The following is a 112,203-nucleotide window of genomic DNA, read 5'->3' as shown; positions in this document are numbered from 1 at the left end:
CCGAGTCGAACAGCCGCCGGCGGCGTTCAATCTGGCGGGTGTTGTCCAAGAGCCGCCCGTGCTGCGCCTTCAGCTCCCGCGTCATCTGGTTGAAGTACTGGCCCAGCTGGGAAATCTCGTCGCCGCCGTCGTCAACCGGCACCTGCACGTCCAGATTGCCGGCGCCCACCCGCTGCGCCGCCACCGTCAGCCGCCCGACCGGGCGCGACAGCCGCTCGGCAAACCACATCCCCAGCCACATCGCCGCCAGGATCAGGATCACCGCAAAGCCGATGTACAGAAGCGCAAATTCAAACAGCACCCGCCCCCGCTCGCTCTCCAGCTGCTGGTACAGATGCGCGGTTTCCTGGGTGTCATCCAGCAGGTTCAGAAGCTCGCCGTCCACATCCCGGCTGATGTACAGGAAGCGGTCGACAAAGGCGTCCAGCCTAACCAGCGCGCGGAACTCGCTGTTGTCCCAATCCTCGATCAGCAGCAGCCCATCTTCCCGGGCCGCCCCGATCTGGCGGTCATCAGGCTTTTCGAAGTCGAATTCATAGGACCGCTCGCCGCGGGCGCGGATCAATCCCGCGCTATCGACGATATAGGCCTCGCGCAAGCCCCGCTGGATCTGAAGCTGCCCCTGTGCCAGCACCAGCCGCAGTTCGGCGTCGTTGATGAAAAAACTGCGCGACCGGCTGCTGTCGAGGTAGCGTGCCAGCGCACGGGCATCCTCGGTCAGGTCGCCTTTCTGCTGCGACTGATAGGCTTCTGCAGCCTCCAGTGAGCTGCCGATCACCTGACGCACCCGTTGCGAGAACCAGCCTTCAAGCCCGACATTCACCGTCAGCACCGCAAAGACCGCAACAATGACAGTTGGGATCAGCGCCAGAAACCCGAAGGCCCCGATCAGCCGCAGGTGCAGCCGGGAGCCCGCTGATTTCGAGCGCCGTGCCGCAAACAGCCGCACGATCTGGTTCATCACCAGGGCTGCAATAGTCAGGATATACACCAGGTCGGCCAGCAGGATCAGCCGCAGCGATCTGGACGAGGCGCCCTGCCCCAGCGGGCCGATGATCAGGAAAGTTGCCAAAGCCAGAACCGGACCCAGCAGGACCAGGCCGATGGTGCCGATATTGCGCGCCCGGCGGGTTCTCCGCCACCGGTCCAAGGCCGCAAACGGCCCGTATGCCGCCCTCAGATGTGACTTATGCGCCACGTACTGCCCTCATCCTGATGTGCGACTCTTTGCGAGTCACCGCCATATCTCGTGGCCCTGCCTAGGAAATTCGCAGCAAGGCCACATTTCTGTGGCGATATTACATCAGTTTTCGGCGGCGTGTCACCTCAATATCCAGATCGGTGATCTTCTTACGCAGGGTATTCCGGTTGATCCCCAGCAAATCGGCGCATTTTGCCTGGTTGCCGCCGGTTGCGGCCAGGGCAATTTCGATCAGCGGCGTTTCCACCTCGCGCAGCAGCCGCATGTACAGGCCCGGCGGCGGCAGCATGTCGCCATGCAGGTCGAAATACCGCTGCAGATGGCGGCCCACAGCCTCCGACAGCTTCTCGTTGGCAAACCCTGCCGCTGCAGGCTGCGGCCCGGCTTGCGGCCCCAGGACTGCCTCGGCATCCGCCTTGGTGATCTCCTCGCTGCGCGAGGTCAGCGCCAGGCGGCGGACGGTGTTTTCAAGCTGCCGCACGTTGCCGGGCCAGGCAAAACGGCGCAGCACCTCGCGCGCTTCTTCGCTCAGCTCCCGGTGCGGCGCGCCCTCATTCTCGGCCTTGATCAGGAAATGCTCCGCCAGCAGCGGTATATCCTCAACCCGCTCCCGCAGGGCCGGCACGTGCAGCTCCGATCCGCAGATCCGGTAATACAGGTCCTGGCGCAGACCGCCGCCTTCCATCGCCGCCGCCAGATCCTTCTGGCTGGAGGCAATGAACCGCGGCGCGTGATCTCCCGGCACATCCATCATCCGCACCAGCCGCGCCTGGGCCTCCTCCGGCAGGTCCGCCAGTTCGTCGATCACCAGGGTGCCGCCCTTCACCTGCGCCAGCAGCCGGGACGGGCCTTCCAGCTCAATCAGCGCGGCCGCATCCGCGTGCACAAAGGGCAAGGTGCGGCGGTCCGAAAAGTCATGAATAGCCTGCGCAATCAGCGACTTGCCGGTACCGCTTTCGCCAGTGATCAAAAGCGGCAGATCGGTATTCATCACCCGCGCGATCAGCCGGTACAGCGCCTGCATCACTTCGCTGCGGCCAATCAGCGGCAATTCCTCCGGCCGCTCCTTGGTGTCCGGACGCGACGCCGGCGCCACCCGCTTGGCGGCCAAAGCCTTGGCGGTGCGCTTCATCAGCTCCGGCAGGTCAAAGGGTTTGGGCAGATAGTCATAGGCCTCCGCCTCCTCTGCCTTGATCGCCGTCATGATGGTGTTCTGCGCCGAGATCACGATCACCGGCAGCCCGGGGCGGTCGGCCTGGATCTTGGGCAGCATTTCCAGCCCATTCCCGTCCGGCATCATCACATCCGAGATGACAACATCGCCCTTGCCCTCGCCCACCCAGCGCATCAGCGTCGTGAGTGAAGAGGTCGCATGCACCTTGCAGCCCGCGCGGGTCAGCGCCTGGGTCAGAACAGTGCGGATGGTGCGGTCGTCATCAGCGACCAGAACGGTGCCGTCCATGGATCAGCTCTCCTGCGGTATTGCATCGCGCGGCACGCGCGACAGCGACAGCCGGAACACCGTGCGCCCGGGAACCGAGCTCACCGATATCCAGCCATTGTGCTCCGAGACGATCTTGCTCACCAAAGCAAGGCCAAGCCCGGTGCCGTTTTCCCGGCCCGACACAAACGGGTCGAAAATGTCATCCTTGATCTTGTCCGGCAAACCAGGCCCGTCGTCGATGATCTCGATCTGAAGGGGCAGCAGCTTGCCGGTTCCATCGCTGCGGCGCAGCCGGAAGGAATGTTCATAGAAAGTGCGGATATGAATATTTCCGCCTTTCGGATCAGCCGCTTCCGAGGCGTTCCTCAACAGGTTCAGAACCACCTGCAATAGCTGGTCTGCATCGCCCCAGGCCATCGGCAGGGAGGGATCGTATTCCTCGGTGATGTTCATATGGGCGCCGAACCCCAGCAGCGCGGACCGGCGCGCGCGGTCCAGCACATCGTGCAGGTTCACCGGCTTGAAGTCCGGCTCGGTCAGGTTGCCGAACTGCTCCACCTGCTCCAGCAGTTTCACGATACGGCGGCTTTCGCTGACGATCAGGTCGGTCAGCTCCAGGTCTTCCGGGCCCAGCCCCATGCTCAGCAGCTGCGCTGCGCCGGTGATGCCCGCCAGCGGGTTCTTGATTTCATGCGCCAGCATCTCCGCCATGCCGATGGCAGAAGCCGCGGCGGATTTCGCGGAATGGGTCTGGGTCATCCGCCCCGCCAGCTCTCGCGGGGTGACCATCAGCAGCATCACACCGTCCTGCCCCTGCAAGGGCGCGATCTGCACCCCGCACTGCAGCGGCGCCCGGCTGCCGGAGCCGACGTCGATATCATTCACGAACAGCGGCGTGCCCTGCACCCGGGCGCGGGCAAAGGCCTCCTCGATCGGCGCGTCGATGGCCAGCGTGTCCCACACCGGCTGCCCCGTCAGCGCCTTGCGCGAGGTATTCAGGAACCCCTCGCCGGCCGCGTTCACATCGGCAATGTTGTCCCAGGCGTCGATCAGAAACGCAGGCACCGGCAAAGAGGCCCAGAGGGCGGCGCTGTCCATCATGCGGCGGCCTCCGGGACTTCCATGCACAGCGCTTCGGGCAGCAGCGCCAGCACATCTTGCGGGGTTTTCTCCGTCAGCACGGCACGGCGCATGGCGGGGCCGGTTCCGGCCACATCCATGTACCAGCCCAGGTGCTTGCGCGCGACGCGCACGCCCAGATCCTGCCCGTAAAGGTCGAGCATTGCCCGGTAATGATCTGAAACCATTTGAATAAACGCATCCCCTTCCGGGATCTCCGGCGCCGGTGTCCCCCACAGATGATGCGCCACTTCAGCCAGCAGCCAGGGCTTACCCTCAGCCCCGCGCCCGATCATCACGCCATCGGCACCGGACAGCTCCAGCGCCTGCCGCGCTGTCGCCGTATCAACGATGTCGCCATTGGCCAGCAGCGGCACATTCACTGCGTTCTTGACGGCCCGGATCGCCGCCCAATCGGCGGAGCCTTTGTAGAACTGGCAGCGGGTCCGGCCGTGGATCGTCACCATCTGCACCCCGGCCTCGCAGGCGCGGCGCGCCACGTCCGGCGCGTTCAGGCAATTGTCGTCCCAGCCCAGCCGGGTCTTCAGCGTCACCGGCACATCCACGGCCCCCACCACGGCCTCTATCAGCTTCAGCGCGTGATCCGGCGTTTTCAGCAGGGCAGAGCCGGAGTAGCCATTGGTCACCTTCTTGGCGGGGCAGCCCATGTTGATGTCGATGATCCGCGCGCCCTGCCCGGCAACCTGTTTCGCAGCCTCCGAAATCCAGTACTCGTCGCGGCCCGCCAGCTGCACTGCGGTGTTCTCCACGTCGGCACTCAGCTCGGCGCGTTCGCGCACGCCGGGCTTGGCCTGCACCATCTCCTGGCTTGCCACCATCTCGCTCACCATCAGCCCCACGCCAAAGGAGCGGACCAGATCACGGAACGGCCGGTCGGTGATTCCCGCCATCGGCGCCAGCGCGATGGGCGGGGACATGGAAATGGTTCCAAGCGTGAAGGACAACTGCCTAATCCTTGTGCAACTGAGAGGTTTTTACCCGAAGCTTCTGCTATGCAGCAATGAATTGCGCCTCTGCAAGCCGCTCCCGCACTTCATTTGCCTAATTTTTGAGCACATTCCGCCGGGTGATTGCCACTTCCCGCGCCACCTCATAAACAATGCGGGAACTTCCGGACGAGGACCGCATGACCACAGCTGCCCTGATCGTCGCCGCCGGCCGCGGCACCCGCGCAGGCGGCGGCACGCCCAAGCAATGGCGCCCGCTCAAGGGCCGCCGGGTGATCGACTGGACACTGGAAGCCTTTGCGAATGCGGGTGTGGACCTCACGGTGCTGGTACTGTCACCGGATGACACCGCCGCCTGGGAGGAGTTCTCGGGCCGACCTGGACTGATCCTCGCCGAAGGCGGCGCTGAACGGGCAGCCTCGGTCCTGAACGGGCTGATGGCGCTGGCGCCGCAGGACGTGGACAAGGTTCTGGTCCACGACGCTGCCCGCCCCTGTGTCAGCGCAAAGCTGATCCGCCGCATTCTCAATGCCTTGGACAACGGACCTGCCGCGGCCCCGGCGCTCGCGGTGACCGACGCGCTATGGACCGGCGCGGAGGGCTCCGTCACCGGCACCCAGGACCGCAGCGGACTGTTCGCCGCGCAAACGCCGCAGGGGTTCCGCTATCAGGACATTCTGACGGCGCACTTCGCCCATCCGGGCGGAGCGGCGGATGATGTGGAGGTTGCGCGCGCAGCAGGGCTTGACGTCCGCATTATTCCGGGCGAGCCGGACAACATCAAAATCACCCGCCCCGAGGATTTCACCCGGGCGGAACGCATTCTGGGAGCAGACATGGATATCAGGCTTGGCAACGGCTACGACGTGCACCGGTTCGGCCCCGGCGACAGCGTGATCCTCTGCGGGGTGGAAATCCCGCACGAAAAGACCCTGCAAGGCCATTCCGACGCCGATGTAGGTATGCACGCGGTGACCGACGCCATCTATGGCGCGCTGGCGCAGGGCGACATCGGCCAGCATTTCCCGCCCTCGGACCCGCAGTGGAAAGGCGCCGCCAGCGAGATTTTCCTGCGCCATGCAGCAAATTTGGCGCGCGATATGGGCTTCACTCTCTCTAATGTCGATTGCACCCTGGTCTGCGAATATCCCAAGGTCGGCCCGCACGCTGCCAAGATGCGCGAAGTGATGGCTGAGATCCTCGGTATCAGCGCAGACCGCGTCTCGATCAAGGCCACCACCTCCGAACGCCTCGGCTTCACCGGCCGCGGCGAGGGCATCGCCGCCATCGCCACCGCAGCGCTGGTGAAACCATGAAGAGATCGCGTCTGGCCTTCCTGATCGGCACCGTGGGCGGCATCGGCTACCTGCGCCCTGCACCCGGCACCTGGGGCTCGCTTGCGGCCTTGCCCATGGCCTATGTGCTGCACCAGCTGGGCGGGTTCCTGCTGCTGGCGCTGGCGACCGTGATCTGCATGATCGTCGGCGTCTGGGCGGCGGAAGCGATGACCCGCAACCGCGAGAACATGGACCCCTCGGAATTTGTCCTGGACGAGGTCGCGGGCCAGTTCACCGCGCTTTGGGCCGTGTCCTATCCGGCCTGGGCCCATGATATCGAGATCACCGCGCTGTGGCCGGGCTGGATTGCCGCCTTTGTGCTGTTCCGCCTGTTCGACGTCTGGAAACCCGGCCCCGTCGGCTGGGCCGACCGCCAGAAGGGCGCAACCGGGGTGATGATGGACGACGTGATCGCCGGAATCATGGCCGCCATCGGTGTTGCCGCGCTGGCTTTCCTGTCCCACAGCGTATTGGGAATGTGAGCATGGACACGGGTGAGCTGATCAAGCGCGCAACGGACGCAGGCATCACCATCGCCACCGCCGAAAGCTGCACCGGCGGCATGATCGCCGCGGCGCTGACAGACATTCCAGGCTCCTCCGCCGTGGTCGACCGGGGCTTTGTCACCTATTCCAACGCTGCCAAGATGCAAATGCTGGGGGTGAAGGCGGAAACGCTGGACGCGGCAGGCGCGGTCAGCGAAGAGGTCGCCGCGGAAATGGCCGAAGGCGCGGTGCGGAACGCGGGTGTCAGCCTGGCCGTCTCCGTCACCGGCATTGCCGGCCCCGGCGGGTCGGAGTTCAAGCCAGAGGGCCGCGTCTGCTTTGGCCTGGCGCGCGCAGGTCTGCCCGCCGGGACGGAGACCGTGGAATTCGGCGCCATCGGCCGCGCCAATGTCCGCGCCGCCACCCGCGACCGCGCGCTGGAGCTGCTGGCGCAGGCCGTTTCCCAGATCGAACGCGAAACGGGCAGCTGACCCGCTGCGGCGCTCAATTTTTCAGCACTTGCAAAAAAGCCCCGTTTTTGTGCGCCTCCCGCACCCCTGCCTCTTTTTTCTGCGCGCAACCTGCGCTTTCTCCTGACCTCACCGGTTTTTGAGGGGAAGGAACAATCGGATGAACGGAGCGGATACCGCATGGATCATTGTGGCTACGGCCCTGGTCCTCTTCATGACACTGCCAGGGCTTGCCCTGTTTTACGGCGGCCTTGTGCGTGCCCGTAATGTGCTCAGCGTCTTCATGCATTGCTATGCCATTGCCTGTTTGATGAGCGTTCTGTGGCTGGCCTTCGGCTACACCATTGCCTTCGGAAGTGGCACCTCCGGTATCTGGGGCGGTCTGGACAAAATGTTCCTGAACGGCGTCACCGCTGACAGCCTGTCCGGCACCCTGCCCGAGGTTCTGTTCTTTGCCTTCCAGATGACATTCGCCATCATTACCCCCGCGCTGATCGTCGGCGCCTATGTGGAGCGTGTCGGCTTCGGCTTTGTGCTGGTGTTCTCCGGCCTCTGGATGCTCTTGTGCTATGCTCCGGTGGTGCACTGGATTTGGGGCGGCGGTTTCCTAGCGGATGGCGGCATCTTTGGCGACGTGGGCGTCAAGGACTTCGCCGGCGGCATCGTGGTGCATGAAACCGCGGGCCTCGCAGCCCTCATCATCGCCTTCTTCCTCGGCCCGCGCAAAAACCGCACCATCCCGCCGCATAACCCCGGCTATGTGATGATCGGCGCCGCAATGCTGTGGGTCGGCTGGTTCGGCTTCAACGGCGGCTCGCAGCTGGCCGCAGACGGCGGTGCGGCGATGGCGCTGACCGTGACCCATATCTCCGCCGCCACCGCGTCGCTCACCTGGGCGCTGTGGGAAAAGATCAAATACGGCAAGGCCTCGCTCGTGGGCCTGGTGACCGGCACCATTGCTGGCCTCGCCTCGATCACCCCGGCCTCCGGCTTTGTCGGCCCGGTGGAAGCGCTGATCATCGGTGCCGTTGCCGGCGTGCTGTGCCAGGAGGCGGTCAACCTGATCCGCAACAAGATGCAGATCGACGATACCCTCGACGTCTTTGCCGTGCACGGCGTCGGCGGCATCTTCGGCACCATCATGATCGCCGTCTTCGGGGCCGGCGCCTGGGCCGCGCAGCTGGGCGCGCTGGCCATCGTGGGCATCTTCACCGTGGTTGTGACCATCGTGCTGGTGAAAGTCACCGCCGCGATCACATCGCTGCGCGTGGATCTTGAAAGCGAGACCAACGGCCTCGATCTCTCAGTTCACGGTGAGCGCGCATACGACATGAACAGCTGACCCCGGCTATGACGAATGCCACCACTCACGGCAGACGGTGCGTATTTTGCACCGGACGGGTCCCTTCGGGGACCCGTTTTCGTTTCAGGTCAAAGGGGTTAGAAGCCAGGCCTGTTCCAGTGCGTTGCAGCGCTCGCCGACCCGGCCCTCAGCCGCGCGCTCTTCGATCAAGGTGATGCCGTGGCTGTCCTGATACAGCGCCCGCACAGCTGATCCCGGCACCGAAAACGGCGGCCCGTCCATCAGGGACTGGTTGTAATCGAACCCGATCAGCAACTGCTTGGCAGTGCCGGTGATCCGGTTCAGATGCGCGGCATAGGCCTGCCGGTCCTGTGGCTTCACCGCAACCAGCGCCGCCCGGTCATAAACCGCATCCAGCGGCCCAAGATGCGCCCGCGACAGGGCAAAAAAGTCCCCGGCATAGAGGGTTAGTTCACCTGCCTGAAACCGGGTAAGACCATCCTGCCGGGATATCTCAGGCGCCAGCCCTTGCCGTGTGAACACTTCCTCCACCGCGCCCTGATTGAACTCGACACCGGTCACATGCAGCCCCTTGGAAAGCAGCCAGTCCAGATCCAGCGCCTTGCCGCAGAGCGGAACAAACACGGATTGGCCCGCCTCCAGATCAAGCAAGGGAAAATGCCGCGTCAGCAAGGCGTTGGGCGCCGCTTCGTGAAACCCGATCCGGTTCTCGCGCCAGCGCGCCTGCCAGAATTCCTGCTCCATAACGGCTTCCCCTTCCGTCGAAAATTCAAACTCCAACAGGTGATACGACTTGAACCCCGCTTGAGGTCAACAGGTTTCTACCCGGCTGGGCCTCAGCCGTAGAGCTCCGCCGCCCGGCGTTCGAAGGCGCGCACGATGCGCTGCATCGCCTCGTTGAAGACCACCCCGATGATGCCCTGCAGAACCGCGTTCTTGAACTCGAAATCGACAAAGAAGTCGACGTCGCAGGTGCCGTCCTCGCGCGGGGTGAAGATCCAATGGGATTTCATGTAACGGAACGGGCCGTCCAGATACTCGGTATCGATTTTTCTCTCGCCCGGATAAAGGGTTACCCGGCTGCCGAACCTTTCGCGGAAGACCTTGAAGGAGATCACCAGATCCGCCTCCATCACCTCTGAATCGCCCAGCGGCGCGCGGCTGCGGATGCGGGCGGCGGCGCACCAGGGCAGGAACCTGGGGTATCGCGCGACGTCGGCCACCAGATCGTACATCTGCTGTGCCGAATAGGGCATCTGGCGGGTTTCCGAGTGTGTGGGCATCTGTCCGCTGATTTTCTGCTACAATTACCGGGCGTGATGTCCTATGTACGCGCGGGAAATTCAAGGGGGCAGCCATGACACAGCGTCCATATGTCATTGATGTGATGATCTCGGCCAAGGCGATTGCCGCGCGGATCGAGGAGCTTTGCGGCGAAATCCAGGCGGAGTTCAAGGACACCGACAAGCTGGTCGTGGTCGGCCTGCTGCGCGGCAGTTTCGTGTTCATCGCCGATCTGGTGCGCGAGCTGGACCTGCCGATCGAGGTCGATTTCCTGGAGGCGTCCTCTTACGGCGACTCGATGGAGAGCAGCCGGGAAGTGCGTATTCTCAAGGACTTGCGCGGCGCCATTGAAGGGCGCGACGTGCTGGTGGTTGAAGACATCGTCGACACCGGCCACACGCTGAACCACGTCACCAACCTGCTGCAAAGCCGTAACCCGGCGCGGCTGAAGTCCATTGCGCTCCTGGACAAGCCGTCGCGGCGCGAGGTGGATTTCCGCTCTGACTGGGTGGGTTTTGAGATCCCGGACGAATTTGTCGTCGGCTATGGCATCGACTATGCGCAGCGCAACCGGAACCTGCCGCATATCGGCAAGGTGCGGTTCACCGCCGAGGACTGAATCAGCCAAAATCCGGGGGTGACATGCGTGCACCCCCTGTACACCGCCTGTGCACTCCCCGGTGCAGCCTGCGGCGGCACTTGTGCAAAACTGCCACAAACCGCGAAAAACACAGCGCAAAAGGGAACCGGCGCCCCTCCGCCGGTTCCGGACCCGCGGGTGGCGCTTTCCGGCGCAGCGGATTTGCCTTTTCCGCCCGGTTCGCTCAACTGATGGGCAGAAGCAGTGACGACAGGACATCCGCAATGAAGAAGACAGTGGCGGCAGCCGCAGCGGCAGCTATAAGCCTTGCCCTTGCCCCCCAAGCCTCCCTCGCCGGACCGCCGAAATGGGCGCCCGGCCACAGCAAGAGCGCAGCCCATTTTGCGCCCGGCCAGGTCAAGAAGCGGCACCACCGCAAGCACAGCCACGATCATGATCACGACCGCCACAACCATGGCCGTATCCAGGGCGGTGATTGGATCTATGTGGATGACTACCACCGCTGGGGCCTGAACCCGCCGCGCGACGGGCACCGCTATGTGCGCCAGGGCGACAAGATCTTTGAGGTCGTCAAGGACACACTGGCCATCATCGGCGCAGTTGCCGTTGTGGATGCGCTGGTGAACTGACGCTTAGCCAAGCAAGTTTCTGAGCGTTTGCAGAAAGATCCCGGCTCCGGCCGGGATTGCTGCGTCCGGGAAGTCGAAATCCGGGTTGTGCAGCTGCGGCTGCGCTTCGCCGGAGCCCAGCCAGAACATCGCGGCCTTCGCCTGCTTGCCGAACTGGCCGAAATCCTCGGACCAGCGCTGCGGATAGTCCCGCATCTGCGCCGGATGGCCTGCCGCGCTGCAGGCGGCCTGCAGCACTTCCACCGCCTCCGGGTGATTGGTGCAGGCGTCGAAGACGTCGTCGAATTCGATCGAGACACCCAGCCCCTCTGCCGCACAGACCCGATCCACCAGCGCCCTGGCCTCTGCAATGAGCTGGTCCATCCGGGCGTCAGTGACAGTGCGCAGGGTGGCCCAGACCTCTGCCTGGCCCGGCGCGATGCCGAATGTGGCCTCGCCCAGCCGGGCGTGGGTCAGCGTGACCAGGGCGAACTCCGGTCCCAGATCACCGCCGCTGCCCAGGGCCACCAGCCCCGGCAGCAGTTGAGAAATGGCGCCCGCGGGCGACACCCCGTCCTGCGGCGCGGCAGCGTGGGAGGTTCTGCCGGTCAGCTTGATCCGCATCCCGCGGGAGGCGCAATTTGCAGCGCCGGAGCACAGGGCGACTTGCCCCACCGGCAGCCCCGGCAGGTTGTGCAGAGAGAAAGCATAGTCCGGGGAAATCTGCTTGAAAGCCGGATCGGCAATCACGGCCGCGGCGCCCTTGCCGGTTTCCTCGGCGGGCTGGAACAGCAGCACGGCGCGGCCCCTTGCTGGGCGCTGTTCTGCCAGGTCCTGGGCCAGTGCCGCCACCATCGTTATATGGCCGTCATGGCCGCACAGGTGGCCGCGGCCTGCGTGGGTGGAGCGGTAGGGCTGATCCGACAGTTCCTCGATCGGCAAGCCGTCGAGTTCACAGCGGATCAGGACCGTCGGGCCGTCCGACCTGCCCTCATAGGCCGCCGCAACACCGTGGCCGCCAAGCCCGGTCAGCAGCAGGTCGGGCTGATGCTGGCGCAGGTAGTCCGCCACCATGACGGCGGTCTTTTCCTCAGCACCGGAAACCTCGGGGATCTGATGCAGGGCGTGGCGCAGCTGCGTCAGCTGCGCCAGACGCTCAGGCGTCATGCCAGGCCCAGCTTCTTGTTGCGGGCCTCGCGCAGTTGGGCGAAATCATCGCCTGCGTGGTAGGAAGAACGCGTCAGCGGCGTTGCCGAGACCATCAGGAAGCCTTTGCCGTAGGCGGCTTTCTCGTAGGTCTTGAACTCATCCGGGGTGACAAAGCGGTCCACCGCGTGGTGCTTGGGCGTCGGCTGCAGGTACTGGCCGATGGTCAGGAAGTCGATGTCGGCGGCGCGCATGTCGTCCATCACCTGTTTCACCGCCTGCGCGTCCTCGCCCAGGCCGACCATGATGCCGGACTTGGTGAAGATGGAGGCGTCCATCTCCTTGACCCGCTGCAGAAGGCGCAGGGAGTGGAAGTAGCGGGCGCCCGGGCGGACCTCAGGATAGAGGCCTGGCACGGTTTCCAGGTTGTGGTTGAAGACGTCGGGCTTGGCTTCCACAACGGTTTCCAGCACCTCCGGCGCGCATTTCAAGAAATCCGGGGTCAGAATCTCAATTGTGGTCTTGGGGCTGCGGTGGCGCACGGCGCGGATGGTCTGGGCAAAATGCTCGGCGCCGCCATCCTCCAGATCGTCGCGGTCAACGGAGGTGATCACCACATGGTTGAGGCCGAGTTTTTCGACCGCATGGGCAACCCGGCCCGGCTCAAACGCGTCCAGCGCGTCGGGGCGGCCGGTGGCGATGTTGCAGAAGGTGCAGCCGCGGGTGCAGATCTCGCCCATGATCATCATGGTGGCGTGGCCCTGGCTCCAGCATTCGCCGACGTTGGGGCAGCCCGCTTCCTCGCAAACCGTGGTCAGCTTGTTGTCGCGCATGATCTTGTGGGTTTCGGCATAACCTTTGCCGCCCGGCGCCTTGACCCGGATCCAGCTTGGCTTCTTGGGCTGAGCGTTGTCGGGACGATGCGCCTTCTCTGGGTGGCGCTGTTCCGGGATCTTAAGGTCTCTCACGTGGAATTTCCCTTCCGGCCTTTGGCGTTCTGAGCGGGTTTAACACAGCTGATCTGGCTTGGCACGGTCATATCGTCAACCCTGCCCTGCGGCTTTGTCATGGCTCAAACTGCGCAAATGTGCCGTTTTCCTTTGCCAAAGCGGCGCAGCGGGACACATAATTCCCGCAAGCAAGGAGATTTCACCGCAGATCATTCAGGGAGGGGACGCATGGCCAAGGAGCTGGAGAAATTCAAGGCGGAGCACAAGAAGCTGGCCGCCGGAACCAAGAAATTCACCCCCGCCGAGGGCGACAAGCTGAAGAAGCGGATCGGGATTTCGCTTGGCAACGCCTGGGAGGGCGAGGATTATTTCCGCGAGAGCCTGGCCAAGGCGCGGGCCGACGGGGTGAAGTCAGAGAAGCTGGCTGACTTCCAGAAAAACAAGCACTTCAAGGACGGGCTGGTCACCTGGAACAAGGCGGTGGACATCCACCAGGAGGAAGTCGGCGCGATGAAGGGGTTCTGCGCCGATGCCAAGGCGCATATGGCCAAGCAGCAGGCGCTGCTGAAGGACATCGAGAAGGACCTGAAGAAACGCGGCAAGTCCTCAGCCTCAAAGAAGGATATCGAAGCGCTTCAAAGCGATCTGGAGAAGGAGATCGCGGCAGTCAAGAAAGCCTCGGAATACGAGGGCAAGCTGAATGCCGCACAGAAGCTGTACGGGGCGAATTTCCAGAAGACGGTCAACAAGATCCTGAAGGAAAAGGCGGACAGCCATGACAAGAAGAAGGACGCGACAGAGCTGCCGCAGCTGCTGGTGGACCGCAACCTGAAGAAATACACCAACCAGGTCGGCGCGCTGGTGAAGGCGATCAACGCCCATTGCGTCGCCGCCATCGACAAGGCGGGCCAGGACCTGAAGGCGGCGGCGCCGGAGCTGAAGGCGGCGGCAGCGAAATTCAAGGATCTGAAGAAGATCAACGACCAGTATCAGACCGCCAAGAAGAAGTTCCCCGGCGCCATCGAGGATTCCAAGGACAAGAAGAAGCTGCTGGCGACGCTGAAGAAGTTCAACGACCTGACCGCCGCTGCCGAACGGAAACTGCGCGGCACCACCGTCACCATCAAGAAAGCTGCGGCCTAGCGCCGCGGCCGGCGGCTGAAAGGAATGATTGGCGGCAGGAACATGCCGCGATCCGCGCCTTGAAAGGCGCATCTGCGCCGCTTGCCGCAGTGCAGCAAGATAACCTGCATCCTGGACTCAGGACATGTTGATACCGGCTTAGAATCATTTTAAGTCTGCGCGCCGAACGAGCATGAACCTTCAGGAGATTCAGAGATGAAAGCTGGCGTTAAGCTGCCCGACGTGACCTTCCACACCCGTGTCCGCGACGAGTCGATCGAGGGCCCGAACCCGTTCCGCTGGGAAGACAAGACCACCGCGGATTACTTTGCAGGTAAGCGCGTTGTGCTGTTCTCGCTGCCGGGCGCCTTCACCCCCACCTGCTCCACCTACCAGCTGCCGGGCTTTGAAAAAGGCTTTGGCGACTTCCAGGCCGAAGGCATCGACGCGATCTACTGCATGTCGGTGAACGACAGCTTCGTGATGAACGCCTGGGCGCGCGCGCAGGAGCTGGAAAACGTGGAAGTGATCCCGGACGGCTCCGGCGAGTTCACCCGCAAGATGGGCATGCTGGTCGCCAAGGACAACCTGGGCTTCGGCAACCGCTCCTGGCGCTATGCGGCAATCGTCAACAACGGCGTGGTCGAAGCATGGTTCGAAGAGCCGGGCCTGTCGGACAACCACGGCGAAGACCCCTATGGCGTGTCCTCCCCGGAAACCGTGCTGGCACACCTGAAAGAAGCCAAGGCAGAAGTTCCCGCCTAAGGCGCGCTGCCAGATACGGCATTCGAACGGGTCCGCGCTGCGGGCCCGTTTTCTTTTGCGGCGCAGCCCGCCTCAGCCGATCATCTCTTCCTCCTGCGGGCCGGTCTCGCCGTAGTAGTCGGCCAGATGCTGCAGGGCGATGCGCAGCACAACCTTGCCCGACCGGGCCGGCCAGCCCAGTTTGCGCTCTGCGGTTTCCAGCCCTTCCAGATGGCAGCAGCAGCGCAGGGCGATATCGCTGAGGCCCGCGCCCAGTTTCTGCAGCGCCCCGGTCATCCGCTGGTGCGCCGCGGCGGCGGCCTGGTGGCTGGTGCTGCGCATGGGGTGGCTGCCCTGGGCAAAATAGAGTTCCTCCTGCATCAGATGGCTGCTGATCTGCGCCAGCTCGAAATCCTCGCGCAGGCGCCTGCCTGCCCGCACCATCGGCTGGGAAAGGAAGGATTTGCCATCCTTGTCGGACAGCCTGGCCAGCATCTCCAGCGGGGATTCGGCGCCGCCATAGCGGGACTTGCGGCCCAAGCCCCCGGCCTCGCCCGCCTCTGGTGCCTCGAACGGCGCCTGTGCCTCGGCAAAACCGCCCTCCAGCCGCGCGCGGGCGCGGTTTTCCTGGTCGGCAATGATCCGGTTCAGCGCGCTGCGCCCGGCGGCGGTGATCGAGTAGCGGCTGATCCGCCCCTTGCGCGAGCAGGCGATCCAGCCGGTCAGCGCCAGCGCCCCCGCCAAGGGCCGCGACACCGCCACCTTCTGGCCGTCGGCCTCGTGGCCTTCGCGCACCACCACGGCCATTTCCATGCCGTCGGCAGCGGCCAGAACCGCGCCGCCCCGGCTGAGCAGAGTCAGCACGCTGGCTGCCTCCCGCTCGAATCCCGACCTCAGGCTGCGGTTTGCGGCGGAGGGCTTTTCCTCCTGCCGGGGTTTCGCCGGGGCGGATTTATAGCGCCCGGCCAAATAGGTCAGCACCTCGTCAATCAGCGGGTCGTCCCGCAGGACCTCCACCCGCCGGACCTGCCGCAGTATGGTGGAGGGATGGCAGCCCGCCTTGCGGGCCAGCTGCCGGATCGGGCGGCCTGCCTCGGTGTGCTGAAGGTAGCGGCATGTTTCCAGCGGCACCCAGCCCGGAAAGGGTGCCTGTGTCATGTTTTGCATTCTTAACCCCCGGTTTTACGCCAGGCTGCCGGGCCAGCCGCACTCAAAGGTGCCTGCGGCATGTCCCGTTTTGCCCGGCCGAATTTGGACAAAAGCGCGGATCGAACTTCATTGTTTCCAGAAAAACCATAATCATCACAAAACGGACCGTTCGCCGGTCACCCCCTTTCCGCAACACCACCCAGGGTTGTGTTATAGCAGAGCCAGATCAGAGATAGGAAAGGAGACGATCATGCAGGATGTATTCAGCCGTGTTTCGTTGCTCCGGCGCCCGCGGATCCTGGCGCGGGCGGCCCGGCTTGGCGCCCGGAACTACTGCCGCAAACGCGATCTGCGGCGTATTCTGGGCTATGGCGGCGTGCCGCGGCCTGCGGCGGCGGTGATGCGGCTCTTGGAGCTGGAGGAGGGCTTGAACGCGGCACGCAAGGCCGGCGAAGCAGGTTATTCGATGATCCGCCATGTGGATGTGCTGATCGCGCTGGCCGGTGAGGCGGCGTATCTGCGCACGCGCCCCAACGCAAAAACGGCGGCCCCGCGGGACCGCCGTTTTGCTGCGGCAGAGGGTGCGGCCCCCTGCCCCTGATTTCCGCCTTTGACCTTACATGAAGGCGTCGGGCATGGAGGCTTTCTTCTCGGCCACATATTCGTCCAGCGCCATCTTGATCGACGGATCCAGAGCCGGCTGCTCGTAAGTTGCCAGCAGCTTCTCGACCCGGTTGGAGGCCAGCGCATAGGTGTCGCGCGCGCCTTCCTCTTCCCACTGCTCGAACGGTTTGTAGTCGAGCACTTCGGACTTCCAGAAGGCCGATTTGAAGTTGGCCTGGGTGTGGGCGCAGCCGAGGTAGTGGCCGCCGGGCCCGACCTCGCGGATGGCGTCCATCGCCTGGCCGTTCTCGTCCACCGGGACGCCCTTGGCGAGGCCATGCAGGGTGCCCAGCTGGTCGGCGTCCATCACGAACTTCTCGAAGTCCGCAACCAGGCCGCCTTCGAGCCAGCCGCAGGAGTGCAGCATGAAGTTCACGCCGGACATCAGGCCCATGTTGAGCGAGTTAGCGGTTTCGTAGGCTGCCTGCGCGTCGGGCAGCTTGGAACCGCAGAACGAGCCGGCCGAGCGGAACGGCACGCCCAGGCGGCGGGCCAGCTGGCCTGCGCCATAGGTGACCAGCGACGCTTCGGGGGTGCCGAAGGTCGGCGCGCCGGAGTTCATGTCGATCGAGGACACGAAGGCGCCGAAGATTGCGGGCGCACCGGGGCGGCACAGCTGGTTGTAGGCGATACCGGCCAGAACCTCTGCCAGCACCTGCGTGAGGGTGCCTGCCACCGACACCGGCGCCATGGCGCCGCCGACGATGAACGGCGAGATGATGCAGGCTTGGTTGTTCTGGGCGTAGACTTCCAGCGAGCCCATCATCACGTCGTCGAAGGTCATCGGCGAGTTGATGTTGGTCAGCGAGGTCATCACGGTGTTGTTCTGCACGAACTCCTTGCCGAACAGGATGCCGGCCATGTCGACGGAGTCCTGGGCGCGGCTGGGTTCGGTGACGGAGCCCATGAACGGCTTGTCGCTGAGGGTCATATGCGCCATCAGCATGTCCAGGTGGCGCTTGTTCACCGGGATGTCGGTGGGCTCGCAGACGGTGCCGCCGGAGTGGTGCAGCCACTTGGACATGTACGCCAGCTTCACGAACTTGTTGAAGTCGTCCATGGTCGCGTAGCGGCGGCCGCCGTTGCGGTCGCGCACGAAGGGCGGGCCGTAGACCGGGGCCAGAACCAGGTTGCGGCCGCCGATGACCACCGATTTCTCGGGGTTGCGGGCGTGCTGGGTGAATTCGGCCGGTGCGGTTTCGCACAGCTTGCGGGCCAGGCCGCGGGGGATGCGCACGCGCTCGCCCTGGACATCGGCACCGGCATCGCGCCAGCGCTGCAGCGCCGCCGGGTTGTCAACGAAATTGACGCCGACCTCTTCCAGGATCGTGTCCGCGTTGTACTCGATGATCTCCAGCGCTTCCTCGTTCAGGATCTCGAAGTTCGGAATGTTGCGCTCGATGTACTTGGCGGTCTCGATCTTGACGCTGGTGCGCTCGGCGCGGCGGGCGGCGCCGCCACCGGAACCACGGGCACGACGGCGCGGGGATGCTTCTGACATGGTTTATCCTCACCACAGGCATTTCATTGCGATGGGTATTATAGCCCCCGTGCGGCCCGCCGCCGCAGGATTGCGGCCATTCAAGTTGAAAAGCGACATTGCCGCTGCAATTTCCACCGCGCCAGTGGACTTTGGCATACCCTGTGCGGGCGGGACGCCGGTCTGCCGTTAAATAACGCCCGGCACCCGGGATGGCGGCCAAACCCCCTTGCGGAAAAAGCGTTCCTGCCCTATGGCGCGTGCATGACAGAGACATCCCATGACCGCCTTCTCATCATCGACTTTGGCAGCCAGGTCACGCAGCTGATTGCGCGCCGCCTGCGCGAGCTGAACGTCTATTGCGAAATCCACCCCTATCAGAATGTCACCATGGACTTTGTGCGCGAGCTGGCGCCCAAGGCGGTGATCTTCTCGGGCGGGCCCGACAGCGTGACCCGCGAGGGCAGCCCGCGGGCGCCGCAGGAGATTTTCGACTATGGCGTGCCGATCCTGGGCATTTGCTACGGCCAGCAGGTGATGATGCATCAGCTGGGCGGCAAGGTGGAAAGCGGCCATGGCACCGCCGAATTCGGCCGCGCCTATGTGACCCCCACGGTGGAAACACCGCCGCTGCTGGAGGGCTGGTTTGCCAATGACAACGACCGCGAGCAGGTCTGGATGTCGCACGGCGACCACGTGAGCAAGATCGCCCCGGGGTTCGAGGTCTACGGCACCTCCCCCAATGCGCCTTTTGCCATCACCGCCGATGTCTCCCGCAATTTCTATGCGGTGCAGTTTCACCCGGAAGTGCACCACACCCCGAACGGCGCCAAGCTCTATGAGAACTTCGTGCGTCTGGCCGGCTTCAGCGGCGACTGGACCATGGGCGCCTACCGCGAGCAGATGATCGAGAAGATCCGCGAGCAGGTCGGCGACAAAAAGGTGATTTGCGGGTTGTCCGGCGGCGTAGATTCCTCGGTTGCGGCGATCCTGATCCACGAGGCGATCGGCGACCAGCTGACCTGTGTGTTCGTGGACCACGGCCTGTTGCGCAAGAACGAGGCGGAAGAAGTCGTCTCGATGTTCCGCGACAACTACAACATCCAGCTGATCCACGCGGATGAGAGCGATCTGTTCCTGGGCGAGCTGGACGGCCAGTCGGACCCGGAAACCAAGCGCAAGATCATCGGCAAGCTGTTCATCGACGTGTTCCAGAAACACGCCGACACCATCGACGGCGCCGAGTTCCTGGCGCAGGGCACCCTGTACCCGGATGTGATTGAATCGGTCTCCTTCTCGGGCGGGCCTTCGGTCACCATCAAGTCGCACCACAACGTGGGCGGCCTGCCGGAGAAGATGGGTCTGAAACTGGTCGAGCCGCTGCGCGAGCTGTTCAAGGACGAGGTCCGCGCCCTGGGTCGCGAGCTGGGCCTGCCGCAAAGCTTCATCGGCCGCCACCCCTTCCCCGGGCCGGGCCTGGCGATCCGCTGCCCCGGCGAGATCACCCGCGAGAAGCTGGAGATCCTGCGCGAGGCGGATGCGATCTATATCGACCAGATCCGCAAGCACGGCCTGTATGATGACATCTGGCAGGCCTTCGTGGCGATTCTGCCGGTCCGCACCGTTGGCGTGATGGGCGACGGCCGCACCTATGACTATGCCTGCGCCCTGCGCGCGGTGACCTCGGTCGACGGCATGACCGCGGATTACTACCCGTTCAGCCACGAGTTCCTGGGCGAAACCGCCACCCGGATCATCAACGAGGTGAAGGGCATCAACCGCTGCACCTACGACATCACCTCGAAGCCTCCGGGCACCATCGAGTGGGAATGAAAACGGCTAGGTTCACCCCTTGAAACAGGGGTGAATTCCACGCCTGTTTTAAAGAACGTTTAAACAATTTGCGCCATCTTGAGCCAAACGCTTGGCCGCCGGATTGACCACGGCTGCCAACTGCTTGGAGGCTAATGGAGGCGCAAAATGCCCTTGATCAAATACAAAGACGTGCTGCTTCACTTCGCGCATATTCCCAAATGCGGCGGCACATCCATCGAGCGCTACGTTCAGGGCCTGAACGGTGTCAGCCTGGCGTTCCTGGACGAGCAGTATGTGGCAAATCCGCCCCGTCAGCACTGGAACATTTCCTCCCCCCAGCACATTGACGGCGAATCCCTGTCGCGGCTGTTCCCCAAGGAATTCTTCACCGCCTTCTTCACCATCGTGCGCCACCCGGTGGCGCGGCTGGAAAGCGCCTACAAGTTCCAGCGGCTGGTTGAACGCCGGATCGGCGGCGACGAGACGCTGGATCAGTTCGTCAAGACCCGCCTGCTGGAGAACTGCCTGACCAAGGGGTGGATGGACGGCCATTTCTATCCGCAGTCAGGCTTCTTCTACCCAAGTGCCAACTACCAGGTGTTCAAGCTTGAGGAAAACGGCGCGGAGAAGGCCAAGACCTTCATCGATGCGGCCCTGTTCGGCAACCCGGCCAGCCACCAGATGACGCACAGCAACCATCTGCGCGTGCCTGAAGGTTTTGATCCAGGCGATCTGGCGCTGAGCAGCGAGGGCCTGGCCATTGTCGAGAAGCTCTACGGCATGGACTTCGACAACTTCGGCTACGAACGGCAGTCCGCCGCACAGCCGCTGCCCGAAGCGGCCGCCGGCTGAGGCGTGATCGGACCCCACATGACGCAAAGATACAATATCTGCCTGGTCGAGCCCCAGAACTACGTCCATTCGGGCGCATTCTACGAAATCGCCGATTTGCTGCTCTATGCGCTGCGCGAGCTTGGCCATGAGGCAGCTCTGAAGAAGAACGGCATCGACCCCGCTGCGCGGAATATCCTGATCGGTGTTCACCTTCTGAACCCTTCTATGGCAGCCCAGTTGCCGCCTGGCACTATCATCCTCAACACCGAACAGCTGGGCGGAACGCCCGGCAGCTGGAACCAGAATATTCTGCAGTGGTTTTCGCACAACTTCACACTGTGGGATTACAGCGATGCTAATGTCGCCTACCTGAAGGAGTTCGGCGTCAAGCGCGTGGAGAAGTTCCAGCTCGGGTTCCAGAAAGAGCTTTGCCGCATCCGGCGGCAGCAGCAGCAGGACGTGGACGTGCTGTTTTACGGCTGCATCAACCCGCGCCGGCAGGCGGTTCTTGCAGACCTTGAAACCCGTGGTGTGCGGGTCAAGGCGCTGTATGGCGTTTACGGCCCGGAGCGCGATGCCTGGATTGCCCGCTCGCGCGTCGTGCTGAACCTTCACTTTTATGAAACGCAGATTTTCGAGATCGTTCGCGCCTTCTACCTGATGACCAATGGCATCCCTACGGCAGCGGAGGTGAACCCAACCACCCGCATCGACGACTGTTACCGGGACGGCTTGTTTTGCCTGCCTTACGACGGGCTGGCAGAGGGCATCGCCGGGGTGCTGCAGAATGAGGATGAGCTTGCGCGGATCGGCGCACAGGCGAAAGAGACCATCGCGCGCTACCCCCAAGCGCAGCTGCTGCGCGAGATCCTCTGACGCCTGCCCCCACGCAGCGGCGCGGCGCTGTCAGAGCAGCGCCGCCTGAAATCTGAACGCGGCCGCCCGCCAAGCGGGCCTTGCTGCGCGGCAACCCAAGCCTGTACCTGCGTGCGCCGCGCCGGGTTGTGCTTGACCCCGGATGAATATTGCGCCTCTGCTCTCCCCAGCTGATCAAGGGGGCAGGCATGGCAAATGGCGAGGCGCGCGCGGGGCTGGCGGCACTGTGGATGATAGGGGCGATTGTCTCCTTCTCGGCCATGGCCATTGCCGGGCGCGAGGCCGGGCTGACGCTCGATACTTTTGAAATCATGGCCTACCGCAGCCTGGTGGGGGTGCTGATCGTGGTTGCCGTTCTGACCGCCGCGGGCCGCTGGCATCAGGTCCGGCGGCAGCGGCTGGCGCTGCATCTGCTGCGCAACATCTTCCACTTCACCGGCCAGAACCTGTGGTTCCTGGCGGTGACCCTCATTCCGCTGGCACAGGTTTTCGCGCTGGAGTTCACCTCGCCCCTGTGGGTGATCATCCTGTCGCCGCTGCTGCTGGGCGAGACGCTGACCCGGCGGCGGATGATGGCGGCGGCGCTTGGCTTTGCAGGCATCCTGATCGTGGCGCGGCCCAGCCCGGAGACGTTGAACCCCGGCCTGGCCGCGGCGGCAAGCTGCGCCATTTTCTTTGCTCTTACCGCAATTCTGACCAAGCGGCTGACCCGGTTCGAGCACACCGCCTCGATCCTGTTCTGGCTCACCTCCATGCAGCTGGTGATGGGGCTGCTGGCGGCAGGCTGGGACGGCGACATGGCGCTGCCCGATGCCACTACCCTGCCCTGGCTGGTGCTGATCGGCATCGCTGGCCTCACCGCCCATTTCTGCCTGACCACCGCGCTGTCGCTGGCGCCGGCCAGCGTGGTGGTGCCGGTGGACTTTGCCCGCCTGCCCGCCATCGCGATCCTAGGCATGGTGATCTATGGCGAAGCGCTGGATGCCTGGGTGCTGGGCGGTGCCGCCATCATCTGCATTGCAAATTATCTTAATATAGTTGCAGGCCAGCCGCGCCGAACCCCTCAAAGCTGACCGAATCCGGAAAGTTGCCGCGCGGTTAATGTTGATTTGCTGAAATCGGCCCGATTACGTTCGCGTAAAGCGGCTCACCAAAGCCGCCAATGAGGGAGGAACAATGAAACGCTATCTTGCAACTTCGGCGGCTCTGGCGCTGGTATCCGGCTCTGCTATGGCAAGCGGTCTGGACCGCACCGGGCAGCCGATCGGGATCATTTTTGAAAAAGGCAACTACGCCGAGTTCTCGTTCGCGACGACATCCGTGGACCTGTCGGGCAATGACCGCACATCGCTGAATCCGCTGGGTTCTGCAACCGGAGATGTCGGTGAGCGGTTCAACATGTTCGGCGCCGGCTACAAGCGCGATATCAACGAGCAGCTGTCCTTTGCCCTGATCTTCGATCAACCGTGGGGGGTGGACGTAAATTACCCGACCTCAGGTTCCCTGCTGCTTGGCGGCACAACGGCACAGGCGGATTCAAACTCGATCACTGCCCTGCTGCGCTACAAGTTCAATGAGCGCTTCAGCGTCCATGGCGGCCTGCGCTACCAGGAGATTGACGGCGCGATCAATCTGGCCGGCGGCGCCTACGCCTCAGCCATTCCCGGCGGCACCTACAATGTTCAAGTCGCAAAGGATGGCGCCTTTGGCTGGGTGGCCGGCGTGGCCTACGAGATCCCCGATATCGCCATGCGCGTGGCACTGACCTACAGCTCAGAAATCGAACATGACTTCGACCTGACCGAAACATTCGCGGGCGCCCCGGTTGCAAACGGCACTTCCTCAACCAAGACCAAGACGCCGCAGTCCGTTAACCTGGATTTTCAAACCGGCATCGCCCAGGACACGCTGCTGTTTGGCGGCATCCGCTGGGCAGAGCACAGCGTGACCAATCTGGTTCCCGGGATTTTTGGCCGCGACCTGATCGATCTGGACGATTCAGTTACCTACACGCTGGGTGTCGGCCGCGCGTTCAACGAGAACTGGTCCGGTTCGGTGGCACTGATCTATGCGGATGCGGACGGCGACAACCTGGTCTCGCCGCTGGCACCGACCCACGGGTATGAGGCAATCCGCTTGGGTGTGCAGTACAAGCAGGACAACATGACCGTCTCTGCCGGAGTCCGTTACACCCAGTTGGGCGACGCGGTGGCCTCCCCTGGCGGCAACCCGGTCACCAACTTCCAGGACAACGACGCGGTCAGCTTCGGCCTGAAAGTCGGCTTCCACTTCTGATCCAGGCACCTGCCGGGCAGTTTGCCCCGCTCCCATTCGGGGGCGGGGTTTTCTTTTGCCGCAAGAAACGGGTCGCTTGATGCCTGCCCGCGCGCTAGCTGAGCGTCATGAGCCCGCAAAAGACCATATCCCCCCGCGCCTGGGCCGAGCTGATCCTGCTCGGCGTGATCTGGGGCGGATCGTTCCTGTCGATCCGCATCGCCCTGGATGAAATCCCCGTTGTCACCCTGGTGCTGCACCGCTGCGGCTGGGCGGCGCTGTTCCTGTGGGCCGTTGTGCTGCTGATGCGGCTGCCGGTGCCCAAGGAGCCGCGGGTCTGGGGCGCCTTCCTGGTGATGGGGCTTTTGAACAACGTGATTCCCTTCGGGCTGATGGCCTGGGGGCAGCTGCATATCGAAACCGGGCTGACCTCGATCCTGAATGCGGCGACGGCGATTTTCGGGGTGATCGTGGCGGCCCTGGTGTTCGCTGACGAGCGGCTGACGGCGCGCAAGGCGCTGGGAGTGGGGCTTGGGTTCCTGGGCGTGGCCACGGCCATCGGGCTGGAGCAATTTGCCAATTTCGACATCCGCAGCACCGCGCAGCTGGCGGTGCTGGCGGGCACGGTCTCTTATGCCTTTGCCAGCGCCTGGGCGCGGCTGAAGCTGTCCGGCCTGGCGCCGCAGGTGGCGGCGGCGGGGATGCTGAGCGGCTCCACCCTGTGCCTGGTGCCGGCCGCGCTGCTGATTGACGGCGCGCCTGCGCTGGCGCTCGAGACGGGCACCTGGATCTCCATCGCCTATTTCTCGCTGATCGCCACGGCCGGGGCCTATCTGCTGTATTACCGGGTGCTGGGGCTGGCGGGCAGCGGCAATCTGATGCTGGTCACGCTGATCATCCCGCCGGTCGCCATCGTGCTGGGCGCATGGGTGCTGGGCGAAGCGCTGAAGCCGCAGGCCTATGCAGGCTTTGCCCTGCTGGCGGGCGGGCTGGCGGTCCTGAACGGCAAGCCCAGCTTGCGGCGCAAGCGCGCACGGAATTGACCCAGCCCGCGCAGACGATTAGCAAGGCCTGAAACCTTCAGGGACTTGGAACTTCCATGCTTTACTCTTCCGCACAGGACTGGCGCGACGCCCCCAGCAAACGGGTGCTGTTCTTTGGCATGTCCGGGCTTGGCAAAACCTATGTCAGCAACGTCCTGCGCGGGGCCGGCAGCTGGTTTCACTATTCCATCGATTACCGCATCGGCACCCGCTACATGGGCGAATACATCGCCGACAATGCCAAGGCCGAGGCGATGAAAGTGCCGTTCCTGCGCGAGCTGCTGCTGACAGATTCGATCTTCATCGGCTCCAACATCACGTTTGAGAACCTGCGCCCGGTCTCTGCCTATCTGGGCAAGCCCGGCGATACCGCCAAGGGCGGGCTGCCGATAACCGAATACAAGCGGCGGCAGGAGCAGTTCCGGGTTGCCGAGATCCGCGCGCTGCTGGACACCGAGTATTTCGCGGACCGGGCGCAGCAGCTCTATGGCTACCCGAATTTCATCTGCGACACCGGCGGGTCGATCTGTGAATGGGTTGAGGCCAACGACCCGAACGACCAGCTCCTGTCGGAGCTCAGCAAGCACACGCTGATGGTCTGGATCAAGGGCAGCGAGGAGCACACCGCAGAGCTGGTGCGCCGCTTTGACCGGGCGCCCAAGCCGATGTCCTACCAGCCGGAGTTCCTGAACCGGGTCTGGCAAGAGTATCTTGACAAAAACGGGGTATCCGAAGCGGATGTTGACCCCGATGCCTTTATCCGCTGGACCTATGCCCAGGCGCTGGCGCACCGCCAGCCGCGCTATCAGGCGATGGCGGACAACTGGGGCGTGACCGTAACCGCCGACCAGATCTCGGCCGTCAAGGATGAGGCCGGTTTCGTGGATTTGATCGCCTCGGCCCTTGAGGCCCGCGGCTAACCGGCTTATCTGACAACCTCCGCTATATCGCACAACTTTCCGCAAATCAGGATACTGACATGCCCATCAAGATCCCCGCAGACCTGCCCGCCTATGACGTTCTGACGAACGAAGGCGTGATGGTCATGTCGCCGGATCAGGCGGCGCGTCAGGATATCCGGGCCCTGCGCATCGGGCTGCTCAATCTGATGCCCAAGAAGATCCAGACCGAGAACCAGTTTGCCCGGCTGATCGGCGCCACGCCCCTGCAGATCGAGCTGAGCCTGATCCGGATGACCGAGCATCAGACCAAGAACACCGCGGCTGAGCACATGGAGGAGTTCTATCACTCCTTCCAGGAAGTGAAGCACGAGAAGTTCGACGGGCTGATCATCACCGGCGCGCCGATCGAGCACCTGGAGTTTCCGGAAGTCACCTATTGGGACGAGATGCAGGAGGTGTTCGAGTGGACCCAGACCAACGTGCATTCGACCTTTGGCGTCTGCTGGGGCGGCATGGCGATGATAAATCATTTCCATGGCGTGAAGAAGCACATGCTGGACCACAAGGCGTTCGGCTGCTTCCGGCATCAGAACCTGGCGCCGGCCTCGCCTTACCTGCGCGGGTTCTCGGATGATTTCGTGATTCCGGTCAGCCGCTGGACCGAGATGAAGCAAGCAGAGGTCGACTCTGCCGACGGATTGAAGACTCTGCTGGGCAGCGATGAGGTCGGCCCCTGCCTGATCGAGGACAAGGCGCACCGGGCGCTCTATATCTTCAATCACTTCGAATACGACAGCGATACGCTGAAGCAGGAATACGACCGCGACGTGGCCAACGGCACCCCGATCAACGTGCCGGGCAACTACTATCCGGACAATGATCCCAGCCGCCAGCCGCAGAACCGCTGGCGCAGCCACGCGCATCTTCTGTACGGCAACTGGATCAATGAGATCTATCAGACGACGCCATATGACCTGGATGAGATCGGCCGCTAGGATGCTGGCCTGGGCGGGCCTTGCGGCAGCGGCAGGGACAGCCCTGACCCATTGGCAGGCGGGCCGGCGCGAAGCCGCGGCTGAGGCCCGCCACCCGCCGCAGGGGCAGGTTCTGGTGGTGGGGGCCCACCGCGTGCATGTGGTGGAGATGGGCCGGCCCAAGGGCAGCGCCCCGGATCTGGTGCTGCTCCACGGCTCCAGCGGCAATTCGCGCGACATGACGTTCCGGCTGGCGCCGGCGCTGGCGGAGGAGTTCCGCATCCTGGTCTTCGACCGCCCCGGCCTGGGCTATTCCAGCCCGCTGAACGGCAGCGGCGCCACCATCCGCCAGCAGGCAGAGCTGCTGCGCCAGGCCGCGGCGCAGATGGGGGCGGAAAAACCTATTGTGCTGGGGCAAAGCTATGGCGGCGCGGTGGCACTGGCCTGGGCGGTGGATCATCCGGAAAGCGTCTCGGCGCTGGTCTCGGTGTCCGGGGTCGCCTACCCCTGGACGACGCCGCTGGATCCGCTGTACCGCGTCACCTCCTCGCGCTTTGGCAGCATGGTGGCGGTGCCCCTGCTGGCGGCCTACGTCCCGGATTTCGTGGTGAGCCGCTCCTTGCAGGAAATCTTTGCCCCGCAGGCGGTACCCGAGGGGTATGCAGAGCACTTCGGCACCCGCCTGTCGCTGCGGCGCGGCTCCCTTCGGGCCAACGCCCGGCAGCGCGCGAACCTGCTGGAGGAAGTGACCGAGCTTTCCCGGCACTATGGCGGCATCACGGTGCCGCTGGAGGTCATCCACGGCAGCGCCGACGATCTGGTCAGCCCGGCGCTGCATGCCGAAGGACTGGCGCGGGATGTGGATGCCGCCCGGCTGACCCTGCTGGAAGGGATCGGCCATATGCCGCAGCATGTGGCGACTGACGACGTTGCCGATGCCGTCCGCCGCGCAGCGGACCGCGCACATTTGCGTTAAAGCGATTCACATTCCATACTGCCTTCCCATATAAGGGTTTGAGGACAGGAGGGTTTTACATGCAGCTGCCATTTGACGGCGCAATCAGCGCCTATTTTGAAAGCGGCGCCCCCAGGGACATCCGGACAGCCATCGATAAGGCCGGCAAGGATGTCATTCTGAACCCCTCCTACCCGCATGCCGAGCGGATGGGCCGCAAAGACTATGAGAAAGAGATCAAGGCGCTGCAGATCGAACTGGTCAAGCTGCAAGCCTGGGTCAAAGCCTCGGGGCAGCGGATCGCCATTGTGTTCGAAGGCCGCGATGCAGCCGGCAAGGGCGGCACCATCAAGCGGTTCCGCGAGAACCTGAACCCGCGCGGCGCCCGGGTGGTTGCGCTGTCCAAACCCACCGCTGCCGAGCAGAGCCAATGGTATTTCCAGCGCTACATCGAACACCTGCCTGCGGGCGGGGAGATCGTTTTCTTTGACCGCAGCTGGTACAACCGCGGGGTTGTCGAAAAGGTTTTCGGCTTCTGCACGGACGAACAGCGGGAGCGGTTCTTTCAGCAGGTCAACGGGTTTGAACAGGCGCTGGTGGATGACGGGATCAGGCTGTTCAAGCTCTGGCTCAACGTTGGCCGGGCAGAGCAGCTGCGCCGCTTCATTGCGCGGGAATCCGATCCGCTGAAACACTGGAAGCTGAGCTCGATTGATGTGCAGGGCCTGGCGAAATGGCATGAGTACACCGCGGCAATTTCGGAGACTTTCGAACGCAGCCACAGCGAGGACGCCCCCTGGACCGTGGTGCGCTCTGATGACAAGAAGCGCGCACGGCTGCAGGCAGTGCGCTCTGTACTGCAGGGCATTGAATACGCTGAAAAAGACGCTATGGGCTTGGGCAAGATAGACAATTCGATTTGCGGAGGCCCGGATATCTGGGATGCCTAAACGCGGTTATCATCACGGCAATCTGCGCCAGGCCCTGGTCGAGGCCGCCCTGCAGCTGATCGAGGCGAAGGGGCCGACCGGTTTCACCCTGTCGGAGGCGGCCAAGCAGGCGGGTGTCACCCCGGCGGCGGTCTACCGGCATTTCGAGGGGCGCGAGGATCTGATCGCGGAAGCTTCGCGCCAGGGCTATGTGATGTTTGCCGACCTGATGCAGCATGCCTATGACAAGTACCAGCCGTCGGCGCTGGCGGCGTTTGAGGCGACGGGACGGGCCTATCTGGCTTTTGCGCGCAAGCATCCCGGCCATTACATCGCCATGTTCGAAAGCGGAATCTCGGTGAACCGCACGCCGGAACTGGCGGATGCCGCGGCACGTGCGCGTGCCATCCTGGAACGCGCCGCTGCGGATCTCAGCCAGCATATTCCGGCAGAGAAGCGCCCGCCGGCCTCGATGTTCTCGGCGCATGTGCTGGCGATGAGCCACGGGGTGGTGGAACTGTATGCGCGCAATTCCCCCGGTGCGGCCTCGCCCTTTCCGCCGGAGGATCTACTGGAAAGCGGTATCGGCATCTACCTGCGTGGTTTGGGTCTGATCGCGCCGGACAGCTAGAACCGGCCGCTGGGCTGCGGTGCGCTCAGCTCATCGCCGACGTTGACCAGGTTCACCTCGCCGATGCCCTTGATGTCCTCCGGGCCGATGTCGGTGACGTGGAATTCCTCTGACAGGGCGTCTTTCATTTCCTCCGGCGCCACGATTTTCATCGGATTGGCAAAGACTTGCAGGCGGGACGCGAGATTTACCGCCGGGCCGAAGACGTCGTAGACGTATTTCTGGATGCCAACCACGGAGCCGACGGCAGAGCCGGTGCCAAGGCCGATCCGCGCCTCCCATTTGTGCTGGTGGCTCTGGTTGCGCCGGTCCAGATAGCGCAGGAAGCGGGTGGCGCAATGTGCCACCGCAGTGGCGTGATCCGGCGCCGGTTCCGGCATCCCCGAAACAGCGAGGTAGGCGTCGCCAATGGTCTTGATCCGCTCGCAGCCGTATTGCTCGACAATGCGGTCGAAGGCGGTGAAGATGTCGTTCAGCTCCCCCAGGGTGACGGTCGGGTCGGTTCGGGAGGCGAAATCGGTGAAGTTCACGAAGTCCAGCATCACCACCGACACCTTCGGATAGAGCTGCGGGGTGACCACGCCGAAGGTCTTGAACTCCTCGTAGACCGAACGCGGCATCAGGTTGAGCAGCAGCCGCTCCACCCGCTCCTTCTCGCGCTCCAGCTCGCGGGTGTTGCGCTCCACCATGGTGGAATAGCTGTCGATCATGCTTTCCAGCTCGCGGATGCGGGTGATGTTCTGGCATTCCACCACCAGCAGCGCCTCATCCCGGTGGCTGGCCTGGGAGATGTTGATGGCAAAAACCAAGGTGCGACGTTTCCGCTTGATCTTCAGCTCCGCGGAATAGCGCAGCCCCTCGTCGCAAAGCGTGCTCAGGTCCTCCGGGCTGAGCCCTTCGATGGCGTCGGTCAGCGCCGCGCCGTCGCCCGGGGTTCCGAACCATTCCGCAAACGGCTGATTGTGAAAGACAAACCCGAGGTCTGAGGCCCGCACGACAGCCACCCCGACGCCGATGGCACGCAACAGCTGTTCGTTGATGGCAGCGATGCTCATGCCGCTTCCCGGGTGACGATAATACTGCGTTTGCTCTCGATGGCGTTAAGGGTGGTGCGGATGTCCGGCTCTGACAGACCATGCTGTTCCAGCGCTTCTTTCAGCAGCGCGCCCATTTCGTCGAAATCTTCGTGGGTGATGCCCAAGGCCTTGTGCACCGCTTCCAGACGCTCGTCGCTGAAGGAGGCCGGCCCGCCCAGGAGCGAGGAAATGAACTTGGTCTGGTGGTCAATGAGCCGCGCCATGTCCACATCCGCGAAGTAGTCGCCGATCTGATCGGAATCCAGTGCCATCTCGTAAAAGGTCATCACGACCCGGCTGATGGCGCTGAACCCGCCGTATTTCTCGTAGATGGTTTGCGGCATGACAGCTGTCCCCCAACAGGAAGCGGTCTGCCCATGTTACGCCAATTTTCTAAAAAAGTTAACGCCCGGGGGGCAACCGGGCCGCCCGGGCCGGAAATCAGCCTGCAAACCTGGATGCTTCACGGCCTTCCGCGGTCAGGCTGCGCTTTCATTAGAAAAGGTCACCAGATCGCTGACAATGCACTGCAACCCCTCGATCAGGTCCACGGTGGGCTGCGTTGACAGCAGTGGCGCCATTTCCTGGATCAGCGGCAGCGGCAGATCCCACCAGCGCAATTCCAGCAGTTTCTTGCAAACCTCATCATCAAAGCGTTTGCGCACTAGCTGCGCCGGATTGCCCGCCCAGATTTCATAGGCGCCCACATCACCTGTCACGGTGGCGTTGGGGCTGATGACGGCGCCGTCGCCGATTGTCACCCCGCCGAGCAGGGTTGCATTGGCACCGATCCAGACATCGTTGCCGATCACCACATCCTGCCCGCCCTGCCGCGGCGCATGTGTTTCGGCACCGCCCAGATGCTCCGTGAAAGCTTCGCCAAAGGGGAAGGCCGTGATCCGGTCCAGCGCCGGGGACTGATCCAGCATCACCCGCACGCCCCGGCTGATCGAGCAGAAGGAGCCAATCGCCACATTGGCACCGCCGCCCTGCCCCTCAATCTCCATGTCTTCATAGCCATGGGTGAACCGGCCGATGTCCAGCTTGCCGTTGCCGATCGGGGCAGTCTTGAAGAGTTCCGGTGATGCCATTGTTTTTCCTGCCTTCCGTTGCCCATTCCAGAAATTCCGGGCCAGCATAGAAAAACTTTCTAAATGAAGCCTGAAAGATTTCCCGAAAGCCGCGAAGGCAAAAACAGAAAAGGGCCCGCCAGCGGCGAGCCCTTCCAAAACCATATGGTCCCAGCTTAACGCTTGGAGAACTGGAACGAACGGCGGGCTTTGGCCTTACCGTATTTCTTACGTTCCACAACGCGGCTGTCGCGGGTCAGGAAGCCGGCGGCTTTCAGCGCGCCGCGCAGCGACGGATCGTACAGCTGCAGGGCTTTGGAGATGCCGTGCTTGACCGCACCGGCCTGACCGGAAAGGCCGCCGCCCTTGACGGTGGCGTAAACGTCGAACTGGTCTTCAACGCCGGCAACCTGGAACGGCTGGCGCAGGATCATCTGCAGCACCGGACGGGCGAAGTACTTGTTCAGCTCTTTGCCGTTCACCTCGACCTTGCCGGAGCCCGGCTTGATCCAGACGCGGGCCACAGCGTCTTTACGCTTGCCGGTGGCGTAGGAGCGGCCCAGTTCGTCACGAACCGGCTCACGCACGATGGTTTCTTCAGCCACTGCTTCCACACCGGTTGCAGCTGCGAGCTCTTCGAGAGTGTTGATCTGATCAGCCATCGGTATCAGCTCCGGGTGTTTTTCTTGTTCATGGATTTGACGTCCAGAACTTCAGGTGCCTGGGCTTCATGCGGGTGCTCGGCACCGGCATAGATACGCAGGTTGGTCATCTGCTGGCGCGACAGGCGGTTGCCCGGCAGCATGCGCTTGACAGCCTGGAACACGACGCGCTCCGGGTGCGCACCTTCCAGGATCTCCTGCTTGGTGCGCGACTTGATGCCGCCCGGGTGGCCGGTGTGCCAGTAGAAGTGCTCGTCGCGCTTCTTGCCGGTCATCTGCACCTTGTCGGCGTTGATGATGATGACGTTGTCGCCCATGTCCATATGCGGAGTGAACGAGGCTTTGTGCTTGCCACGCAGGCGCATGGCAACGATCGAGGCAAGACGGCCCAGAACAACGCCCTCGGCGTCGATCAGGATCCACTTCTTCTCGATGTCTGCCGGAGTAGCAGAGAAGGTTTTCATGGCAGGTCAATCCTGTTTGTCGTGAAGGCAGAATCCCATAGGTCATCGGCCTGAATTCGATGGACGGGGTTTACGGGCATCCCCAGCCCCAGTCAACACCACCAAACAAGATTAAATTCATGTAAATCAATAAGTTAAAAAATAGGTATAATAATACCCCAAAAAAATCACACGCTGATCTGCTCCGGCGGGTTGTCCAGGAGGGAACGCAAGCGCAGCATCGCCTCCTCGAACTGCTTGAGCGGCACATGCGCGTTGATGGCAATGCGCACAGCGTGGGGCGCGCGGCCGTCGCGCAGCGCAAACTCATCCGCCGAGCGGATCTGCACCCCGTTGGCCTCTGCCGCGCGGGTGAAGGCGGCGGCACGCCAGCCGGACGGCAGCTTCAGCCAGAGGAACGGCACCTCCGGGTTCCAGGTCAGGTCGAAGCCGCCAAGCGCGTTGACCGCCACCCGGACATAGCGGGCCATTTCACTGCGCACTGACTGCACGAGTCCCGGCAGCCGCGGGTCGGTGAGCAGGATCCGCACCAGTTCCGCCAGCGGCTGCGCCAGGCCGAAATAGCCGTATTCCGCCACCCGCCGCAGGTCCGCCGCCCGCCCTTCCGGCGCCAGGGCAAAGCCGACGCGCAGGGCCGGGGTCAGGATTTTGGAGATCGAGGAGACATGCCAGGCCAGTTCCGGTGCGAGCGCACGGTAACTGGGCGCCCGCGATTCCCCCAGGCGGTAGCAGTCATCCTCGACGATTTGCACGCCATGGCGGCGGGCGATGCGGACGATCTCCTTGCGCCGTTCCAGCGGTGTGAACAGCCCGGTAGGATTGTGCACTTCGGGGCTGGTGCAGATGACCGAGGCACCGGATTTGCGGATCGCCAGCTCCATTGCGTCCGGACGGATTCCGTGCTCGTCCATGGCCACCTCAACCACCTGCGCCCGCAGAAGTTCCGCCGCGCGGCGGAAGCCGGCATAGGTCAGATCCTCGACCAGTATCACTGGCTGCGAACCCGTCAGGATCGCCTGCAGTACCACCAGCAGGCCGTTCTGGCCGCCGTGGGTCAGCACCACATCCCTTTCGCTGACCGGGCCGACCGGTGCCTGCGCAATCCACTCGGCCGCTGCCTGCCGGACCGGACGATAGGCATCGCGGGTCGGGTAGTTCAGGAAGTTCCGCGCTTCGCCTTCTGCCACCTTGTGCAGCGCCTCGCGCACCGCGGCCACCTGCCCCATGTCGGCAATCCGCGGGCTGAACAGGCTGACATGGCCGGGATCGCGCGCTTCCAGCAGATGCAGCTCCCGCGACCATACGTCATCGGGCACCGGCTTTTTCTTTTCGGCTACAAAGGTGCCGCGCCCGACCTCGGCCTCCAGCACACCCTCATCAGTCAGAATGCTGTAAGCCCGGGCCACGGTGCCGGGGGTTATGCTCAGCTGATACGCAAGATCGCGGACCGGCGGCAGCTTTGTACCAATTTTCAGGCTTCCCGCCTCAACAGCTGAGCGGATTGTATCTGCGACCTTTTTATACTTGGGACCTTTTGTCTCACCCAGGGTCTGCGGCCAAATTGTACCCATTACAATCCATCCTTGGACAACGATGCACCCCCTTTGTATCAAAACGCCACGACAAATCAACAGGATTGTATCAACACAATACGAAGGAAGCCTCCCATGGCACAGCACACGCAAATGGCACAATCGAACATGTCCTTTCTGAACAGCCGCCCGGCCCTGCCGGTGCTGGCGCAATGGGCCGTCTCCTTTGCCGTGCTGGTGACCAAGTGGAGCCTGCGCTATCGCACCCGAACCCATTTGAAACACCTGAGCGAGACGCAGCTGAAGGACATCGGGCTAACCCGTGAGGACGCCCATTATGAAGCCACTCTTCCGTTCTGGCGCCCGTGATCCCCTGGGCAAAGGAACAACCTGACGGCCGGGGCATGCCCCGGCCTTTTTTGTTTCGCCGCCGCCCGCAGGATCTGAAGCCGCGCAACCGCGGTGCGGGAAATCCGCTCTTGGCCCGCCCCCTGCTTCTTGCTAGGCGCAGCGGGACGAAACCTGATTTGGCAGATTTGATGCAGCGCGACCCCATTCTTGTTGTTAACCGCGAGACCGGTGAGACCTTTGAGGAAGCCGTGCTGGGCGAGAAATGGATCCGCTGGGCTTATCAGAACGCCAGCGCACGGCCGGTGGAAAAGCTGCTGTTCCGCTCCTCCCTGGTCAGCCGGCTGATGGGTATATGGTTCGACTCGCGGTTTTCCAAGGGCAAGATCACAGCAGTGATCGATGAGCTGTCGATTGACATGAGCGAGGCCACCGCCCCGGCAGACAGCTATGGCTGCTTCAACGACTTCTTCGTCCGCAACCTGAGGCCCGAGGCCCGCCCATACAGCGCGGATCCTCAGGACGTCGTCTCCCCCGCAGACGGCAGGGTGCTGGTATTCCCGGAACTGGCAGAGGACGTGTTTGTCCCGGTCAAGGGCTATCCGATGTCAGTTCGCACCATGCTGCCCGGCATTGCGGAGCGGTTCATTGGCGGCGCGCTGGCAATTGTGCGGCTGTGCCCGGCGGACTACCACCGCTACCACTTCCCCGCCGCGGGCCGCATCACAGGGTCGCAGGACATTCCCGGCGCGCTGCATTCGGTGAACCCGATAGCGCTTGGCGCGGGGCCGGATGTGTTCGGCGAGAACAAGCGGACCTGGACCCTGATCGAAACCGATAACCTGGGCAGCTACTGCTTTGTCGAGGTCGGCGCCTTCGGGGTCGGCTCCATCATCAACACCCGCGCCTCGGGCGCGGTGCAGAAGATGGACGAGAAAGGCTATTTCAAGTTCGGCGGCTCCACCGTGGTGGTGGTGTTCGAGCCGGGCAAAGTGCAGTTCTCCGATGATCTGGTCGCCAACAGCGCTAAGGGGCGGGAAACCCTGGTCAAGGTCGGTCAGTCTTTCGCCACCACCCTTTAGCGTTTCGGCGGGATCGAATATGTCATCGAGGCACGCGCCACCGGCTCTGCCATGCCTTCGGAATAGATCAGCACATCCGCCACCGCCAGAACCCGGCCAAGCTTCAGCAGCCGCGCCTCGCCGATCAGGTCGGCACCGGCGGCGGGTTTGCGCATGAAATCGAGCGAGCAGTTGGTGGTCACGGCCAGCGCCTCCTGCCCCAGATGCGCCAGGATCAGCGCGTAGACCGCGCAATCGGCCAGCGCAAACATCGACGGGCCGGACACCGTGCCGCCGGGGCGCAGGTGCTTCTCTGCCGTCAACAGCCGCATCCTGAGATGCTTTTCCTCCATCGCGTCGATGGCAAAGTCATCCCGCACCTGCGGAAAAATCTCATGCAGGTATTCCGTCAGACCTGCGACATCAAATGCCAGCGCCATGCTTTCCCTTTCTGTTCGCCCCGCCTAGAGTTGCCCCCGGATTTGCGAGGAGGGCAAGATGGCAATTCTGGAACGTCACGACACGGGCGCAATTGCCCGGCTCACCATGAACACGCCGGAAAAGCTGAACGCGCTGTCGGACGAGATGCTGGCAGCACTTCAGGAGCAGATAGATGCCCTGCGCGAGGACAGCCGCATCAAGGTAGTGATTCTGTCCGGCACCGGCAAAGGATTCTGCGCTGGCCATGACATCAAACAGATGACCGCGGGCCGCGCGTCAGAGGACGGCGGCAAGGCGTATTTCCAGGACCTGTTCGCACGCTGCACCAGCGTGATGACGGGGCTGCAGTCCCTGCCGCAGCCAGTGATCGCCCAGGTCCACGGCATTGCCACCGCGGCGGGCTGCCAGCTGGTTGCCTCCTGCGATCTGGCCGTTGCGGCTGAAGGCACCAGATTCGGTGTCAACGGCGTCAACATCGGCCTGTTCTGCTCCACCCCGATGGTGGCCCTGTCGCGCAATATCCCGCGCAAGCAGGCGTTTGAGCTGCTGACCACCGGCGAATTCATCGACGCCGCCCGCGCCGTCGAACTGGGTCTGGCCAACCGCGCCGTGCCGCTGGAGGAGCTGGAGACGGAAACCACCAGGCTGGCCGAAACCATTGCCGCCAAGCTCGGCGCGGCGGTGAAGATCGGCAAGCAGGCGTTTTACGAGCAGCTGCAAATGCCGCTGGACCAGGCCTATGCCTATACCAGCGGGGTGATCGTCGAGAACCTGATGCACCGCGACACCATCGAAGGCATGGCCGCATTTATTGAGAAACGCCCGCCCGACTGGCAGGAGTGAAATTTTCCGAAAATTTACGGAAAGCTTTAGTCTTTGTTTACCATTGGGAACGTAATGTTTCCGTAATAGGCCAAATGACCGCCTTTCAATTCAGGCGGAAAGATGGCAAAGATTGGGCACGGCCGCTGAGCAATCACCGGCCCGCACAATTTGGGCTGCTGCTGCGGAAGGGTCCCTCCAACCGGTTCTCTCACCCCGGTGATCCATACCCGCAGCGGCGGCCCCAAATTTCCCCAACCGGCACAGACAGACCGCACAAGGCCATCCGCCTGCGCAACACCCAAGCCTGTTGCACGCGCCCGCCCCCTGCCCTATGTGGCGGGCATGACAGATCATTCGGCACAAACACTGCATATCGTGGGCGGCGGCATGGCCGGCTCGGAAGCGGCCTGGCAGGCGGCAAACATGGGCGTACAAGTGGTGATCCACGAAATGCGCCCCAAGGTGGAAACCTTTGCCCACCAGACCGGCAACCTGGGCGAAATGGTGTGTTCCAACTCCTTCCGCTCCGATGATGACGAGCAGAACGCAGTGGGCCTCTTGCATTGGGAGATGCGTGCCGCAAACGGGCTGATCATGACCACTGCGGATGAGCACCGCCTGCCCGCTGGCGGCGCCCTGGCCGTGGACCGCGAACCCTTTGCCGAAACGGTGACCGCCAAGCTGAAGGCACACCCGAATGTCTCTGTTTCCTATGAAGAAATCACTGAACTGCCCACCGAAGGCCACTGGATCTTTGCCACCGGCCCGCTGACCTCGCCGGGACTGGGCAAGGCAATCCAGGCAGAAACCGGAGCGGAAGCGCTGGCATTCTTCGATGCCATCGCGCCGATTGTCTATGCGGAAAGCATTGACATGTCGCAGGCCTGGATGCAGTCGCGCTATGACAAGGGCGAGACCGAGGAAGAGCGCACCGCCTACCTGAACTGTCCGATGGACAAGGACCAGTACGAGGCCTTCATCGACGCGCTGCTGGCCGCCGACAAGACCGAATTCCACGAAGGCGAAACCGCGGGCTACTTCGACGGCTGCCTGCCGATCGAGGTGATGGCCGAACGCGGCCGCGAAACCCTGCGCCACGGGCCGATGAAGCCGGTGGGCCTGACCAACCCGCACCAGCCGGAGGTCAAAGCCCATGCTGTTGTGCAGCTGCGCCGCGACAATGCCCTGGGAACGCTGTTCAACATCGTCGGTTTCCAGACCAAGATGAAATACGGCGCCCAGACCGAGGTCTTCAAGATGATCCCCGGGCTGGAGAACGCCAGCTTTGCCCGGCTTGGTGGCATCCACCGCAACACCTTCATCAACTCGCCCACCCTGCTGGACGCGCAGATGCGGCTGAAGTCGAAACCCAACATCCGCTTTGCCGGTCAGATCACCGGGGTCGAGGGCTATGTGGAAAGCGCGGCCATGGGCCTGCTGGCGGGCCGCCTGGCGGCAGCAGAGATCCTGGGTCAGGACCTGCCGGAAGTGCCGCAGGACAGCGCCATGGGCGCGCTGATCCACCACATCACCGGCGGCGCCGAGGCCAAGACGTTCCAGCCGATGAACGTGAACTTTGGCCTGTTCCGCCCGGTCGACGGCCTCAAGGGCGGCCGCCGCGGCCGCAAGGACCGTTACAAGGCTTATACCGACCGCGCCAAAGCGGTCTGGCAGGAGTGGCTCAGCAACTTTTCCTAGACGGAATGCGGCCATAGCGCCTAAGCTTATGGCATGAGCGAAAAGTTTCTGGACAAGGCATACGACCTTGAAACACCGGAAGCGACCCTGGAGCACTACAACCAATGGGCCGCTTCCTACGACGCTGAGATTGCCGAAAACGGCTACGCGACACCGGGGCGGATTGCCCAGGCTTTGGCAAAATACCAAACGGACATGAGCGAGCCTGTTCTGGATTTCGGCTGCGGAACCGGTTTGGCGGGCCTCGCGCTGCGACTGCAAGGGTTTGAAACCGTGGACGGCATGGAACCGTCGGAGGAAATGCTCACCCAAGCGCGCAGCAAGGACGTTTACCGCAGGCTGACGCGGATTGATGCCGCAGAGAAACAGCCGATCCCGCACGGCGCCTACCGCCTGATCACCGGCTGCGGCGTTCTGGGCACAGGCGCAGCCCCGCCAGCAGTCTTCGACACGATCATGCATGCCCTGCCGCGTGGCGGATTGTTCGCCTTTTCCTACAATGATCACGCACTGGCCGATCATGCCTATACCGGCAAGCTCAATGAATGGCTGGACTGTTCAGCAGCGCGGCTGCTATTCCGGGAGCATGGGGATCACCTCCCCGGCATCGACCTGAAGTCCACCGTTTATGTAATTGAGAAAGCGTGACATTCACCACACGTTTCGCGCCGTCGCCAACTGGACCGCTGCACTTGGGCCACGCCTACTCCGCCATGCTGGCGCATGATATGGCTGCCGCAAAGGGCGGCACCTTTCTGCTGCGCATCGAAGACATCGACCAGTCCCGCGCACGCCCCGAATGGGAAGCGCAGATTTATGAGGATCTGTCCTGGCTGGGCCTCAGCTGGCCCATGCCGGTGATGCGCCAGTCAGAGCGCCTGCCTCGTTACCAGGCTGCGCTGGACCAGCTTACTGCCATGGGCCTCACCTATCCCTGCCGCTGCAACCGCACAGATATCGAGGCTGCTGCCGGCGCCCCTCAGGAAGGCGTTCCGCAATTCGGCCCGGACGGGCGCATCTATCCCGGCACTTGCCGCAGCCGCTTGCTATCCAAGGCCACGGGCCAGGACGTTATCCGGCTGAACATGGAGAAAGCCGTCCGCTCCGCGGATCTGCGCAGTTTCACGGATGCAGGCCCGGACTTCCAGGGCACGCATGCCTTGGACCCTGATGTGCTGATCTCAGCTGTTGGCGACATCATTCTGGTGCGCCGCAACATGGGCAGCTCCTACCACCTGTCGGTGGTCGCGGATGATGCGGACCAGGGCATCACCCATGCAGTGCGCGGTGCCGATCTTTTCGAGGCCACCCAGATACATGTGCTGCTGCAAAGCCTGCTGGACCTGCCCACGCCCATCTACCACCACCATCACCTGATCCGCGACGAGAATGGCAAGCGCCTTGCCAAACGCGACGACGCCCGCGCCATTGCCAAGTACCGGGCCGAAGGCGCAACCGCTCAGGACATCCGCGAAATGGTGGGGCTGCCGCTTCTGTCCAGCTGAAGTATCCTCTGCCGGAGGCTCGACCCGCAAGGGCGGTTGCCCGAGGTGCCGATTATTCCATCGGCTTCATCAGCTCGGTTTCTGCGTCATCCCGCACCGCAGTATAAAAACAGGTCCTCCGGTTGGTGTGGCAGGCCGCCCCGGTCTGACGCACCAGCGCCAGAAGGCAGTCGCGGTCGCAGTCGATCCGCAGGTCCACCAGTTCCTGCACATGGCCGGAGGTTTCGCCCTTGATCCAGAACGACTGCCGCGAGCGCGACCAATAGGTGACCCGGCCGGTTTCCAGGGTTCGCGCCACCGCATCGGCATTCATCCAGGCCATCATCAGCACCTCGCCCGAGGCTTCGTCCTGCGCAATACAGGGGATCAGCCCGGCGTCATTATAGGTCAGGCTGGCGGGATCAAAGGACATGGCTAAAAACCTTTTGCATCTGCTGTTCGGCTCCCTATGTATGGGGAACCTGCAAAATGGGAAAGACCGGGAAAGCAATGTCTGGCGATAGTGATCTGATCAAGCTGTACTCCTCGCGCATTCTGGCGCTGGCAGCCGACATCCCGCATCTGGACCGGCTGCAGGCGCCGGACGCCACAGTCAAGAAACGCTCGCCCCTGTGCGGCTCCGCCGTGACTGTTGACATCAAGGTTGAAGACGGCCGGATCGCGGATTTCGGACAGGACGTTAAGGCCTGCGCGCTGGGGCAGGCATCTGCCGCGGTGGTGGGCGGCAATGTGATCGGACGATCGCTGCAGGAAGTGGAAACCGCCCGTAACCAGCTGAAGGCCATGCTGAACCAGGACGGCCCGGTGCCGGATGCGCCGTTTGACGGCCTGGAAGTGCTGCAGCCCGCACGTGAGTTCAAGAACCGCCACGCCTCCATCATGCTCGCGCTGGAGGCGACGCTGGAAGCGATGCAGACTGCCGCCAAGGAGCAGTGTGCCTAAGGCCTGCCCCCGTCGCCGCTGCAAAAGTTGCTATGCGCTGTTCCGTGCCGGAACGGGAAACACGCGCCTGCCTCCCCCATCTCAAAAGAAAAAACCGCCGCACATCCGGGCAGATGGCGGCGGCAGTCATGCTCTGCTGTGCGGGACCCGGGCGGGCCAGGCAGGATCTTGAGGCAAATCAGTCGAAGATCGGGCCGAGGGGGATCGGGACAGGCGGTTGATCCCCGGAAGCAGTCCGGGACAGGAAAGGGCCGGCCCGGCACAGCAGAGGCATTCAGGAAAACGGTATGGGGATCAGAACAGCCCCGGCAGGTGCAGCGCCGCCACCAGCATCACCATCAGCGAGGCCGCGCCGATGGCATCCTGCAGCAGGGTCGAATGGGCGTTTTGAATGGTGGTCTTGATCTGTGCAATCATGGCTCGGGCCTCCTCCAGTCTGTGTCGCTGCTCTCAGGCAATCTTGTTGCCCCTTTGTTCTCATTTTTCAGAACACCTGTAAAGAACTTTTTGAGAACATTTGCGAACACAGGAGAACACCAAAGCGGAACATCCGCCAAGCGGCAGCTCAACCCACTGAAATCAAACGGATCGCCTGATCCTGTTTCATCAGCCACAGGAGAACGCGCGCCGCCTTGCCGCGGTCGCCTTCCAGCTTGGGGTCGGCGGCCAGAAGTGCCCGCGCATCGCTTTGGGCCACCGCCATCAGCCCAGCCTGTCGTTCCAGGTCGGCAATCCGGAATCGCGGGAGGCCGGATTGCGCGGTGCCGATCATATCTCCAGCCCCGCGCATCTGCAGGTCGGTTTCCGAGATCCGGAAGCCGTCCTCAGTTTCCCGCAGCACCTCCAGCCGCTTGCGGCCGCCTTCGGTCAGCGGCGGCTGATACATCAACAGGCAGGTCGAATCGGCACTGCCGCGCCCGACCCTTCCGCGCAGCTGGTGCAGCTGCGCCAGGCCGAAGATCTCGGCCCGCTCAATCACCATGATCGAAGCATTGGGCACATTCACCCCGACCTCGATCACCGTGGTGGCAACCAGAACCTTGCTACGGCCGGCGACAAAGGCGGCCATCGCCGCATCCTTGTCGGCAGGCGGCATCTGCCCATGCACCAGCCCCGCTGTGCCTTCGCCCAGCACTGCGCGCAGATGCTTGAAGCGCTCCTCCGCCGCAGTCAGGTCGCTCAGCTCGGACTCGTCCACCAGCGGGCAAACCCAATAGCACTGCCGCCCCTCAGCTATCGCTTTGCGCAGGTGATCGACAACCTCCTGCATCCGTTCGGTGCTGATGACCGCGGTCCTGACCGGTTTGCGCCCCGGCGGTTTCTCATCCAGCACCGAGACATCCATGTCGCCGTATTGCGCCAGCGCCAGAGACCGCGGGATCGGTGTCGCAGTCATCACCAGCACATCCGCGCCCTTGCCCTTTTCCGCCAGCTCCATCCGCTGGCGCACGCCGAAGCGGTGCTGTTCATCGACAATCGCGAGGCGCAGGTCGCGGAATTCCACGTCCTGCTGGAACACTGCGTGGGTGCCGACCAGGATTTGGATATCGCCGCGCTTCAGCGCCGCCAGCTTGGCCTTGCGCTCAGACCCCTTGTCACGGCCTGTGAGGATCTCGATCACCACGCCTGCGTCTTCGGCCAGCGGTGCGAGGCCTTCCATATGCTGCTGCGCCAGAATGCCGGTCGGGGCCATCATCACCCCCTGCCCGCCTGCTTCAACAGCAACCAGCAAGGCCATGAAGGCAACCAATGTTTTTCCCGCGCCCACATCGCCCTGCAGCAGGCGGTTCATGCGCTTGTCCGCAGCCATGTCGGCAGAGATTTCCTCGATCGCGCGGGCCTGCGCGTTGGTCGGGCGGTAAGGCAGCGCCTTCAGGACACGGGATTGCAGGCGGCCTGTAGCAGCGCTTTGAATGCCGCGGGCCTTGCGCTCCCGCTGCCGGGCCAGCGCCAGGGTCAACTGGTGGGCAAACAGCTCATCATAGGCCAGCCGTGCCCGTACCGGCGTCTGCGGGCTGAGGTCGTCGGGGCCTTGCGGCGCATGGGCAGACTGCAATGCCTCGTGCCAAGCAGGCCAGTTCTCCCGCAGCATCTGCGCCGGGTCGATCCACTCTGCCAATTCCGGCATCCGCGACAGCGCGCTTTGCGCCGCCTTGTACATGGTCTTTTGCGTGACCCCGTGGGTCAGACTGTAGACCGGCTCATACTCCGGGATCTCATGCGCCTCTTCCACCGGCAGCATGTGATCCGGGTGGACCATCTGCGCCAGGCCGTCGAACAGTTCCAGCTTGCCTGAGACCACCCGGCGGGACCCTTCGGGCAGCTGCGCCTCCAGATAGCGGCCGCGGCCGTGGAAGAAGACCAGCTGAAACTCTGTCTCTGCATCCTCCACATGAATGCGGTAGGCGCCGCCGCGGTTGCGTGCCGGGCGGTGGCGGCCAATGGTCACCTCCACGGTCACAGTGGCGGGCAGCTCCACCCCACGGATGGTATTGCGCCGCCGCCGGTCCACCACAGAATAAGGCAGCGAAAACAGCAGGTCGCGCGGCGTTTCTATATCGATCTGGCTGAGGTTCTGCGCGGTCTTGGGGCCGACACCCTGCAGGGTCTCAGCGCCGGCGAACAACGGAAACAGGATCTCAGGACGCCCGCTCATGCCTCAGCGATCAGCTCCAGCCAGCCGTCTTCGTCCAGAGTCCGGATGCCCAGCTCTGCAGCCTTTTTTGCCTTGGAGCCTGCACCTGGCCCCGCCACCAGAATGTCGGTTTTCTTGGAAACGGAACCGGAGACCTTGGCCCCGAGTGCCTCTGCCCGCGCCTTGGCTTCGGCCCGGGTCATCTTCTTCAGCGTGCCGGTGAAGACCACTGTCTTGCCGGCCACCGGGCTGTCCGCGGCGGGGGCATCGGGCGGCACAATGGTCAGCTTGGCAACCAGCCGGTCAAACGCCGCGCGCTCCTCCGGGTTGGCAAAGGCGTCGGACAGGGACAGGCCCAGAACGGCGCCGATCCCATCCACACCGATCAGGTCTGCCCAGGCGGCAGCGGCTTCCGCCGGGACACCGCAAGACGCCACGGCTGTCGCACGGGTTTCAGAAATCTTCGCGCGCCGGCCCTCGTCAGCTGCCGCATGGCGCTCCGCCTCTTCGGCTTCATCCGCGGCCCGGTGCGCCAAGGCGGCCGGGCGGGCTGCGTCGATCGCATCCGCCATCGCCTGCCAGTCCCGGTAGTGCAGTGCCAGATCGCGGCCTGCAACCTCGCCCGCGTGGCGGATACCCAGGGCAAAGATCAGCTTGGCCAGAGGGATGGTGCGCTTTTCCTCAATCGCTGCGAACAAGTTGTCTGCAGACTTTTCACCCCACCCTTCCCGGTTCTTCAGCTGCTGCAAGCCGGAGCCGAAATTCGCTTGCAGGTCAAAGATATCCGCGGGTTCTCTGATCCAGCCATCGCTGTGGAACTGCTCGACCTGCTTGGCGCCCATCCCCTCTATGTCAAAGGCTGCGCGGGAGACGAAATGCTTTAGCTTCTCCACCGCCTGGGCCGGGCAGATCATGCCGCCCGAGCAGCGGCGCACCGCGTCGCCTTCCTCCCGTTCCGCCGGACTGCCGCACTCCGGGCAGATGTGCGGAAACTGAAATGGCTCGGCCTCATCGGGGCGTTTGGACAGGTCTACATCGGCCACCTTGGGGATCACATCGCCTGCGCGGTAGATCTGCACCCAGTCGCCGATACGGATATCCTTGCCGCCGCGGATCTCCTCGCCCTTGGAGTCACGGCCCTGGATGTAATCCTCGTTGTGCAGCGTGGCGCTAGAGACCACCACCCCGCCAACGGTCACCGGGGTGAGCCGCGCCACAGGGCTCAGCGCGCCGGTGCGTCCGACCTGGATGTCGATCGCCTCCAGCCGGGTCCAGGCGAGCTCCGCCGGGAACTTATGCGCAATTGCCCAGCGAGGGGTCGTAGAACGGAAGCCCAGCCGCGCCTGCAGCGCCAGATCGTTAACTTTGTAGACCACGCCGTCGATGTCATAGCCCAGCGTCGCACGCTGTTCTTCGATGCTGCGGTAATGGGCGATCATGTCTTCGGTCGCGGTGCACAGCCGGGTTAGCGGGTTGGTCTGAAAGCCCAGGGCTTCCAGCCGCGCAATTGCGTCCATCTGCGTTTCCGCCAGCGGCGCGCTCAGTTCCCCCCAGCTGTAAGCAAAGAAACGCAATGGCCGCGCCCGGGTTATTTCCGCATCCAGCTGCCGCAAGGAACCCGCGGCCGCATTGCGGGGGTTGGCAAAGGTCTTGCCGCCGCGTTCTTCGTTCCGGGCATTCAGCGCCTCGAAGTCCGCATGGCTCATATAAACCTCGCCGCGCACTTCCAGCACTTCCGGAGCGCCCTCCAGCTGCTGCGGGATATCAGCAATGGTGCGCGCGTTGGCGGTTACGTTTTCCCCGACACTTCCGTCGCCGCGGGTGGCGGCCTGGATCAGCGTGCCGTTTTCATAGCGCAGGGACAGCGACAGCCCGTCGATCTTGGGTTCTGCGGTATACGGCAGCGCCTCCGTTAGACCAAGGCCCAGGTATTTGCGGATGCTGCGGTCGAAATCAGCGACGTCTTCATCCTCGAAAGCATTGCCCAGCGACAGCATCCGCACAGAATGAGCGATCTTTCCAAAACCGGAGACCGCAGGCGCGCCGACTGCGTCCAGCTGCGTGGCCGCTTCAGCAAGTTCTGGAAATGCCTCCGCCAACGCCCGGTAGCGGCGTTTCAGCGAATCATAATCCGCATCGCTGATTTCCGGCGCATCGTCCTGGTGATAAGCCAGGTCCGCAGCCCGCAGCAGTTCTTCCAGCCTCAGAAACTCTGCTCTTGCCTCTTCTGCCGTCAGGCTGGCCACGTCTTTTTCTGTCATTCCTGCCACGCGCGGTCCCTCTTCGTTCTCACCTTTGGTGATAAGGTGCCCTGCGCGCCGCGTCCAGCGCATCTGACAGCCCGCGTGTGCCGGGTGCCAAAAACAAAAAGACCCGCCGGAAGGCGGGTCCTTGCAACCGGCGGCACATATTCATGCGCCGCCCGGATGGTCTTCCTTTCAGGCGCCGACAGCCATACGGTGACCGCCTGACATGTGATCCTCCTGCGGGTCGCGCAGCACATAACCTCGGCCCCAGACGGTTTCGATATAGTTTTCGCCGTCCGTCGCGTTGCTGAGTTTCTTACGCAACTTGCAGATGAAAACGTCGATGATTTTGAGTTCCGGCTCATCCATGCCGCCATAGAGATGGTTCAGGAACATTTCCTTGGTCAGCGTGGTGCCCTTGCGCAGGGACAGAAGCTCCAGCATCTGGTATTCCTTGCCGGTCAGATGCACGGCCTTGCCGCCGGCCTCCACCGTCTTGGCGTCCAGATTGACCGCGATCTTGCCGGTCTTGATGATCGACTGCGAGTGCCCCTTGGAGCGGCGGATGATCGCATGGATCCGCGCCACCAGTTCCTCACGGTGGAAAGGCTTGGTCAGATAGTCGTCCGCGCCGAAGCCGAAGCCCTTGATCTTGTTGTCGGTATCGTCGGCACCGGACAGGATCAGAATGGGGGTTTCAATGCGGGACATACGCAGCTGGCGCAGCACCTCATGGCCGTTCATGTCCGGCAGCCCCAGATCCAGCAGGATCAGGTCATAGTCGTAAAGTTTGGCCAGATCGATCCCTTCTTCCCCCAGATCCGTCGTGTAAACGTTCAGGTTGGCATGGGTCAGCATCAGCTCGATGCTTTTTGCCGTGGTCGGATCATCCTCAACCAGCAGAATGCGCATATTATTTTCTCCGCCTGTACACTGTTTCCCTCAGGTCGCGTTAACCTTGGTGGAAAAAAGTTAATGCCTCGTTACCATGATGGTTAATTTACAATTTCAACTCAAGGGCGGTCTGATCTATTTTGCGTCCTGATCACGGTATTTCTTAAGACGTGTGGTTTTCAGGGCCTCTTCGCCATGGTCGGCAACTGCCGCAACCCAGCTGCGGAATTCCTCCTCGCTGAGGCCGTAGCGGCGCATCGCCTCCTTCTGCGGCAGCAGCCCGTAGAGCACGCCGCGCACAACCGCAGCCTTGCGTGAGGCAACCCAGCGCTTGGTGGTCTCCGGCGGCAAATCCGCCCGTGTCATAATTGTCCCGTCCGGCAGGGTGACTGCCCGCGGCCCGTCGACTTTCTTTAGAAACATCTTTCTTCCCTCTGAAGATCTTGTTCGTTGGGTCCGGCACCAGAATTTCCGAACAGGCTTAACGCCGCATGAACCACGCCCCTTGAGAGTCCTTAGGATTTTCATATATTCTGCGGCGCCTGCCCCCCTTGCCTTTAGGAGCTGCCCCATGGCGCTGGACCAAGATCTGGAACTGAACTCGCTCGGCTTTGCCAAACCGCCCTCGGAAACCCGGGTGGTTGTGGCCATGTCCGGCGGCGTCGACAGCTCTGTAGTTGCTGCATATTTGGCCGATCAGGGCTATGACGTGGTCGGCGTCACCCTGCAGCTTTACGATCACGGCGCGGCGCTGGCGAAAAAAGGCGCCTGCTGTGCGGGCATCGATATCCACGACGCGCGCCGTGTGGCAGAGGAGCGCGGCTTCCCGCATTACGTCCTGGATTATGAGAACATTTTTAAGGATGCGGTGATTGACGAGTTCGCCGACAGCTATCTGGCGGGCGCGACCCCGGTGCCCTGCATCCGCTGCAACGAGCGGGTGAAGTTCAAGGACCTCCTGGAAACCGCCAAGGACCTGGAGGCCGACTGCATGGCCACCGGCCACTACATCCAGCGCAAGATGGGTGAGCACGGTCCGGAGCTGCACTCCGCCGAGGATGCAAACCGCGACCAGAGCTATTTCCTGTTTTCCACCACGCCAGAGCAGCTGGATTACCTGCGTTTCCCGCTGGGGCATCTGCCGTCCAAGGACGCCACCCGTGAGATGGCGGCCCAGTACGGGCTGGCGGTGGCGGACAAGCCCGACAGCCAGGACATCTGCTTCGTGCCCAACGGCAACTATGCCAGCGTGATCGAGAAACTGCGTCCCGGCGCCGCTGAGCCGGGTGAGATCGTGCATTCCGACGGCCGGGTGCTGGGCAGCCACGAAGGGGTCATCCACTACACCATCGGCCAGCGCCGCGGCCTGGGCATCGGCGGTCTCTCGGAGCCGCTTTACGTGGTGAAACTGGACGTCGACAAGAAGCAGGTCGTCGTCGGCCCCAAGGATCTGCTGGCGACCCGCACCATCCCGGTGCGCGAGATCAACTGGCTGGGCGATGAGCCATTCACCAGCCGGGACGAATGGCATCTGAAGGTCAAGGTCCGCTCCACCCGCCCGCCGCGCGAGGCGATCATCCGGCCGCTCAGCGACACCACCGCGGAAGTGGAACTGCTGACCCCGGAAGAGGGCGTCTCCCCCGGCCAGGCCTGCGTGTTCTACGCCAACGAAGGCAGCCGCATCTTCGGCGGCGGCTGGATCTGGCGCGGCTACTGATCCCCTCCCGCCGGGTCAAGGGAGGCGCAGCCTCCGCGCGGCACGCGCGGCTTGCCCTTGACGCGGCATATCTTTCCAAAATGGACTGCGCGCCTGAGGGCAGACCTGCCCTTAGGCGCTTCTCAGCAATAAAGACCCGGCATTTGTACTATTATTGCCAGCCGCCCGCGTTCTGTGACCGCAGAGCGGCGCGCTCCGCACGGGTGCGCAAGCATCCGCGCCACCAGAAGCCGCGCGGCGGAGGCTCTGCATCCGGTGCGCTTCCGCCTCAGCCTGCATGCAAGCGGTCCAGCACCGAGCGGGCGGCACGCAGCCCAGGCGCTTCCCCGCCCTGCCCCAAGCGCTGCATGGTCAGTTCCATCGCTTCCAGCTGAGCACTTGGATTCGCTGCCAGCGCCTCCAGGCGGGCGGCAATGTTTTCCGCCGTGCAGTCCGGCCCCAAGCACTCCGGCACAACGCGGGTATCGCTGACCAGATTGACCAGCGTCACCGTGTCGATCAAAGCCATGCGCTTCATGATCTGCCAGGTCAGCCACTGGAACTTGTATGCGATCACCATCGGGGTGCGGGCTGCGGCCAGTTCCAAAGACACGGTACCGGAGGCGGCCAGCGCCAGGCTGGCCGAGGCAAAGGCGGCGCGCTTGTGCGCCTTGGCCGTAGCGGCGTCGAATTTGTTCGGATCGACCAGCACCGTCTCCTCGGGCCAGCTCAGCAAGGCGTCTTGCACCAGGCCGGCCACCGGGGCGGCGGCAGGCACGACAATCCGGTAGGCCGGGTTCCCGGCCGTGAAGCGGTGCAGCGCGCCGCCGAAATCCGGGGCTAGCCGCGACACTTCAGACCGGCGCGAGCCGGGCAGCGCCAGTACAAATGGCGCATCCCCCAAGCCGAATTCACTGCAAAAAGCGGCGACCTCCGCCTCCGACGCCTGCGGCTCCGCCACCACCGGGTGGCCGACGAAGTCGCAGTCCATTCCCGCAGCTTCCATATAGGGGGGCTCAAACGGCAAGAGCGCCAGCACGTGGTCGATGACCTCCGCCATCCTGGCCGCCCGTTTGGGCCGCCACGCCCAGACCGAAGGCGCCACGTAATGCACGGTGCGGATATTGCTTTGCGCCTTGACCAGCCGCGCCACGCGAAGGGAGAAGTCGGGGCTGTCGATAGTGATCAGCACATCCGGCCTGGTTTCCAGCACCGCGTCCGCCGTTTCCCGGATGCGGCGCTTCAGGTGGCGGTACTTGGGCAACACCTCTGCCAGCCCCATCACTGACAGCTCATCCATCGGAAAGCGGGACACCAGCCCCTGCTCCGCCATCAGCGCGCCGCCGATGCCGTCAAAGCTGACACCCGGTTCCAGCTGTTTCAGCCCCGCCATCAGCGCCCCGCCCAGCCGGTCGCCCGAAGGCTCCCCCGCCAGGATAAAAACCCGCAGGCTCATGCCTCGCGCAGCCAGAGGAACAGGCCCAGCCGGTCGCAGGCCGCAATCACCGCGTCCTGATCCAAAACGATGACGCCGCCCGCTTCCAGCACGATGCCAGAAAGGCCTGCCTTGGCCGCGGCTTCAACCGTTTCCACCCCGATGGCGGGAAGGTCGGCGCGGCGGTCCTGCGCCGGTTTCGGCGCCTTGAACAAGAGACCGCCCTGCCCATCCGGGCGCTGCTGCAGTGCGTTCAGCATCCAGTCGGTGCCAAACAGGTTCTCGACCGCAATCGCCTGCTGCTTGCGCACGGCACAGGACTGGCCGATATCAGCCGCAGACATTGCAGCTACGATCTCCGCGCCGCGCTCTGCGTCTGCCTTATCCAGCTCTCCCGGCTGCACCTTGGTTGGCACGCCTGCCGCCATCAGCAGATCAGGCGCCATCTCATGGGCAGCGCGGACAGCAAAGCCTGACTGCTCAAAAATGCCGATAATGGCCCGCAATGCCCCGTCGTCGCCTGCGGTCAACGCCGCCTGCAGCACCGGCACCAGCGGCATGGTGGCCGCATCAATCGCAGAGGGATCAATATGCGGGCGCCGCACCGCACCTGCCATGCAGATTTCGGTGACTTCGGCAGCCTTCAACCTTTCCAGAAAGCTGCCGAGCTGTTCAAACCGGAAGGTAATCTCCGGATCGACCGCATCAGGTTCCGAACCTGCCATCGCGCAAACCAAAGGTCGCCCAGCGGCACGGGACACCACTTCTGCCGGCAGCATGCCGGTGCCTGCAATCACTGCCAGCATCGCGTCAGCCTCCCGGGGTCAGGAAAGAGCGGTCGCTTTCGCCGGTGATGAAGGCAACGATCTCCTGCACATACTGGCTCTCGGTCTCATCGCCCAGCCGCTTGGCGCGCTCCTGGAAGGTGCCTTCACCCTGGGCCAGCATCTGAAAGGCTGCGCGCAAAGCGGTGATGTCGCTGCGGGCGACGCCGCGGCGCTTGAGGCCGACCAGGTTCAGCCCGTCCAGCTCGCCGCGCTGCGCCTGCACCAGGCCATAGGGGATCACGTCATTGGTCACCATCGTGACCGCACCGATGATCGCGCCTTTGCCGATGCGCACCCACTGGTGGATGCCGGACAGACCGCCGATGATCACATCGTCTTCCAGAACGCAATGGCCCGCCACCGCCGCAGAGTTCACCACGATCACCCGGTCGCCGACCTGAGCGTCATGGGCGATGTGGCACCCGGCCATGAACAGCCCGTCGTCACCGATCTTGGTCAGACCGCCGCCGCCCTCGGTGCCGGCATTCACTGTCACATGCTCGCGGATACGGTTGCGCTTGCCGATCACGGTCTTGCACTTTTCGCCCTTGAACTTCAGGTCCTGCGGGATCTCGCCCAGCACAGCAAAGGGGAAGACCACGGTTTCGTCGCCGATTTCCGTATCACCGGTCACGACGACATGGGATTTCAGAACAACCCGGTCCCCCAGCACCACTTCGGGGCCAACCACGCAGAACGGGCCGATCTCGCAGTCCTTTCCGATCTTGGCGCCCTCTTCGATCACGGCACTGGGGTGAATCCGGCTCATTCTCAATCGTCCTTCTGCACGTCGACCATGGCCGAAAATTCGGCTTCCGCCGCCACTTCGCCATCAACGGTAGCGCGGCCGGAGAACTTGAAGATCTTGCCGCCCGGCTTGCCGCGCAGGGTTTCCACATGCATCTCCAGCACATCGCCCGGCACCACCTTGCGGCGGAATTTGCACTTGTCGATGTTCATGAAATAGATCAGCAGATCGGTGTCGACCATATCCATGCCGACACCCAGCATCACCCCTGCGGTTTGTGCCATCGCCTCAATGATGGTGACGCCCGGCATGATCGGAGTGCCAGGGAAGTGGCCCTGGAAATGCGGCTCGTTCATGGTGACATTCTTGATGCCGCGGGCCGATTTGTAGCTGTCGATATCGACCACCTTGTCGACCAGCAGGAACGGATAGCGGTGCGGCAGGATCCGCTGGATCAGTTGAATGTCAGCGCTTTGCAGCTCGGTGGTCATGCTTGGTTTCCCATTTACGTCAAGAATACTGCGCTGTCCCTAGCAAGCGGACAGCCTTTGGGCAAGTTCGCGCGCTCAGCGTTCGCTTTCCTCTTCCTGCGACCCGTCTCCCAGAACCGCATCGATCCGGGCGATCGCCAAGGAAGTGATATCTGCCGAGTCCGCACTCAGAAAGACCGACGAGTGGTCGAGAATTGCTCCGGCTCCCGTTTCCCGCATGATCTGCTGCAGAACCGGCAGTGAGGCCTTGATGAACTCGCGCCGGGCTTCTTCCCCCATCTGGGTGATCTCGCGCAGCTTCTGATCCTGGCGGCGGCGGGTTTCCTGCACTTTCTCGTCGAAGGCATCAGCCAAGGCGCGGAACGCTTCGGGCTCCATTTCGCTGCGCCGTTCTGTGAGCTCCAGCTCTTCGTTGCGCAGCTCCGCTTCGATGCGCCGGTTTTCGGCGGTCAGCACCGCGCCCTCGGCTTCAATCTCGCGTTCCGCCCGCTTGCCAAAGGCGCTCTCAGAAAAAAGACGGTCCGGCTGGATCGTGAGGATACCGCTTTGCGGCAGCCCGAGCTGAAACTCAGCCCCGCCGTTTGCCGTGGCTTCCTGCGCGCGGGCGCCTGCGGTGCCCACGCAGAACAGCGCCAGGGCAAGCCCTAGCGCTGACCAGAATCCAGGCTGCGGCTGCCGCACCAGATCAGAACCTCGCCTGAAGGGTCAGGTCAAAGCTCTGCTCTTCATCAAAGTCCTCTTTCTTGAGGGCCTTGGAGAAGTTGAAGCGCAGGGGGCCGAACCCAGTGGTCCAAAGCAGCGAGACGCCGACAACGTGGCGGAAGGATCTGTCATTGCCGACAATTCTATCCGTCGCCAAAGTGTTGACGTCTTGCAGCCCCCAGAGTGCACCGACATCATAGAAGATACCGCCGCGCATACCCAGTTCTTCCGGCAAGCCCAAGGGAAACTCTGCATCAAACCGCGCAACGGCATAATAGTTGCCGCCCAGGAAGTCGTTGTAGTTACCACCGCCCGGATTGCCGGAGCCCTGATCCCGCGGCCCGATACCGCCAGGCTCAAACCCACGCATGATAGAAGGCGTCAGGATAAAGCGGTCGATCGACCGGCTGAACCCGCTGCCTTCCCATTGGAAAGCGCCGGCTTCCAGGGTGGCACGGATGGTTACTTCCTCATTCCAAATCTGCTTTTGGGCGACGAGTTTCGTATTGGCCTTGATGTATTCTGACTCACCGCCCAGACCTGCGTAGTCCGCACCGATTTCCACCAGGAAACCGGCGGTCGGATCGAGCCCAGTCAAGCGGCTGTCGTAACGGTAGGTAAAGCCGATTGCGCTGGCATTCCGTTCGCCTTGCGCGATTTCGCTACGAACCACCGGACCAGCCAGGTTCTGGTTGGTGTCGTCGTCGTCAAACAGCATCTCGTCCGCATCCCAGGTGTAGCGGACCCGCAGCGAGGTATCCTCGCCGGTATCGAACGTCAGCGCCGGCTGGAAAAAGACGCGCTTGGTCTTGTATTCAGAGAAGCTGGAGTCGGTTTCGTTCAGCCCCAGATCCAGGTCGAACCTCAGCTTCCGGCCCAGCAGGTAGGGTTCGGTGAAGCCCAGCACGTAGGAATCGGATTCCGTTGCTGTTGCGATATTGAGCGACAGCCGTTGACCGCGGCCCAGGAAGTTGTTTTCCGTCAGGCCGATGCTGAGCCCGAAACCGTCGGTGACCGAGTAGGCACCGCCCAGGTTCAACGAACCGGTCGGCTGCTCTTCGACGTCCACGTCGACAATCACCTGATCGGCGGAGCTGCCCTCGCGGGTTTCAACATCCGCATTGGCAAAGAAGCCGAGGGCGCGGATCCGTTCCGCGCTGTTGCGGATAGAGCGCGGGTTGAAGGGGTCGCCTTCCACCGACTGGAACTGCTGACGCACAACCCGGTCCAGCGTGGTTGTGTTGCCTTCGATGTCGATGCGCTCAACAAAGACACGCGGGCCGCGCGTCAGCACGAATTCGACATCCAGGGTCAGGTCGCGGTCGTTGCGGGTGACCCGCGGTTCAACGCGCAGAAAATCGATCTCATTCCGGACCGCCAGGCCTTCCATCCGGTCGATCGCATTTTCGACCAGCGTTGGCGTGTAGGTTACTCCCGGCTTGATCTTGAGGGTGGACGCGAACAGGTCTGCATCCGCCTCCGGCATCTCGCTGGTCACGGTGATATTGCCGAATTTGAACTGCTGGCCTTCGGTCACGTCAACAACCAGGAACACCGCATCGCGTTCCTCGGTCACCTCCGCATTGGTGCTGTTCACCCGGAAATCGACATAACCGCGCGACAGATAGAAATCGCGCAGAACCTGCTTGTCGAACTCCAGCCGGTCCTCGATCAGCGTGTCGGAGCGGATGAAACCGCGCAGCAGGCCCGCCTGTTTGGTTTCCAGAACCCGCCGCAGGCGGCGGTCGGAATAGATCCGGTTGCCGGTGAACGACACGCGCTCCACCTCAATGGTGTCGCCTTCGGAAATCTCAAACACCAGATCAACGCGGTTGTTGCTGCGGCGGATGATCCGCGGGGTCACGCGCGAGGCCAGGCGCCCCTGCACGCTGTAGGCTTCGGCAATCGCCGCGGCGTCGCGCTCTGCCTGCGTGGGGCTGAACACCCGGCGCGGAGCAGATTCGATGATCTGGTCCAGCGCATCGTCCTTGAGGCGTTTGTTGCCCTCGAAACTGATCTGATTGATGGTCGGGAACTCGGTGACCTTGATCACCAGCGTGCTGCCGCGCGGCACGATTTCCACTGTTTCAAATACGCCACTGTCAAGAATGCGCTGGTAGGCATCGTTCAGCTCGCCCGCGCTGACGGTCTGGCCCCGCTCAATGCCGGTATAAGCGACAACAGTGGACGTTTGAATACGCTGATTGCCCTCAACCTGCACCGAATTGAAGCGGTAGCTTTGCGCCTCGGCCGGCAGCGGTGCCAGCGCGTAACCCAGCGCAACTGCCAGAGAAATAGCAGAAACTTTCCGGTACAAGATATTGATGCCCGACTTGCGCTCGACACAGGACTTGCCTGCGTTTTTCCCCCAAACCATTTTTCAGAACCCGATTTTTTAAGCAGCTTTGCGACGTGCGTACCGGGTTTGAAAGCGCTTGTCAAAACCAACTAAAGCGCAACTTGAGGGCAACCGGCGCGGCGGGCTGGCGCGCCGGTTGCGGGAATCACAAGGTGGCGAGCCAGGTGCCTGCGGTCAGCGCTCCGAGAATGGCGAAACCGGTCAATGCCCGGTCCCAGTTCAGGCGCACCAGCAGGCCAAGGCCGCGGTAGGATCGCGAGAGTGTGTGCATCAGGTATCCCCCAGTTCTTCACCCATCCGCAGGCAGGCGCAGAGCGCGCCCAGCCGACGGGTTGAGGAAAAGTTAACAGGCGAATGTGGCAGCACTTGGGCGGCACTGCGGCCGCCCATTGTTGCCCGTTCCGCTGCACTGATCAGCAGAACAAATCGTTGCCGAGGGCAAACACCATCAGCGACAGCACTACGGCGATGCCAAAGGTCATCAGCACCCGCACTGCCCGGTCACTGGGCGGACGGCCCGCGACCGCCTCATAGGCGTAGAACATGAGGTGGCCGCCATCCAGCGCGGGCACCGGGAACAGGTTCAGCAGACCCACTGCTGTCGACAGAACCGCAATAAAGCGGACAAAGCTTTCCGCCCCCTGGCTGGCCATTGCGCCGGAAGTTTCGGCAATGCCGATCGGCCCCGACAGGTTGCAGGTGCTGATCGCCCCGGTGATCATGTGCTTCAGACCCGACAGCGAGGTCTCAACCACGGCCCAGACCTGATAGCTGCCCGCGGCCAGCGCCTCTCCAAAACCCGCGGCCTCTGTCGCCGGAGAAAAGGCCAGCCCGCCGACAATGCCGATCCGCCAGCGGGTGGCAAAGCCGCCATCCGGCTGCGGTTCATCGGTGCGCCGCGGCGCCAGCGCCATTTCGACGGTTTCGCCGCCGCGCCAGACATCCAACACCAGCACCTTGCCGTCGGCAGCCTCAACCAGGTCCTTCAGCTGCTCAAAAGACACCAGCGGCATGCCATCCACAGCAACAATCACGTCTTCCGGCTGCAGCCCGGCGTCAGCGGCAGCGCTGCGCGGCACCACGCCGTGCACATAGGGCGGGTACAGGAACGGCCCGTTGACCGTGATTTCTTCACCGCCCCGGCGCACGGTGTACTCCAACGGCTGCTGCTGCGGCAGCGACTCCCGGAATGTCTCCCAGGCATCGCTGTCCTGATAGTTCGGAACGGAAATCCCGCCCGCGGTGATCAGTTCATCCCCCTGCTGCAAGCCGTTCTCCAGCCCTGGCAGCGGTGCCAGCGTGCCAATGGTCAGGGGTTCGCGCATGTTGCCTTGCGACAGAGCAACAGCCGTAAAGATGATGGCCGACATCACGAAGTTGAACACAGGGCCTGCCGCAACCGTGGCCGCCCGCGCCCACAATGGCGCGCCATGCATGGTCCGGCGCAGGGCCGCCGGATCCTCCGCAGCGGCCTCCATCGCCTGTGCATCCTTGCCAGAGGCCGCATCGGAATCGCCCAGGAATTTCACATAGCCGCCAAAAGGCAGCGCCGCGACCTGCCAGCGGGTGCCGCGCTTGTCCATCCGGCTCCACAGCACCGGGCCGAACCCGATCGAGAATACTTCAGCGTGAATCCCGGACCAGCGGCCAACGATGTAGTGGCCGTATTCATGAACCGCCACGATCACCGACAGGGCGATGACAAAGCTGGCGATGGTATAAAGAAAACCACCGAACTGCGGGACAAAAGAAAGTACGTCCAAAGATCTACCCTATGTGTTCTTCTGCAGCGCGTGCCGCCTGTTGTCTGGCGACATGGTCAACCAGTGTCACGTTATCAAGTGTCATTGCGGCATCAATGAGGTCGCGTTCCACCTCAATCCGCTCCAGCACGGTGGCGGTCACCGCCGCCATATCAGTAAACCGGATGCGCCCGGCAATGAAGTCATCCAGCGCCTGTTCCTTGGCGGCGTTGAAAGCCGCGCCCATCATGCCGCCCCGCTCCATTACGTCGTAGGCTTGGCGCAGCGCCGGGTAGCGGGCCGGATCCGGGGCGCGGAAATTCAGCTGCCCGATACGCGCGAGGTCCAGGCGTTCCACCGGCAGGGTCTGGCGCGCGGGCCAGTGAAGCGCGTAGCCGATGGCATGGCGCATATCGGCAGCTCCCAGATGCGCCATCAGCGCGCCATCGTTGAAACCGACCAGCGCGTGAACCAGGGATTCGGGATGCACCAGCACCTCGATCTGCTCCGGTCGGACGCCAAAGTACTCCCGGGTTTCAATGACTTCCAGCGCCTTGTTGAACATCGACGCGCTGTCGATGGTAATCCGCTGGCCCATGTCCCAATTGGGATGCGAAGACGCCTGCGCCAGGCTTGCCTTGGGCAGATCCTCCAGCGGCCAGTCGCGGAATGCGCCGCCGGAGGCGGTGATGACGATCCGCTCGACCGCTTCTATTTCCTCGCCCACCAGCCCCTGGAACACGGCCGAATGCTCACTGTCGACCGGCAGCAGCCTGGCGCCATGCTGCTCCGCCGTTTCCAGCAGCAGCCGGCCTGCGCAGACCAGCGATTCCTTGTTGGCAAGCGCCAGCGTGGTGCCGTGTTTCAACGCCTCCAGTCCCGGGGCCAGTCCGGCAGCACCGACAATCGCCGACATGATCCAATCCGCCGGCCGCGCTGCCGCCTCGACCAGTGCCGCCTGGCCCGCAGCCGCCTCCACGCCGGAGCCTTCCAGCGCAGCCTGCAGATCCGGCAGGCGGTCCTCAAAGGCGGTGACAGCCACGTCCGCCCGCAGGGAAATGGCGTCTTCGGCCAGCCGTGCGACATTCGCGCCGCCGGTCAGTGCCACCACGTCATAGGCTTCGGGCGCGCGGCGGATCAGGTCAATGGTATTCTGGCCGATCGACCCGGTGGCGCCGAAGATCGAGATTTTCCGCATTTCTCTTCCTGACTGGTTATCCCCAGAAGGCGGCCACGGCCAGGAACATGGCCGCTGCGCCCAGCATACCGTCAAAGCGGTCAAACAGTCCGCCATGGCCTGGTATCAGCGCGCTGGAGTCCTTGACGCCCATCTTCCGCTTCAGGGCGCTCTCTGCCACGTCGCCGGCCTGGCTCGCCACTGACAGCAGAACCGACAGGGCAACGATACCAAAGCCCAGCCCCATCTGCCCGGCAAAGATAGCGCCCACGACGGCAGCTGCAATCCAGCCTGACGCGGTGCCGCTCCAGGTTTTCTTGGGGCTGACGCGCGGCCAGAACTTGGGCCCGCCAAGGGCCTTGCCCGTAAAATACCCCGCCACATCAGTCGCAACCACGATTCCGATCAGCCACAGCATCCACTCAACCCCCATCTGGCCGCGCAGCCAGATGAAGCCGAAACCCGCAAACAGCACCCAGATCGCGCAGCCGGAGAAATAGTGGCGGTTGCGCTCGAACTGGCTGAACCCGGCGGCCACAGGCGCTGCCAGCAAGGGAACCACCCAGATCACCGGCAGCAAGGCCGCCAGCAGAACCGCCACCGCAGAGACCGCGCCCAGTTGCAGCGCGAATCCGCCGCGCTCCGGCGCCAGCATCCGCACCAATTCCCAGATCATGCCGCCGCAGCACAGCGCGATCATCACATCAAAGACCAGCCCGCCGGCCCAGACGGCATAGCCGCCGGCTGCAACCATCACTATGGCCGACAGAACCCGCGGCAACAGGTCCGCCCAGCGGTCCTTGGCAGCGCTCATGTCTTGACCGCCCCGAACCGGCGGTCGCGGCGGCCGTAGCTGTTACACAGCCGCTCAAGCTCCTCCGCCGTGAAATCCGGCCACAGCGTGTCGATGAACTCATATTCCGCATAGGCGGACTGCCACAGCAGAAAGTTCGAAATCCGCGCCTCGCCGCTGGTGCGGATCACCAGATCCGGGTCCGGCAGCACATGAGTGTCCAGATAGCGCGGCAGGGTCTCTTCATCGACATCTTCTGGGTTCAGCCGGCCCTCGGCCACATCCCGCGCCAGCCGTTTGGTGGCACGGGCCACCTCGTCGCGGCCGCCGTAGTTCAGCGCGATGGTCAGCTGGGTGCCGCTGTTGCCTTCGGTCTTGCGCTCCAGCTTGTCCATCAGATCAATCAGCTTGGCATCCAGCCGCACCCGGTCGCCGATAAAGCGCACCCGGACGTTCTTTTCCGCCAGGGCATTCATCTCCTTAGAGATATAGCGGCGGAACAGGCTCATCAGACCGGCCACCTCGGTCTGCGTGCGTTTCCAGTTCTCGGTCGAAAAGGCGAAGATGGTCAGGTATTCCACGCCCAGACCCGGGCAGCACTCGACAACTTCACGGACCCGGCGCGCGCCGGCATGGTGGCCGAACAGTCGCGGCCGCCCGCGGGCCTGCGCCCAGCGGCCGTTGCCGTCCATGATGATGGCCACATGGCGCGGGCCGGAGCGGGCCGCCGGAGCCTCTCCGGCGGCACTCACTTGCGGATTTGCGTCTCCTGGCATTCTGCCCGTCAGACCTGCATGATCTCGGCTTGCTTGGTCTCAAGCGCCTCGTCCACATGCTTGATCATCTTGTCGGTCAGCTCCTGCACTTCGGCTTCCCAGAACTTCTGATCGTCTTCCGACATGCCGTCGGCCTTGGCTTTCTTGATCTGGTCCATGCCATCGCGGCGCACGTTGCGGATCGACACGCGGGCGTGCTCGGCGTACTGGCCGGCAACCTTGCCCAGTTCGCGGCGGCGCTCCTCGTTCAGCTCCGGGATCGGCAGCATGATGATGGTGCCGTTGAGCTGCGGGTTGATGCCCAGGCCGGATTCGCGGATCGCCTTCTCCACCTTGCCCACCAGGCCCTTGTCCCAGACGTTGATGGTGACCATGCGCGGTTCCGGCACGTTCACGGTGCCGACCTGGTTGATCGGAGTCATCGAGCCATAGGCATCCACCATCACCGGCTCCAGCATCGAGGCGGAGGCGCGGCCGGTGCGCAGCGAGGCGAATTCGGTGCGCAGATTGGCCATCGCACCGTCCATGCGGCGTTTCAGGTCGTCGGTATCCAGTTCAAAATCATCAGACATGCTGCTCTCTCCCCTTATCTGAGGCGGTCTTCCATTGGCTCATAAGCCATTGGAAGGCTGATGTATAGCGATGTTGCGGAGGATTTGCCGCCGCCGGGGCTGCACGTTCGCCCCTTGGCATCTTCCTCGTTGATGCACGATTTAGCGTGCCTGCCGCGGAATTCACGGGTTCGAGCCGTTCACGGAACAGACGCTGCGATTGAAGAATGCAAAAAACCGCGGGCCATCGGCAGCCCGCGGTTTCAGCTGGCCGCGTGAGTGTTTAGCCCTGCACCTTGGTGTAGGTCCCCTCACCCGACAGGATGCCGCGGAAGCCGCCCGGCTCATCCAGCGGGAAGACAATCAGCGGCAGGTTGTTGTCGCGCGCCAGGGCAATAGCCGAGGCGTCCATGACCTTCAAGCGTTTGGCAAAAACATCGTCATAGCTGATTTCGTCATAGCGGACCGCATCGTCGTGTTCCTTGGGGTCCTTGTCATAGATACCATCGACCCCGTTCTTGCCCATGAAGATCGCCTCGCAGGCCATCTCGTTGGCGCGCAGCGTCGCGGCGGTGTCGGTGGTGAAATAGGGGTTGCCAGTGCCGGCCGCAAAAATGCAGACCCGTTTTTTCTCAAGGTGGCGCACGGCGCGGCGGCGGATGTAGGGCTCGGCGACCTCATCCATCCGGATCGCCGAGATCACCCGGGTGAACACGCCCAGGCCTTCCAGCGCGGACTGCATTGCCAGCGCGTTCATCACGGTGGCCAGCATCCCCATGTAATCGGCGGTGGTGCGCTCCATCCCCTGGGCCGAGCCGGACAGCCCGCGGAAGATGTTGCCGCCGCCGATCACCATGCAGATTTCCACCCCCATGTCGTGCACCGTCTTCACCTCGCGGGCGATGCGCTGCACGGTCGGCGGATGCAGGCCGAATCCCTGGTCGCCCATCAATGCCTCGCCCGAAATTTTCAGCATGACGCGTTTATAGGCGGCGGCCGGATCCAGTTCCGGCTTTTCGTGCGGTTGAGGCATGTTGCACTCCAGAAGATGTGAGGGTTAATTTGCGCGGCAAAATGAAGTAAATCGCTGCCGGTTTCAATCCGCGCAGCGCAGTTTCCGCGCATATTTGCGGAACATGCCCAAGAGACGGACCGCACCCGGATGAACCTTCCCGAAATCGACCCCGGCAAACTTGTGCTGATTGCAGGCCCCACCGCCTCAGGAAAGTCCGCGCTGGCACTGGATATTGCGGCCCGTCAAGGCGGAATCATTGTCAATGCAGACGCCAGCCAGGTCTATGACTGCTGGCGGGTGATCACTGCCCGCCCCTCGGCAGAGGAAGAAGCGCAGGCGCCGCACGCGCTGTATGGCCATATGCCGTTTGACGCAGAGTATTCGGCCGGCCATTGGCTGCGCGAGGTTCTGCCGCTGCTGAAGGGGCCGGACCGGCTGATCATCGTCGGCGGCACCGGTCTCTATTTCACCGCGCTGACTGAGGGGATGGCCGAAATTCCCGCCACCCCGCCGGAAGTCCGCGCCGAAGCCGACACCCTGCCCCTGGAGGCGCTCAGGGCAGAGCTTGATGCGGAAACCGCCAATCGCATCGACCTGATGAACCGCGCAAGGGTGCAGCGCGCCTGGGAAGTGCTGAAATCTACGGGGCGGCCATTGGCCAGCTGGCAGGACGACACCCCTGCCCCGGCGCTGCCGCTGGAGAATTGCACGGCGATGGTCCTGAACTCGGACAAGCAATGGCTGGAGGAGCGCATCCGCAAGCGGTTCGGAATGATGCTGGATCAGGGCGCCATGGCCGAGATCGAAGCAATGCGCGGGCGCTATGACCCCGCCTTGCCCTCCTGCAAAGCGATCGGCGTGCCGGAACTGATAGGCTATGCCGAAGGGCGCCTGACGCTGGAGGAAGCCGAGGAGCGCGCAGCTATTGCCACCCGGCAGTTCGCCAAACGCCAGCGCAGCTGGTTCCGCGCCCGGATGAAAAACTGGCATCAGATCACACTGGCCTAAGCGGGTGCTTCCAGCACTCGACCCGTAAAACTTTCGACATTTTCAGTTTCGGCTAGCGGAAACTTGCCAGAATCAGCAATCCGTGAGCTGTTTCCGCCACCAACACCGGTTCTGCTGCCTAAGATTGCTGATGCCCTTTGATTCAGATCTTCCCAGAGAGTTCCATGCCGCGCCGCTGGTGCGGCTGGCCCCGGAAGGCGGCTGGCAGACCGGGCTGGCCCATAGCCGCTGCGACCATCTGCTGATCTGGATCACCCGCGGACAGGGCCGCATTCTCCTGAACGGGCAGCAGCGCGGCTTCGGCCTGCACAGCGTCATCTTCATCCCGGCCGGGGCGCTCTGGTCCGCCGAATTCACCCGCCAATGCCTGGGCCAGGTGCTGACGATGACCGGCCCCCTGCTGCCGCCGTTTCCGGAGGAGCCGGTGCACAGGCGCTTTTCCAGCCTTCAGGAGCAGAGCAGTCTTGCAGGCCATTTCGAGGCCATCAGCCGCGAACAGGCTGCGCAGGCGCCGCTCTGGCGCCGCGCCGTGCAGGCCCATTGCGAGCTTGCCGCCATCGCCTTGCAGCGGCAGCCGGAAACTGCTGCACAGCCGCACAGCCAGACAGCGGCGCAGCGCCTGTGCCGCGCCTATTGCCGCCGCATTGCCGGGCTGCAGGGATGCCGGTCCACAATGGCTGAGCACGCCGCGGCCTTGAGCGTGACGCCGACCCACCTGACCCGGGTCTGCAAGAAGGTTTCAGGCAAGACCGCCGCCGCCCTTCTGACCGAGCGCCAGCTGCATGCCGCCCGCACATTGCTGACCGCCACCGGACTGCCCATTCGCGACATCGCCGCCCGGCTGGGCTTTGGCAGTGCGGCCTATTTCACCCGCTTCATCTCGCAGCACACCGGCGAGCCCCCCAGCAGATTGCGCGAATCCGCCCGCAGCAGAACGCAATAGACTGATCCGTCAGAAGAATCCTGCAGCACGGTCCCGCGGGCCGCAATTTCAGCCAAGTGCCCGCCCATATTACTGGGCAGTTTTGAACAGTATGCGGCCGTATGCCGTCCCCAATAATAAAACCGACGCCAAAAATGTCGTATTTTTACACGGAAACGACGAAACTGTGCATTGACGAAACGTCCCATCTCTGCCGGAATGCAGGCATGGGGAAACTTTAATCCAAAACTCGAACCATAAACGCCCGGCCAACCGCTGGGCCAATATCCGTTTCGCACAAAAATGACCGAACGGTACGACAGGGAGACCTAAATGACCAAAGACACCATCAACGGAGCCCCGATCCATTGGGCCGCCAAGATGCACGCCAAGGAAGTGCTGGACGGCAAACTGGACCGCCGGGAGTTCCTGACCCGCGCCACCTCGCTGGGCGTCACCGCCGCCGCAGCCTATGGCATGATCGGCCTGGCCGCCCCGGTTAAGGCTGCCGAGGAAAAACAGCAAGGCGGCACCCTGCGCGTGCAGACCGAAGTCCGCCCGCTGAAGGACCCGCGCACCTTTGACTGGTCGCAGATGGCCAACAAGACCCGCGGCACCATCGAATACCTGGTGGAATACAACAACGACGGCTCCTTCACCGGCATGCTGCTGGAAAGCTGGGAGATCAACGAGGACGCCACCGTCTACACCCTGAATGTCCGCCAGGGCGTCAAGTGGAACAACGGCGACGACTTCACCGCCGAGGATGTTGCCCGCAACATCGCCGGCTGGTGCGACAAAGGCCTGGAAGGCAACTCGATGGCCGGCCGTTTCGGAACCCTGATCGACAACGACACCGGTCAGGCCGTCGAAGGCGGCATCGAGGTTGTCGACAGCCACACTGTCAAGCTGAACCTGCCGGCCTCCGACATCTCGCTGATTGCAGGCATGGCCGACTATCCGGCAGCAATCGTTCACTCCTCCTTCCAGACCAATGACTTCACCCAGAACGTCGGCACCGGCCCGTTCCTGCTGACCGAGCTGGAAGTCGGCGTGCGCGCAGTGCTGCAGCGCAACGACGACCACGCCTGGTGGGGCGAGGCGATTTATGGCAAGCCCGCGCTGGACACCATCGAATACGTCGATTTCGGCACCGACCCGTCGTCCTGGCTGGCAGCCCTGGAATCCGACGAAGTCGACATGCTCTATGAATCGGTTGGCGAATTCATCGACGTGATGGACGGCCTCGGCTACAAGAAGTCCGAAGTTGTCACCATGTCCTCGATCGTTATCCGCACCAACCAGCTGGCGGAAATCGACGGCAAGAAACCCTATGCCGACAAACGCGTCCGCAAGGCGATCCAGATGGCCGTCGACAACTCGGTCTGCCTGGAACTGGGTTATGGCGGCCGCGGCGAACCGGCAGAGAACCACCATGTCGGCCCGATCCACCCGGAATACGCCGAACTGCCGCCGCAGAAGGTTGATCCGGAAGGCGCCCGTGCGCTGATGGAAGAAGCCGGCATGATGGATTACGAGCACGAAATCCTGTCGATCGACGACGACTGGCGCCGGAACACCACCGATGCGGTGGCAGCACAGCTGCGCGATGCGGGCTTCAAGGTGAAGCGGACGGTTCTGCCCGGCTCGACCTTCTGGAACGACTGGGCCAAGTATCCGTTCTCCTCGACCAACTGGAACCACCGCCCGCTGGGTGTGCAGATCTGGGCACTGGCCTACAAGTCCGGCGAAGCCTGGAACGAGTTCGGCTGGGAAAACGCGGAATTCGACGCGCTGCTGGCCGAAGCCCTGTCGATCGCAGACGCCGACAAGCGCCGCGAGATCTCTGCCAAGGGCCAGGCCCTGATTCAGGAAGAGGGCGTGACCATCCAGCCCTACTGGCGCTCGCTCTACCGTCACATGCGCGAAGGTGTTGTCGGAGCCGACATGCACATCTCCTTCGAGCATCACCACTACAAGTGGGGCTGGGCAGCCTAAGCCCGACCGGCTCCTGCCTCCTGCACCGTCCCTCCTCCGGGGCGGTGCTTTCCAGCTCATAAGATAAGAGACCCGCCCCGCGAGCCGGGTCCGATCCGCCAGACTGACAGGGGACCCCCATGGGACTTTTCATTCTCCGCCGCTCGGGCGTGATGCTGCTGACGGCCTTGTGCCTGACGTTCATCGTGTTCTTCCTGACGAACCTCTACCCCAACCTCGAAAAACTCGCCAAAACCCAGGGCAACTTCCGCATGTCGGACGAGGCCGTGGCCAGCTGGCTGGACGCCAACGGATACGGCGGATCCATGGTTTCGAAATACGGGCAATGGCTGGGCGTTCTGCCGGGCTGGACCCGGGAGACCGAGAAAGGGTTCACCGGCCGCTGCATGACTGGCGAGGTTAGCGCCGAGGAAGCTGCCGAAGCCCCGACCTTCTGCGGCATTCTGCAAGGCGACTGGGGCTATTCGACCCGGTTCAAGGATGAAGTCTCTTCCATCATTGCCGAGCGCCTGGGCAATACCGGCCGCCTGATGTTCTGGGTGCTGGTGCTGATGGTGCCCTCGGCCCTGATCATCGGGGTGCTGGCGGGGATGCGCGAGGGGTCGGCCACTGACCGCAGCCTCTCGACCGCCTCGATCCTGACCACGGCAACGCCCGAATATGTCTCCGGCGTGATTTTCATCGCCGTCTTCACCTCCTCCACCGTCGGGCTGAAGTGGTTCAAGGGCACCGCCACCTCGGCGATGGACAACCCGAACTTCGAGAACTTCTTCCTGCCGGTGCTGACCATCGCGCTTTACGGCATGGGCTATATCGCCCGGATGACCCGCGCCTCTATGACCGAGGTGATGACCGCGCAATATATCCGCACCGCGCGCCTCAAGGGCGTGAGCTTCCACAACATCGTTCTGAAGCACGCGCTGCGCAACGCGCTGATTGCCCCCTTCACCGTCATCATGCTGCAGTTCCCCTGGCTGCTGAACGGCGTGGTGATCGTCGAAACCCTGTTCAACTACAAGGGCTTCGGCTGGATCCTGGTGGAAGCCGCGGGCAACAACGACATCGAACTGCTGCTGGCCGTCTCCGTGGTCTCAGTCTTCGTGGTGCTGGTCACCCAGCTGATCTCAGATATCGGCTATGTGTACCTGAACCCGCGTATCCGGATCTCTTAAGGAAGGCAGCAGAGCATGGAACCTCTTAGCACATTCGAAATTGCGGGGCGTATCATCTACCAGCTGTCCCCGGTCTGGTTTTCGCTGATGATCCTCTTCGCGGCCTCCATCGGCTTCAAACGGCGGCTGGGTCTTTACGGCAAGCTGTTTGACAGCCCCATCGGCATGATCGGCTTTGGCCTGGTGATGTTCTGGGTGTTCACCGGCATCTATGGCGCCATGGACATGATCATCACCCATGACCCGCTGGTTCAGGTCTCAGGCATGAAGAACAAAGTGCCCGGCACCCCGATGAACGGCGCCACCGAAGCGGACTACCCCTACTACCTGCTGGGTGGAGACAACCTGGCGCGCGACGTCTTCAGCCGCCTGGTCAAAGGCGCCTGGGAAGTCATCAAGATCGCCCCGATGGCAGCCGTCTTCGCCTTCATGGTAGGGATCACCCTGGGCCTGCCCGCGGGCTATTACGGCGGCCGTCTGGACACCACCCTGTCCTTCGCCGCCAACCTGATCCTGGCCTTCCCGGTGATCCTGCTGTTCTACCTGCTGGTCACGCCCGAGATCGTCGCCACCGGTGTTCCGAACTACATGGCGATCGTTCTGTTCATCTTCCCGATCGTCTTTGTCGGGGTGCTGCTGAACTCGCGCTATTACACCCGGCCCAAGGTGCGCAACCTGGTGCTGCCGCTGGTTCTGGGGATCATCATCTGGTTCTACCTGCAGCTGGTCTCCAACGGCGGCTACCTGATCAACACCCCGGCCTATTCGATCCCGGGCCTGCCCCGCGTGATGGATATGTTCGACATCCCCGGCGGTATCCTGGTGGTGTTCGTCTCGGTGGTCTTCGTCAACTCGCCCACGGTGTTCCGTATCGTGCGCGGCCTGACGCTGGACATCAAAACCCGCGACTACGTGGCGGCGGCCCAGACCCGCGGCGAGGGCCCCTGGTACATCATGCTGTGGGAGATCCTGCCCAACGCCCGCGGGCCGCTGATCGTCGATTTCTGCCTGCGCATCGGCTATACCACCATCCTGCTGGGTACCCTGGGCTTCTTCGGCCTCGGCCTGCCGCCGGAAAGCCCGGACTGGGGGTCGACCATCAATGACGGCCGCAAGCTGTTGTCGATCTACCTGCACCCGGCGCTGCCGCCTGCCTTTGCGCTGCTGACGCTGGTTCTGGGTCTGAACCTGCTGGCCGACGGCCTGCGCGAAGAAAGCCTGAAGGATTGATCCGGCTGGGGGACCGGCCTGCCCGGTCCCCCGGTAAATTGGAGCCAGATGAAGGGGATATCTTCCCCTCCCGCTCCAACAGGGAGAAAAGAACATGAACAAACTGGCAGACTACGACGGCCCGATCCTTGAGATTAACAAGCTGTCGATCTCCTTCTTCACCCGCCTGCGCGAAATCCCCGCTGTGATGGACTTCTCGGTGGCTGTGCAACCTGGCGAGGCGGTGGGCCTTGTCGGGGAATCCGGCTGCGGCAAATCCACTGTGGCGCTTGGCGTCATGCAGGACCTTGGCAAGAACGGCCGGGTCGTCGGCGGCACCATCAAGTTCAAGGGCCGCGACCTGGCGGAAATGAGCAAGGAAGAACTGCGCGACATCCGCGGCAACGAGATCGCGATGATCTATCAGGAGCCGATGGCCTCGCTCAATCCGGCGATGAAAATCGGCAAGCAGCTGATGGAAGTGCCGATGATCCACGAGGGCGTCAGCGAAAGGGAAGCCTACCAGCGTGCGCTGGAAGTGGTGACTGACGTGCGCCTGCCCGACCCGGAGCGGATGCTGAACTCCTTCCCGCACCAGCTGTCGGGCGGCCAGCAGCAGCGGATCGTGATTGCGATGGCGCTGATGTCGAAACCCTCGCTGCTGATCCTCGATGAGCCCACCACCGCGCTTGACGTGACGGTGGAAGCCGCGGTGGTCGAGCTGGTCAAGGACCTGGGCAAGAAATACGGCACTTCGATGCTGTTCATCTCGCACAACCTCGGCCTGGTGCTGGAGACCTGCGACCGCCTCTGCGTGATGTATTCCGGCGAGGCGGTGGAGCGCGGCTCGATCCACGATGTGTTCGACGAGATGCAGCACCCCTATACCCAGGCGCTGTTCCGCTCGATCCCGCTGCCGGGCGCTGACAAGAACAGCCGCCCGCTGGTGGCGATCCCGGGCAACTTCCCCCTGCCCCATGAACGCCCGCCCGGCTGCAACTTTGGCCCCCGCTGCGATTATTTCGAGGAAGGCCGCTGCGATCAGGACATGGTCATCCCGATGTCGCCGGTGCATGGCAATGACCGGCACGAAACCCGCTGCCTGAAGTTCCAGGAAATCGACTGGAACGCGCCGATCACGGTGGGCGAGCAGAAGGAAAAGACCGCGCCAGGCAAAGTCGTCCTGAAGATGGACAACCTCAAGAAATACTACGAGGTAGCCGCCAACGCCCTGTTCGGCGGCGGCGACACCAAGGTGGTGAAAGCCAACGAAACGCTGAGTTTCGAGGCCCGCGAGTCAGAAACCCTGGCCATCGTCGGCGAGTCCGGCTGCGGCAAGTCCACCTTCGCCAAGGTGCTGATGGGACTTGAGACCGCCACCGAGGGCCAGATCCTGCTCGACAACCGCAATATCGAGCAGATCCCGATCGAGGAGCGCGATACAAAAACCGTCTCCGACGTGCAGATGGTGTTCCAGAACCCCTTCGATACGCTGAACCCCTCGATGACCGTGGGCCGCCAGATCATGCGGGCGCTGGAAATTTTCGGCATCGGCAATTCCGAGGCCGAGCGCCGCAAGCGGATGCTGGAGCTGCTGGATCTGGTGAAGCTGCCCCGCGCCTTTGCCGACCGGATGCCGCGGCAGCTTTCGGGCGGCCAGAAGCAGCGTGTGGGCATCGCCCGCGCCTTCGCCGGCGGCGCCCGGATCGTGGTGGCGGACGAGCCTGTCTCGGCGCTGGACGTGTCGGTGCAGGCGGCGGTCACGGACCTCCTGATGGAGATCCAGCGCAACGAGAAGACCACGCTCTTGTTCATTTCTCACGACCTCAGCATCGTGCGCTACCTCTCCGACCGGGTGATGGTGATGTATCTGGGCCATGTGGTGGAACTGGGCGACACCGATCAGGTCTTCGCGCCGCCCTACCACCCCTATACCGAGGCATTGCTGTCGGCGGTGCCGATTGCCGACACCTCGGTGGAGAAGGAGCACATCGTTCTGGAAGGCGACATCCCCTCGGCGATGAATCCGCCGCCGGGCTGCCCGTTCCAGACCCGCTGCCGCTGGAAGTCCGAAGTGCCGGGCGGCCTCTGCGAGAAGGAAGTCCCGCCGGTGCGCACATTGGACGGCGGCCACCAGATCAAATGCCACCTCAGCGACGAAGTGCTGGAGCGCATGAAGCCGGTGATCAAGGTCGCAGCGGAATAGCCTGCGTTCCGGCAGCCAAGCCGCATCAGAAACAGCAAAGCCGGGGTTGCAACGCCCCGGCTTTGTCATGAAGTTCAGCGAAGAAATGGCAGGCTGCTCCGGCCTGCCTTTTACTTTTTCCAGCAGGGGTCAAACTGGCCTGTCTCGGCCGCATTCCGGTCCCATTGCTCCCACTGGCGGATCCATTCCTCTCCGCCCAGGGCATCAATGAGCGGCTGCAGGTGTTCCTCGTAGCGGCGCCCTTTTCCCAGTCCCCTGGTATTGATCGCCTGCCGCACCTGCATCAGCGAAGCTGTTCTTACCATACGCGCGTTCTGCTCCGGATTGAGGCAGCCCGCTTCCCACGCCAAGCCTGCATGTTCAAGTATTGCCCTGATTTGCAACTCGGGGCTGGTCACCAGTGCTTCATATGATTGCACACGCAGTGCCTTCCCCAGCTTAGCCTGGTAATCCAGTGCCGAGCGGTACACGCAGCGCGTCATGTGGCCAATCCGGTCCAGCCGTTGGGAAAACCTGTTGCCATACGCAAAGTTCATCATGAAATAGGACAGCCCTGTGTCCAGCGGATGCCGCGACAGAAACAGAAACCTGGCGTTCGGCAGCAGCAGCTGAGCCAGGCCCATTTCAAAGACGTTCAGCGGCATCTTGTCGACAACAACCGGTTTGTCCGGCTTTTCCTGGTCAAAGGCAAGCTGCCAGAACAGGTTGCGGAACTTCAGCAACTCATCGGTGCCCAGCCGGCCCAGCCAGTTCCACCACCCGCTGTCACCGTGCTGCACAGCAATATGCTGCCGGACGGCGCTTGCAGTTTTGGACAGCGCTGTACTTTCGCCGATGCTGGCAACCTGAGAATGCTGCGTCAGGCAGGCTTCCAGCAGCGTAGTACCGCTGCGCGGCAGGCCAGTCACAAACAGCAAGCGCGGGCTTTCCGGATCCTCCTCTCCATTACCCCCGCTCCACCCCGACGCCAGCTGCGCCTCTATGCGCGCCTCCATAAGCTCCGCGTCATAGGCCTCCTCTGTCAGCCCATTGGCGCGGCAATAATGATCGAAGGCGGCCGCAGTGTGGCCTGCCTTGTCCTCGATACTGCCAAGCGCGAAATGAGCCAGGATCCGGTGCCGCCGGGACATTTGCGCGTCCTCCAGGGCGGCCCGCAACCGGGCCGCGAAACTGCTTCCGCTGGCAAAGGTCTGCAACTGGTTGAAAGCCGCCAGCAGCCCGATGTCGCCCGGCTGCAGGGCCAGTGCCCGGCGGTATGCCTCTGCTGCTGCTGCCTTGCTGCCGGAGGTGGCCCGCACGGCGGCGAGCTTCCCCCAAGCCTGCGGCAGGTCCGGGTTGTTCTCCAGCAGCACCTCCAGCAGTTTGGCAGCCGTTTGATTGTCGCCGAGCTGCAGATAGCAGGTGGCAGCGCGGTCAAGCGCCTGGATGCTGGCAGGATCCCGCTGCAGTTTGGGCACAAGAAGCGCAAGCGCCTGAGCAAACTTGCCCGCCTGCATTAAATCAGACACCACATCTGCGTGCCGTCCTGCACCTCCGGGCAGTTCAGCCCCAATTTGTGATTGTTCCATGCTTCGCCCAAAACCTCTGATTTTGGGCAAACCTTACTGTGCTTAGCTGAAAAACGGTAAACAGGGGCACAGCGTCGGCGTGGCGCCGATGGCATGGCAAATGCCCCATGCGCTGCCCGGAGGCGGCAAATGGGGCTCCTCAGCACTCCCCCACTCCCACAGGGGAACCGGTCTCAGCTGAGCAGCAGAACGGCAATCATCAGCAGGTTGATCGAGGCAAACTGCATCAGGCGCGGCGCCCGGCTGCCCTTGGCGGCGGCCAGCAGAGCGGCTGCCACAGACGCCGCAAGCCCAGCCTGTGCCAGCCCGCCGCCAAGCAGCCCGGCCAGCCCGGTTTCCGGCCCCCACGGCGAGCCCGGGATACCCATGCCCTTGAGCCCGACGCCGATCAGGATGCCCGTCACAGCCCCGGCCAGGCTCAGAACCGCGCTGCGAGGCTGCAGCGGCAGGCGGCCGGCCAGCACGCTGTCGATCATCTGGCGGGTGGGAACCGCGCTCGGCTGCCAGTCAATGCGCTCAAGGCGTTCGTCAAAGCTGTTGATATACAAGGCATTCCCTCCAGAACCTGCGTGCAGATTCACGAAAAATTAAGGCAAATGCTTGACACTCCGGCGGAGTTAACGGGGCATTAAGAAAGGTTATCCACAGGTTAACCCCCGCGCGGGCCCTAGCTGCCCCAAATCTTCTTCACGTAGTTCTGGGTTTCCTTGTAAGGCGGCACGCCGCCGTACTTCTGAACCGCTTCCGGCCCTGCGTTATAGGCCGCCAGTGCCAGCCGCCAGGAGCCGAACTTGCGGAACTGGCGCGCCAAATACCGGGCGCCGCCCTCCAGGTTCTGCTTCGGTACTGCAGGGTTAACCCCCAGCGCCCGCGCCGTGGCAGGCATCAGCTGCGCCAGCCCCAGGGCGCCCTTGTGCGACTTGGCATTGGGGTTCCAGTTGCTTTCCTGCTGCACCAGGCGCAGGAACAGTTCCTCCGGCACACCGTGCTGGCGCGCCGCACTCCGTGCCATCTCCAGATACTGCCCCCGGTACTTGCCGCTGTAAGGCAGCGTGCCGCCAGCGGACGGGATGCTGTAGGTCTTGGGCTGCAATCGGGCGGAGTTTTTGTATTGGGTCGCGGCACGGCCATCCAGAACCCTGGTATGGGCGGCAAACAGATCCCTGCGGTTCTTGGTGCTGAGGACATCAGCGGCCGCAGGCTGCCCTGCACCAACCATGGCAATCACCAAACCCGCAACGGTTTTGCGCATTTCCGCTGTCCCGACACTGTCCCACTTTGCGCAAATATAGCTAATGCGGAGCAAATTTAAAGCAACACAGGCGTCAGAAGCCGTCATTGGCGTTCAAACAAGCTTAAAACCATCCCCAGAGAGCTGCTTTCCTCACCCTGCCCGGGTCTATAGTGTGCTGGCAAAACTGCCCGGACGGATTCGCACCGGCCCGGCGAATGACAGGATATTCAGGAAATAAAGGACGGAACCCTATGGCCGGCTCACTCAACAAAGTCATGCTTATCGGCAACCTGGGCCGCGACCCGGAGGTGCGCAGCTTCCAGAACGGCGGCAAGGTCTGCAACCTGCGTATTGCCACTTCGGAAACCTGGAAGGACCGCAACACCGGCGAGCGCCGCGAGAAAACCGAGTGGCATTCTGTCGCTGTCTTTAGCGAGGGTTTGGTGCGGGTGTGCGAACAGTACCTCCGTAAAGGCTCCAAGGTGTACATCGAAGGCCAGCTGCAGACCCGCAAGTGGCAGGACCAGAGCGGCCAGGACCGGTATTCGACCGAGGTCGTGCTGCAGGGCTTCGGCTCCACGCTGACCATGCTGGACGGCCGCGGCGAAGGCGGCGGCGGTGGCGGCGGCCAGGGCGGCGGCAGCTATGGCGGCGGCAGCCAGGGCGGCGGCTACGGCGGCGGTTATGACAGCGGCTCGCAAGGCGGTGGCGGCGGCAACTTTGGCGGCGGAGCCTCCCACAACATCGACGACGACGAAATCCCGTTCTAAGTACACCCGAGCGAATCACGCAGCACGGACGGTTTACCTCTGCAGCCCTCTGGCTTTCCAGCCGGAGGGCTGTTTCTGTTTACGCTGTCCTTTCGAAGCCTTTACGGTAATTCTTGAGAGCTGAACAAAAGCAGGCCGCGCGCCTGCCGCTACCAGTTGCTTGAGCGGGGCCCGACGCGACCGCCTTCCCGGTCCGGCCGAAATATTTATTATATTACAATCTCTTAACCGATGACAGCCTCAGCCCGCCAGCATTCTACGGTGCAGCGGGGCCGCATCGAAATCCCAGCCCCATTAACGCTCCGCACAGAAAGGCTAGGCGAATATTAAGACATATCACGGAAGGTGAATAGGTCGATCGTAAAAGGTACATCAAGGATTCAGAATATGAGTATGCGATTTCTGCAGCATCTCTCGATCAGCACCAAGATCGGAATGCTCCTGGCGGCTCCGCTGCTTCTCAGCCTTTGGTTCATCGGGCAAACCCTGCTCGATCTGCAACGAAAGGCTCAGGTGAACACTGTCCAAGCCGGCGAGGTGCTGGAGCATATGAGCAACCTGGTCCACAGTCTGCAGATGGAGCGCGGGCTGAGCGCAAGCTACCTGGAGAGCGCAGCCGAGGCCCCCCCGGAAAAGCTGACCAGGGTCCGGCAGGCGAATGATGCCAAGATGACAGCCTACCTCGAGGAGATCAGCCGCATCGATCTGGAGGCCATCCCGCCGGAGTCCGCGCAGGCGATCCAGTTTGCCAAGTCCGAACTGGCGCGCAAGAAAGACATCCGCCAGAAAACCGATACCCGCTCCCTGAAGCTGTCGGCGCTGATTACCTACTATACCGACCTGAACAACGCGCTTATTCAAACCGGCCTTGCCATGGCCAAGGGAATTGACGATCCCCGTATCTCGCAGGAGGCCGTGGCGCTGTCCTTCTTCATGCGAGCCATCGATGCGGTCGGGCTGGAACGTGCAACCGGCGCCGTGGGCTTCAGACATGGCTGGAAACCCGAGGACCGTGAAGCTTTCGTTGCGGATCATGAGCTGTTCAAGGAGCGGCTGCGCACCTTCAGGAACTTTGCAACCGCACAGGACCGCGACGCAGTTCAGGACCTGTTCGCCAATCCCGGCATGAAAAAGTTCGATGAAATGCGCGAAACGATTCTTCACGGCGGGACCGGCAAAAGCGCCACCGCTGAGGAATGGTTCGCCGTCGCGACCAAGGCAATCGAGGTGCTGCAGAAAAAGGAAATGCTCCTGATCGAGCACTTGGAGCAGGACATGGCCGCATTTGACGCGCGCAACAAGCTTCTGCTGACGGAGATGGCCATCTTTGCCGCGGTCCTGCTGGGGGGCGTTCTTCTGCTCAGCTTGGTAATTGCCCGCGACATGACCAGGGGGCTATTGGTCCTGAACGAGGCGCTGCACAAACTCGGCTCCGGTGAGACCGAGGTGGAGGTTCCTGGCGCGACCCGCCGTGATGAGATCGGTAACGTCGCCCGCAATGTTGCGGACTTGCGCACCGTCACTCAGCGCAAGCAGGAAGAGCGCGTGCAGGAAGAGAAAGAACGCCGCGAGGAGGTCCTGGCAGTCACCCGCAGCATCGGCAGCGCTCTGGAAGATCTTCAGCGCAAGCGGCTGGACAACCCGATCCAAAAGCATTTCCCGGACGAGTTCAAATCGATCCGGACGGATTACAATGACTCCCTGTCAGCCCTCAGCGCAGCGGTTTCGGTGATTGCGGAACTCACCAGCAGCGTCGATGAGAGCACCAAGTCGATTGCTGAAGCATCCATGGACCTGGCGCACCGCACCGAGGCGGAATCGGCGACGCTGGAGAAGACCACCCGGGCAATGGGCGAGCTTACCGGCAATGTGCGGCGGTCCGCCGAAAACGCCGGCCGCGCTGAAGAGCTGGCCGGCAGCGCCCAGCAAGGCGTCATATCCTGCGATGAGGTGGTCAAGGACACCATCACTGCCATGGACAAGCTGCGGGAATCCTCGGCGGAGATTTCCCAGATCACCAAGGTGATCCAGGACATCGCCTTCCAGACCAACCTGCTGGCGCTGAACGCCGGGGTCGAGGCCGCCCGCGCAGGCGACGCTGGCCGCGGATTTGCGGTTGTCGCCTCCGAGGTGCGGATGCTTGCACAGCGCTGCGCTGATGCAGTGCAGCAGATCGACGAACTGACTGCCCGCAGCTCTGAACAGGTCAAGAACGGTGCGGAACTGGTGGATCAGGCCGGTCAGGCGATGGCCACCGTGAACCAGCAGGTTGGCGAGATTTCCTCCCTGGTGGTGGAGATTGCCGGCAACATGAAGGAGCAGTCGGCGCAGATGGGCGGCGTCAACACCGCAGTGGGCGAGCTGGAGATGATGGCACAGCAAAACGCTGCAATGGCCGAACAGACCACTGCGGCGACGACATCCTTGTCCGAACAGGCGCAGGAACTGCGGGAGCAGGTGACTCAATTCACTGTCGGACAAGCCACAGCCGCCCTGCCCGCGCCCGCTGCGCATCCGCCGCTCGCCATCGACTTTGATGCGGCGGATGACGGCTGGGACCAGGACATCATCGAAAGCAGCACCGCCGCCTGAGCAGGCATTTGCAGCAATTAAAAAAGGGCAGCCTCAGCGGCTGCCCTCTATCTGTCTGCGCTCTGTGCACCGGTTCAGGCACCTGCGCGGCGCAGCACCTCCAGCACTGCGTCCGGCGGCACATCACCGGTGACAAAGGCCTCGCCAATGCCGCGTGCCAGGATGAACCGCAGCTGGCCGGCAACCACTTTCTTGTCCTGGCCCATCAAAACCAGCAGCGCCTCTGCCCCAGGCAAGTCACCCGGAATGTCGGCCAGGTCGGTCTTCATCCCCATCGCCTTCAGATGCGCGCGCACCCGGCTGGGATCCTCCTGCGAGCACAGGCCCAGCTTGGACGACAGCTCAAACGCCAGCGCGCAGCCGATCGCCACGCCCTCGCCATGCAGAAGCCGGTCGGAATACCCGGTCGCCGCCTCCAGCGCGTGGCAAAAGGTATGGCCCAGGTTCAAAAGCGCCCGGTCACCCTGCTCGGTCTCGTCGCGCACCACGATGTCGGCTTTCATCTGAACCGAGCGCGCCACCGCCTCAACCCGGGCGGCCACATCGCCTTCGGCCAGCGCCGGGCCGTTCTGTTCCAGCCAGGCGAAGAACTCCGCGTCGCCCAGCAGGCCGTATTTCACCACTTCGCCGTAACCGGACAGGAAATCGCGCGCGGTCAGGGTTTCCAGCACCGAGGTATCCGCCAGCACCAGCGAGGGCTGATGGAAGGCACCGATCAGGTTCTTGCCCTGCGGCGCGTTGATGCCGGTCTTGCCACCGACGGAACTGTCGACCTGCGCCAAAAGCGACGTCGGGATCTGCACGAACCGCACGCCCCGGCGCAGCACCGCAGCGGCAAAGCCCGCCAGGTCGCCGATCACCCCGCCGCCGAAGGCGATGACGACATCGCCCCGCTCCACCTTCTGCTCCAGCAGCCATTCGACCGAGCGGGTGAACTGCGGCCAGCCCTTGGTCGCTTCGCCCGGCGGCAGCGCCAGCGCGCTCATCTCCACCCCGGCAGCGGCCAGCCCGGCACGCAAGGTGTCCAGGTGTTTCTCCGCCACGGTCTCATCCGTCAGAACCGCAACCTGCGGCCGTTTCAGCAGCGGCTTGATCCGCTCCCCCGCCTGCGCCAGCAGGCCGGGGCCGATCACAACGTCATAGGCGCGTTCGCCCAGGGGCACATGAACCGTGCGCTCCATCAATTCCACTCCAATACATCGGGGCGCGCCTTCAAGGCTTCCAGCACGCGGTCAACCATGGATTCGATCGAGGCCTGCCCGTCAGAGACCACCGACACATCGGCCTTAGCATAAAGCGGCACCCGTTCGTGGTACAGGTTGCTGAGTGTCGCACGCGGGTCGGCAGTGCGCAGCAGCGGCCGGGTATCGCGGTGGCGCACCCGATTCCACAGCACCTCAAGGTCGGCGTTCAGCCAGACCGAGACGCCCTTGGTGGTGATCACCTGCCGGTTCTCCTCGGCCAGGAATGCGCCGCCGCCGGTGGACAGCACGCCGCGCTCCTCCTCCAGCAGCCGCGCAATCACCTGCCGCTCCTTCTGGCGGAAGAAAGGCTCGCCGTCGCGGGCGAAAATCTCCGGGATGGTCATATTGGCGGCAGCTTCGATCTCGTGATCGCTGTCCAGGAAAGGGGCGTTCAGCCGAGCCGCCAGCGCGCGGCCCACGGCGGTCTTGCCCGCCCCCATCATGCCCACCATCACGATGGTCTTCTTCAGTTTCCCCGGCACCGGCGCTGCTGCCTTCTGGCCGCTGATTTGCTCTTTTTCGCTCATTCTTCAGTGAATGACGTGATCTTGCCGAAAAGGGAATATATAACTTGAGCAAAAGAGCAGGAAACGGGCATTGGATGCACTATGGGGCGATTGATTAAGTACTTGGTCTACTTGGCGGTTCTGGCTGCAATCGGGCTGGTGGGCTATGCCTACGTCGGCCCCTGGTTCGGCGCCGATTTCAGCGCGCCCAGCACCGAGGTGCGCAAGCCGGTGGTGCTGAATGCGGATTAAGGCGGCTGCCGCCGGGGTGATGCTGGCAGGCAGCGCGCTTGCCAATGAACCGCTGGCGGCAATTGACTGGCTGAACCAGCCGCAGCCCCGGGACGGGCTGCCCGGCACCGTGCTGCTGGAGCCGCCTGTCGCAGGCACTGCGGCGCTGCCGCAGGTGTCCGTCACCCCGCTGGAGGCGCTGCTGCCGCCCATCGGGCTGGTTCCGGCCGCGGCCACCGGCCTGCCCGCCGACCTGTGGCGCGGCAGCTCCGCGGATGACATCACCCATCTGATCGAGACCGTGCCGGTACGCGGCAGCCCGGCGATGCAGGCGCTGCTGTTCACCCTGCTGCTGTCCGAGACCCGCCCCCCGGCGGCCACCGGCGACCGCATTCTGCTGGCCCGGCTCGATCGGCTGCTGGCGTTGGGGGCAACCGACCCGTCGCAAGCGCTGGTGGAACACGCGGGCCCCACGGACAGCAAGGCGCGTTTCGCCCGCTGGTTCGACGCCACCCTGCTCACCGGCAGCGAGGATGCCTCCTGCGCGGCACTCACCGCCTCGCCGCATCTGTCGGACAGCTATGCCGCCCGGATCTTCTGTGCGGCGCGGCGCGGCGACTGGCCGACCGCGGCGCTTATGCTGGAAACCGCCCATGCGCTGGAGCTTCTGCCCAAGGATCAGATGGACCTGCTCGACCGGTACCTGAATCCGGACCTGTTTGAGCTGGCCCCGCCGCTGCGCCGTCCGGCGTACCCGGACCCGCTGACCTTCCGGCTGTTTGAGACCATTGGCGAAGCCATGCCCACCACACCGCTGCCGCCCGCCTTTGCCGCCGCAGACCTGCGCGACATCGCGGGCTGGAAGGCGCAGCTGGAAGCGGCTGAGCGGCTGGCCCGTGCCGGGGCGCTCAACCCCAACCAGTACCTGGGCCTGTTCAGCGCCCGCAAACCCGCTGCCTCCGGCGGCATCTGGGACCGGGTCGCGGCCGTGCAGAAACTGGAGAGCGATCTGAACTCCGGCAGAACCGAAGCTATCGCCAAATCGCTGCCCCGCGCCTGGGAGGCGATGCAGGAAGCGGGCACCGAGACCGTCTTTGCCGATATCTTTGCCGAGCAACTGGCGCGGGCAAAACTCACCGGCCCGGCCGCCGAACTGGCCTGGCGCATCCGCTTGCTGTCGCCGGCCTATGAACTGGCGGCCCATGACGCTCAGGCCTCCGGTGCTGCGGACCATTTCCTGGCAGCCCTGGCCCAGGGCCGCCCGGGCGATGCCGGAGCACCCTCGCCGCTGGCGGAATCGATCGCGCTTGGGTTTGCCGCGGAAACTGCCGTGCCGCCTGCCATCCGGCAATTGCTGAACAACGGCCAGCTGGGCGAGGCGATCTTGCGCAGCATGATGCTGTTTGCCCAAGGCGCCGACGGCAATCTCGGCGATCTCGCCGCCGCCCTGGCCGCCTTCCGCGCCGTCGGGCTTGAGGACACCGCCCGCCGGGCCTCCCTGCAGCTGATGCTGCTGGAGCGCGGCTGATATGGCCGCGCCGCGCGACAATTTCCAGTGGATCTCCACCTTCCTTGACGCACAGGCGGCTGAGACCGGTGCCTCGCAGAACACGCAGCTGGCCTACGGCCGTGATCTCAAGGATCTGACTGCTTGGCTGGAGCACCGCGGGCTCAGCTTCCTCACCGCAGCGCAAGACGATATCGAGGCCTATCTGATTGATTGCGACGCCCAGGGACTGGCCCGCTCCACCCGGGCCCGGCGGCTGTCGGCGGTCAAACAGATCTACCGTTTCGCGTTTGAGGAAGGCTGGCGCGAGGACAACCCGGCGATCCAGATCCGCGGTCCCGGACGCGAAAAGCGCCTGCCCAAGACGCTGGAGGTGATCGAGGTCGACCGCCTGCTGGACGCCGCCCGCCAGACCGGCCGCAGCGAGGGCGACCGGCTGCGCAACACCTGCCTGATGGAACTGCTCTATGCCACCGGCATGCGGGTCACTGAGCTTGTCTCGTTGCCGGTGTCCGCTGCCCGCGGCGACCCTAGGATGCTGCTGATCCTGGGTAAAGGCGGCAAGGAACGCATGGTGCCGCTGTCGCCGCCCGCCCGCGAGGCGCTGGCGCAATGGCTGCTGGTGCGCGATGACGCCGAGGCGGAGCGCGAAGCCAAGGGCCACCCGCCCTCCCGCTTCCTGTTCCCGTCCCGCGGTAAATCCGGCCACTTGACCCGGCACCGGTTCTATCTGCTGATCAAGGAACTGGCGGTGACCGGCGGCATCTCCGCTGACAAGGTGACGCCGCACACCCTGCGCCACGCCTTTGCCACCCATCTTCTGGCCAACGGCGCCGACCTGCGCGCGATCCAGGCGCTGCTGGGGCATGCCGACATTGCAACCACCGAAATTTACACCCATGTCCTGGACGCCCGGCTGCAGGAACTGGTGCTTGAGCATCACCCGCTGGCACAGGATCAGGCCTAACGCTTGAAGCGGCGCGGGCCAGCCCCCATAACTGTGCAGACATTCTCAACAACGGACCAAAAATGGACCCCGCCACTACTGTTTTTGACAGCGATTTCTGGATCACCACAGGCTCGATTGCCCTGCTGCTGGTCTGCTCCGGCTTTTTCTCCGGCTCCGAGACCGCGCTGACCGCCGCTTCCCGCGGCAAGCTGCGCAGCCAGGCCGACAAGGGATCGGCAGGGGCCAGGCGCGCGCTTGTGATCACCGAAGACAACGAGCGGCTGATCGGCTCGGTCCTGTTGGGCAACAACGTCGTCAATATCCTTGCGGCATCGCTCGCCACTGCGCTCTTCACCCGTCTCTTCGGTGAAGGCGGCGTGGCGATGGCAACGCTGGTAATGACCCTCCTGGTGCTGGTCTTTGCCGAGGTGCTGCCCAAGACCTACGCCATTTCCAACGCCGAGAAAGCCGCCTCGGCCGTCTCGGCGCCGATCGGTATCATTGTCAAGGTGCTGTCCCCGGTGGTGGGCGCTGTGCGCCTCTTCGTACGCGGCGTTCTCCGCGTCTTCGGCGTGCGCATCGACCCCGACAGCCACATCATGGCGGTGCGCGAGGAGATCGCCGGCGCGCTTCAGCTGGGCCACTCCGAGGGCGTGGTCGAAAAGGAGGACCGCGACCGCATCCTGGGCGCTCTCGACCTTTCAGACCGCTTTGTCGAAGAAATCATGCTGCACCGCTCCAACATCCAAATGATTGATGCGGAAGCAGAGCCCGAGGCCATCCTGGAGCAATGCCTGCAAAGCCAGCATACCCGCCTCCCTGTGTTCCGGGGCGAACAGGAAAACATCATCGGCGTCGTCCACGCCAAGGATCTTTTCCGGGCAATGTACCAACAGGCCGGAGGCGCCGATGCCGATTCCGGGCGCCTGCAATCTTTCGATGTTACCCAGGTGGCCAAGGCCCCCTATTTCGTGCCTGAAACCACCACCCTGGACGAGCAGATGCGCCAGTTCCTGCGGATGCGCTCGCACTTCGCGCTGGTGGTGGATGAATACGGCGCCCTGCAGGGGCTGATCACGCTGGAAGACATCCTGGAAGAAATCGTCGGCGAGATCACCGACGAATTCGATCCGGCCGAGGAAAGCGTCGCCAGGAAAACCTCCGACGGCGCCTATCTGGTCGAAGGCGCCACCACCATCCGGGATCTGAACCGGGCCACCGAATGGAGCCTGCCGGACGACGAAGCCAACACCGTTGCGGGCCTGGTGATCCACGAGGCGCAGATGATCCCGGTCAAGGGCCAGGTGTTCTCCTTCCACGGCTTCCGGTTCGAGGTCACCGCGCGCGAGGGCAACCGGGTGACTGAGCTCAAGATCCGGCCCCTTTCTTGACCGGAGGACGGCAATGACCCGTGCGGCAGTGCTGGCCTGGGACTGGTTCGACAGCATCGTGCTGGAGCTGTTCCGCCAGCTGCGCTGGTCCTTCCTGCCGCCGCTGCTGATCTATTTCGCCTATGGCGCGCAGGGCATCAGCACCGTAGCCGCGTCGTTTTACGTCAAGGAATACCTGGACCTCTCCGCCGCCTTTCTGGCCGGGCTTGCGTTCTGGGTGGGGCTGCCCTGGGCGCTGAAGATGCCGCTGGGCCATCTGGTCGACCTGATCTGGCGCTGGAAATACCTGCTGATCCTGGCGGGGGCGGCGTTGATGGCCGCCAGCTATGGCATTCTGGCCACCATCGTGTTGCAGCCGGAGATGATGGGCGCCCTGATGCCGCTTGGGGCCTGGTACGTCACTGCGGCCCTGCTGGCCCCTTGCGGCTTCGTGCTGCAGGACGTGGTGGCGGATGCGATGTCGGTGGAGGCGGTGCCGCATGTTGATGCCCAAGGCAACGCGCTGCCCGAGGCTGAGACCAAGTCGCTGCACACCACCATGCAGACCTTCGGGCGGATCGCACTGATCGGCGGCTCCAGCGCCGCGGCGGCGCTGAACGTCGCCCTGTTCGACGGCGCCGACGCGCTGCCGCAGGCTGAAAAAGGCACGCTTTACGGCTTTGTCTTCACCCTGGCCCTGCTGATCCCGGTGATTTCGCTATCGGGCGTGGCGCTGGCGATCATCCAGAAATGGGCCAATGCTGCCCGGTTGCGGCGTGAAGGCTTGGCGGAGAACGAGATCCGCACCCGGCTCGAACCGCCCCGCGACCCGGTCACCCCGAACTATTGGTATTTCATCGGCGGCGGCGCTTTTGTCGCGCTGTCGCTGGCCGTCGGCCTGGGCGATGTGCCCTACTCGCAGGAAATCGTCTTTGCCGGCTCCATGGCCATCGTGCTGTTTCTGATGCGCCAGCTGGTCGCGGTGCTGCCGGCTGATCACGCCCGCGCCCTCATTGGCACCGCCATCATCATCTTTGTCTACCGCGCCACCCCGCTGCGCGGCCCCGGCGCCACCTGGTTTGAGATTGACGTGCTGGGGTTCGATCAGCAGTTCCTGTCGGTCCTCTCCCTCATCACTTCCCTGCTGACGCTGGCGGGCATGCTGATTTTCCGTCCGATGATGGCCAGCCGCCCGATCGCCTGGATCGTCGCCTTTCTGGCGATCACAGAGGCCGTGCTCAGCCTGCCCAATATCGCGCTTTACTACGGTGCCCACCACTGGACCTCCGAAATGACCGGCGGAATTGTCGATGCCCGCTTCATCGCCATCGTCGACACCGCGGTGGAGTCCCCGCTGGGGCAGGTCGCGATGATCCCGATGCTCGCCTGGATCGCCCGCAACGCGCCCTCGGGGCTCAAGGCCACCTTCTTTGCCGTCATGGCCTCCTTCACCAACCTGGCGCTCTCGGCCTCCAGCCTCGGCACCAAATACCTGAACGAGATCTTCGTTGTGACCCGCGAGGTCACAGATTCGGCAGGCAATATCACCACGCCCGCCGACTATTCCCAGCTTGGAGTGCTGCTGATCACTGTTGGGGTCATTCTCCTGGCCGCCCCGCTGACGGCAATTTTCCTCATCCAGAACAGCCGCTTCCGCACTTCTGAGTAACCCCGGACCCCTCCGGAGGCCCATAAGCGGCACGCCGTGCCGTTTTTCTTCTGGACTACTGTTCACTTCTGTACAGAATGCGGGAAACACCTATCCAGGGAGGCCCACATGAAAACCACCACCCGCGTGGCAGTGATCGGCGGCGGCGTCGTCGGCTGCTCTGTCCTCTACCACCTGACCAAGCTCGGCTGGTCCGACGTCATGCTGATCGAACGCTCGGAGCTCACCTCCGGCTCCACCTGGCACGCGGCGGGCGGTTTCCATACGCTCAACGGCGACACCAATATGGCGGCGCTGCAGGGCTACACCATCAAGCTGTATAAAGAGCTAGAAGAGATCACCGGCATGTCCTGCGGGTTGCACCATGTGGGCGGCGTCACCCTGGCGGAAACCCAGGAGCGCTTCGACATGCTGAAGGCCGAGCGCGCCAAGCACCGCTTCATGGGACTGGAGACCGAAATCGTCTCCCCGGAAGAGATCAAGAAAATCGCTCCCGTTACCAACGTGGACGGCATCATCGGCGGCCTGTACGATCCGCTGGACGGGCACCTCGACCCCTCCGGCACCACCCACGCCTATGCCAAGGCCGCGCGCATGGGCGGCGCCACGATCGAGACCCACTGCAAGGTGATCGAGACCAACCAGCGCCCGGACGGCACCTGGGATGTCGTGACCAACAAGGGCACCGTCCACGCCGAACATGTGGTCAACGCAGGCGGCCTCTGGGCGCGCGAGGTCGGCGCCATGGCCGGCCTGTACTTTCCGCTGCACCCGATGGAGCACCAGTATATCGTAACCGACGAGGTGCCGATGATCGCTGAGATCATCGATGGCGGCGGCGAGCATCCGCACGTGATGGACCCGGCCGGCGAAAGCTACCTGCGGCAAGAGGGCCGCGGCCTCTGCATCGGTTTCTACGAACAGCCCTGCAAACCCTGGGCAGTGGACGGCACGCCGTGGGACTTCGGCCACGAGCTGCTGCCCGATGACTTCGACAAGATCGAGGATTCCATCGCCTTTGCCTACAAACGCTTCCCGGCGCTGGAGGCCGCAGGCGTGAAATCGGTGATCCACGGCCCCTTCACCTTTGCTCCCGACGGCAACCCGCTGGTCGGCCCGGTGCCCGGAATGCGCAACTACTGGTCCGCCTGCGCCGTGATGGCCGGCTTCTCCCAGGGCGGCGGCGTCGGCCTGATGCTGGCCCAGTGGATGGTCGAGGGCGAATGCGAGCGCGACACCTTCGCGATGGACACCGCCCGCTTTGGCGACTGGATCACCCCGGGCTACACCCGCCCGAAAGTCATTGAAAATTATCAGAAACGCTTCTCCATCGCCTACCCGAACGAGGAACTTCCGGCAGCCCGCCCGTTCCGCACCACCCCGATGTACGACATCTTTGACGGCATGGGTGCCGTCTGGGGCGCGCAATACGGCATGGAAGTCCCGAACTACTTCGCCGAAGGCGACGAGCCGCGCTACGAAACCCCGTCTTTCCGCCGCTCCAACGCCTTTGACGCCACCGCGCGCGAGGTCAAAGCGGTGCGCGAAAACGTCGGCATCAACGAGGTCCACAACTTCGGCAAATACCTGATCAAGGGCGCCGGCGCCCGCGCCTGGCTCGACCGCATCATGGCGGGCCGGGTGCCGCAGCCGGGCCGCCTGTCGCTGACGCCGATGCTGTCGCCCAAGGGCCGTCTGATCGGCGATTTCACCATCTCCTGCCTCTCGGAAGAGGAGTTCCAGCTCACTGCCTCCTACGGCTCGCAGGCCTACCACATGCGCTGGTTCCTGCAGAACCTCGACGACGGCGTCAGCCTTGAGAACATCTCCGACACCCGCAACGGCTTCCAGATCGCAGGCCCCAAGGCCCGCGAGGTGCTGCAGGTCTGCACCCGGCAGGACATCTCGGACATGCGCTTCATGGACGTGCGCCGACTGACCGTGGGCATGGCCGACTGCATCGTGCAGCGCGTCAGCTACACCGGCGACCTTGGGTATGAGATCTACTGCGACCTTCCCAGCCAGCGCGCCCTCTGGGATGCGCTCTGGACCGCAGGCCAGCCGCATGGGATGAAACCCTTTGGGATGCGGGCGATGATGTCACTGCGGCTCGACAAGTTCTTCGGCTCCTGGCTGCGCGAGTTCTCGCCCGACTACACCGCCGCCGAAACCGGGCTCGACCGTTTCATCTCCTTCAAGAAACCCGTTGATTTCATTGGCCGGGCTGCGGCTGAGGCCGAACGCGATACAGGCCCTTCCCGCCAGCTCTACGCCTTCGAGGTCGCGGCTGACGACGCCGACGTGGTCGCCTATGAGCCGATCTGGCTGGACGGCGCGGTCGTGGGCTTCTGCACCTCCGGCGGCTATTCGCACCATGCGCAGAAATCCATCGCGCTGGGGTTTGTCCCCACGGGGAAAGCCAAGGAAGGGCTGGAAGTGGAGATCGAAATCCTCGGCAAGATGTACAAGGCCCGGCTCATCACCGAGCCGCTGTTCGACGCCGACGGCGCGCGGATGCGGGGCTGAGCCGAAAATACGCTGGTTTCAGGTCAGCAGGACTGACCTGAAACCATCCCGTTGCCATGGCAGCGCACGCTGACGCCGCGGAACATGCGCAACGGAAACGTCAGGAGCCATACCAGAATGTTTCGCGCGCGAAACATTTGGTCACTCCTGCTGACCTATCCGGCTTGCACTAGATCCGCCTCTTCTTCTTTGCAAAAATACTCCCGCCGGAGGCACCGATCAGCCCGGCACATGCCAAGGTTGGGACTGACATGACGACCATCGCCATTCTCCTGCTCGCCGCCGGCGCGTCGTCCCGGATGCAGGGCCGCGACAAGCTGATGGAGGACGTGGACGGCCTGCCCCTGCTATCCCTGATGTGCCGCCGCACCGCACTGACCGGGCTGCCGGTTTACACCACCCTGCCCGGCCTGTCTCATCCGCGGGCAACGGCAACAGGCGATGCAATTCTGGTGCCGGTGCCGGACGCCGCCGAGGGCATGGCCGCCTCGATCCGCCGCGGCACCGCGGCGCTGCCTGAAGGCACGGAGGCGGTGATGATCCTGCCCGCCGACATGCCGGAGATCACGGCGCAGGACATGCTGCACCTCGCTGCGCACTTCCACGGCCCGGACAGCCCCATCCTGCGCGCCACGGCTGAGGACGGCACCCCGGGCCACCCGGTGCTGTTTCCGCAGCGCTGCTTTGAGGCGCTGAAGTCCCTGCAGGGCGATCAGGGCGCCCGCAGCATCCTGAAGGCTGAGACGGTCCAGACTGTCCCCCTGCCCGGCAGACACGCCCTGACCGATCTGGACACGCCCGAAGACTGGGCCGCCTGGCGCCGCCGCTGAACCGCGCCGCAAATGCAGAGAAGGCAGGGCACGAGACCCTGCCTTCCTGCGCTTTGCTCTTATCCGCCGTCTCCCCCAAGAGGGCAGCTGCACCTGTCAGTGCACAAGCAGATGCGCCTCATGTTTGCGCAGGGACCGGCGCGCCGCGGTATAGCCATCACGGCCCTTTTGCGACTTCAGTTCCGGGAACAGCTCGAACAGTTCGTTGCGCTGCGCGTTGTCCAGCCCGCGCAGGGACTGGTCGCCGGGCTGGAAACTCTCGGTCCAGGCCCCGTCGGACAGCACGACCTCATGCTGGTCGAACATGAAGTGGATGTAGGTGACGCTGGAAACCTCCACCACATCGACGCCCGCCAGACCGGTCAGATGCTTGGCTGCAACCAGCACCTCACGGTCCTCGAAGTACAGCGCGGTCTTGTCGTTTGCGACCAGAACCCGGTGATTGGGGCTGACCATCATGTCCCGCTCCGGCAGGCCGTTGCCCAGAGCGCCCTGGCGGATCAGCACCGGCTGAAGATGCGAACGCCCCTTCATTTCCTCGCCTTCCAGCGTGCGGGTGCTGATCCAGCGGATTTCCTGAATGCCGTTGTCACGGGTGATCACCCGGTCGCCGGCCTGCAGGTCCTCGACCCGGCGCTCGCCCATCGGGGTCGCGATCAGCGTGCCCGGCGTGAAGCAGGGAATGATCTGCTCGATCTCGCCGAAGGTCATCGAGCCGGTCACCTCCCCGTCGCCGTCCAGGAAGTTGACGATGCCCGACAGGCTGTTGCCATCCGGATCGACGGTGACGCCGGTCAGCTCAAACGGGCCGGAGCCGCGCAGGTCGAGAGTGTCGAAGTCATCGCCGTCGGAGCCGCCATCAACGATGTCGCCCGCATTGCCGCCAATGAAGATATCCCTGTCCGCTCCGCCCAGCAGAGTGTCGGCGCCATGGCCGCCGGTGATCACGTCGTTGCCGGAGCCGCCGCGCACCTCGTCGTCGTCGATGCCCGCGTCGATGGTGTCGTTGCCCGAACCGCCGCTGATGACGTCGTCGTCATCCTGGCCGAAGATCAGGTCATTGCCGGATCCGCCGGTGATGGTGTCCATCCCGTTGGTGGGATCGGGGTCGGCCGGGCGGCCGTCGCTGCCGTCATCGGTGATGTTCAGCCCGTCCGGGAAGGCCGGGTCCAGGCCGCCGTAGATGGTGTCATCGCCGCCGCCGCCGGCCAGCATATCGGAGCCCTCGCCGCCAATCAGCACGTCAGCGCCCGTGCCGCCATCGATGGTATCGTCGTCGATACCGCCATCGATCACGTCCATGCCGGCACCGCCGCCGATAAGATCGGCGTCATCCCCGGTCGAGATGGTGTCATTTCCGGCACCGCCGAAAACGGTGTCCATATCATCAAACGGGTCCGCATCCGCCGGAATGAACGGGATATCCGGGTCGGTGCCTGTATAGCCCGGGAAGCCGCGGTCCGGCAGCGGCACGCCGCTGTCCTTGGAGGTGTCAATGACGTCGTCGCCGTCGCCGCCATCCACGGAATCAGAGCCGTCGCCGCCATCGATGGTATCGTCGCCGCCGCCGCCCAGAATGGTGTCATCGCCCTCGCCGCCGGTCAGGCTGTCGTCGCCCGGCACAACCGGATCCAGCGGGTCGGAGGAATAGTCGTAATGCGCCGTATCGAGCGTCGTGCCGGAGGTGCCCAGATCAATGATCAGCTTGACGTCATTGAAATCCCGGTCGCCCAGGTGGCGCTGATCCTCAAACCCCAGCTGCACGGAGCCATCCGGGAATTGGTGGATTCCCTTGGTGTGGTCCAGCCCGTCCGGATTCAGGTCCGCATTGCCGCCATAGCCCGAGGAGTAAAAAGTGCCATGCGGGCTGACAATGCCAACACCAACCACCGCACCTGCAGGCGCGTCATAGGTGTAGGTCTGGCCGACATCCGCGCAGGCGTCCTGCGACAGCATGACAACATTGCTGATTTCACCGGTTGCAGGATCGATGGTGTAGGCAAAGACTTTGTTCTGAAAAGCGGCACTGGTCGAGGAGATGGTGATCTTCACCGGTTCGTAGACGCCGGAGACGCCGTCGCCGAGGATCAGGTCATTGCCGCTGCCGCCATCGACGGTATCGCTGCCCGAGCCGGCATAGACGCTGTCATTGCCGCTGCCCGCGGTAATGACGTCGTCATCCGGTCCTGCCGAGGGGTCGATTGCGTCTGCGTTGTCGACCATGTCGCCTTCGGGGTCGCCGGTGTAGGCCCCGTCAATCATGTCGTCGCCCGCGGTGCCCTCTACGATTCCGTCCAGCTCCGGATTCGGATTTTTGTCACTCATTGTCTTTACCCTCTCCTCGCCGGCCTGGACCCAAGCCCCTTCGTTCGGACCAGCCGGGCAGCCGCGCAGCCGCGCGGAATGCCGCTATGAAAACCACCAGCCCACGCAGACAGAGGGCCAGACCGCGCAAGCGTTCTGGTTTGCGTGCTCAAGCAGCACGCAGCCGGAATGCAGAAGCTTTTCGGATCAGTGGAGTGCGCGCATCGCGGCACGAAGACTTGAATTAAATTTTAGCAGTCCACCACAGTCCAGCAGCTCGCAGAACGTGCCCCCCCAATGGGCTGATTCATGCATACTTTAGGCACAGCGGGCCACAAAGCCAAAAAATTGCCTAAAATTCCCCTCATTGCGCCGGTTCATTCACGAAATGCGGTCAGGTCCGGTCCCTATTGTTTCTGACTGTTTCCATTTTTTAGCCCAAATCACTGCCCAAAGGGGGCGAAACTCGCCGGATCCGCCCTGTTACGGCAGGTTCAGCAACGGTTAGGTTTCCGTTTTCGAAACATGGAATTTTTGGGGCACGCCAACTGCCCTTTGCCGCATTCGTCCGGTCTCCCGAAGGGATTAGCGGTCATTTCACGAACAATTGCGGAAACATTACGACTTTGTTTTCCGCTTCGGCGAAACTTCCTATGAGATACACGAATCAAGATTGCCAAGTGACCTGCGGCAGCAGGACGAACCGCAAGAAAGAAGTGCCTGGTATTTAGTTTAAACCCGATGCAGCTCGCCTAATGGTGCCGCACGAACGCGCAGCGCGCGTCACAGCTTACAATCAGGTGCCGATCAGGGATTATGGCGGAGAGACAGGGATTCGAACCCTGGAGACGGTTTCCCGCCTACACACTTTCCAGGCGTGCGCCTTCGACCACTCGGCCACCTCTCCGTTGAGGGCGCTTTTGAAGGATCAGCCGGGGAATTGCAAGGGCTGAAACTGCAAAAACTTCACTTACCCCCAAAACTTTTTCAGGCCTCCAGATGCAGGTAGACGCGGCGGTTCTGCTTGCCCTTTTTCTCAACCTTTCCAAGGCGGATGCGGCCGATTTCCCCGGTGCGCTTCACATGGGTGCCGCCGCAGGGCTGCAGGTCCACCTGCTCGTCTGCGGTGCCGATCCGCACCAGACGCACCTGCCCTGCCCCGCGCGGCGGCGAGACGGACATTGTCTTCACCAGCTGCGGATTGGCGTCCAGTTCGGCGTCGGTGATCCAGTCCTCGGTCACCTCCAGGTCGCGGTCGATCAGCGTTTGCAGCTGGTCCTGAAGCGCCTGCTTGTCCTCCGGCGCCTCCGGCATGTTGAAATCAAGCCGCCCCTTTTCTGCGCTGATCGAGCCGCCGGTCACTTCCAGCGGAATCACCACGGACAGGAGATGCAGGGCCGTGTGGACGCGCATGTGGCCATAGCGGCGGTCCCAGTCGAGCGTCTGAGTCACTGTGGAGCCCACGGCAGGCAGCACCTCATCTTCATGCGGGACCAGGATGATCGCGCCATCCTCGCCCTTGACCGTGGTTGCGATGGAGCATTGGCCGCCCGCCCACAGGAGCTGGCCGCTGTCGCCGGGCTGGCCGCCGCCGGTGGCATAGAACAAGGTCCGGTCCAAAACGATCCCGCCCTGATCGGAATGGGCCAGCACCTTGGCATCAGTCATCCGCGCATAGGCGTCTTTGCGGAACAGCGGTTCACTTGTCGGCATCAGCGTCTCCATCGGAATCAGCATCATCTCCTGCGTCCAGCTGCAGATCGTCCAGATCCGGCTTAGGCGGAGCGGAAGCGGAGGCCGCGGCAGGCTGAGCCGCAGCGGGCGGCTTGGACGGCGAAAGCGCCTCCGGATTGCGGATCCAGATGTCGCGCTGCATGAAGGGAATCTCGATCCCCTCCTCCTGGAACCGTTTGGCGATTTCATAGTTCATGTCGGATTTCACAGACAGCACCCAGTTCACATCGCGCAGGATCGCCCGGATCTCAAAGTCCAGGCTGTCGGCGCCAAAGCCCTGGAACACCACATAAGGCGCCGGGTTCAGCAGCACCATCGGATGCGCCTTGGCGATCTCGGTCAGGATGGATTCGACCTTGCGCGGGTCGGTGCCATAGGCGACGCCCACCGGCACGATCACCCGGCCCACGGTGTTGCCGCGCGTGTAGTTGGTGACGGTGCCGCTGATCAGGTCGGAGTTCGGAACAATCACGTCGGTGCGGTCGAAGGTCTCGATCCGGGTCGAGCGCACCGAAATGTCCCGCACATAGCCCATCAGCCCGCCGACCTCGATCCAGTCGCCCTTGGAGACCGGGCGTTCTATCAGCAGGATGATACCGGAGACGAAGTTCGACACGATGTTCTGCAGGCCAAAGCCGATACCGACCGACAGCGCACCGGCCACGATGGCGAGCGAGGACAGGTCGAGCCCCGCCATGGAAATGGCGATCACCGCTGACAGGAAGATGCCGACATACCCAAGACCCGAGGTGATGGCGTTCTGGCCGCCCGGGTCGATCTTGGTCTTGGGCAGGAGCGAGTTGCGCAAGGACCCCTGCACCAGTCGGGTCAGCGCATAGCCTGCGGCAAAGACCACAGCAAAGGTCAGGAAGGCGGTTGGCGAAATCCGGGTATCGCCGATCTGGAAGCCTCCGAGGAAGCGCGACCACAGTTCGGTCATATCCGCCACCCGCGCGCCCCAGATCAGCGCCAGGAGCGGCAGCGCAAGGGCCGCCAGCAGGAAGCCGATCATCACCGCAAACAGCGAGTCGCGGGCGGCCGAGCCCTTGCCCGACAGCCAGCCGTAAACGTCGCCCAAGAAGCGCTGCACGACCAGCAGCGCAGCCAGCAGGGCAAGGGTCGAAACCGCCGGGTAAATCAGCGCCTCCGCCGCGTTGACATAGCCGAGCGCAGCGAGCAGCGGCGAAATGAAGCCCAGCAGATAGGAGGCGCGCCGCACAAGTGTTAAGACACGGTTGGCCCCGGCGGCGATGGCGCCATCATCCTCGGCGTCCGCGGTCTGCTTCTGGCGCCGTTTGGCGCCGATCCGGTGCAGCCGCAGCATCACCAGCGCCGCCGCGGTGATCAGCGGGAAACTGGCGACAGCATGAACGGAGGACGGGATGGTTTCGATGTTTTCCAGCTTTACCAGCGCGTCCTGCATCACCAGGATCACCGCCAGGATATCGACCATCAGCCGGGTTTCATTCAGCCGTCCTTCCTGTACCGGCACCAGATCGTTGTCGAGCCGGTTGGAGAACAGCTGGTTGCCAAGCCAGTGGAACGACAGGATCACCAGCGCCCATCCCGGCACATAGTCCAGCAAAAGCGAGCCGCGGCTGCCCAGTATGCCCGACAGCTCCACCGCGGCGGCCAGGCAGATAATGCCGATGAAGGGCAAGATGACTTCGAGCAGGGACACTACAAAGCCCCAGACGCCGCGGCCGCTGCTGCCGAACTGGCGCAGGTAGTCGCCCGCCGCATGGGCCCAAGGCCGTCCCCGCAGCAGCAGAAACGCCGCGAAGCCCAGGAGCAGAAGAAGCGCAGGAAGGCTGTTGCTCACCCGCTCGGCGGTCGTCGCGCTGCCGATCCTGGCGGCGGTTTCATTCCAGATGGAGCTGACCGACCGCCCCAGCGTCCGCAGCGTACCGGGCCAATGTTCCGGGTTCAGCGGCGATGGTCCGCGCTCCAGCAGGGTGCGGGTGCGGCGCTCCCGGATGATCTTGTCGATTTCGGAAATCAGGCCGTTCGCACGGCTGTAGGCCTCTTCGGAGACGATGCGCGGCACCTTCAGGTCCCGCAGCTGCTCTTCCAGCGAGGCACGCAGCCGGGCAATATCCTCAGGCTCGCTCTCGCCCTCCTCCGGCGCTTTGCCCAGGGCGCTGATCTGGCCTTCAAGTGTCTTGATACGGTCGCCGTTTTCCGTTCGCGCCTCCAGGAACCGCTGGCGGTAGCTAGTCAGCTCCTTGCGCAGGGTTTCCAATGCGGCGTTGGAAGCGCGGCTGGCGTCGATCACGTCTTCCGCGCGGTTCGCGGTCTTGAGCCAGTCCTGATAATAAGCGCGGGCTTCAGCAGAAAACTGAGCCAGCGCAGGCGCTGCGAGGCCGGTCACAAGGACCAGCCCCAGCAGCAGCTTCCGCAAAGCGGTTATAACAGGTGTCATACGTCCTCAAAAACACCGGGGATCGAGGCCGGCGTATGGGTCATCCACTCCGGCACCGGCAGGTTCTTTTCACGCAGGAAGTCCGGGTTGAACAGCTTGGACTGATAGCGGGTGCCGTAGTCGCACAGCACGGTGACAATGGTCTTGCCCGGGCCTATGTCCTTGGCCAGGCGCACCGCGCCGGCAATGTTGATCGCGGTGGAGCCGCCCAGCACCAGGCCCTCGTCGTGCAGCAGATCAAAGACATAGGGCACCGCCTCGGCGTCGGTTACCTGATAGCTGAAGTCCGGGGTGAAGCCTTCGAGGTTCTTGGTAATGCGGCCCTGGCCGATGCCCTCGGTGATCGAGCTGCCCTCGGACGCCAGTTCGCCGGTGGTGTAATAGGAATAAAGCGCCGCGCCCATCGGGTCGGCCAATGCAATCTTCACGCCCTTGGGCTGCAGCGCCTCGGCCACGCCCGCCAGGGTGCCGCCGGAGCCGACGGCGCTGACGAAACCGTCCACCTTGCCGCCGGTCTGCTCCCAGATTTCCGGGCCGGTGGTTTCCACATGGGCCTGGCGGTTCGCCACGTTGTCGAACTGGTTGGCCCAGATCGCGCCGTTCGGTTCGGTCTTGGCCAGTTTCTCGGCCAGGCGCTGGGAATAGCGCACGTAGTTATTGGGGTTCTTGTAGGGCGCCGCAGGCACCTGGACCAGCTGGGCACCCGCCAGGCGCAGCATGTCCTTCTTTTCCTCGGACTGGGTTTCCGGGATCACGATCACCGTCTTGAAGCCCATCGATGCGCCGACCAGCGCCAGGCCGATGCCAGTGTTGCCGGCGGTGCCCTCAACAATTGTGCCGCCCGGCTTCAGCTCGCCGCGGGCGATGGCATCACGGATGATGTAGAGCGCCGCGCGGTCCTTGACCGACTGGCCCGGGTTCATGAACTCCGCCTTGCCCAGGATCTCGCAGCCGGTCTCTTCGCTGACGCGGTTCAGGCGGATAAGAGGTGTGTGGCCGACGGCATCAGCCAGATCGCGTGCAATGCGCATGGTATCCCTTTCGATCGTTCCCCCAAGGTGTATCCAAGCGGTCCGGCGACCACAAGGCGGGAAGCGGGTCAGGAATGCTCTGCGCGCAGCCGCTCACGGTGCCGTGACAGCCACAGCGCGGCCGTTATCAGCGGCATGTCCTGATAGGTCTGCGCATCGATGCCTTCCATCATTTCATCGTAGCTGAGAGTGCGGCTGCGGATATCCTCGCCCTCACCAGCCACGCCGCCGCCGCCCGACACATCAGAAAGGTCAGATATGCCAATGAAAATATGTATGAATTCCGCAAGCGCCCCGCTCGACGGGTAGCCCCGCGCCACGGGTTCCAGATGCAGGACCGTGACGCCGGCCTCCTCGACAGCTTCACGGCGGGCAGTTTCCTCGGCGGTTTCACCGGGGTCGATCACACCGGCAACCGGCTCCCACATCCAGGGGTGCGCGTCGCCCATCATGAACGGCGGTGCGCGGAATTGTTCCACCAGCAGCACCTGGTCGCGCACCGGATCGTACGGCAGCACCACCGCCGCATGGCCCGCCATGGAAGAACCCCGGTTCATCACCGGACTCATGCTGCCGTCGTAGCGGCGGAATTGCAGGTCCATCTCCTCCATCGCGAAGAAATTCAAATAGGCGCGGTTGTGGTTGTGCACGATCACGTCGCGGGAGAGATCATGCACACCGTCTCCGGGCCGGGCCTGCCCGGCCATCCAGGCGGCAGCGCGGCGGCGGATAGAAGGGAAACTGCGGGCGACCTCCTCCGCGCTCATCCGGCCGTGATAGGCCATCACCTCTTCTGCCGCGCGCAAGGACAGCGCGCCCCAGTCATCCACCCAGGCCGCCAGGTCCCAGGGCTCCTCCGTCTGCCACAGGCCGGGTTCCGGGAAGTAGACCTCAGCCCCGGCAGAACCGCCGTCCGCCAATTGCACGGTGACGGGTTTCAAAGCATAGCCAAAGCCGCCCTCGTAGAAGTTCAGGGCGTCCAGGTCAGCAGGCGACAGGCCCTGCACCAGAACCCCCTCCGCAGTGGCGCCCTGGCGTTCCTCGATTGCCGGAAAGGGCTGGCCCGCTACCTGATACACACCGTGCCCGGGCAGTTTGGCGGATTGCGCATTCAGCGCATCCCCGCTTCGGCCCAGTACCAGTTCAAGCAAAGGGATATGGCGCAGCGTGCCAAAGAAAAAGAGATCAGCCACGAGTGATAACCTGTTGTTAAAAGATGTTTTCAGCGCCAACGGCGGGAAGCGTTCTCAGTTGCCAGCCCGGCAAGAACACCGCCGATCACCAGCGGTATCAGCACCGACGGCACAGCGATAACAAAGAAATATTCCAGCGCAATGACAAAAATCTGCGACAGCGCCTCAAACGGGCCGCCGTAACGGTGCCTCATGGCCAGGCGGAACATTTCCCAAGTGCCCTGGATGAACAGCGCCCACAGCACCATCACCGCCATGCCTGTGAGGCCATTGTTGATGGCGGGCACCAGGCCGCTGCCTGCCCGCCGCCCCATGAAGATCCAGCCGCTTAGCAGCCCAAGCACCACGTTCACATGCACGAAATATCCGAAATCAGTGCCCTCCGGCATCTGCGGCATGACGAGGAAAGACACGAGAAACGCCAGTAAAGCCAGGGACAATGCGGCAGTCAGGCGGGCTCCGGTGGGCATGTGGGGTCAGGTTCCGTGGCACGAGATCAGTCAGCGATGAGCAACTGTAATCTGCGTCACATCGCAATTTCCAGTCTTAAAGGCAGCGGCACAAGAAGTGAGGTAAAAGTTCCACATCTTGTGAAAGCGCTCATCGAACCCCAGGCCGGCGATCTGCTCCCAGCGGTTGTTGAAGGTTTCGTGCCAGCGTTTGAGTGTTTGTTCGTAGCTGCCGCCGAATTCGATCGACCTCACCACCCCCAGACCCGCTTTCTCCACCTGGTCACGCAGTACAGCCGGTGATGGCAGCATACCGCCCGGGAAGATGTGCTTCTGGATGAAATCGATGCCCTTGCGGTAAATCTCCCAGCGCCGGTCGGCAACGGTGATGATCTGCAGCGTCGCCTTGCCGCCAGGTTTCAGCCGGTCGTGGATGGCACCGAAGTAGGCGGGCCAGTATTTCTCGCCCACCGCCTCGAACATCTCGATGGAGGCGATGCCGTCGAACTGGCCTCGGCAGTCGCGGTAGTCCTGCAGGCGCAGCTCCACCTGGTCCGAGAGGCCTGCGTTTTCAATGCGCTGGCGGGCAAACCTTAACTGCTCCTTACTGATCGTCAGGCCGGTCACCTTCAGCCCGCGCTCCTTGGCGGCGTATTCGGCAAAGCCGCCCCAGCCGCAGCCTACCTCCAGCACATGATCGCCGGGCTGCACCCCCATCTGGTCCACCAAAGAGGCATACTTTGCGGTCTGCGCTGCCTCCAGGCTGTCCTGGCCGCTGCGGAACAGGGCGCTGGAATAAGTCATCGTGTCGTCCAGCCACAGCCGGTAGAAATCGTTGCCCAGGTCATAGTGATGGGCGATGTTCTTCTTAGCCTGCTTGCGATGGTTGCGGTGCAGCCAGAAGCGGAAGCGCTCATAGGCCCGTGCCAGCCCCTGGCCCGGGAATCCGTCATAGACGGTGTTTGCGCCCATATGCACCAGATCCATGAAAGCCTGCAGGTCGGAAGTGCTCCACCAGCCCTCCAGATAGGCATCGGAGAAGCCCAGGTCGCCTTCCCGGATCAGCCGGGCAAAGCAATCGGGGTGGTGGATGATCAGGTCGGCAGCAGGCCCCGGATTGCGCCCCTTGGCTGTGAAAATGCGCCCGTCCGGCAGCTGGATATCCAGCTGGCCGACCTCCATGGCCTTCACCTTGGCAAACACTGCCGGGAAATAGCGCGGCAGATTTTTCTGGCCTTCAACGGACGTGAGCTTCATTCGCTTCCCCCATGCGAGATACGGACGTGCTGCAAGGAAAAAGCTAGGCCGCAGAGGGCTTTCTGGCAAGAAAACTGTGCGTTAGCCGGTTTCACGTCTTTCGTGATACGCCGTGAGCGCACGGTCCCGGCCCGCCTGCAGGCTGATGACGGGCTCTGCCCGGGCCATCTCCGGTGCGAGGTTCCACGACCGCGGTGCAGCATCGAAGAAGTCAAGCGCAGTCCGCGGCGGGCTGCCCTGGCCTTCGGCGATCCAGCGGTGTGTGTAGGCGCCTGATGGATCAAATTTTTCCAGCTGGCCCGACGGGTTGAAAACACGGAAGAACGGCGCCGCGTCAGGGCCGGAGCCCGCCACCCATTGCCAGCCCATCGCGTTGGAGGCCGGGTCCCAGTCCACCAGCGTATCCGCAAACCAGTTCATCCCGGTTTTCCAGTGCGTCATCAGATGTTTAGTGAGAAAACTTGCCACGATCATCCGGGCCCGGTTGTGCATCTTGCCGGTCACATAAAGCTCGCGCATTGCGGCATCGACAAAGCCGTATCCGGTCTGCCCGCGCTGCCAGGCCTGCACCTGCGGAGTGATGTCCTGCGCCCAGGGGAAACCCTGCCATTCCTGGCGCCAGCTATCGGTCAGGATGTGCGGCGAGTGGTACATCAGATGATAGGCGAACTCGCGCCACACCACCTCCTTCAGGAAAGTCTCGCCGCCCTGACTGGCCTGCTCCATTGCAGCACGCCCCCGGTGCCACAGCCGTTGCGGGCTGATTTCACCCCAAGCGAGGTTCTCCGACAGGCCGGAGGTGGCGTCCTCTCCCGGGAAATCGCGGCGGTCCTTGTAGGCAGCCACCTTGTCTTCCAGGAATTCCTCCAACCGGTCATGCGCTGCCGTCTCGCCGACACGGCAATACCGGGCCACCACATCCGCGCCGCGGTGCATGGCGGCGCCCATGTTCCAGTCTTCGAGGTCCTCGCTGGAGGGCCATGTGTCCGGTGCGGGCAGTTTTGCGGGCGCAGGCAGCAGGCTGTCCACGTCCCGCACGCGCACGGACTTCCAGAACGGCGTGAAAACCTTGTACATGCCGCCGGTTTTGGTCTCGATGGTCCAGGGTTCGAACAGCAGCCTTCCGCCGTGGGATTTGGCCTCGACATGCTGCTCCTTGAGCTGCGTCTTGACGTCCGTATCACGGGCAATCGCCTGCGGGTCGTAGAGGCGGGACCAATGCACGGCCCCAGCCCCGGTTTCCCCGATCAGATCCTGCAGCACCTCCAGCGCTTTGCCGCGGCGCAGGATCAGGCGTGACCCGGCACTCTCCAGCACCTTGGCAAAATGCTCCAGCCCCAGGCCGAGGCGGAACCTGGGCGCCGCGCCCAGCGCCTCCTCCTGATCATCCAGGATACAGACAGGCAGAACAGGGGCGCCGCTGTTGACGGCAGCCGTCAGCGCCGGATTATCAGCCAGGCGGAGGTCCCGCCTGATCCACCAGATAACCGGGGCTTGACTGCTCATGTCTTTTCCTTGCGCGGTTCTTGTTACAGCACCCGGTCCAAGGCCTCGATCAGCTTCGCGACTTCCGCTTCGGACGTGTAGTGGGTGAAGCTGATACGCAGCACGCCCTCGGCTGGATCAATGCCCATCGCCTCCAGCGCGCGGACGGCATAGAAATCGCCGCCGCCGGCCATGATGCCAAATTCTGCCAGCTGCGCAGCCACCGGTTCCGCGGCACGGTTCAGGGCCAGGGCAACCGTCGGCGCGCGGGTCTCGGCCTGCGCCGGCCCCAGCAGGCGCACATTATTGCGGTCCTTCACCGCGTCCAGAAGCGGCTGCAGCAGTTTCACCTCATGCGCGCGCATCAGGTGATGGACAAAGGCGCCGGTTTCCGCGGCGGTGCCTGTATGGCCGTGGCGGGCCGCCAGCGCCTCGAAGTAATCCGCCATGCCAGCCGAGGCAGCCACCTGGGCGTGGTCGGGCCCGGCCGGGGTAAAGCGTTTGTAGAGGTCGCCTGCGTTGAAGTAATGCGCCTGGTTCGGCAGCAGCCCGCCCAGCGCCCGGCGGATCACCATGACGCCCTGATGCGGCCCGTAGGTCTTGTAGGAGGAGAACAAGTAGATGTCGGCGCCCAGTTCATCCACGTTGGGCAGGCCGTGCGGTGCATAAGAGACACCATCGACACAGACAAAAGCGCCTGCGGCATGGGCCATCGCGGTGATCTCAGCCACCGGGTTGATCTCTCCCACCACGTTGGAGCAATGCGGGAAGCAGACCAGCCGGACCTTTTCATCCAGAAGAGTTTCCAGTTGCGCCACGTCCAGATGGCCGGTCTGCGGGTCGAGCTGCCATTCGCGGACCTCGATCCCCTCCTCCGCCAGACGCCGCCAGGGGCCGGTGTTGGCCTCATGGTCCTGGTTGGTGACGATGATCGCCTCACCCGGTTTCATCAGCTTGCGGAAGGCCTGGGCCAGCACATAGGTGTTCTGGGTGGTTGAGGGGCCAAAGCTCAGTTCATCCGTGGCAACCCCCATCAGCGCGGCCAAGCGGGTGCGGGCCTCGTCCATCTCCTCCCCGCCCAGGCGCGAGGCCTCATAGGGCGCATACGGTTGCACCTTGCGCTGGGTGTAGAAGCGGGTCAGCCGGTCGATCACCTGGCGGCAGGTGTAGGACCCGCCTGCGTTCTCGAAGAACGCCTGCCCTTCAAGGCTGGGGTCTGCAAAGGCGGGGAACTGTGCCCGGACGAAATCAATATCCAATACGCTCATCGCGTGTCTCCTCAATCGCTGCGGTTCAGGGGGCGACCGGCACATGCCAGGGATCACCCCGAACATGGCAGGTCTTCCAGCCGAGCCGCGCTCCCGCACAAGGATTGAGGGATCGCAGGCAGCCCTGCAAGACGGAAAAGGCCAAGCAGGACGCCAAGGTGGTAGCGTACCGGAGGCGGTCCGGTCAAGCGGCACAGCTAATGCCGGAAACTGTCATCAGGGCATGGCAGTCTGCCCCCATCACATCAAGGAGAACAAGACATGGCTTTCACACCAAGGGATTTCCTGGTCTGGGGCGAACTTCCTGTCAGCGACCTGGACGCGGCAGTCACCTTTTACAGCAAGGTGACCGGTGCCGATCTGAGCATCGACGACAGCGGCCCGAACCCGATTGCGATGTTCAAGCCTGCCGATGAGGCGACTGGTGTCGCCCTGCATCTCTATCCCGGCAAGCCCGCTGGCGACGGCCGCGGCCCGACTCTGCATCTGACCGCCGAGGGTGAGCTGGAGGACGTGATGGAGCGCATCACGGACGCCGGCGGCAAGGTGATATCCGAAACAATCGAAATCCCGCCCGGACGGTTCTTCTATGCCACCGATCCGGATGGCAACTCGCTTGGGTTCTTCAAATACAACAGCTGACAAGGAAAACGCCCCGGCCTCATAGCCGGGGCGTTTCTCCGTTTGCGGAAATTACCTCAGCGCGCCTCTGTCAGCAGCCCGCGGAAGATCGCCCAGCACATCAGCAGCAGCACCACGGTGAACGGCAGGCCGGTGGAGATCACCATCGCCTGCAGCGCACCAAGCCCGCCGCCGAGCAGCAGAACGATTGCGACGGCGCCCTCGAAGATGCACCAGAACACCCGCTGCGGCACCGGTGCGTCGACCTTTCCGCCAGCGGTGATGGTGTCGATCACCAGCGAGCCGGAGTCCGACGAGGTGACAAAGAACACAACCACCAGCACGATCCCAACAAAGGAGGTGATCCCGGCCAGCGGCAGCTCGCCCAGCATCTTGAACAGTTTGAGCTCAAGCGCCGCGTCCTGCGCTCCGGTGAAACCGTCAGACAGCACCTGGTGAATGGCGGTGCCGCCAAACACGCTCATCCACAGCACGCAGACCAGGCTGGGGATCAGCAGCACGCAGATCACGAACTCGCGCACGGTGCGGCCGCGGCTGACGCGGGCGATGAACATGCCCACAAACGGCGACCAGCTGATCCACCACGCCCAGTAGAAGGCGGTCCAGCCCTGGCTGAAGTTCACATCCTCGCGCCCTACCGGGTTCGACAGGGCGGGCAGGTATTCGATGTAGGCCATCAGGCTGGAGGCAAACCCTGACAGGATTACCGCGGTCGGGCCTGCAATCAGCACGAAGATCAGCAGCAGGAAGGCCAGACCCATATTGATTTCCGACAGCACCTTCACGCCGCCATCCAAGCCGCGCATCACCGAGATCAGCGCGATAACGGTAATGGCGGAAATCAGGATAACCTCGGTTGTGGCGCCTGTCGGCACGCCGAACAGCTCATACAGGCCGGCATTGGCCTGGGTGGCGCCAAAGCCCAGCGAAGTCGCAAGGCCGAACAGCGTGGCATAGACCGCCAAAATGTCGATGATATGGCCGACCCAGCCCCAGACACGCTCGCCGAAGATCGGGTAGAAGGCGGAGCGGATGGTGAGCGGCAGCCCCTTGTTATAAGTGAACAAGGCCAGCGCCAGCGCGACGATGGCATAGATCGCCCAAGGGTGGAGCCCCCAGTGGAAGATCGTTGCCGCCATGCCCAGACGCACCGCTTCGGCCTGATCGCCCGCGGCCGCGCCCAGCGGTGCCCAGTCGGTGCGGGCGCCTCCGCCCTCGGGCACGGCGGTGCCGCCGAAGGACGAGGAGAAGTGGCTCATCGGCTCGCTCACGCCGTAGAACATCAGGCCGATGCCCATGCCCGCTGCGAACAGCATCGCGAACCACCCGATGTAGCTGTAATCCGGAGTTGCCTCATTGCCGCCCAAGCGCACCTTGCCCCAGGGGGAAACGATCAGGAACAGGCAGAACAGCACAAACAGATCCGCAGCGCCGAAGAAGAACCAGTCAAAGGTGCTGGTCACTGCCGGGCGCAGCCAGTTGAAGAATGTTGCTGCCTGGTCAGGCAGCGCCAGAGCGTAGAACACGAAGGCCACGATCACAAAGCCGGAGACCGGGAACACCGGGTTGTGGATGTCGACCCCGATCGGGCCGATCTGTGTTTCGATATTGTCCTGGCCGATCTCATAATCTGTGTCGATGATATCCGCTTCGCCTTCCGGGGCGGGGATACCCTGATTTGTGGATTCGTCAGCCATTGCGGCCTCCTTCCAAGTACACTTCTCCTCTGCAAGTCGGTGCTCGCGTTTTCAAAGGCTCCTTTTGTCAGGTCTCACGCACGACCAGCACCGAAACCGGCGCCTTTTCAGCCACCCGCCCGCCGTGGGCGTGGAACAGGTAATCCCTGACACTGGGTACATGGCTGGCCATCACAATCAGCCCCGCCCCTATGTTGTTGCAGGCTTCTATCAGTGTTGCTTCCAGGTCCACCGCCGGGTCGTGGCTGACAACGGCATGGCCCGAAGCGGTTATCCGGCGCTTGTCCGCCTGTTCCGTTGCAAAACTGTCAAGTTTGGCTGCGAACTCCTGCGGATTATGCGCCACAGAGCTGGGCTGGGACGTGGTGACACCCACGAAGACCACTTCGGCCTGATAAAGATTCGCGAGATCCGATGCCATTTGCAGCGCCTTGTCCAGGCGGGCGACGTGGGCCAGATCGACGGGCACCATGATTTTTGAAAACACGGTCTCCCTCCTTTTCTTTTAATGTCGTGCGCCTTCAGCACAGGGGCAAGGAGAACGCCGGGCGAGGCACCGGTCCAGGCCGCACAATCGCGGCAACGCTCCCACCCTTGGACCGCGGAAGAGCCGCGGCGCGAATGAAAAACGCGCGGACATCGCCGCGCGTTCATCCGGTAGATGTAAGCTATTATAGGGATTTAGGCGTTGACGTCCACCACGACGCGGCCCTTGACCTGCCCCTTTAGGATATCCGAACCCAACTGCGGCAAATCGCTGAGAGCGGCGGGCTGGATCATCGCGTCCAGCTTGTCCATCGGCAGGTCCTTGGCAATCCGCTGCCAGCCCCGGACCCGGTTGTCATAGGGCTGCATCACCGAGTCGATGCCCAGGAGATTCACACCGCGCAGCAGGAACGGGATGACGGTGGCCGGTAGACCGGCGCCGCCTGCCAGTCCGACAGCAGCGACCGAGGCGCCGTATTTCATCTGACCCAGCACCCGCGCCAGCATAGCGCCGCCAACCGCATCCACACAACCCGACCAGGTTTCGCTTTCCAGCGGCCGTTTGGTTGTCTCGTTGATTTCCTCCCGCGCCACGATCTGGGTAGCACCGAGGGACATGAGGTAGTCCGCGGTTTCCGGGCGGCCGGTCACACCGGCAACCTCATAGCCCAGATTGGCCAATATTGCGGTCGCCACCGACCCGACGCCGCCCGCGGCACCTGTCACCAGAACCGGCCCGTGGCCCGGTTCCAGCCCGTGGTCCTCCAGTGCCATCACCGCCAGCATAGCGGTGAAGCCGGCAGTGCCCACCGCCATCGCGTGGCGGGTGTCCAGCCCGTCGGGCAGCGGCACCAGCCAATCGGCGCGCACGTTAGCCTTCTGGCTGTAACCACCCCAATGGGCCTCGCCCACGCGCCAGCCGGTCAGCACCACCTTGTCGCCGGGCTTGTAGCGGCCGTCCGAGGACGCCTCGACTGTTCCGGCAAAGTCGATCCCAGGCACATGCGGATACTTGCGCACCAGCCCGCCGCCCGGCCCGATGCACAGCCCGTCCTTGTAGTTCACGGTGGAATACTCCACCGCCACGGTCACCTCGCCCGCTGGCAGCTGATCCAAGCTGATCTGCTCCACCGCAGCAGAGGTCTTACCGCTGTCTTCATCCTTGTTCACCACCAGTGCATTGAACATGCCGTCTCTCCCTTAGATCCAGAATTTCGACTTCACGACCGCCGTGCGCATCCCCAGAGGCGTTTCAACCTCCAGTGCGGTGCCTGCATCCCAATGCGACCGGTCGACCATGGCAATGGACACATTGACACCGAAATCCGGCGACCGGGTTGCAGTGGTCACCTGCCCCACCTTGCGGCCGTCAGCCAGCAGCGGCCAAGGCGCCGTGATTGGCGGGATTTCACCGCCGATCTCCACCGGTCGGATTTGCTGGACGGGTTCCGCCCGGGCCAGCAGCCCCGCCTTGCCGATGTAGTCGCGCGGCGAATTGACGAATTTGCCCAGCCCGCATTCAAACGGTGTGTTTTCGCGGGTCATATCATTGCCGTAGCTCAGCAGACCGCCTTCGACGCGCTCCTTGGTGGAGGGGCAGCCTGCCCGCACCTCGAGGTCTTCCCCCGCCTTCATCAGAGTGCCCCAGAGCGGCATGCCATATCCGCTGCCTTCGACATAGATCTCGAAACCGCCCTGCTTGGAAAACCCGGAGCGCGCCACCACAAAAGTGGTATCCTGGAACGCAAGCCGCTTGTACCGGAAGAAGCGTATTTCCCGCGCTTCGTCCCCGAACACCCGCGCCATCAGGTCATCCGCCTTCGGGCCTTGAATGGCCAGCGGGCTCACATCCGGCTCCCAAACGCGCACATCCAGCGCCAGAGCATCGGCAATGCCCAGGACATAGTGCAGATAGTCACTGTCCGCGACCGAGATCCAGTAGTGGTCCTCTGCAAGTTTCACCAGCACCGGGTCATTAAGCATCCCTCCGTCGCGGTCGATGGCCGGCATGTAGTAGCACTGGTCCGGCGCCATACGGTCCAGATCGCGCGGGCTGATCATGTCGAGCAAACACCGCGCATCGGGGCCCTGCACGGCAACCTGGCGCTCGCAAGACACATCCCAGACCTGCACATGGGATTTCAAGTGGCGGTAATCTTCGTCCTCGCTGGCGAACACGGAGGGCAGGATCATCCTGTTGTAAACGGTGCACACCGACATGCCTGCTGCATCAACCCCCGCAGAAAACGGCGTGCGCCGCACCCGGCGCGATGGAAAAATGGTTGCCATGCTCAGATCTCCAATTGAGCGTTACGTAGTTTGTTTTCACACAGCAGCATCAAGGACGCCCCGATTGTTCGCTTGCTGACGTTTTTCGTGGCTAGGCACCCGGACAGCTTCGGCCTCCGCCTGGCAGCATGGCGCCCTAGCTGCAAAGCACTTCTCAGTGACAATCCCGCCATTGCCCTCTCCCGACTCACGTCTTACATTTTAAATGTCAGACTTTTAAATGTCAGACAAATGAAATCTTGCCGGATGGTCTTCCGGCGCAGCACAACGCCGAGGGCCATTGGCATGAAAATTGATCCCAACAGTTCCGCCGATCTTTCGGTTCAGATAGCCCAGGCAATCAAGGATGCCATCATCTCGGGCGAATTGATCGTGGATGAGCGGCTGCCGTCCGAGGCTGAGCTGTCGGATCATTTCCAGGTCTCCCGCCCGACGGTGCGCGAGGCGCTGAAGCGGCTGGCGGCGCAATCGCTGATCCGCACCCAGCGCGGCGCCTCCGGCGGGGCCTTTGTGAACCGCTTGAGTTTTGAGGATGCCTATTCCCAGCAGGTCACCACCTCGACCCTGCTGCTCAGCATGAATGAAGTGAGCTTCGATACCGCATGCGAAGCCCGCTATGCGCTGGAGCGCGCCTGCGCGCCGCTGTCGGCGGAGCGGCGCAGCGCCGACCACCTGGCAACGATGCGGGCAGAGATATTCCGGCAGGGGCAGCCGGGTCTGACCGATGTGGCCTTCTGCGCCTCGGACGTAGCGTTTCACCGGGCGCTGGTGGACGGGGCCTGTAACCCGGTGCTGTCCTACCAACTGGCGGGCGCAGTGGAGGCGATGCAGCCCTTGATGAACATGATCACCTTCACCGCCCGCGACCGTGCGGTGATCACCGGCCTCCATACCCGGATTGCCGATGCCATCGAGGCTGGCGACGGCAGCGCGGCCGCGATGGGCTTGCAGGATCTTGAAAGCGAGACCCGCAAGCTGGCCTCCGACGTCTTTGCTGCCAGGACAAAACTGTAAGAACTTCTCAACGATGCACTGGGACCCTTCCTGCTTGGACAACCCCGGCTCCGCTCGGTGCCCTGAAAACAGGCCGGAAACCTCACAGGATTCCGGTTCCCCCCTTTGCAACCGCGAAGAAGCCAATTATATGACTCCTGTTCCCTTGTGGAACTATGGACATAAACGCGCTCGTAATAAGCGGATCGGACCCGGGGGCGGTACCCGGCGGCTCCACCAACATCCTTCGTTTGGGGATCATGGGGCCGAAACAGGATCGACGGACGTCTAAAGGGGTTTGCTTTGTCTCGGCGGGGTGCCACCGTACCGGCCCAAACAGTACAATTGCAAACGACAATCGTGCTCCGGTTGCTCTGGCTGCGTAAGCAGTTCGAGGAATCGAAATCTAAGCCCTTGCGCCTAGCCGCGTAAGGCGGGGTTCGCAGGTACCTGGCAACAGAAACCTGCACTTTACCTTTCCCGGAATATTATTCTTGTTTGACGGCCTACCGGATGCTGACGCGTCTTCAGCCGGACAACAGCGCCCGAAGAGTGACAATGACAAGACTTACCAGCGCATCCCAAGTCTCCCCGCGCAGGGCGCCCCCGGCGGGCGGCACGGCTCAGCCTGCGGCGGATGAATACCCGAACATGGCTGTCCGGTTCGACCCGGACAGCAGCGCAGATATGCCCCTCACATGTCTCCTTCATTTCTGGTTCGAGGAAGTCTGGTGCAAGGGCAACCTGGATGCGGTGGCTGAGGTGATGACCTCGGAAACGCTGATTTCCGGAGCCGTCTCGGCCCTTGCCGAACCGGAATGCGACTATAGCGAGGTGGTCGCCGCCCTGCGTAACCTATTGGGCCCCATTAATGTGACCTTCAGCCATGCGATGGAAACCCGGGACTGGGTGTCGGTCCGGCTGCAGGTTGACACCAGCGATCCCAAAGACGGACACGGTTTTCAGATTACCGGGCAAGTGATGGCACGCGTGGAAGACGGCAAGATCGCCGAGCTGCATTCCAACATGGATTATTTCAAGATGTTCGAGCAGCTTGGCCAGCTCCCGCCTGAGGCAATGGCCATATGCATGACCGGGGAACGGCTGCGGTAGCCTCCGCCTGCACATACTTGACAATGAGGGGGCAAACGCGCTTGTAAGGGCTTATGGGGAGAGACGCGAACGCCCCGTGAGGCGACAGCCCAAGGTTCGCATGTTAACCTTGCTCGCGAGGAGACATGCTCATGGCTGCCCCGAATGAAATCACCCCCGCCCAGCTGTTGCGCCTGATTGGCACACCGAACGCGCCGGTTCTTGTGGACCTCTGCACCGATGAAGACTTTGCCGCGGATCCCTATTTGATTCCCGGTTCCTTCCGGCACCCGCATACCGCAATCGAAACCCTCAAGGCGCGCCTCGGCGGGCGGCGCTGCGTTGTGATCTGCCAGAAGGGCCTGAAGCTGTCGCAAGGCGCAGCTGCCTGGTTGCGCAGTGACGGGATCGAGGCAGAGTATCTGCAAGGCGGCATGTACGGCTGGCGCGATCTGCAAGGCGCGCCGCGGATCCCGGCCGGCGCTCTGCCTGCGCCTGTTGACGGCAGCACCCTGTGGGTGACCCGCCACCGCCCAAAAATCGATCGTATTGCCTGCCCCTGGCTGATCCGCCGCTTCGTGGACGCCCAGGCGCGTTTCCTGTTCGTGTCGCCATCCGAAGTTGCTGGGGTCGCAGAGCGTTTCGGCGCCACGCCCTTTGATGTCGAGGGGATGTTCTGGTCGCACCGCGGAGCGCTTTGCACCTTTGATACAATGCTGGATGAGTTCGGACTCAGAACGCCGGCGCTTGACATCCTGGCCCGGGTTGTGAGAGGCGCCGACACCAACCGGCATGATCTGGCGCCCGAGGCAGCAGGGCTATTGGCCCTCTCGGTTGGTCTATCGCGCCAGTACAAGGACGACCATCAGCAGCTTGAGGCGGGCATGACACTATATGATGCGCTTTACCGCTGGGCCCGCGACGGGCGAGGCGAAGGCCACGACTGGCCCGCGGACCGCAAAGCATGATCCAGCCTTCCTGGACGGAGATGTTCCGTGTCTTCGGGCGCATCGGCGTGCTGAGCTTCGGCGGCCCCGCGGCGCAGATCGCCGTGATGCACAAGGAACTGGTCGAAGACCGCCCCTGGCTGAGCGAGGAGAGCTTTCTTCGCGGGCTCAGTTTCTGCATGCTGTTGCCGGGACCTGAGGCGATGCAGCTGGCGACCTATACAGGCTGGCGGATGCGGGGCACCGCAGGCGGGTTGCTTGCGGGCCTCTTGTTTGTGCTGCCGGGGGCGGCAGTGATTGCGGCGCTGGTCTGGCTCTATGCGCAATTCGGCACCCTGCCCCCGGTCCAGTCTGCCTTCCTTGGGGTGAAGGCAGCGGTGGTTGTCATCATCGTTCAGGCGTTGCGCCGGCTTTCTGGCAAAGCACTGAAACATCCGCTGGACTGGGGGCTGGCGGGGTTTGGCTTTGCCGCCCTGTTCCTGCTCAACCTACCATTCCCGCTTGTGGTGCTGGCCGCCGCCTGCATCGGACTGATGCGCAAGGACGGGAGCATGACTGCAGCGGTCCACACCCCGCCTGCCCGAAATGGCAGCACCCTGCAAACCATCCTTGTCTGGGGCGCCTTGTGGCTGATGCCGCTGATCGCTTTGTCTCTGGCGGGGGCGGCGTTCCTGGCCGATATCGGCTGGTTCTTCTCTAAACTGGCAGTGGTGACTTTTGGCGGCGCCTATGCGGTGCTCGCCTACATCAGCCAGACCGTGGTCACCCAATTCGGCTGGATCAGCGCGGGCCAGATGATCGACGCGCTGGGGCTGGCGGAAACCACCCCCGGCCCTCTGATCCTGGTCACCCAGTTTGTTGCCATGCTGTCCGGCCTGCAGGAGGGCGGTTTCGGGTTGTTCCTGGCGGCCGGGGCGGTGGCGCTTTGGGCCACTTTCATGCCCTGCTTCCTGTGGATCTTTGCCGCGGCGCCTTACGTGGAGCGCATCGCCGCGCACCCTCGCCTGGGGATGGCGCTGAAGGCGGTGACTGCCACGGTTGCCGGTGTCATTCTGAACCTGTCGGTGTGGTTCCTGATGCATGTGGCCTTTGCCGGAACCCGGGTCATTGAGACCGGTATCCTGCACGTTCCCGCACCCGTCTGGAGCAGCATGAACACCCCGGCAGTGCTGCTGGTTCTGCTTGCCCCGCTAGCGGCCTTGGCAGTGCGCGGCAATATGCTGCTCTTGCTGGCGGCGATGGCAGCAGCAGGTCTGGCCGTTGCCGAATTCCTGTTTGCAATCAGCTGACTGCGGCCCATTGCCAACCTTCCCCTGCGGCAAAAATAATTGAGCAGCCGACAAGGCTGCTCTTTTGTTTCCGGCAGAATCTCCTATGCTTGACGGCAAATGAACAAAGGGTGACTGCATGTCCCGTGAAATCGACTATGGCAACCTGATGCACTCTGCCATGCGCGGCCTGATCCGGACCGTGCTGCAGGACGTCTCTGAAAACGGATTGCCCGGCAACCATCACTTTTTCATCACCTTCGATACCGCCCATCCGGACGTCGAACTGGCGGACTGGCTTTCCGACCGCTACCCCGGCGAAATGACCGTGGTCATGCAGCATTGGTTCGACAATCTGACCGTCGACGAAGATGGTTTCGCGGTCACGCTGAACTTCGGCGACTCGCCTGAGCCGCTCTACATCCCCTACGATGCAATCCGCACTTTTGTGGATCCGTCGGTGGAGTTCGGGCTGCGGTTCGAAAGCGCTGATGAAGACGCAGAAGGGTATTCCGCAGAGCCGGACTCAGAGGAGGAACCTCTCAGCGCCGAAGCCCAGCCGGAGCCCAAGAAAAAGGACGCGGACGTCGTGTCGCTCGACAGCTTCCGCAAATAAGCCGCCCCTGCCAGCCACCGGACGAGGCAGCCTGCCGGGCTGCCTTTATTGTTTGAGAGGCCAGGATAAGGCTGCTAATGCCGGGCCAGGAATGTTTCCAGCTGCCGCTGCGGCTCACCGTTCCGGCGCGAAGTAAAGACCAAACTTAAACCGCCCTCCGTGAGGGTACGGTCATACTGCTGCATCTCGTAGTCACCGTTCGGGTGAATGAACAGAGAGAAGACGGTCAGCGTGTCACCGGTGATACGCCCCCAGACAAAGGGCTCGCCTTCCATTGGATCCAGCGGCACCGAATGGCCAAAGACATTTCGCGTCATGGCAGCGGAGTAGACACCATTGCGCCCAGTCTTTTGGAATTCGATCTCGTAAGTCTTGGACTTCCTGCGGCCGTCGTCCTTTTCCGTGGTCGAAGTCCATTTGATGGTGAACCCTTTTTTCATTTCACGGATCACCACGCTCATGTCGCGCGGATCGGTGTCACCGTCGGCCTTGAGGATTTCGACACTGCCGGAATACTCGCCAACAAACTGGGAAATTCCAGCGGCAAGCCCCTGCCCGGCTGCAAGCAAAAGAATACCGCAGGCGGCTATCAGCCCGGCAAATGCTTTCAGTGACAGTTCAGGACACAAGCGGATCAGCACATTCATTTCCTTTCCGGATACAGCATAACCTGTTCCCCGCACCTTAAGAATAGCATGATAGCACGCATTGACACACGCGGGGTTGCGCCAATTCACCACTATACCTTGCGGCCCTTTTGGCTATGCTGCGCGCAACTGGCCAATTGCGCCGCAGTCCGGCACAGGCTAAACGGCATACAATCGCATACTCAACGGAGAGACAGACGGATGTCCGCAACCCGCACCGAAACCGACAGCTTTGGCCCGCTTGAAGTCCCGGCAGAGAAGTACTGGGGCGCGCAGACACAGCGCTCGATCATGAATTTCCCGATCGGCTGGGAAAAGCAGCCGGTGGCCATCGTGCGTGCGCTTGGCGTGATCAAGAAAGCCTGCGCCATGGCCAACAAGGCCTCGGGCAAGCTGGACGCGAAAATCGCCGATGCGGTTATCCAGGCAGCAGGCGAGGTGATTGAGGGCAAGTTCGACGACAACTTCCCGCTGGTGGTCTGGCAGACAGGTTCCGGCACCCAGTCCAACATGAACTCCAACGAGGTGATCGCCAACCGCGCCATTGAGATCCTGGGCGGCACCATCGGCACCAAGGATCCGGTGCATCCGAACGATCACTGCAACATGGGCCAGTCCTCCAACGACACCTTCCCCACCGCCATGCACATCGCTACCGCGATGTCCGTGCGCGACGTGCTGGTACCCGGCCTGACCAAGCTGGCCGAAGGGCTGGAGAAAAAGTCGGAAGAGTTCAAGGACATCATCAAGATCGGCCGGACCCATACCCAGGACGCGACCCCATTGACCCTGGGCCAGGAATTCGGCGGCTACGCGCACCAGATCCGCCAGGGCCTGGCCCGGGTCGAGGCGGCAATGCCCGGCATCTACGAGCTGGCACAGGGCGGCACCGCCGTGGGCACCGGCCTCAACACCCAAAAGGGCTGGGGCGAAACCGTGGCTGCGAACATGGCTGAAATCACCGGCCTGCCCTTTGTCACCGCCCCCAACAAGTTCGAAGCACTGGCCGCCCATGACGCCATGGTGTTCCTGTCCGGGGCGCTCGCCACCATTGCGGGCAGCTGCTACAAGATCGCCAACGACATCCGCTTCCTCGGCTCCGGCCCGCGCTCCGGCCTGGGCGAGCTGATCCTGCCGGAAAACGAGCCCGGCTCCTCGATCATGCCGGGCAAGGTGAACCCGACCCAGGCCGAGGCGCTGACCCAGGTGGCAGCACATGTGATGGGCAATGACGCGGCGATCAAATTCGCAGGCTCGCAGGGCCATTTCGAACTGAACGTCTACAACCCGATGATGTCCTACAACCTGCTGCAGTCGATCCAGCTCTTGGGCGACGCCGCGGACAGCTTCACCGAGCGGATGCTGAACGGCATCCAGGCCAATGAGCCGCGCATCGACAAGCTGATGAAGGAGTCGCTGATGCTGGTCACCGCACTGGCGCCCACCATCGGTTATGACAACGCCACCAAGGTCGCCAAGACCGCCCACAAAAACGGCACCACACTGAAGGAAGAAGCAATTGCGCTTGGCTTTGTCGATGAGGCCACCTTTGACGCCGTGGTTCGGCCGGAGCAGATGATCGGGCCCAAGGACTGATGGGCAAGCCGGTTAATCTGAACCGGTACCGGAAAGAAAAAGCGCGGGCCGAGAAAAAGGCCCGCGCTGACCAGAACGCCGTGACCTTCGGACGCAACAAGGCAGAGAAAGACCTGGACAAGGCGCGCAACACGCGAGACGCCCGCCGCCTGGACGATCACAAGCGCGACGAATGAACTCCCGCCCCAAGAAGCATTCCCTGACCTTGCGCGGGCACCGGACTTCGGTGTCCTTGGA

The 112,203-nt window shown here is 63.1% G+C and carries 107 protein-coding genes, 1 tRNA gene, 1 other RNA gene and 1 pseudogene (2 of these 110 running past the window's edge); 53 read left to right on the top strand and 57 right to left on the bottom strand.

Annotated elements, in window-relative coordinates; translation table 11 throughout:
• From AC58NV_RS01380 to dusB, 4 genes are all read right to left on the bottom strand, one after another.
• On the bottom strand, positions 1–1,198 hold the 5' portion of the coding sequence (locus tag AC58NV_RS01380; RefSeq protein WP_497225547.1) for a sensor histidine kinase NtrY-like. 1,085 nt of this gene lie to the left of the window's left edge; 1,198 of the gene's 2,283 nt are visible here — the first part of the coding sequence; it begins with the start codon at positions 1,196–1,198; the stop codon falls past the left edge of the window.
• A 100-nt stretch (positions 1,199–1,298) separates the two neighbouring features.
• Entirely contained in the window at positions 1,299–2,663 is a 1,365-nt protein-coding gene (locus AC58NV_RS01375; protein ID WP_497225546.1) for a response regulator, read from the bottom strand.
• Between the two features lie 3 nt (positions 2,664–2,666).
• The gene (locus AC58NV_RS01370; RefSeq protein ID WP_366662745.1) at positions 2,667–3,746 is read right to left on the bottom strand and encodes a two-component system sensor histidine kinase NtrB; all 1,080 of its coding nucleotides are present in this window, start codon (positions 3,744–3,746) and stop codon (positions 2,667–2,669) included.
• Entirely contained in the window at positions 3,743–4,729 is a 987-nt protein-coding gene (dusB, locus tag AC58NV_RS01365; protein ID WP_497225545.1) for a tRNA dihydrouridine synthase DusB, read from the bottom strand. Before dusB ends, AC58NV_RS01370 begins: the two co-directional genes overlap by 4 nt.
• A gap of 182 nt (positions 4,730–4,911) precedes the next feature.
• On the opposite strand from dusB, the gene AC58NV_RS01360 reads away from it, so the two are divergent.
• The 4 genes from AC58NV_RS01360 (at position 4,912) to AC58NV_RS01345 (ending at position 8,366) form a co-directional block, all read left to right on the top strand.
• The gene (locus tag AC58NV_RS01360; protein ID WP_497225544.1) at positions 4,912–6,048 is read left to right on the top strand and encodes a bifunctional 2-C-methyl-D-erythritol 4-phosphate cytidylyltransferase/2-C-methyl-D-erythritol 2,4-cyclodiphosphate synthase; all 1,137 of its coding nucleotides are present in this window, start codon (positions 4,912–4,914) and stop codon (positions 6,046–6,048) included.
• Positions 6,045–6,551 carry a phosphatidylglycerophosphatase A family protein gene (locus AC58NV_RS01355; RefSeq protein WP_366662748.1) on the top strand — a complete coding sequence of 169 codons (507 nt, stop codon included), beginning with the start codon at positions 6,045–6,047 and terminating at the stop codon, positions 6,549–6,551. The genes AC58NV_RS01360 and AC58NV_RS01355 overlap by 4 nt, the downstream gene beginning before the upstream one ends.
• A gap of 2 nt (positions 6,552–6,553) precedes the next feature.
• Positions 6,554–7,045 (top strand): CinA family protein, encoded by a 492-nt coding sequence (locus AC58NV_RS01350; RefSeq protein WP_497225543.1) that lies wholly within the window; start codon positions 6,554–6,556, stop codon positions 7,043–7,045.
• A gap of 139 nt (positions 7,046–7,184) precedes the next feature.
• The gene (locus AC58NV_RS01345) at positions 7,185–8,366 is read left to right on the top strand and encodes an ammonium transporter (RefSeq protein ID WP_497225542.1); all 1,182 of its coding nucleotides are present in this window, start codon (positions 7,185–7,187) and stop codon (positions 8,364–8,366) included.
• A gap of 84 nt (positions 8,367–8,450) precedes the next feature.
• Here the strand turns inward: AC58NV_RS01345 and tmpT are convergent, their stop codons facing one another.
• Together tmpT and AC58NV_RS01335 are read right to left on the bottom strand one after the other, a co-directional pair.
• A complete protein-coding gene (gene tmpT, locus AC58NV_RS01340) occupies positions 8,451–9,092 on the bottom strand; it encodes a thiopurine S-methyltransferase (RefSeq protein WP_497225541.1) in 642 nt (213 codons plus the stop codon).
• Positions 9,093–9,184: 92 nt separating this feature from the next.
• Entirely contained in the window at positions 9,185–9,631 is a 447-nt protein-coding gene (locus AC58NV_RS01335; protein WP_497225540.1) for a type II toxin-antitoxin system RatA family toxin, read from the bottom strand.
• A gap of 74 nt (positions 9,632–9,705) precedes the next feature.
• Here AC58NV_RS01335 and hpt point away from each other — a divergent pair, with 74 nt between their 5' ends.
• Together hpt and AC58NV_RS01325 are read left to right on the top strand one after the other, a co-directional pair.
• Positions 9,706–10,251 carry a hypoxanthine phosphoribosyltransferase gene (gene hpt / locus AC58NV_RS01330; RefSeq protein WP_497225539.1) on the top strand — a complete coding sequence of 182 codons (546 nt, stop codon included), beginning with the start codon at positions 9,706–9,708 and terminating at the stop codon, positions 10,249–10,251.
• Positions 10,252–10,496: 245 nt separating this feature from the next.
• Positions 10,497–10,862, top strand: a complete 366-nt coding sequence (locus tag AC58NV_RS01325; protein WP_497225538.1) for a hypothetical protein — start codon at positions 10,497–10,499, stop codon at positions 10,860–10,862.
• A gap of 3 nt (positions 10,863–10,865) precedes the next feature.
• Here the strand turns inward: AC58NV_RS01325 and AC58NV_RS01320 are convergent, their stop codons facing one another.
• Positions 10,866–12,008, bottom strand: a complete 1,143-nt coding sequence (locus AC58NV_RS01320) for an amidohydrolase (protein ID WP_497225537.1) — start codon at positions 12,006–12,008, stop codon at positions 10,866–10,868.
• On the bottom strand, positions 12,005–12,955 hold the full coding sequence (gene lipA / locus AC58NV_RS01315; protein ID WP_497225536.1) for a lipoyl synthase: 951 nt from the start codon (positions 12,953–12,955) through the stop codon (positions 12,005–12,007). The genes AC58NV_RS01320 and lipA overlap by 4 nt, the downstream gene beginning before the upstream one ends.
• A 210-nt stretch (positions 12,956–13,165) precedes the next feature.
• Between lipA and AC58NV_RS01310 the strand changes: the two genes are divergently transcribed.
• Both AC58NV_RS01310 and AC58NV_RS01305 read left to right on the top strand, forming a co-directional pair.
• Positions 13,166–14,080 carry a hypothetical protein gene (locus AC58NV_RS01310; protein ID WP_497225535.1) on the top strand — a complete coding sequence of 305 codons (915 nt, stop codon included), beginning with the start codon at positions 13,166–13,168 and terminating at the stop codon, positions 14,078–14,080.
• 195 nt (positions 14,081–14,275) lie between these two features.
• Positions 14,276–14,824 (top strand): peroxiredoxin, encoded by a 549-nt coding sequence (locus AC58NV_RS01305; protein ID WP_366662758.1) that lies wholly within the window; start codon positions 14,276–14,278, stop codon positions 14,822–14,824.
• A 72-nt stretch (positions 14,825–14,896) separates the two neighbouring features.
• On the opposite strand, the gene AC58NV_RS01300 is transcribed toward AC58NV_RS01305, so the two are convergent.
• Positions 14,897–15,961: a DUF6456 domain-containing protein gene (locus AC58NV_RS01300; RefSeq protein WP_497225534.1), complete on the bottom strand. Its 1,065-nt coding sequence runs from the start codon at positions 15,959–15,961 to the stop codon at positions 14,897–14,899.
• Positions 15,962–16,202: 241 nt separating this feature from the next.
• Here AC58NV_RS01300 and AC58NV_RS01295 point away from each other — a divergent pair, with 241 nt between their 5' ends.
• Positions 16,203–16,553, top strand: a complete 351-nt coding sequence (locus tag AC58NV_RS01295) for a DUF6477 family protein (protein ID WP_497225533.1) — start codon at positions 16,203–16,205, stop codon at positions 16,551–16,553.
• A 15-nt stretch (positions 16,554–16,568) separates the two neighbouring features.
• On the opposite strand, the gene AC58NV_RS01290 is transcribed toward AC58NV_RS01295, so the two are convergent.
• Entirely contained in the window at positions 16,569–18,116 is a 1,548-nt protein-coding gene (locus AC58NV_RS01290) for a trimethylamine methyltransferase family protein (RefSeq protein WP_366662761.1), read from the bottom strand.
• A gap of 243 nt (positions 18,117–18,359) precedes the next feature.
• Here AC58NV_RS01290 and guaA point away from each other — a divergent pair, with 243 nt between their 5' ends.
• The 11 genes from guaA to AC58NV_RS01235 all read left to right on the top strand — a co-directional run bounded on the left by guaA (position 18,360) and on the right by AC58NV_RS01235 (position 29,328).
• Entirely contained in the window at positions 18,360–19,928 is a 1,569-nt protein-coding gene (gene guaA, locus AC58NV_RS01285; protein WP_497225532.1) for a glutamine-hydrolyzing GMP synthase, read from the top strand.
• A gap of 147 nt (positions 19,929–20,075) precedes the next feature.
• The gene (locus AC58NV_RS01280) at positions 20,076–20,762 is read left to right on the top strand and encodes a sulfotransferase family 2 domain-containing protein (RefSeq protein WP_497225531.1); all 687 of its coding nucleotides are present in this window, start codon (positions 20,076–20,078) and stop codon (positions 20,760–20,762) included.
• Between the two features lie 18 nt (positions 20,763–20,780).
• Entirely contained in the window at positions 20,781–21,620 is an 840-nt protein-coding gene (locus AC58NV_RS01275) for a CgeB family protein (protein WP_497225530.1), read from the top strand.
• A 188-nt stretch (positions 21,621–21,808) separates the two neighbouring features.
• Positions 21,809–22,693, top strand: coding sequence for a DMT family transporter (locus AC58NV_RS01270; RefSeq protein ID WP_497225529.1), 885 nt, complete (start codon positions 21,809–21,811; stop codon positions 22,691–22,693).
• Between the two features lie 103 nt (positions 22,694–22,796).
• A complete protein-coding gene (locus tag AC58NV_RS01265) occupies positions 22,797–23,915 on the top strand; it encodes an OmpP1/FadL family transporter (protein WP_497225528.1) in 1,119 nt (372 codons plus the stop codon).
• Positions 23,916–24,022: 107 nt separating this feature from the next.
• The gene (locus AC58NV_RS01260) at positions 24,023–24,937 is read left to right on the top strand and encodes a DMT family transporter (protein WP_497225527.1); all 915 of its coding nucleotides are present in this window, start codon (positions 24,023–24,025) and stop codon (positions 24,935–24,937) included.
• Positions 24,938–24,993: 56 nt separating this feature from the next.
• On the top strand, positions 24,994–25,857 hold the full coding sequence (locus tag AC58NV_RS01255) for an ATPase (protein ID WP_497225526.1): 864 nt from the start codon (positions 24,994–24,996) through the stop codon (positions 25,855–25,857).
• A 59-nt stretch (positions 25,858–25,916) separates the two neighbouring features.
• A complete protein-coding gene (metA, locus tag AC58NV_RS01250; protein WP_497225525.1) occupies positions 25,917–26,834 on the top strand; it encodes a homoserine O-acetyltransferase MetA in 918 nt (305 codons plus the stop codon).
• Entirely contained in the window at positions 26,809–27,789 is a 981-nt protein-coding gene (locus tag AC58NV_RS01245) for an alpha/beta fold hydrolase (RefSeq protein ID WP_497225524.1), read from the top strand. Before metA ends, AC58NV_RS01245 begins: the two co-directional genes overlap by 26 nt.
• A 59-nt stretch (positions 27,790–27,848) precedes the next feature.
• A complete protein-coding gene (gene ppk2 / locus AC58NV_RS01240; protein ID WP_497225523.1) occupies positions 27,849–28,718 on the top strand; it encodes a polyphosphate kinase 2 in 870 nt (289 codons plus the stop codon).
• Positions 28,711–29,328 carry a TetR/AcrR family transcriptional regulator gene (locus tag AC58NV_RS01235; protein ID WP_497225522.1) on the top strand — a complete coding sequence of 206 codons (618 nt, stop codon included), beginning with the start codon at positions 28,711–28,713 and terminating at the stop codon, positions 29,326–29,328. The genes ppk2 and AC58NV_RS01235 overlap by 8 nt, the downstream gene beginning before the upstream one ends.
• On the opposite strand, the gene AC58NV_RS01230 is transcribed toward AC58NV_RS01235, so the two are convergent.
• The 6 genes from AC58NV_RS01230 to AC58NV_RS01205 all read right to left on the bottom strand — a co-directional run bounded on the left by AC58NV_RS01230 (position 29,325) and on the right by AC58NV_RS01205 (position 34,171).
• Positions 29,325–30,383, bottom strand: coding sequence for an adenylate/guanylate cyclase domain-containing protein (locus tag AC58NV_RS01230; protein ID WP_497225521.1), 1,059 nt, complete (start codon positions 30,381–30,383; stop codon positions 29,325–29,327). The genes AC58NV_RS01235 and AC58NV_RS01230 overlap by 4 nt on opposite strands.
• Positions 30,380–30,748 carry a group I truncated hemoglobin gene (locus tag AC58NV_RS01225; protein ID WP_366662774.1) on the bottom strand — a complete coding sequence of 123 codons (369 nt, stop codon included), beginning with the start codon at positions 30,746–30,748 and terminating at the stop codon, positions 30,380–30,382. Before AC58NV_RS01225 ends, AC58NV_RS01230 begins: the two co-directional genes overlap by 4 nt.
• A gap of 135 nt (positions 30,749–30,883) precedes the next feature.
• Positions 30,884–31,495 carry a CatB-related O-acetyltransferase gene (locus tag AC58NV_RS01220; RefSeq protein WP_497225520.1) on the bottom strand — a complete coding sequence of 204 codons (612 nt, stop codon included), beginning with the start codon at positions 31,493–31,495 and terminating at the stop codon, positions 30,884–30,886.
• A 155-nt stretch (positions 31,496–31,650) separates the two neighbouring features.
• On the bottom strand, positions 31,651–32,136 hold the full coding sequence (gene rpsI, locus AC58NV_RS01215; RefSeq protein WP_366662776.1) for a 30S ribosomal protein S9: 486 nt from the start codon (positions 32,134–32,136) through the stop codon (positions 31,651–31,653).
• Between the two features lie 5 nt (positions 32,137–32,141).
• Positions 32,142–32,600, bottom strand: a complete 459-nt coding sequence (gene rplM / locus AC58NV_RS01210) for a 50S ribosomal protein L13 (RefSeq protein WP_174146423.1) — start codon at positions 32,598–32,600, stop codon at positions 32,142–32,144.
• Positions 32,601–32,767: 167 nt separating this feature from the next.
• Positions 32,768–34,171, bottom strand: a complete 1,404-nt coding sequence (locus AC58NV_RS01205; protein ID WP_497225519.1) for an aminotransferase-like domain-containing protein — start codon at positions 34,169–34,171, stop codon at positions 32,768–32,770.
• A 96-nt stretch (positions 34,172–34,267) separates the two neighbouring features.
• Between AC58NV_RS01205 and AC58NV_RS01200 the strand changes: the two genes are divergently transcribed.
• Together AC58NV_RS01200 and asd are read left to right on the top strand one after the other, a co-directional pair.
• Entirely contained in the window at positions 34,268–34,501 is a 234-nt protein-coding gene (locus AC58NV_RS01200; RefSeq protein ID WP_497225518.1) for a DUF1127 domain-containing protein, read from the top strand.
• A 170-nt stretch (positions 34,502–34,671) separates the two neighbouring features.
• A complete protein-coding gene (gene asd / locus AC58NV_RS01195; protein ID WP_497225517.1) occupies positions 34,672–35,562 on the top strand; it encodes an archaetidylserine decarboxylase in 891 nt (296 codons plus the stop codon).
• Here the strand turns inward: asd and AC58NV_RS01190 are convergent.
• Positions 35,559–35,981 (bottom strand): PaaI family thioesterase, encoded by a 423-nt coding sequence (locus AC58NV_RS01190; protein ID WP_497225516.1) that lies wholly within the window; start codon positions 35,979–35,981, stop codon positions 35,559–35,561. The genes asd and AC58NV_RS01190 overlap by 4 nt on opposite strands.
• A gap of 58 nt (positions 35,982–36,039) precedes the next feature.
• Between AC58NV_RS01190 and AC58NV_RS01185 the strand changes: the two genes are divergently transcribed.
• The 4 genes from AC58NV_RS01185 (at position 36,040) to gluQRS (ending at position 40,010) form a co-directional block, all read left to right on the top strand.
• Positions 36,040–36,825, top strand: a complete 786-nt coding sequence (locus AC58NV_RS01185) for an enoyl-CoA hydratase (protein WP_497225515.1) — start codon at positions 36,040–36,042, stop codon at positions 36,823–36,825.
• Positions 36,826–37,149: 324 nt separating this feature from the next.
• Positions 37,150–38,505 (top strand): methylenetetrahydrofolate--tRNA-(uracil(54)-C(5))-methyltransferase (FADH(2)-oxidizing) TrmFO, encoded by a 1,356-nt coding sequence (gene trmFO, locus AC58NV_RS01180; protein WP_497225514.1) that lies wholly within the window; start codon positions 37,150–37,152, stop codon positions 38,503–38,505.
• Positions 38,506–38,538: 33 nt separating this feature from the next.
• Complete coding sequence (locus tag AC58NV_RS01175) at positions 38,539–39,153, top strand: class I SAM-dependent DNA methyltransferase (protein WP_497225513.1); 615 nt, start codon at positions 38,539–38,541, stop codon at positions 39,151–39,153.
• Positions 39,150–40,010: a tRNA glutamyl-Q(34) synthetase GluQRS gene (gene gluQRS / locus AC58NV_RS01170; protein ID WP_497225512.1), complete on the top strand. Its 861-nt coding sequence runs from the start codon at positions 39,150–39,152 to the stop codon at positions 40,008–40,010. Before AC58NV_RS01175 ends, gluQRS begins: the two co-directional genes overlap by 4 nt.
• Before the next feature lie 52 nt (positions 40,011–40,062).
• Here the strand turns inward: gluQRS and hisI are convergent, their stop codons facing one another.
• Entirely contained in the window at positions 40,063–40,422 is a 360-nt protein-coding gene (hisI, locus tag AC58NV_RS01165) for a phosphoribosyl-AMP cyclohydrolase (RefSeq protein ID WP_497225511.1), read from the bottom strand.
• A 77-nt stretch (positions 40,423–40,499) separates the two neighbouring features.
• Between hisI and AC58NV_RS01160 the strand changes: the two genes are divergently transcribed.
• Positions 40,500–40,952: an iron-sulfur cluster assembly scaffold protein gene (locus AC58NV_RS01160; protein WP_497225510.1), complete on the top strand. Its 453-nt coding sequence runs from the start codon at positions 40,500–40,502 to the stop codon at positions 40,950–40,952.
• A 294-nt stretch (positions 40,953–41,246) separates the two neighbouring features.
• Here the strand turns inward: AC58NV_RS01160 and AC58NV_RS01155 are convergent, their stop codons facing one another.
• The 5 genes from AC58NV_RS01155 to sciP form a co-directional block, all read right to left on the bottom strand.
• Positions 41,247–41,369, bottom strand: a complete 123-nt coding sequence (locus tag AC58NV_RS01155) for a hypothetical protein (RefSeq protein WP_019296173.1) — start codon at positions 41,367–41,369, stop codon at positions 41,247–41,249.
• Between the two features lie 148 nt (positions 41,370–41,517).
• Positions 41,518–43,608, bottom strand: coding sequence for an ATP-dependent DNA helicase RecG (recG, locus tag AC58NV_RS01150; RefSeq protein ID WP_497225509.1), 2,091 nt, complete (start codon positions 43,606–43,608; stop codon positions 41,518–41,520).
• Positions 43,605–45,848: an NAD-dependent DNA ligase LigA gene (ligA, locus tag AC58NV_RS01145; RefSeq protein WP_497226378.1), complete on the bottom strand. Its 2,244-nt coding sequence runs from the start codon at positions 45,846–45,848 to the stop codon at positions 43,605–43,607. Before ligA ends, recG begins: the two co-directional genes overlap by 4 nt.
• A 177-nt stretch (positions 45,849–46,025) precedes the next feature.
• Positions 46,026–46,745 carry a response regulator transcription factor CtrA gene (gene ctrA / locus AC58NV_RS01140; protein WP_366662791.1) on the bottom strand — a complete coding sequence of 240 codons (720 nt, stop codon included), beginning with the start codon at positions 46,743–46,745 and terminating at the stop codon, positions 46,026–46,028.
• 117 nt (positions 46,746–46,862) lie between these two features.
• Positions 46,863–47,150 carry a CtrA inhibitor SciP gene (sciP, locus tag AC58NV_RS01135; RefSeq protein ID WP_366662792.1) on the bottom strand — a complete coding sequence of 96 codons (288 nt, stop codon included), beginning with the start codon at positions 47,148–47,150 and terminating at the stop codon, positions 46,863–46,865.
• A 148-nt stretch (positions 47,151–47,298) separates the two neighbouring features.
• Between sciP and mnmA the strand changes: the two genes are divergently transcribed.
• Complete coding sequence (gene mnmA / locus AC58NV_RS01130) at positions 47,299–48,444, top strand: tRNA 2-thiouridine(34) synthase MnmA (protein ID WP_497225508.1); 1,146 nt, start codon at positions 47,299–47,301, stop codon at positions 48,442–48,444.
• Between the two features lie 268 nt (positions 48,445–48,712).
• On the opposite strand, the gene lpxB is transcribed toward mnmA, so the two are convergent.
• The 13 genes from lpxB to pyrH all read right to left on the bottom strand — a co-directional run bounded on the left by lpxB (position 48,713) and on the right by pyrH (position 61,057).
• Positions 48,713–49,879 carry a lipid-A-disaccharide synthase gene (gene lpxB, locus AC58NV_RS01125; protein WP_497225507.1) on the bottom strand — a complete coding sequence of 389 codons (1,167 nt, stop codon included), beginning with the start codon at positions 49,877–49,879 and terminating at the stop codon, positions 48,713–48,715.
• Positions 49,876–50,664, bottom strand: coding sequence for an LpxI family protein (locus AC58NV_RS01120; protein WP_497225506.1), 789 nt, complete (start codon positions 50,662–50,664; stop codon positions 49,876–49,878). Before AC58NV_RS01120 ends, lpxB begins: the two co-directional genes overlap by 4 nt.
• A 4-nt stretch (positions 50,665–50,668) precedes the next feature.
• Positions 50,669–51,454: an acyl-ACP--UDP-N-acetylglucosamine O-acyltransferase gene (lpxA, locus tag AC58NV_RS01115; RefSeq protein ID WP_497225505.1), complete on the bottom strand. Its 786-nt coding sequence runs from the start codon at positions 51,452–51,454 to the stop codon at positions 50,669–50,671.
• Positions 51,455–51,456: 2 nt separating this feature from the next.
• A complete protein-coding gene (fabZ, locus tag AC58NV_RS01110) occupies positions 51,457–51,924 on the bottom strand; it encodes a 3-hydroxyacyl-ACP dehydratase FabZ (RefSeq protein WP_222507126.1) in 468 nt (155 codons plus the stop codon).
• 75 nt (positions 51,925–51,999) lie between these two features.
• Positions 52,000–52,605, bottom strand: coding sequence for an OmpH/Skp family outer membrane protein (locus AC58NV_RS01105; RefSeq protein ID WP_497225504.1), 606 nt, complete (start codon positions 52,603–52,605; stop codon positions 52,000–52,002).
• A gap of 4 nt (positions 52,606–52,609) precedes the next feature.
• Entirely contained in the window at positions 52,610–55,003 is a 2,394-nt protein-coding gene (gene bamA / locus AC58NV_RS01100; RefSeq protein ID WP_497225503.1) for an outer membrane protein assembly factor BamA, read from the bottom strand.
• A 127-nt stretch (positions 55,004–55,130) separates the two neighbouring features.
• On the bottom strand, positions 55,131–55,256 hold the full coding sequence (locus AC58NV_RS01095; protein WP_366662799.1) for a hypothetical protein: 126 nt from the start codon (positions 55,254–55,256) through the stop codon (positions 55,131–55,133).
• 142 nt (positions 55,257–55,398) lie between these two features.
• Positions 55,399–56,748, bottom strand: coding sequence for an RIP metalloprotease RseP (gene rseP, locus AC58NV_RS01090; protein ID WP_497225502.1), 1,350 nt, complete (start codon positions 56,746–56,748; stop codon positions 55,399–55,401).
• 4 nt (positions 56,749–56,752) lie between these two features.
• Positions 56,753–57,925 (bottom strand): 1-deoxy-D-xylulose-5-phosphate reductoisomerase, encoded by a 1,173-nt coding sequence (gene dxr / locus AC58NV_RS01085; protein WP_497225501.1) that lies wholly within the window; start codon positions 57,923–57,925, stop codon positions 56,753–56,755.
• Positions 57,926–57,941: 16 nt separating this feature from the next.
• Positions 57,942–58,718 (bottom strand): phosphatidate cytidylyltransferase, encoded by a 777-nt coding sequence (locus AC58NV_RS01080; RefSeq protein ID WP_497225500.1) that lies wholly within the window; start codon positions 58,716–58,718, stop codon positions 57,942–57,944.
• Positions 58,715–59,473 (bottom strand): undecaprenyl pyrophosphate synthase, encoded by a 759-nt coding sequence (gene uppS / locus AC58NV_RS01075; protein WP_366662803.1) that lies wholly within the window; start codon positions 59,471–59,473, stop codon positions 58,715–58,717. Before uppS ends, AC58NV_RS01080 begins: the two co-directional genes overlap by 4 nt.
• 8 nt (positions 59,474–59,481) lie before the next feature.
• A complete protein-coding gene (frr, locus tag AC58NV_RS01070; protein ID WP_222475486.1) occupies positions 59,482–60,045 on the bottom strand; it encodes a ribosome recycling factor in 564 nt (187 codons plus the stop codon).
• 262 nt (positions 60,046–60,307) lie between these two features.
• Entirely contained in the window at positions 60,308–61,057 is a 750-nt protein-coding gene (pyrH, locus tag AC58NV_RS01065) for a UMP kinase (RefSeq protein ID WP_497225499.1), read from the bottom strand.
• A 129-nt stretch (positions 61,058–61,186) separates the two neighbouring features.
• On the opposite strand from pyrH, the gene miaA reads away from it, so the two are divergent.
• From miaA to AC58NV_RS01035, 6 genes are all read left to right on the top strand, one after another.
• A complete protein-coding gene (gene miaA / locus AC58NV_RS01060) occupies positions 61,187–62,047 on the top strand; it encodes a tRNA (adenosine(37)-N6)-dimethylallyltransferase MiaA (RefSeq protein ID WP_497225498.1) in 861 nt (286 codons plus the stop codon).
• 130 nt (positions 62,048–62,177) lie between these two features.
• Positions 62,178–62,990 carry a helix-turn-helix transcriptional regulator gene (locus AC58NV_RS01055; RefSeq protein WP_497225497.1) on the top strand — a complete coding sequence of 271 codons (813 nt, stop codon included), beginning with the start codon at positions 62,178–62,180 and terminating at the stop codon, positions 62,988–62,990.
• A gap of 312 nt (positions 62,991–63,302) precedes the next feature.
• The gene (locus tag AC58NV_RS01050; RefSeq protein ID WP_497225496.1) at positions 63,303–64,967 is read left to right on the top strand and encodes an ABC transporter substrate-binding protein; all 1,665 of its coding nucleotides are present in this window, start codon (positions 63,303–63,305) and stop codon (positions 64,965–64,967) included.
• Positions 64,968–65,086: 119 nt separating this feature from the next.
• Positions 65,087–66,139: an ABC transporter permease gene (locus AC58NV_RS01045; protein ID WP_497225495.1), complete on the top strand. Its 1,053-nt coding sequence runs from the start codon at positions 65,087–65,089 to the stop codon at positions 66,137–66,139.
• A 15-nt stretch (positions 66,140–66,154) separates the two neighbouring features.
• Entirely contained in the window at positions 66,155–67,369 is a 1,215-nt protein-coding gene (locus AC58NV_RS01040; protein WP_497225494.1) for an ABC transporter permease, read from the top strand.
• A 94-nt stretch (positions 67,370–67,463) separates the two neighbouring features.
• On the top strand, positions 67,464–69,554 hold the full coding sequence (locus AC58NV_RS01035) for a dipeptide ABC transporter ATP-binding protein (protein ID WP_497225493.1): 2,091 nt from the start codon (positions 67,464–67,466) through the stop codon (positions 69,552–69,554).
• A gap of 110 nt (positions 69,555–69,664) precedes the next feature.
• Here AC58NV_RS01035 and AC58NV_RS01030 read toward each other — a convergent pair whose 3' ends face one another.
• The 4 genes and pseudogenes from AC58NV_RS01030 to AC58NV_RS01015 form a co-directional block, all read right to left on the bottom strand.
• The gene (locus tag AC58NV_RS01030; protein WP_497226377.1) at positions 69,665–70,549 is read right to left on the bottom strand and encodes a sulfotransferase family protein; all 885 of its coding nucleotides are present in this window, start codon (positions 70,547–70,549) and stop codon (positions 69,665–69,667) included.
• 288 nt (positions 70,550–70,837) lie between these two features.
• A pseudogene (locus AC58NV_RS01025) lies at positions 70,838–71,050 on the bottom strand (tetratricopeptide repeat protein); the annotation flags it as partial.
• Positions 71,051–71,295: 245 nt separating this feature from the next.
• Complete coding sequence (locus AC58NV_RS01020; RefSeq protein WP_366663308.1) at positions 71,296–71,670, bottom strand: hypothetical protein; 375 nt, start codon at positions 71,668–71,670, stop codon at positions 71,296–71,298.
• A 119-nt stretch (positions 71,671–71,789) separates the two neighbouring features.
• Positions 71,790–72,374: a lytic transglycosylase domain-containing protein gene (locus AC58NV_RS01015; RefSeq protein ID WP_497225492.1), complete on the bottom strand. Its 585-nt coding sequence runs from the start codon at positions 72,372–72,374 to the stop codon at positions 71,790–71,792.
• A 233-nt stretch (positions 72,375–72,607) separates the two neighbouring features.
• Between AC58NV_RS01015 and ssb the strand changes: the two genes are divergently transcribed.
• Positions 72,608–73,126 carry a single-stranded DNA-binding protein gene (gene ssb / locus AC58NV_RS01010; RefSeq protein WP_497225491.1) on the top strand — a complete coding sequence of 173 codons (519 nt, stop codon included), beginning with the start codon at positions 72,608–72,610 and terminating at the stop codon, positions 73,124–73,126.
• Positions 73,127–73,513: 387 nt separating this feature from the next.
• Positions 73,514–75,718, top strand: a complete 2,205-nt coding sequence (locus tag AC58NV_RS01005) for a methyl-accepting chemotaxis protein (protein WP_497225490.1) — start codon at positions 73,514–73,516, stop codon at positions 75,716–75,718.
• A 74-nt stretch (positions 75,719–75,792) separates the two neighbouring features.
• On the opposite strand, the gene aroB is transcribed toward AC58NV_RS01005, so the two are convergent.
• Complete coding sequence (gene aroB, locus AC58NV_RS01000) at positions 75,793–76,899, bottom strand: 3-dehydroquinate synthase (RefSeq protein ID WP_497225489.1); 1,107 nt, start codon at positions 76,897–76,899, stop codon at positions 75,793–75,795.
• The gene (locus tag AC58NV_RS00995) at positions 76,899–77,489 is read right to left on the bottom strand and encodes a shikimate kinase (RefSeq protein WP_497225488.1); all 591 of its coding nucleotides are present in this window, start codon (positions 77,487–77,489) and stop codon (positions 76,899–76,901) included. Before AC58NV_RS00995 ends, aroB begins: the two co-directional genes overlap by 1 nt.
• 81 nt (positions 77,490–77,570) lie before the next feature.
• On the opposite strand from AC58NV_RS00995, the gene AC58NV_RS00990 reads away from it, so the two are divergent.
• The 7 genes from AC58NV_RS00990 (at position 77,571) to AC58NV_RS00960 (ending at position 86,550) form a co-directional block, all read left to right on the top strand.
• Positions 77,571–77,720 carry a hypothetical protein gene (locus AC58NV_RS00990; RefSeq protein WP_366663314.1) on the top strand — a complete coding sequence of 50 codons (150 nt, stop codon included), beginning with the start codon at positions 77,571–77,573 and terminating at the stop codon, positions 77,718–77,720.
• Positions 77,710–79,227: a hypothetical protein gene (locus AC58NV_RS00985; protein WP_497225487.1), complete on the top strand. Its 1,518-nt coding sequence runs from the start codon at positions 77,710–77,712 to the stop codon at positions 79,225–79,227. Before AC58NV_RS00990 ends, AC58NV_RS00985 begins: the two co-directional genes overlap by 11 nt.
• Before the next feature lies 1 nt (position 79,228).
• A complete protein-coding gene (locus AC58NV_RS00980; protein ID WP_497225486.1) occupies positions 79,229–80,173 on the top strand; it encodes a site-specific tyrosine recombinase XerD in 945 nt (314 codons plus the stop codon).
• 62 nt (positions 80,174–80,235) lie between these two features.
• Positions 80,236–81,546, top strand: coding sequence for an HlyC/CorC family transporter (locus AC58NV_RS00975; protein ID WP_366663317.1), 1,311 nt, complete (start codon positions 80,236–80,238; stop codon positions 81,544–81,546).
• A 13-nt stretch (positions 81,547–81,559) separates the two neighbouring features.
• Positions 81,560–83,194: an MFS transporter gene (locus tag AC58NV_RS00970; protein WP_497225485.1), complete on the top strand. Its 1,635-nt coding sequence runs from the start codon at positions 81,560–81,562 to the stop codon at positions 83,192–83,194.
• Positions 83,195–83,302: 108 nt separating this feature from the next.
• A complete protein-coding gene (locus AC58NV_RS00965; protein ID WP_497225484.1) occupies positions 83,303–85,720 on the top strand; it encodes a GcvT family protein in 2,418 nt (805 codons plus the stop codon).
• Between the two features lie 251 nt (positions 85,721–85,971).
• Positions 85,972–86,550, top strand: coding sequence for a nucleotidyltransferase family protein (locus AC58NV_RS00960; protein WP_497225483.1), 579 nt, complete (start codon positions 85,972–85,974; stop codon positions 86,548–86,550).
• 96 nt (positions 86,551–86,646) lie between these two features.
• Here the strand turns inward: AC58NV_RS00960 and AC58NV_RS00955 are convergent, their stop codons facing one another.
• The 10 genes from AC58NV_RS00955 to AC58NV_RS00910 all read right to left on the bottom strand — a co-directional run bounded on the left by AC58NV_RS00955 (position 86,647) and on the right by AC58NV_RS00910 (position 99,693).
• The gene (locus AC58NV_RS00955; protein WP_497225482.1) at positions 86,647–88,875 is read right to left on the bottom strand and encodes a Hint domain-containing protein; all 2,229 of its coding nucleotides are present in this window, start codon (positions 88,873–88,875) and stop codon (positions 86,647–86,649) included.
• A gap of 796 nt (positions 88,876–89,671) precedes the next feature.
• Positions 89,672–89,761, bottom strand: a tRNA-Ser gene (locus tag AC58NV_RS00950).
• An 80-nt stretch (positions 89,762–89,841) separates the two neighbouring features.
• A complete protein-coding gene (locus tag AC58NV_RS00945) occupies positions 89,842–90,567 on the bottom strand; it encodes an alanyl-tRNA editing protein (RefSeq protein ID WP_497225481.1) in 726 nt (241 codons plus the stop codon).
• Positions 90,554–93,010, bottom strand: a complete 2,457-nt coding sequence (locus AC58NV_RS00940; RefSeq protein ID WP_497225480.1) for a DUF3772 domain-containing protein — start codon at positions 93,008–93,010, stop codon at positions 90,554–90,556. The genes AC58NV_RS00945 and AC58NV_RS00940 overlap by 14 nt, the downstream gene beginning before the upstream one ends.
• Entirely contained in the window at positions 93,007–94,041 is a 1,035-nt protein-coding gene (locus AC58NV_RS00935) for a cysteine synthase A (protein ID WP_497225479.1), read from the bottom strand. Before AC58NV_RS00935 ends, AC58NV_RS00940 begins: the two co-directional genes overlap by 4 nt.
• A 68-nt stretch (positions 94,042–94,109) precedes the next feature.
• Positions 94,110–95,234 carry an NUDIX domain-containing protein gene (locus AC58NV_RS00930; RefSeq protein WP_497225478.1) on the bottom strand — a complete coding sequence of 375 codons (1,125 nt, stop codon included), beginning with the start codon at positions 95,232–95,234 and terminating at the stop codon, positions 94,110–94,112.
• A gap of 29 nt (positions 95,235–95,263) precedes the next feature.
• On the bottom strand, positions 95,264–95,704 hold the full coding sequence (locus AC58NV_RS00925; protein WP_497225477.1) for a TrgA family protein: 441 nt from the start codon (positions 95,702–95,704) through the stop codon (positions 95,264–95,266).
• Positions 95,705–95,734: 30 nt separating this feature from the next.
• Complete coding sequence (locus AC58NV_RS00920; RefSeq protein WP_497225476.1) at positions 95,735–96,940, bottom strand: class I SAM-dependent methyltransferase; 1,206 nt, start codon at positions 96,938–96,940, stop codon at positions 95,735–95,737.
• 81 nt (positions 96,941–97,021) lie between these two features.
• Positions 97,022–98,446, bottom strand: a complete 1,425-nt coding sequence (locus tag AC58NV_RS00915; RefSeq protein ID WP_497225475.1) for a cryptochrome/photolyase family protein — start codon at positions 98,444–98,446, stop codon at positions 97,022–97,024.
• Between the two features lie 23 nt (positions 98,447–98,469).
• Positions 98,470–99,693, bottom strand: coding sequence for an aminotransferase class V-fold PLP-dependent enzyme (locus AC58NV_RS00910; RefSeq protein WP_497225474.1), 1,224 nt, complete (start codon positions 99,691–99,693; stop codon positions 98,470–98,472).
• A 261-nt stretch (positions 99,694–99,954) separates the two neighbouring features.
• On the opposite strand from AC58NV_RS00910, the gene AC58NV_RS00905 reads away from it, so the two are divergent.
• On the top strand, positions 99,955–100,335 hold the full coding sequence (locus AC58NV_RS00905) for a VOC family protein (RefSeq protein WP_497225473.1): 381 nt from the start codon (positions 99,955–99,957) through the stop codon (positions 100,333–100,335).
• A gap of 56 nt (positions 100,336–100,391) precedes the next feature.
• Here AC58NV_RS00905 and AC58NV_RS00900 read toward each other — a convergent pair whose 3' ends face one another.
• The 4 genes from AC58NV_RS00900 to AC58NV_RS00885 form a co-directional block, all read right to left on the bottom strand.
• Positions 100,392–102,032, bottom strand: a complete 1,641-nt coding sequence (locus AC58NV_RS00900) for a BCCT family transporter (RefSeq protein ID WP_497225472.1) — start codon at positions 102,030–102,032, stop codon at positions 100,392–100,394.
• A gap of 67 nt (positions 102,033–102,099) precedes the next feature.
• Positions 102,100–102,519: a universal stress protein gene (locus AC58NV_RS00895; RefSeq protein ID WP_497225471.1), complete on the bottom strand. Its 420-nt coding sequence runs from the start codon at positions 102,517–102,519 to the stop codon at positions 102,100–102,102.
• A 194-nt stretch (positions 102,520–102,713) separates the two neighbouring features.
• Positions 102,714–103,706 carry an acryloyl-CoA reductase gene (gene acuI / locus AC58NV_RS00890; protein WP_497225470.1) on the bottom strand — a complete coding sequence of 331 codons (993 nt, stop codon included), beginning with the start codon at positions 103,704–103,706 and terminating at the stop codon, positions 102,714–102,716.
• 12 nt (positions 103,707–103,718) lie between these two features.
• Positions 103,719–104,807 (bottom strand): dimethylsulfoniopropionate demethylase, encoded by a 1,089-nt coding sequence (locus AC58NV_RS00885; RefSeq protein ID WP_497225469.1) that lies wholly within the window; start codon positions 104,805–104,807, stop codon positions 103,719–103,721.
• Between the two features lie 285 nt (positions 104,808–105,092).
• Here AC58NV_RS00885 and AC58NV_RS00880 point away from each other — a divergent pair, with 285 nt between their 5' ends.
• From AC58NV_RS00880 to AC58NV_RS00855, 6 genes are all read left to right on the top strand, one after another.
• Positions 105,093–105,821: a FadR/GntR family transcriptional regulator gene (locus AC58NV_RS00880; protein ID WP_497225468.1), complete on the top strand. Its 729-nt coding sequence runs from the start codon at positions 105,093–105,095 to the stop codon at positions 105,819–105,821.
• A 100-nt stretch (positions 105,822–105,921) separates the two neighbouring features.
• Positions 105,922–106,271: a transfer-messenger RNA gene (gene ssrA / locus AC58NV_RS00875) on the top strand.
• A gap of 87 nt (positions 106,272–106,358) precedes the next feature.
• Positions 106,359–106,913 (top strand): nuclear transport factor 2 family protein, encoded by a 555-nt coding sequence (locus AC58NV_RS00870; protein WP_497225467.1) that lies wholly within the window; start codon positions 106,359–106,361, stop codon positions 106,911–106,913.
• Between the two features lie 131 nt (positions 106,914–107,044).
• Positions 107,045–107,860, top strand: coding sequence for a chromate resistance protein ChrB domain-containing protein (locus AC58NV_RS00865; RefSeq protein WP_366659565.1), 816 nt, complete (start codon positions 107,045–107,047; stop codon positions 107,858–107,860).
• Positions 107,857–109,128: a chromate efflux transporter gene (chrA, locus tag AC58NV_RS00860; RefSeq protein ID WP_497225466.1), complete on the top strand. Its 1,272-nt coding sequence runs from the start codon at positions 107,857–107,859 to the stop codon at positions 109,126–109,128. Before AC58NV_RS00865 ends, chrA begins: the two co-directional genes overlap by 4 nt.
• A 118-nt stretch (positions 109,129–109,246) precedes the next feature.
• Entirely contained in the window at positions 109,247–109,723 is a 477-nt protein-coding gene (locus tag AC58NV_RS00855) for an SspB family protein (protein WP_497225465.1), read from the top strand.
• Positions 109,724–109,797: 74 nt separating this feature from the next.
• Here the strand turns inward: AC58NV_RS00855 and AC58NV_RS00850 are convergent, their stop codons facing one another.
• On the bottom strand, positions 109,798–110,370 hold the full coding sequence (locus AC58NV_RS00850) for a hypothetical protein (protein WP_497225464.1): 573 nt from the start codon (positions 110,368–110,370) through the stop codon (positions 109,798–109,800).
• 201 nt (positions 110,371–110,571) lie between these two features.
• Between AC58NV_RS00850 and fumC the strand changes: the two genes are divergently transcribed.
• The 3 genes in view from fumC to AC58NV_RS00835 are tightly spaced (each overlapping or abutting the next) and all read left to right on the top strand, a layout consistent with a single transcriptional unit that may run on beyond the window.
• Positions 110,572–111,966 (top strand): class II fumarate hydratase, encoded by a 1,395-nt coding sequence (gene fumC, locus AC58NV_RS00845; protein ID WP_497225463.1) that lies wholly within the window; start codon positions 110,572–110,574, stop codon positions 111,964–111,966.
• Complete coding sequence (locus AC58NV_RS00840; protein WP_497225462.1) at positions 111,966–112,142, top strand: DUF4169 family protein; 177 nt, start codon at positions 111,966–111,968, stop codon at positions 112,140–112,142. The genes fumC and AC58NV_RS00840 overlap by 1 nt, the downstream gene beginning before the upstream one ends.
• Positions 112,139–112,203: the beginning of a ribbon-helix-helix domain-containing protein gene (locus AC58NV_RS00835; RefSeq protein ID WP_497225461.1), read on the top strand. 154 nt of this gene lie beyond the right edge of the window; only the first 65 of its 219 coding nucleotides appear in the window; its start codon is at positions 112,139–112,141; its stop codon lies beyond the right edge, outside the window. The genes AC58NV_RS00840 and AC58NV_RS00835 overlap by 4 nt, the downstream gene beginning before the upstream one ends.

The sequence above is a fragment of the Leisingera sp. ANG49 genome (assembly GCF_059694505.1).
Note: the sequence above shows the minus strand (reverse complement) of the source record. Positions and strands in the feature narration are given on the sequence as shown.

What these genes read in the sequence shown, in the direction of transcription:
- AC58NV_RS00965 (WP_497225484.1), top strand. Translation starts at nt 83,303, where the DNA reads ATGAAAACCACCACCCGCGTGGCAGTGATCGGCGGCGGCGTCGTCGGC.
- AC58NV_RS00915 (WP_497225475.1), bottom strand. Translation starts at nt 98,446, where the DNA reads ATGAGCAGTCAAGCCCCGGTTATCTGGTGGATCAGGCGGGACCTCCGC.
- AC58NV_RS01260 (WP_497225527.1), top strand. Translation starts at nt 24,023, where the DNA reads ATGAGCCCGCAAAAGACCATATCCCCCCGCGCCTGGGCCGAGCTGATC.
- ligA (WP_497226378.1), bottom strand. Translation starts at nt 45,848, where the DNA reads ATGACAGAAAAAGACGTGGCCAGCCTGACGGCAGAAGAGGCAAGAGCA.
- AC58NV_RS00990 (WP_366663314.1), top strand. Translation starts at nt 77,571, where the DNA reads ATGGGGCGATTGATTAAGTACTTGGTCTACTTGGCGGTTCTGGCTGCA.
- AC58NV_RS01050 (WP_497225496.1), top strand. Translation starts at nt 63,303, where the DNA reads ATGACCAAAGACACCATCAACGGAGCCCCGATCCATTGGGCCGCCAAG.
- AC58NV_RS01270 (WP_497225529.1), top strand. Translation starts at nt 21,809, where the DNA reads ATGGCAAATGGCGAGGCGCGCGCGGGGCTGGCGGCACTGTGGATGATA.
- AC58NV_RS01335 (WP_497225540.1), bottom strand. Translation starts at nt 9,631, where the DNA reads ATGCCCACACACTCGGAAACCCGCCAGATGCCCTATTCGGCACAGCAG.
- AC58NV_RS00920 (WP_497225476.1), bottom strand. Translation starts at nt 96,940, where the DNA reads ATGAAGCTCACGTCCGTTGAAGGCCAGAAAAATCTGCCGCGCTATTTC.
- AC58NV_RS00985 (WP_497225487.1), top strand. Translation starts at nt 77,710, where the DNA reads ATGCGGATTAAGGCGGCTGCCGCCGGGGTGATGCTGGCAGGCAGCGCG.
- AC58NV_RS00900 (WP_497225472.1), bottom strand. Translation starts at nt 102,032, where the DNA reads ATGGCTGACGAATCCACAAATCAGGGTATCCCCGCCCCGGAAGGCGAA.
- AC58NV_RS01245 (WP_497225524.1), top strand. Translation starts at nt 26,809, where the DNA reads ATGACCTGGATGAGATCGGCCGCTAGGATGCTGGCCTGGGCGGGCCTT.
- AC58NV_RS01300 (WP_497225534.1), bottom strand. Translation starts at nt 15,961, where the DNA reads ATGACACAGGCACCCTTTCCGGGCTGGGTGCCGCTGGAAACATGCCGC.
- AC58NV_RS00995 (WP_497225488.1), bottom strand. Translation starts at nt 77,489, where the DNA reads ATGAGCGAAAAAGAGCAAATCAGCGGCCAGAAGGCAGCAGCGCCGGTG.
- AC58NV_RS01290 (WP_366662761.1), bottom strand. Translation starts at nt 18,116, where the DNA reads ATGTCAGAAGCATCCCCGCGCCGTCGTGCCCGTGGTTCCGGTGGCGGC.
- AC58NV_RS01370 (WP_366662745.1), bottom strand. Translation starts at nt 3,746, where the DNA reads ATGATGGACAGCGCCGCCCTCTGGGCCTCTTTGCCGGTGCCTGCGTTT.
- pyrH (WP_497225499.1), bottom strand. Translation starts at nt 61,057, where the DNA reads ATGCCTCAACCGCACGAAAAGCCGGAACTGGATCCGGCCGCCGCCTAT.
- AC58NV_RS00925 (WP_497225477.1), bottom strand. Translation starts at nt 95,704, where the DNA reads ATGCCCACCGGAGCCCGCCTGACTGCCGCATTGTCCCTGGCTTTACTG.
- AC58NV_RS01265 (WP_497225528.1), top strand. Translation starts at nt 22,797, where the DNA reads ATGAAACGCTATCTTGCAACTTCGGCGGCTCTGGCGCTGGTATCCGGC.
- AC58NV_RS01185 (WP_497225515.1), top strand. Translation starts at nt 36,040, where the DNA reads ATGGCAATTCTGGAACGTCACGACACGGGCGCAATTGCCCGGCTCACC.
- acuI (WP_497225470.1), bottom strand. Translation starts at nt 103,706, where the DNA reads ATGTTCAATGCACTGGTGGTGAACAAGGATGAAGACAGCGGTAAGACC.
- AC58NV_RS01205 (WP_497225519.1), bottom strand. Translation starts at nt 34,171, where the DNA reads ATGGGTACAATTTGGCCGCAGACCCTGGGTGAGACAAAAGGTCCCAAG.
- AC58NV_RS00980 (WP_497225486.1), top strand. Translation starts at nt 79,229, where the DNA reads ATGGCCGCGCCGCGCGACAATTTCCAGTGGATCTCCACCTTCCTTGAC.
- AC58NV_RS01200 (WP_497225518.1), top strand. Translation starts at nt 34,268, where the DNA reads ATGGCACAGCACACGCAAATGGCACAATCGAACATGTCCTTTCTGAAC.
- AC58NV_RS01255 (WP_497225526.1), top strand. Translation starts at nt 24,994, where the DNA reads ATGCTTTACTCTTCCGCACAGGACTGGCGCGACGCCCCCAGCAAACGG.
- AC58NV_RS00970 (WP_497225485.1), top strand. Translation starts at nt 81,560, where the DNA reads ATGACCCGTGCGGCAGTGCTGGCCTGGGACTGGTTCGACAGCATCGTG.
- AC58NV_RS00960 (WP_497225483.1), top strand. Translation starts at nt 85,972, where the DNA reads ATGACGACCATCGCCATTCTCCTGCTCGCCGCCGGCGCGTCGTCCCGG.
- AC58NV_RS00935 (WP_497225479.1), bottom strand. Translation starts at nt 94,041, where the DNA reads ATGCGCATTGCACGCGATCTGGCTGATGCCGTCGGCCACACACCTCTT.
- AC58NV_RS00865 (WP_366659565.1), top strand. Translation starts at nt 107,045, where the DNA reads ATGGCTGCCCCGAATGAAATCACCCCCGCCCAGCTGTTGCGCCTGATT.
- recG (WP_497225509.1), bottom strand. Translation starts at nt 43,608, where the DNA reads ATGAGCGGGCGTCCTGAGATCCTGTTTCCGTTGTTCGCCGGCGCTGAG.
- miaA (WP_497225498.1), top strand. Translation starts at nt 61,187, where the DNA reads ATGAACCTTCCCGAAATCGACCCCGGCAAACTTGTGCTGATTGCAGGC.
- hisI (WP_497225511.1), bottom strand. Translation starts at nt 40,422, where the DNA reads ATGTCCTTTGATCCCGCCAGCCTGACCTATAATGACGCCGGGCTGATC.
- AC58NV_RS01120 (WP_497225506.1), bottom strand. Translation starts at nt 50,664, where the DNA reads ATGCTGGCAGTGATTGCAGGCACCGGCATGCTGCCGGCAGAAGTGGTG.
- AC58NV_RS01045 (WP_497225495.1), top strand. Translation starts at nt 65,087, where the DNA reads ATGGGACTTTTCATTCTCCGCCGCTCGGGCGTGATGCTGCTGACGGCC.
- AC58NV_RS00955 (WP_497225482.1), bottom strand. Translation starts at nt 88,875, where the DNA reads ATGAGTGACAAAAATCCGAATCCGGAGCTGGACGGAATCGTAGAGGGC.
- rplM (WP_174146423.1), bottom strand. Translation starts at nt 32,600, where the DNA reads ATGAAAACCTTCTCTGCTACTCCGGCAGACATCGAGAAGAAGTGGATC.
- rpsI (WP_366662776.1), bottom strand. Translation starts at nt 32,136, where the DNA reads ATGGCTGATCAGATCAACACTCTCGAAGAGCTCGCAGCTGCAACCGGT.
- AC58NV_RS01095 (WP_366662799.1), bottom strand. Translation starts at nt 55,256, where the DNA reads ATGCACACACTCTCGCGATCCTACCGCGGCCTTGGCCTGCTGGTGCGC.
- AC58NV_RS01345 (WP_497225542.1), top strand. Translation starts at nt 7,185, where the DNA reads ATGAACGGAGCGGATACCGCATGGATCATTGTGGCTACGGCCCTGGTC.
- AC58NV_RS00975 (WP_366663317.1), top strand. Translation starts at nt 80,236, where the DNA reads ATGGACCCCGCCACTACTGTTTTTGACAGCGATTTCTGGATCACCACA.
- fumC (WP_497225463.1), top strand. Translation starts at nt 110,572, where the DNA reads ATGTCCGCAACCCGCACCGAAACCGACAGCTTTGGCCCGCTTGAAGTC.
- chrA (WP_497225466.1), top strand. Translation starts at nt 107,857, where the DNA reads ATGATCCAGCCTTCCTGGACGGAGATGTTCCGTGTCTTCGGGCGCATC.
- uppS (WP_366662803.1), bottom strand. Translation starts at nt 59,473, where the DNA reads ATGCCAGGAGACGCAAATCCGCAAGTGAGTGCCGCCGGAGAGGCTCCG.
- AC58NV_RS01375 (WP_497225546.1), bottom strand. Translation starts at nt 2,663, where the DNA reads ATGGACGGCACCGTTCTGGTCGCTGATGACGACCGCACCATCCGCACT.
- AC58NV_RS01160 (WP_497225510.1), top strand. Translation starts at nt 40,500, where the DNA reads ATGTCTGGCGATAGTGATCTGATCAAGCTGTACTCCTCGCGCATTCTG.
- AC58NV_RS01235 (WP_497225522.1), top strand. Translation starts at nt 28,711, where the DNA reads ATGCCTAAACGCGGTTATCATCACGGCAATCTGCGCCAGGCCCTGGTC.
- AC58NV_RS01350 (WP_497225543.1), top strand. Translation starts at nt 6,554, where the DNA reads ATGGACACGGGTGAGCTGATCAAGCGCGCAACGGACGCAGGCATCACC.
- AC58NV_RS01310 (WP_497225535.1), top strand. Translation starts at nt 13,166, where the DNA reads ATGGCCAAGGAGCTGGAGAAATTCAAGGCGGAGCACAAGAAGCTGGCC.
- AC58NV_RS01280 (WP_497225531.1), top strand. Translation starts at nt 20,076, where the DNA reads ATGCCCTTGATCAAATACAAAGACGTGCTGCTTCACTTCGCGCATATT.
- metA (WP_497225525.1), top strand. Translation starts at nt 25,917, where the DNA reads ATGCCCATCAAGATCCCCGCAGACCTGCCCGCCTATGACGTTCTGACG.
- ctrA (WP_366662791.1), bottom strand. Translation starts at nt 46,745, where the DNA reads ATGCGCATTCTGCTGGTTGAGGATGATCCGACCACGGCAAAAAGCATC.
- AC58NV_RS00905 (WP_497225473.1), top strand. Translation starts at nt 99,955, where the DNA reads ATGGCTTTCACACCAAGGGATTTCCTGGTCTGGGGCGAACTTCCTGTC.
- AC58NV_RS01175 (WP_497225513.1), top strand. Translation starts at nt 38,539, where the DNA reads ATGAGCGAAAAGTTTCTGGACAAGGCATACGACCTTGAAACACCGGAA.
- guaA (WP_497225532.1), top strand. Translation starts at nt 18,360, where the DNA reads ATGACAGAGACATCCCATGACCGCCTTCTCATCATCGACTTTGGCAGC.
- trmFO (WP_497225514.1), top strand. Translation starts at nt 37,150, where the DNA reads ATGACAGATCATTCGGCACAAACACTGCATATCGTGGGCGGCGGCATG.
- AC58NV_RS00885 (WP_497225469.1), bottom strand. Translation starts at nt 104,807, where the DNA reads ATGGCAACCATTTTTCCATCGCGCCGGGTGCGGCGCACGCCGTTTTCT.
- AC58NV_RS00910 (WP_497225474.1), bottom strand. Translation starts at nt 99,693, where the DNA reads ATGAGCGTATTGGATATTGATTTCGTCCGGGCACAGTTCCCCGCCTTT.
- AC58NV_RS01040 (WP_497225494.1), top strand. Translation starts at nt 66,155, where the DNA reads ATGGAACCTCTTAGCACATTCGAAATTGCGGGGCGTATCATCTACCAG.
- dxr (WP_497225501.1), bottom strand. Translation starts at nt 57,925, where the DNA reads ATGCGGAAAATCTCGATCTTCGGCGCCACCGGGTCGATCGGCCAGAAT.
- AC58NV_RS01080 (WP_497225500.1), bottom strand. Translation starts at nt 58,718, where the DNA reads ATGAGCGCTGCCAAGGACCGCTGGGCGGACCTGTTGCCGCGGGTTCTG.
- AC58NV_RS01295 (WP_497225533.1), top strand. Translation starts at nt 16,203, where the DNA reads ATGCAGGATGTATTCAGCCGTGTTTCGTTGCTCCGGCGCCCGCGGATC.
- AC58NV_RS01220 (WP_497225520.1), bottom strand. Translation starts at nt 31,495, where the DNA reads ATGGCATCACCGGAACTCTTCAAGACTGCCCCGATCGGCAACGGCAAG.
- frr (WP_222475486.1), bottom strand. Translation starts at nt 60,045, where the DNA reads ATGTCTGATGATTTTGAACTGGATACCGACGACCTGAAACGCCGCATG.
- AC58NV_RS00855 (WP_497225465.1), top strand. Translation starts at nt 109,247, where the DNA reads ATGTCCCGTGAAATCGACTATGGCAACCTGATGCACTCTGCCATGCGC.
- AC58NV_RS01005 (WP_497225490.1), top strand. Translation starts at nt 73,514, where the DNA reads ATGAGTATGCGATTTCTGCAGCATCTCTCGATCAGCACCAAGATCGGA.
- aroB (WP_497225489.1), bottom strand. Translation starts at nt 76,899, where the DNA reads ATGGAGCGCACGGTTCATGTGCCCCTGGGCGAACGCGCCTATGACGTT.
- AC58NV_RS01230 (WP_497225521.1), bottom strand. Translation starts at nt 30,383, where the DNA reads ATGAGCATCGCTGCCATCAACGAACAGCTGTTGCGTGCCATCGGCGTC.
- AC58NV_RS00870 (WP_497225467.1), top strand. Translation starts at nt 106,359, where the DNA reads ATGACAAGACTTACCAGCGCATCCCAAGTCTCCCCGCGCAGGGCGCCC.
- fabZ (WP_222507126.1), bottom strand. Translation starts at nt 51,924, where the DNA reads ATGACCACCGAGCTGCAAAGCGCTGACATTCAACTGATCCAGCGGATC.
- ssb (WP_497225491.1), top strand. Translation starts at nt 72,608, where the DNA reads ATGGCCGGCTCACTCAACAAAGTCATGCTTATCGGCAACCTGGGCCGC.
- AC58NV_RS01030 (WP_497226377.1), bottom strand. Translation starts at nt 70,549, where the DNA reads ATGGAGGCGCGCATAGAGGCGCAGCTGGCGTCGGGGTGGAGCGGGGGT.
- mnmA (WP_497225508.1), top strand. Translation starts at nt 47,299, where the DNA reads ATGGCGCTGGACCAAGATCTGGAACTGAACTCGCTCGGCTTTGCCAAA.
- asd (WP_497225517.1), top strand. Translation starts at nt 34,672, where the DNA reads ATGCAGCGCGACCCCATTCTTGTTGTTAACCGCGAGACCGGTGAGACC.
- bamA (WP_497225503.1), bottom strand. Translation starts at nt 55,003, where the DNA reads ATGGTTTGGGGGAAAAACGCAGGCAAGTCCTGTGTCGAGCGCAAGTCG.
- AC58NV_RS01225 (WP_366662774.1), bottom strand. Translation starts at nt 30,748, where the DNA reads ATGCCGCAAACCATCTACGAGAAATACGGCGGGTTCAGCGCCATCAGC.
- AC58NV_RS01035 (WP_497225493.1), top strand. Translation starts at nt 67,464, where the DNA reads ATGAACAAACTGGCAGACTACGACGGCCCGATCCTTGAGATTAACAAG.
- sciP (WP_366662792.1), bottom strand. Translation starts at nt 47,150, where the DNA reads ATGTTTCTAAAGAAAGTCGACGGGCCGCGGGCAGTCACCCTGCCGGAC.
- AC58NV_RS01320 (WP_497225537.1), bottom strand. Translation starts at nt 12,008, where the DNA reads ATGACGCCTGAGCGTCTGGCGCAGCTGACGCAGCTGCGCCACGCCCTG.
- AC58NV_RS00940 (WP_497225480.1), bottom strand. Translation starts at nt 93,010, where the DNA reads ATGACACCTGTTATAACCGCTTTGCGGAAGCTGCTGCTGGGGCTGGTC.
- AC58NV_RS01275 (WP_497225530.1), top strand. Translation starts at nt 20,781, where the DNA reads ATGACGCAAAGATACAATATCTGCCTGGTCGAGCCCCAGAACTACGTC.
- tmpT (WP_497225541.1), bottom strand. Translation starts at nt 9,092, where the DNA reads ATGGAGCAGGAATTCTGGCAGGCGCGCTGGCGCGAGAACCGGATCGGG.
- AC58NV_RS00945 (WP_497225481.1), bottom strand. Translation starts at nt 90,567, where the DNA reads ATGCCGACAAGTGAACCGCTGTTCCGCAAAGACGCCTATGCGCGGATG.
- AC58NV_RS01055 (WP_497225497.1), top strand. Translation starts at nt 62,178, where the DNA reads ATGCCCTTTGATTCAGATCTTCCCAGAGAGTTCCATGCCGCGCCGCTG.
- AC58NV_RS01015 (WP_497225492.1), bottom strand. Translation starts at nt 72,374, where the DNA reads ATGCGCAAAACCGTTGCGGGTTTGGTGATTGCCATGGTTGGTGCAGGG.
- lpxA (WP_497225505.1), bottom strand. Translation starts at nt 51,454, where the DNA reads ATGAGCCGGATTCACCCCAGTGCCGTGATCGAAGAGGGCGCCAAGATC.
- hpt (WP_497225539.1), top strand. Translation starts at nt 9,706, where the DNA reads ATGACACAGCGTCCATATGTCATTGATGTGATGATCTCGGCCAAGGCG.
- AC58NV_RS01305 (WP_366662758.1), top strand. Translation starts at nt 14,276, where the DNA reads ATGAAAGCTGGCGTTAAGCTGCCCGACGTGACCTTCCACACCCGTGTC.
- lpxB (WP_497225507.1), bottom strand. Translation starts at nt 49,879, where the DNA reads ATGAGCCTGCGGGTTTTTATCCTGGCGGGGGAGCCTTCGGGCGACCGG.
- AC58NV_RS00850 (WP_497225464.1), bottom strand. Translation starts at nt 110,370, where the DNA reads ATGAATGTGCTGATCCGCTTGTGTCCTGAACTGTCACTGAAAGCATTT.
- AC58NV_RS01325 (WP_497225538.1), top strand. Translation starts at nt 10,497, where the DNA reads ATGAAGAAGACAGTGGCGGCAGCCGCAGCGGCAGCTATAAGCCTTGCC.
- AC58NV_RS01190 (WP_497225516.1), bottom strand. Translation starts at nt 35,981, where the DNA reads ATGGCGCTGGCATTTGATGTCGCAGGTCTGACGGAATACCTGCATGAG.
- AC58NV_RS00840 (WP_497225462.1), top strand. Translation starts at nt 111,966, where the DNA reads ATGGGCAAGCCGGTTAATCTGAACCGGTACCGGAAAGAAAAAGCGCGG.
- AC58NV_RS01355 (WP_366662748.1), top strand. Translation starts at nt 6,045, where the DNA reads ATGAAGAGATCGCGTCTGGCCTTCCTGATCGGCACCGTGGGCGGCATC.
- ppk2 (WP_497225523.1), top strand. Translation starts at nt 27,849, where the DNA reads ATGCAGCTGCCATTTGACGGCGCAATCAGCGCCTATTTTGAAAGCGGC.
- AC58NV_RS01360 (WP_497225544.1), top strand. Translation starts at nt 4,912, where the DNA reads ATGACCACAGCTGCCCTGATCGTCGCCGCCGGCCGCGGCACCCGCGCA.
- AC58NV_RS01155 (WP_019296173.1), bottom strand. Translation starts at nt 41,369, where the DNA reads ATGATTGCACAGATCAAGACCACCATTCAAAACGCCCATTCGACCCTG.
- AC58NV_RS00880 (WP_497225468.1), top strand. Translation starts at nt 105,093, where the DNA reads ATGAAAATTGATCCCAACAGTTCCGCCGATCTTTCGGTTCAGATAGCC.